The sequence below is a fragment of the Micromonospora pattaloongensis genome (assembly GCF_900107255.1).
GTDB lineage: Bacteria > Actinomycetota > Actinomycetes > Mycobacteriales > Micromonosporaceae > Micromonospora_I > Micromonospora_I pattaloongensis.
The window spans coordinates 1-115,343 of the sequence record NZ_FNPH01000012.1 but is presented as its reverse complement, the minus strand read 5'-3'; the positions used below and the strand labels follow the sequence as shown (position 1 = coordinate 115,343).

Sequence of the window (115,343 nt, the reverse complement as noted above, 5' to 3'; positions counted from 1 at the left end):
GACACAAGTCCTACGGCGACGGCACGTGTGCCCTGTGCGATCTTCACGCATGTCCTTTGTCGACGGTGAGTGACAGAGTGACGTTAGACGGTCTCTTGAGCCGTGTCACCACCGCTGGGGGGGCGTACGGGCGTGCACGGGGCCAGACCGGCCGACGTGAGACGGGTCGGGCGAGCAGCACGCGGCAGCGCCGCGTGCTGCGCGACTCGGTCCTCCGCATTGGCGGGACGGCGGGGGATCGATGTTGCCCCTAAAGTGGCCGCATCCATTTCGGTCTAGGAGGATGCGGTGTCGGAGCTGCCACCAACCGCAGGCTCCCCGGTTCCCGGGGAGAACGGCGATCGGGTCGCGGCCCCGGAACCGCCCCAGCTGCTGGTCATGCCGCCCACCGACGGGCTTCCTTCGATCGTGTGGCCCGGCCCGGCGGACGGGCCCGCCTGGGCCATTCCGGTGACCGTGCCGACCGGCACCCGGGGTTACGCGATCTTCCTGCCGATGGTGCCGGCGCAACCGGGGGCCGACTCCCCGCCCGCGCCCACCGCACCAACCGGCACGACGGCCGGGCCGCAGGCGGCGCCCACCGAATCCGCCGGCACGACCGACGCGCCAGCCCCGGCCACCCCCGGCCCGGTGGCGGCAGCGACCGCGTCGAGCCCGTCCACGGTCACGGTGCCCATCCCGCCCACGTCCTCGGCGGGCGAGCCCGCACCGACCACCGAACTGGCAGCGGCCGCGGAGGCCGCGCCGCCCGCCCAGTCCGCAGCGGCCGCCGAGCCGGGCACGACGCCGAAGGCGCCGGCGGTGGCGAAGGCGACGCCGGAGCGGGAAACCGCTCCGTCCGCACCGGTGCCACCGGCGGCGGGACAGACGGTGCCCGGCCCGGGATGGGGCCCGCAGCAGGCCGGGGTGCCGGGCTTTCCGTCGCCGTACCACTTCCGGCCGGTACCGGCGCAGCCGTCCTTCTTCGACCGGGCCTGGCCGGGCCCGAAGGCCGCGCAGAACCGGACCGCTCCGCTGGCCGTGCTGGCCGGTGCGCTGGCGCTGGCGGTCTTCGTACCGCTGAACCGGACCGGGATCGGGTGGTTCCTCGGCTGGCTGGTGCTGACCGCCGGCGTCATCGTCGCGGTACGACGTGCCGCGGCGGAGCTTCCCCGCACCGAGCGCTGGGTGCGGGCCGGCTGGGCGGTGGCGGCGCTGGCGCTGCTCGCGGTGCTGACGTTCCGCAACGCCTGGTGGCTGGTGACGTTCTGCGTCCTGGGGGCGCTGTGCTGTGCGGCGTTGGCGATCGTGGGCGGCCGACTCGTACGGTCGATCCTGTTCAGCCTGGTGGCCGCGCCGATCGCGGCGTTCCGCGGGCTGCCGTGGGTGCGGAAGCACACCGGGACCGCGGTGAACCCGGGACTGGCCGTCCGCGTCGTGGGTTCGGTGGCCGCCACCGCGGTCGTGCTGGTCGTCTTCGGGGCGCTGCTCTCCTCGGCCGACGCCGCCTTCTCGCAGGTGCTCGGCGCCCTCGTGCCGGAGATCGGCGTCGGCGCCACGTTCCAGTGGCTCTTCCTGCTCGTCGTGGGCGGTCTGGTCGCCGTCGCGGCGATCTACACGATCACCGCGCCGCCCGACCTGTCCGCGGTGGACAAGCCCGCCGCCCGCAGCTTCGGTCTCGTCGAGTGGGCTCTGCCGATCACCGCGCTGACGCTGCTGTTCGCCGGCTTCGTCGCCGTGCAGTTCACCGTGCTCTTCGGCGGGCAGCGGCACGTGCTGCGGACCACCGGCCTGAGCTACGCCGAGTACGCCCGCAGCGGCTTCTGGCAACTGGTCATCGTCACCATGCTGACGTTGGCGGTGCTGGCCGGGGTGACCCGCTGGGCCCGTCGCGACCGTCCGGCCGAACGGCTGCTGTTGCGGATCCTGCTGGGTTTGCTCAGCGCGCTCGGCGTCGTCATCGTGGTGTCGGCGCTGTCCCGGATGTACACGTACCAGAAGGTCTACAGCTTCACCGGGGAGCGGATCTTCGTGATGGCGTTCGAGCTGCTGCTCGGCACCGTCTTCTTGATGATCATCGGGGCCGGCGTGCGCTGGCGGGGCGGCTGGATCCCCCGCGTGACCGTGGGGCTCGCGGTGGCGATGCTGCTGAGTCTGGCGACGCTCAACCCCGAGGACTACGCGGCGCGGCGCAACATCGCCCGCTACGAGCAGACCGGCAAGATCGACGCCTGGTACCTGAGGGCGCTGTCGGCCGACGCCACCCCGGCGCTCGGGGAGCTGCCGGACCCGGTGCGCCGGTGCACGCTGAGCTGGATCGCCGACGACCTGGCCGAGTCGGATCCCTGGTACGCCTGGAACCTCGGGCGTACCAGGGCCCGACAGGTGCTCGACCGGCTCGGGCCCGGCGCGATCGGCAGCCAGCGCGACTGCCGCGCCGCCGACCAGTTCGATCTGCCGAAGAGCCGGCGGTCACCGGGCTGATTCGCGCCGTCGGGACGGTCCGTGCGGCTACGGTGAGTGACAGATCGTGCGCGGGTCGCAGGGGCGGTGAACCAGATGGCGAAGTTCCTCATCAGGGCGAGCTACACGCAGGACGGGGCCAAGGGGCTGATCAAGGTTGGCGGCACCGCCCGGCGGGACACGGCGGCGAAGGCGATCGGAAGCCTCGGTGGCACGTTGGAGGCGTTCTACTTCAGCCCCGGTGAGGAGCACGTCTACATCTTCTGCGACCTGCCCGACACGAAGGCCGTGATGGCGTTGGTGACCACCGTCGAGGCGGCCGGTGGCAGCACCGCCAGCGCCGTGGAGTTGCTGACCGCCGAGGACGTCGACGCGGCGGTCAAGCAGAAGGTGGACTTCGCGCCTTAGCCACTGACGTGTCCCAGTTGGACGGGCCGGGTTTTGTCGCCCGTTCGCCGGGGTAGTCATCGGGCGTCACGGGAGAAAAGGGGCCCAGACAGGGGGCGGCTCATGACGACCAGAGTCGTCGTGGTCACCGGTGCCAGCGGCGGAATCGGTCGGGCGACGGCCCGCCGATTCGCCGCTGGCGGTAACAAGATCGCATTGTTGGCGCGCGGCGAGGCCGGACTGGACGGTGCCGCGCGGGACGTGGAGCGCGCCGGCGGGACGCCGCTGCCGATCGTGGTCGACACGGCCGACTTCGCCGCCGTGGACGCCGCGGCGACGCGCGTCGAGCGCGAGCTCGGGCCGATCGACGTGTGGGTGAACAACGCCTTCACCTCGGTGTTCGCGCCGTTCACGGAGATCGGGATCGACGACTTCGCGCGGGTCACGCGGGTGTCGTACCTGGGGTACGTGCACGGCACGAAGGCCGCGCTGACGCGGATGCTGCCGCGCGACCGGGGCGCGATCGTGCAGGTCGGCTCGGCGCTGGCGTACCGCGGTATTCCGCTGCAGACCGCGTACTGCGGCGCCAAGCACGCCATCCAGGGCTTCACCGAGGCGTTGCGCTGCGAACTGCTGCACGACGGCAGCCGGGTACGCGTGACGATGGTGCAGTTGCCCGCCGTGAACACGCCGCAGTTCGGCTGGGTGCTGTCCCGGCTGCCGCGCCGCGCGCAGCCCGTACCCCCGATCTATCAGCCGGAGGTGGCCGCCGACGCGATCGTCCACGCGGCCGACCATCCGCGGCGCCGCGAGTACTGGGTCGGCGGGTCGACGGTCGCCACGCTGCTGGCGAACGCCGTGGCGCCCGGTGTGTTGGACCGGTATCTGGCGCGGACCGGCTACCGGTCGCAGCAGACCCCGCAGCCGCGCGACCCGCGGCAGCCGGCGAACCTGTGGGACCCGGCCGACGGCCCGGGGGAGCCGGACCACGGCGCGCACGGCGACTTCGACGACCGCTCACACCGCCGGAGCGTGCAGCTGTGGGCGTCGCAGCACCACGGCCTGGTCGCCGCGGCCGGCGCCGCGCTCGCCGGTACGGCCGCGCTCGCCCTGCGCGCCGGCCGCACCCCACGCACGCGGCGCTGACGCATAGCTGCGGGCGGAAGGTTTGCCGCGAACCCGCCCGGGTAGCCGTCGGCGACGGCGCGGGACGGTGACGGGGGTGCCGATGAGTGATCCGCAACAGCGGTCGCCGATGGATCGCGCAGGGATGGTGCTCGGCAACCTGCAGCGGCTGGGCTCCCAGCTCGGGCGCCTGGTCGGGCGGCGGGGCGGTCCGCCGGATCTCGAGATGCACCCGACCGATGGCGGCTGGCAGGTGACCGCGCGGCTGCCGGGGGTGGCGCCGGAGGAGGTCGCCGTCGAGGTGGACGCCGGGCAGCTTCGGATCCGGGCCCGGTCGGAGGCGGAGGTGAACGCCGATCACGGGATGCCGGGCATGGGAGCGGCGCACCGCACCTTCGAATATCAGCTGCGGCTGCCGTCGGAGGTCGACGCGGACCGGATGGACGCGGTGATGGACCACGGGCTGCTCACCGTCACGATGCCCCGCGGGCCGGCGAGCCGCCGCTCGATCACGGTGGGACGGCCGGCGTACGAGACCCCGAGGAGCGTGGCGAACCGCCGCCGCACCACGGTCGATGACCATGAGCCGCCGCGCGCGCGGATGAACCCGGGCCGGATCGATCCGGCCGCCGACCGCGAGATGCACCACCCCAACGTGGGCGAGGCGGAGATCAGTCGACAGCAGGACGGCTGAGGGGTGACGTGACCGCGCCGGTGCCCGACGTCAGCCGGATCGCGGTGCTGCGCGCCAACGCGCTCGGGGACTTCCTCTTCGTGCTGCCCGCGCTGGAGGCGCTGCGCGCCGCGTACCCGGCAGCCGAGCTGGTGCTCCTCGGTGCTCCCTGGCACGCCCGGTGGCTGACCGGTCGGCCGTCCCCGGTGGACCGGGTGCTGGTCGTGCCGCCCGCGGAGGGCATCCACGACGCGCCGGCGCCGACCACGATGCCGGACTTTCTCGCCGCCGCGGGCCGGGAGGGCTTCGACCTGGCGCTGCAGCTGCACGGTGGGGGTCGGCACAGCAATCCGCTGGTGTCGGCGCTCGGCGCGCGGCTGACCGCCGGGCTGCGCGCCACCGACGCGCCGCCGCTGGACCGGTGGCTCCGGTACGTCTTCTACCAGCCCGAGATCATCCGTTACCTGGAGGCGGTCGCGTTGGTCGGCGCGGCGCCGGTGACGCTGACGCCGACGCTCGCGCTCACCGCCGGCGACCTGGTGGAGGCGCGGGCGGTGGCCGGCGCGCCGGAGCGACCGCGTGCCGCGCTGCATCCCGGCGTCTCCGACCCCCGCCGCCGGTGGCCGCCGCACCGCTTCGTGGCGGTGGCGGACGCGCTGGTCGCGATGGGGTTCGAGGTGGTGCTGACCGGCACGGAGTCCGAGCGGCCGCTCGTCGAGCAGGTGCGCGCGGCGGCGCGGGCGCCGGTGCGGCCGCTGGTCGGGGCGCTCACGCTGGGCGGGCTCGCCGGCCTGTACGCGGAGTGCGCGGTCGTGGTCGCCAACGACACCGGTCCGCTGCACCTGGCGGCGGCGGTCGGCACCCCGACGGTGGGGATCTTCTGGGTCGGCAACATGATCACGGTGGCGACGCCGCTCCGGGGGCGCCACCGCGCCCTGACCTCCTGGATCATCCACTGCCCGGTCTGCGGCGCGGACTGCACCCGCGACCTGTACCCCTGCCGCCCCGGCGAGGGCTGCGGCCACCGCGAGTCGTTCGTCGCGGACGTGCCGGTCGCGGAGGTGCTGGAGGCGGTGGCGGACCTAACGTGCTCCGGCGGCGCGCAGCCGCACCGCCTCGGGAAAGAGGCCGCGGATGTCGTCCGGTAGCGGCTGCTGCACCCTGTGGAGCACCGCGCTCGGGCAGAGCAGCAGGACCTGGTCCAGGGCGAACATGGCGTCGTCGCGCACCTCGTCGTCGGCGGCGCCGCGCAGCCCGGCACGGGTGCGGACCCGCTTCAGGAACTCCACCGAGTCGAAGCGCTGCGCCGTCGGGTTGTCGACCTCGGCCGCCCGCGCCCACGCCGGGGGCAGGGCGGTCGCGAGCAGCGCGGCCTCCCCGGCGGGCAGGCGCTCGGCGAGGGTACGCAGCACCGCCTGCTCCAGCTGCCATACGGTCGTACGCGGAGCGTGGGTGGTGGTCGTCGTCATGGTGTCGCTCCCTCCGCTGCCGGTTCTGTCCCGAGTAGCACCTGCCAGCACTCGACGCCCCGGTCGGTGACCGTGGTCGGCGCCTCCAGGTGGTACGCGCCGCTGGGCACGACGCCGGCCCCGCCGTACCGGCGCATGACCGCGAGCTGCGCGGCGGCGTCCTCGCCCTGATGGTTGGCGGGCACCCGCCGCCAGAAGTCGAAGCCGCCCGCCGCGACCAGCTTCGCCCGGTCGAAGAGCACGCAGCCGCCGATCCAGGAGACCTTGTACGCCCGCCACTCGCCCGGCGCCAGCCCCAGCTTCCGGGTCACGTGCAGCAGGTTGGCGGCCGGGTGGATGCGCGCCCGCTGCCACTGCGGGGTGCCCGGCCGCACGTCCTCCGGCACCGGCCGGCCGGCCCACTCCTCGTAGCCGTCGTGCTGCTCCGGCCGCTCGTCGTCGGCGTACGACAGTCCGTGCACGGCGTTGCCGACGAAGCCGCAACGCAGCTCGCGCAGCGCCGTGAGCAGCCGCGCGACGGCGTAGGGCTCCAGCCACACGTCGTCGTCGAGCAGCAGCACGTGCCGGGCGGTGGAGTTCGCCAGCAGCGCGGCGCGGTGTTCGGCCAGGCCGCGACGCGGCAGGTGCCGGGTGAGCAGCACCGGATGTCCGCGGTGGCGCAGCACCCGCACCATCGCCGCGGGCGCCGGCGCGGCCCAGCCGGGCTCGTCGTCGGACTGGTCGCTGACCACCACTGCGAAGCCGGCGGGGCCGGACTGCGCGGCCAGCCCGGCGAGGGTGGTGGCCAGTTCGGCGGGCCGGTTCCGGGTCGGGATCAGCACGTCGAGCAGCCGCGGGCTCCGGAAGGCGTCCGCGTCGCCGGGCTCCAGCGGCCGGGTCACCGCAAGGGCCCCTGGCTGTCGGATTCGGTTCCGGAAGGGGCCCTTTCCGAGGCGTCGGCGCGGATGCGGTCGATGATCGCCGAGGTGGAGCGGTCCGGGACGTACCCGACGCAGTGCACCTGTCCGCCGAGCCGCCGCACCAGCGGCGCCTCCGGCACCAGCTCCGGCGGGTAGTCGCCGCCCTTGACGTACACCTCGGGGCGGACGGTGGCGATCAGGTCGGCGGGGGAGTCCTCCTCGAAGACGACCACGTGGTCGACGCAGGAGAGCGCGGCCAGCACGGCGACCCGGTCCTCCACCGGGTTGACCGGGCGGTCCGGGCCCTTCAGCCGGCGCACGCTCTCGTCGGAGTTGACCGCGACCACCAGCACGTCGCCGAGTGCGGCGGCCTGCTCCAGGTAGCGGACGTGGCCGCGGTGCAGCACGTCGAAGCAACCGTTGGTGAAGACGACGCGGTCGCCCTGCGCGCGCCGCCGGCGTACCCGGGCGGCGAGCCCGACCGCGTCGGTCACCGCCGGGTCCGCGGCGGCGAACAGCGCGTCCCGGTCGCAGACGCAGGTGCCGGGGCCGCCGAGCGTGACGGCGGCGGCGAGCTGTGCGGTCTCGGCGCCGAGCGGCGTCGGCGCGGCCGCGGCGAGCGCCAGCGTCAACGCCGCGAGGTAGGCGTCGCCGGCGCCGACGGCGTGGCTCGCGGCCGCGGGGTCCGCGTGCGTGCGGTGCGGTTGCCCGTCGCCGTCGCCGACGATCGCGCCGTCGGAGTCGAGGGTGACCGCGACGACCGCCGCGCCGGTGCGCTCGCGCAGCGCGGGCAGCCACGCCGCGGCGGTGGCCGCCCGGTCGCCGGGCCGGGACGGCCGTCGCAGCAGGTGCGCGGCCTCGGCGAGGCTCGGCGTGACGGCGCTCGGGGCGAGTCCCCGCCAGGGCCGCAGGTCGTGCGCGTCCAGCGTCACCGTGCCGAACAGCTCGCGGTTGGCCACCAGCCAGGCGCGCGCCGGCTCGGGCAGGGCGCCCAGCCCGTAGTCGCAGATCACCAGCGCCGGGCGAGGGCCGAACTCCTCGACCGCGCCCCGCAGCGCGCGGAGCAGCCGGCGTACCCCGTCGTCCGGCAGCGGCCCGGCGGCATCGCCCTCGTCCTCGCGGAGCACGATCTGGTCGTCGGCGAGCAGCCGCCGTTTCACCGGGGTCGGCCGACCGGGCTGCGTCACCGTCCGGTCCGTCACGCCGGCGCGCTCCAGGCAGTCGCGCAACCGGTCGCCGCCGGCGTCGGCCCCGACCGGCGCGACCAGTAGGGAGCGGCCGCCCAGGGCGGCGAGGTTGACGGCGGTGTTCGCCGCGCCGCCGGCGGCCAGCTGCCGGTCGCGCAGCCGGAGCACCGGGGCCGGCGCCTCCCGGCAGAGCCGCTCCGAGGTGGTGAAGTGCCAGTCGTCGAGCATCGGGTCCCCCACGACGAGCACCGGCCGACCGGACCAGTCGTCGACCATCGTGGCCAGTTGTCGCGACCCGATAGTGCACTGCGCCATGCCAGGCCGGGTGCCCGCGCCCGGTGGGCTCAAACACGCCGGGGTTTGCCGCGCGAGCGGGTCGGGGAAGCAGTTTCACAGCCGTTACGACAGCACTGAGGTTTTTGTCGCGTGCGGCGTCACTGAGGAGGTGTGTCCCGATGGCAGCGCTTGATGGCAAGCGGATCGCGTTCCTCGCCACCGACGGCGTGGAAGAGGTGGAGTACACGAAGCCGCGGGAGGCGGTGGAGCAGGCCGGCGCGCGGGTCGAGTTGATCTCGCTCGAGTCCGGTTCGATCCAGGCGATGCAGCACATGGACAAGTCCAGCACGTACCCGGTGGACAAGGCGGTCGCGGACGCCGATCCCGGCGACTACGACGCGCTCGTGCTGCCCGGCGGGGTCGCGAACCCCGACTTCCTGCGGGCGGACCCGGACGCGGTCCGCTTCGTGCGGGCGTTCTTCGACGCCGGCAAGCCGGTCGGCGCGATCTGCCACGGCCCGTGGACGCTGGTCGAGGCGGACGTGGTCAAGGGGCGGACGCTGACGTCCTGGCCGAGCCTGCGTACGGATCTGACGAACGCGGGGGCGACCTGGGTGGACGAGACGTGCCACGTCGACAACGGGCTGGTGACCAGCCGGAACCCGGACGACCTGCCGGCGTTCTGCTCGAAGATCGTCGAGGAGTTCGCCGAGGGCCGGCACTGACGCGCCGGCGATCGGGGACTTGTTCGGCGCGATCAGTCCGTGTGAACAAGTCCCCGATCGGCCGGACCGGAAGCCCGGGCGGCCCAGGCGGCGTCCTCGGCCTGTTTGCGGGCCAGGCCGTCGCGGCCGTCGTAGCGGAGGAACTTCGGCAGCGCGGCGGCGAGCGCGAGGGTGCCGAGCACGCAGAGCACGCCCCCGGAGATGACCGAACCTTCGATGCCGACCACGCGGGCGCCGAGCCCGGCGCGCATGTTGCCCAGGAGCGGACCCGTCGAGTACGAGATCATCTCAATCCCGGCGAGCCGCCCGCGCAGGTGATCGGGGATGGTCTGGTTCCAGATCGTCATCCGGAACAGCCCGGAGATCATGTCGGCCGCGCCCGCCAGCACCAGGCAGAGCAGCGCCAGCCAGAGCGTGTTGGCGAGTCCGACGCCGATGATCGCGAGCCCCCAGGCGCCGGCCGCGAAGACCACCATCAGGCCGTGCCGGTGCACCCGGCCGGTCCAGCCGGAGGTGAGCGTGGCGAGCAGTGAGCCGACCGCGGGGGCCGCGTAGAGCAGGCCGAGCACGGCCGGCCCGCCGAGCTTGTTCGCCATGAACGGGTAGAGCGCCTGCGGCATGCCGAAGAACATCGCGTTGATGTCCACCAGATAGGTGCCGAGCAGTTCGGGGCGGCTGCGGGCGTACCGCAGGCCGGTCGCCACCGAGCGCAGCGACGGGCGGTCGGCGGCCGGTGGTGGCGGCACCGCCCGGACCGCCGCCAGGCAGACCAGCGAGAACGCGAAGGTGGCCAGGTCGATGGCGTACACCCAGGCCAGGTCGACCGAGGCGATCAGGATGCCGGCCAGTGCCGGCCCGGCGAGCTGCGCGACGTCGTGCCGCATCGAGTTGAGCGCGCTGGCCGCCGGGATCTGGGCGGGGGTCACGATGCGGGGCAGCAGCCCCTCCATCGCCGGTCGTTGCACGCCGTCCACCGCGGAGGTGAGCGCGGACACCAGGTAGAGCAGCCACAGATGCGGCTCGTCGCTGAGCGAGTTGAGCAGCAGCACGCCGCAGAGCAGCGTGAACGCGATCTCGCCGCCGAGCACCAGCAGCCGACGGTCGAGGTAATCGGCCAGCGCCCCGCCGACGAACGCCATGACGAGCAGCGGTACGAGCTGGAAGACTCCGAGCAGGCCGACCAGCAGCGGGTCGTCCGTGATCTTGTAGACCTGGTACGGGACGGTGACGTAGGTGATGAAGGAGCCGACCGACGAGACCGCGGCGCCGGAGTAGACCAGCCGGAAGTCCCGCGACTGCCGCAGCGGGGTGATGTCCAGCGCCAGGTGCCGCAGCAGCTTCTTCACGGCTCGTCATCGTGCCGGGAGACGACCGAGGGTGTCCACGCGCTTTCGCATGCTCTGGATCACATCGTATTTCGGGTGCGTCCGGGTGACGATGACTGACAAAATGCTTGCCTGAGGCAAGTTTTTCCGATGGGGTGGGTTGTGGATCGGCGGACCGGACCGGACGACGAGTACGTCGTCCTCGGGCAGCTGATCGGCCAGTTCCACCGGCGCACCCAGCGGATGTACCAGCGGATGTCGTTCGACCCACCGCTGGAACGCGCGGCGTACACCCTGCTGGCCCGGCTGGTCGGCGCCGGACCGGCCCGGCTCACCGCGCTCGCCGAGGACCTCGCGCTCGACCTGTCGACCGTGAGCCGCCAGGCCGGCGCGTTGCAGACGGCCGGCCTCGCGTCCCGCAGCCCCGATCCCGCCGATCGGCGGGCATGGGTCATCGCGGCGACCGAAACTGGACGTGAGGCATTCGCGCGTCACCGCCGGAGCTGGGTCGGCGCCCTGCGGGAGTTGCTGGCCGACTGGACACCGGAGGAGCGCCGGGAGTTCGTCCGGCTCTTCACCCGGCTCAACGATTCGATCGCTGTTCCTTACGGGGGATCGGATCCCGCGGGCGTCCGCCCACGGGCACGAGAGGAAGAGACGCAATGACCACATCCGCCGAGGTGCGACCCACGCTGACGCATCGGCAGATCCTGACCCTGATGGTCGGGCTGATGACCGGCATGCTGCTGGCCGCGCTCGACCAGACGATCGTGGGAACGGCGCTGCCGACGATCGTCGGCGAGCTGGGCGGGATCAACCACTACTCGTGGGTGGTGACGTCGTACCTGCTCGCGTCGACCGCCTCGACCCCCCTCTACGGGAAGATGGCCGACCTGTACGGGCGCCGGCCCGTGTTCCTCTTCTCGATCGGCACGTTCCTGGTCGGTTCGCTGCTCGCCGGCCTGTCACAGGACATGCTCCAGCTGATCGTCACGCGGGGCATCCAGGGGATCGGCGCGGGCGGTCTGATGACGCTCGCGTTCACGATCATCTCCGACGTGGTGTCGCCCCGCGAGCGCGGGCGCTACCAGGGACTGTTCGGCGCGGTCTTCGGGCTGTCGTCGGTGGCCGGGCCGCTGGTCGGCGGCTACTTCGCCGAGCACAACTGGCGCTGGATCTTCTACATCAACATTCCGCTCGGCATCCTCGCGATCGTGGTCTGCTACCGCGTCATGCGGCTGATCCCGTTCCAGCGCCGCAACCACGCGATCGACTGGCTCGGCGCCGGCCTGCTGGTGGCCGGGGTCAGCTGCGTGCTGCTCGCGCTGAGCTGGGGCGGCAACCAGTACGCCTGGAGCTCGGCGACGATCATCGGGCTCTTCGTCGCCGGCGCGGTGCTCAGCGTGCTCTTCGTGTTCCAGGAGACCCGGGTGCCGGAGCCGATCCTGCCGCTCGGGCTCTTCCGGCGGCCGACCTTCGCGCTGGCCAACATCGCGGGCTTCGTGCTCGGTCTGGTCATGTTCGGGTCGATCATCTTCATCCCGCTCTACCTGCAGATCGTCAAGGGCGCGTCGCCGACCCGCAGCGGCCTGCTGATGCTGCCGATGATGGCCGGCATCATCGCGACCTCGATCCTGTCCGGGCGCGCGATGAGCCGGACCGGGCGCTACAAGTGGTTCCCGGTCGCCGGCTCGGCCGTGCTCGTCGTCGGCATGCTGCTCTTCACCCGCCTGCAGGTCGAGACCTCACTCTGGGTCGCGTTCATCTACATGGTGGTGATCGGCGTCGGCATGGGCCTGGGCATGCAGTCGCTGATCCTCGCCGTGCAGAACGCCGTCGACCTCAAGGACCTCGGCGCCGGCACGTCGGCGGCGACGTTCTTCCGGTCGCTGGGCGGCTCGTTCGGCGTGGCGATCCTCGGCGCGGTGCTCACCGCCCGGCTCGCCGACGCGCTCGCCGCACGGATGCCGGCGGCGATCGCGCAGCTGCCGCCCGCGCAGGCCGCTCAGTTCGCCGCCAGCGGCGCGAAGAACATCTCGATCAACGAACCGTCCCGCATCCTGGCCCTGCCGGAGCCGATCCGGGCCGCCATCCAGTCGGCCTTCGTCGACTCGCTGCACACGGTCTTCCTGGTCACCGGGCTGGTCGCGATCCTCGCGGTGCTGGTCACCCTGGCGCTGCCGGACCGCGAGTTGCGCGGCGGTCCGGGCTCCCGGTCCGGGAAGTCGCTGGACTCCGAGACCGGCGACGAGGCCGCCGCCGACATGGAGGCCAAGGCGCAGAGCATGATCTGAGGCCGCCCACGAACGGCCCCGCCACGTCACGTGGCGGGGCCGTCGGCTATTTCAGGATGAGCCGGCCGGTGCGTTCGAAGGCGTCGAGGTCGGCCAGGGTCTCCGCGACCGTCGGCGAGAGCGGCGACGGCAGCGCGTCCGGCGGGAAGAACCGCGCGTCGGTGGTCTCGGTGGTCTGCCGGGCCAGCTCGCCGTCCCAGGCGTCGATCCGGAACGCCGTCACGAAGAGCTGATAGGTGTCGCCGTACATGTTGGTGAAGGTGTAGTCGCCGCCGGTGTAGAGGGCGAACGGGGTGACGGTGCGGACCCGCAGGCCCGTCTCCTCCCACACCTCGCGGGTCACGCATTCGGTGATCGACTCGCCGAGCTCCATCGCCCCCGCCGGCATCGCCCAGTAGCCGTTGTCGGAGCGCTCGATCAGCAGCACGCGCCCGTCGCCGTCGCGGAGCACGCCGCGCGAACCCGTGAACATCAGGATGCGGTCGCCCGCCAGCGCCCGCAGCTGTCCGAGGTAGGACTCGGCCCATCCGATAGTCGCCACGCCGACCACCCTAGAGCGTCTCGCCGGTCACCTCTTCCGCTTCTGTGACCTGGCGCACTACCTTGCTACCCATGCGTAGCACGATGATGGACGCCCCGCTGCAGATCTCCCGGATCCTCGAGCACGGCAGCACGGTCCACGCCGCCGCGGAGGTGGTCACCTGGACCGGCGCGCAGCCGCGCCGGATGACGTACGCCGAGGTCGGTGCCGCGGCGGCGCGCCTCGCGCACGCGCTGCGCGACGATCTCGGAGTGGTCGGCGACCAACGGGTCGCGACGTTCATGTGGAACAACGCGGAGCACCTGATCGCGTACTTCGCGGTGCCCAGCATGGGTGCCGTGCTGCACACCCTCAACATCCGGCTCTTCCCGGAGCAGGTCGCGTACATCGCGAATCACGCCACCGACCGGGTCGTCCTGGTCGACTCGACGCTGATCCCGCTGCTCGTCAGGGTGCTGCCGCAGATGACCACCGTCGAGCACGTGGTCGTGGTCGGCGGCGGCGACTCCGCCCCGCTGGTGGAGGCCGGTGGTGGCCGGGTCGCCGTACACGACTGGGCGGAGCTGCTGGCCGACAAGCCGGACCGCTTCGACTGGCCCGAGGTCGACGAGCGGGACGCGGCCGCGCTCTGCTACACCTCCGGGACCACCGGCAACCCCAAGGGCGTCGCCTACTCGCACCGCTCGATCTGGCTGCACTCGATGCAGGTCTGCATGCCGGAGGGATTCGGGCTCGGCCCGGCCGACCGCGAGCTCGCCATCGTGCCGATGTTCCACGCGATGTCCTGGGGGCTGCCGTACGCGGCGTTCCTCTCCGGCGCGTCGCTGATCATGCCGGACCGCTTCCTGCAGGCCGCGCCGATCGCGCAGATGATGGCCACCGAGCGGCCCACGCTCGCCGCGGCGGTGCCGACGATCTGGAACGACCTGCTCGCCTACCTCGACGCCAACCCGACCGACACCTCGTCGGTCAAGGAGGCGATCGTCGGCGGCGCCGCCTGCCCGCCCGCGCTGATGCACGCGTTCGCGGAACGGCACGACATCTCCGTCATCCACGCGTGGGGCATGACGGAGATGTCCCCGCTCGGTTCGGTCTCCCGGCCGCCGGCCGGGGCGACCGGCGAGGCGGCGTGGCGCTACCGCTACACCCAGGGTCGGGTGCCGGCCGGGGTCGCCGCGCGGATCGTCGGGCCGGTGGGGGAGGAGATGCCCGCCGACGGCGAGGCCGTGGGCGAGCTGGAGGTCCGGGGGCCGTGGATCACGGCCCGGTACGTCGGCGAGGACGAGCCGGACCCGGAGAAGTTCCGGGACGGCTGGCTCCGCACCGGCGACGTCGGCACGCTCTCGCCGGACGGCTACCTGACGCTGACCGACCGCGCCAAGGACGTCATCAAGTCCGGCGGGGAGTGGATCTCGTCGGTGGAGCTGGAGAACGAGCTGATGGCGCACCCGGCGGTGCTGGAGGCGTGCGTGGTCGGCGTGCCGGACGAGCGTTGGGACGAGCGGCCGCTGGCGACCGTCGTGCTGCGGGAAGGGTCGACGGTCACCGTCGACGAGCTGCGGGACTTCCTCGCCCAGCGGGTGGCGAAGTGGCAGCTGCCGGAGCGGTGGGCGTTCATCGAGGCGGTGCCGAAGACCTCGGTGGGCAAGTTCGACAAGAAGCGGGTGCGCGCGACGTACGCCGAGGGCACCCTGAACGTCCACCAGTTCGGCGCGTAACCGCGCCGCAGCCGTCCCTGTCTGATCGGCGTCGCGCCTCTGCGTGCGATCGGCGGCCTTCCGCCGGCACAGCGCCGGTAAGTTCTGACCATGGGGATCCTCACCGAAGTGGACCTGGCCCTGCTCCAGGAAGCGCAGCTCGCGCACGTCGCGACGATCGAACCCGACGGCACCCCGCACGTCACGCCCGTGTGGGTCGACACCGACGGCGAGCACATCGTGTTCAACACGGTGCGCGGGCGGAAGAAGCACGCCAACATGCTCCGCAACCCCGTGGTGGCGGTCTCGATCGCCGACAAGGCCGACGACATGCGGACCCTGTGGGTGAAGGGAACGGTCGAGATGACCGAGGAGGGCGCGGACCAGCACATCAACAAGATGGCGAAGAAGTACCTGGGCCAGGAGAGCTACCCGTTCGGGCAGCCCGGCGACGTACGCGTGATCGTCAAGATCAAGCCAACCCAAAAACTCGGCCGCGGCTAACCCCACCCGCCCGCCCACCCCCCCCCGCCCCGCGATCTTGCAGTTATGGCCGTCACATAAGACTCCAAACGGGTCATAACTGCGGCCATAACTGCAAGATCGCGCGGGGGCTGGGGGGTCGCGGGGGGCTGGGGGCTAGGCGGTTTTGCGGGGGGTTTTTTTGGCGGGGGTCTTCTTTTCCGCGGTCTTTTTGGCTGCGGTCTTCTTGGCGGGGGTGGCCTTCTTTTCGGCGGTCTTCTTGGCGGTCTTCTTGGCGGGGGCCTTCTTGGCCGGTTCCGCGGCCTTCTTGGCCGACTTCGCCGCCGAGATCGGGGTCGGCTCCTTCGCCCCCTCCGCGGGCGCCTCGCCGCGCGCGGCCCGGGCCCGGTCGACCGAGGCGCGCAGCGCCGCCATCAGGTCCACCGCCGCGGCCGGCGCCTCCTCGACCTCCTCCGGCTGCACGATCTCGCGGCCCTCGACCTTGGCGTCGATCACCTCCTGCAGCGCCGCCCGGTAGTTGTCGCTGTACTCGTCCGGCCGGAAGTCCCCGGCCATCGAGTCGATCAGCGAGCTCGCCATCGCCAGCTCCGGCGGGCGGACCTGGATGTCGTCGTCGAGGAAGCCGAAGTCCGCGGTGCGCACCTCGTCCGGCCAGAGCATCGTGTTGAGCAGCAGCACCCCTTCGCGCACCCGCAGCGTGGCGAGCTGCTCGCGCTGCCGGAGCGCCACCTTGACGATCGCCACCCGGTCCGAGTCGGTGAGCGCGTCGCGCAGCAGCACGTACGGCTTGGTGGCGGCGCCCTCCGGCTCCAGGAAGTACGCCTTGTTGTAGAGGATCGGGTCGACCTGCTCGGCGGGGACGAACTCCAGCACGTCGATCGCGTGCGAGGTGGTCAGCGGCAGGTCGGCGAAGTCCTCGTCGCTGAGGATCACCATCTCGCCGCCGCCGATGTCGTACCCCTTGGCGATGTCGTCGTAGGTGACCTCCTCGCCGCAGATCGAGCAGGTGCGCTTGTAGCGGATCCGTCCGCCGTCCTCCCGGTGCACCTGGTGGAAGCGGATGTCCTTCTCCTCGGTCGCGGAGTACAGCCGTACCGCGATCGAGACCAGGCCGAACGAGACGGCGCCCTTCCAGATAGCGCGCATGCCACTCCTTACCCAACGGGTGGGTCGGCCCCACCGCGACCAGTCGTAACCCCCGCCAAACTTTCTGGTCAGCGCGGTATTGACAGGATGGCATCGGAACGAACCGGACGCGAGGACTTCACAGTCGATCTACAGTGAGGGCGTGTCCGGCCCGCCCCTCAAGCCGATGCTCGCCACCACCGGCGAGCTGCCCACCGGCGCGGGCTGGAGCTACGAGTTCAAGTGGGACGGCGTAAGGGCCGTCGCCGATCTGGCCGGCGGCGTCGGGCGTTTCTTCGCGCGCTCCGGTGTCGAGATCACCGCCGCGTACCCCGAGTTGGCGCCGCTGGCGACGGGGGTGGAGGACGCGCTGCTCGACGGCGAGATCGTGGCGCTGACCGACAAGGGGACCCCGTCGTTCACCGCGCTCGCCGAGCGGATGCACGTACGCGAGCCGGCCCGGGCGGCCCGGCTCGCCGCGACGGTGCCGGTGACGTACATGATCTTCGACGTGCTCCGGCTCCACGGCGTCGACCTGACCGCCCGGTCCTATCGGGACCGGCGGGCGGCGCTGGAGTCGCTCGGCCTCGCCGGCCCGCGGTGGGCGGTCCCGCCGACCTTCACCGACGGCGGGGCCACCTGGGCGACCGCGGAGGAGCACGGCCTGGAGGGCGTGGTCGCCAAGCGGCTGGACTCGGCCTACCGCGGCGGGGTGCGTTCACCGGACTGGGTGAAGGTCAAGCGGGAGCTGACCCGGGACTTCGTGGTCGGCGGCTGGCGCCCCGGCGCGCGCAGGATCGGCGGGCTGCTGGTCGGTGCGCCGACGCCGGACGGCCGGCTGGTCTTCCGGGGGCGCGTCGGCGGGGGGATCGGGGCGGTGACCGAGCGCGAGCTGCTCGCGGTGTTGGAGCCGTTGCGCGCGCCGGGGCCGCCGTTCGCGGCGCCGGTGCCCCGTGCGGATGCCCGCGGCGCGATCTGGGTAAGACCGGAGACCGTGATCGAGGTGAAGTACAGCCAGCGGACGCCGGACGGGCGGCTGCGCTTCCCGCGCTTCCTCCGGCTGCGCCCCGACCTCCGGCCCGAGGACGTCGACGATGGCGCGTGACCGGATCAAGGTGGAGGTCGAGGGGCGGGAGCTGGAGCTCTCCAACCTGGAGAAGGTGCTCTACCCGGCGGAGGGCTTCACCAAGGGCGAAGTGATCGACTACTACAGTCGGATCGCGCCGACCCTGCTGCCGCACATCCGTGACCGGGCGCTGACCCGGATCCGCTTCCCGAACGGCGTCGACGGGCAGTCGTTCTTCGAGAAGAACGCGCCGCAGAACACCCCGGACTGGGTGCGGCGGGAGCGGCTGCCGGCCCCCGGCTCCACGAAAGAGCGCGAGGCCGTCGACTACGTGGTCGCGGACGACCTGCCGACCCTGGTCTGGCTCGCCAACCTCGCCGCGCTCGAACTGCACACCCCGCAGTGGAGGATCGGCGCCGACCCGGACCTGCTCGTGGTCGACCTCGACCCGGGGGCGCCCGCCGGGCTGGCCGAGTGCTGCGCGGTGGCCGTGCTGATGCGGGACCGGCTCGCCGACGATGGCATCACGACCTACCCGAAGACGTCGGGCAAGAAGGGGCTGCAGCTCGCCGCGGCCGTCTCCGGGCGGCAGTCGTCGGAGGTCATCTCCGGGTACGTCCGGCGGGTCGCGGAGGAGTTGGAGCGCGGCGCGCCGAAGTCGATCACGTCGAAGATGGCGAAGAAGCTGCGCCCAGGAAAGATCTTCATCGACTGGAGCCAGAACAACGCGGCCAAGACGACGGTGGCCCCGTACTCGCTGCGCGCGCAGCCGGTGCCGTCGGCGTCGACGCCGCTCACCTGGGACGAGGTGGAGGCCGTGGTCGCGGGCCGGCGAAAGGCCCGGCAGTTCACCGCCGCCGAGGTCCTGGCCCGGATCGACGAGTACGGGGACCTGATGGCGCCGCTGCTGGACGGCGGCCCCGAGGTCCCGGCGTGACGTGACCTGGCGCTCGTCGCCGCAAGATTCGCACGATCTTGGACTTATGGCTCCGCAAATGCCGCAGATCCTCGCCATAAGTCCAAGATCGTCGCGATCTTCGCGGTGGTCTTACGCCAGCACGTCGTCGGCGTCGACGATCGTGTACGCGTAGCCCTGCTCGGCGAGGAAGCGCTGGCGGTGCGCGGCGTACTCGGTGTCGATGGTGTCCCGCGAGACGACCGTGTAGAAGTGCGCCTGCCGGCCGTCGGCCTTCGGCCGCAGCACCCGGCCCAGCCGCTGCGCCTCCTCCTGCCGCGATCCGAACGTGCCGGAGACCTGGATCGCCACCGCCGCCTCCGGCAGGTCGATCGAGAAGTTTCCGACCTTGGAGATCACCAGCGTGGAGATCTCGCCCGAGCGGAACGCGTCGAAGAGCCGCTCCCGCTCCTTGTTCGTCGTCGATCCCTGCACGATCGGCGCGTCCAGGTATTCGCCCAGCTCGTGCAGCTGATCGATGTACCCGCCGATCACCAGCACCTGATCGTCGCGGTGCTTGGCCACGATCGACTTGACCACCGGCAGCTTCGTCCGGGCCGTCGCCGCCACCCGGTAGCGCTCCTCCGGCTCCGCCGTCGCGTACGCCATCCGCTCGGCGTCGGTGAGCGTCACCCGGACCTCGGTGCAGTCCGCCGGGGCGATCCAGCCCTGCGCCTCGATGTCCTTCCACGGCGCGTCGTAGCGCTTCGGCCCGATCAGCGAGAAGACGTCGCCCTCGCGGCCGTCCTCCCGGACCAGCGTCGCGGTCAGCCCCAGCCGGCGGCGGGCCTGCAGGTCGGCGGTGAACCGGAAGATCGGCGCCGGGAGCAGGTGCACCTCGTCGTAGATGACCAGGCCCCAGTCGCGGGCGCCGAACAGGTCGAGGTGGGTGAAGGCGCCGCCGCGCCGCGAGGTCAGCACCTGGTACGTGGCGATGGTGACCGGGCGGATCTCCTTGCGCTCGCCCGAGTACTCGCCGACCTCCTCCTCGGTCAGCGACGTGCGCGCGATCAGCTCGCGTTTCCACTGCCGCCCGGCGACCGTGTTGGTCACCAGGATCAGCGTGGTCGCCTTCGCCTCGGCCATCGCCGCCGCCCCGACCATCGTCTTGCCGGCGCCGCACGGCAGCACCACCACGCCCGACCCGCCGGCCCAGAACTGCTCCACCGCCTCCCGCTGGTACGAGCGCAGCGTCCAGGCGGGCCGGCCGTCCTTGCCGGCCTCGGCCAGCTCGATCGGGTGCGCCTCACCGTCGACGTACCCGGCCAGGTCCTCGGCCGGCCAGCCGAGCTTGAGCAGGCCCTGCTTCAGCCGGCCGCGCTCGGAGGGGTGCACCACGATCGTGTCGTCGTCGACCCGCGCCCCGAACATCCCGGCCAGCTTCTTGCTCTTGGTGACCTCGACCAGCACGACGCGGTCGAAGGCGTGCAGCACCAGGCCGTGCGTCGGATGGTTGACCAGTTGCAGCCGGCCGTACCGGTCCATCGTCTCGGCGACGTCGACCAGCAGCGCGTGCGGGACCGGGTAGCGCGAGTACTTCAGCAGCGCGTCCACCACGCCCTCGGCGTCGTGCCCGGCCGCCCGGGCGTTCCACAGCCCCAACGGCGTCAGCCGGTACGTGTGCACGTGCTCCGGCGAGCGCTCCAGCTCGGCGAAGGGTGCGATCGCCATCCGGCAGGCCTGCGCGTCCGGATGGTCGATCTCCAGCAGCAGTGTCTTGTCGGATTGCACGATCAGCGGTCCACCGCTCACGTCGGTTCCCCTTCTGTGGAAGACCCTCCAGTCTTGCACGGCGAAAACCCGCGGCCGGGTGCTCAGGTGAGGCGGCGCACTGCCGACTAGTCGGTAACGAACCGGAGAAACTCTCCGGCTCCCGCAACCGTACGGGCAGTTACATGCGTCTAGGGGACGACAGCTGCCTTGGGGAGGGCCCGATGGTTCACATCCGTGTCATCATGCGGCTCGCCGCCATGACAGCGGTCACGCTGGTCGGCGCCGGTGCGTGCGCGTTCGATCCGCAACCCGGCGACAGTGGGGGCGACCGCCCGCAGCTGGCAGCCGGTGCGGGCGGCGAAACGGGGGCGAGCGCGACGCCCGGGCCGGACCAGCGGGAGAGCGCCCCGACGGTCGAGGCGAGCCCGACCCCGGCGAAGCCGAAGCCCACGGCGACGGCGTCGCCGAGCCGGTCGAGCGGCACGACGACCACCGCGAAGACGCGGGCCGGCTGTCCGGTGGGGGAGAAGCAGCGCGAGGTCGAGACCCATCTGGCCCGGTTGGAGACGTTCGGCCCGGTCACGGTCGACGGCAGGCAGTCGGCCGAGGACTGCGCGGCGATCAAGAAGTTCCAGCGGCGGTACGGCATCGTGCCCGCCGAGGGCCGCGCCGGACCCACGACCGCCGACGTGGCGCGCCGGCTGGCCGCCACCGACACCGACGCGTGCGACGCGGGCAAGGGCACGACGTTCTGCGTCGACCTGACCCTGCAGACGGTCTGGGCGATGCGCGACGGGAAGGTCGTGATGGCGCCGACCGTGACCCGCACCGGCATGGCCGGCGGGTTCCAGACCGACACCGGCAGGTTCACCGTCAACGGCCGCAACCTGAGCGAGTGGTCCCGCCCGTACAAGGTGTGGCTGCCGTACTGGCAGCACTTCACCCGCGGCATGGGCTTCCACGAGACCACCACGTACATCCACGACAAGTCGATCGGCTCGCACGGCTGCGTCAACGTGCTGCCGCGGGACGCGCGGCAGCTGTGGGAGCTCGGAAAGATCGGTACCGACGTGCACGTGTTCGGGCGGCGCCCCGGCACCTGATCGGGGCGGGTTCGCCGGACATCCCCCTGTCACCGGCGTCGATTCGATGCGAGTCTGGAACCGTCGGCAGCCATCTGACGGGGAGGGGCCCATGACGGTGGAGAGCGAGCCGGAGGAGGACACCACCGGCGCCCGGCCCGCCGCCGCGGTCTCCCGCACCACGGTGATCTGCTACGCGGCGGTGGCCGCGCTGCTGCTCGGCTGGTTCTTCTTCGGCTGGCTCGTGCTCCGGCAGGGCTTCGTGGACTCGGCCGGGGAGGCGCTCGGCACCGGCTTCGCGCTGCTGCTCATCGTCGCCATCGTCGGCACCGTACGGCGCAGCCGCCGCTGACGCCGTCGCGCCGGCCGCCGGGGGGACGACGCCTACTCGTCGAGCACCGCGGCGGTGACCCGGTGCAGCGCGAAGGTGTGCAGCATCTCGGTGCGTTCGTCCTCCGCCCGCAGATAACCGCCGCCGATCGAGACCGGCCGGACCAGCCGGGACGCGATCGCGCCGTGCGCGTCCACGTACCCCACCCAGACCAGGGCCCGGTCCCGGACCGCCTGCTGCAGCACCGCCAGCGCCTGCGTGTGCGCCTGCGCCGCGGTCAGCCCGGTCGCGGTGTGCCCGTTCGCGGCGCGCACCGTGACCGGGGCGCGTCGCGCCGCCCGCGCCGCGGCGTCGCCGCGGCGGATCTGCTCGACCACGCCGAGCAGGCGCGGCCCGGTCAGCCGCGGCGTGGTCAGGGTGGCGGCCATCCGCGCCGCCGCGGAGACGCGCGCGGGGGCCCGCCGCGTCCTGCCCCGGGTGAGCATGGCCGCGCCGGTGGCGTCCTCCGGCACCGGCGCGTAGCCGGCCTCGCGCAGCGCGTCCAACATGCGCCCCAGCTGGTACGGCGTGGCCAGCACGGTCGGCGCCAGCCGGCGCAGCGACAGCAGCCCCAGCCGTCGGTCGGCGAGCAGCTCGGCCAGCAGCGGCTCGTCGTCGCTGCGCAGGTACGCGCCGGCCGACCCGGCCCGCAGTCCGCCGTGCTTGCGCGCCACATCGTCGATCAGGTAGGTCAGCGCCTGCGGCACGTCGGTCCGGGACCGGCGCCGGAAGAGGGTGTGCAGGTCGTCGGCGGCGTACCCGGCGTCCAGCGCGCGGCGCACGCTCGTCGCGGTCACCCGGTAGACGCTGGCGCCGCCGGCCGACTCCGGCTCCGCCACCAGCTCCAGCTCGGCGCCGAGCTCCGGCTCCGGCGGGCCGGGGACCACCACGGTCAGGTCGGCCTGGACGAGCACGTGGTCGACCGGCGCGGGGAGCAACGCGTCGAGCGCCTGCACGGCGGCCGACGGCTCGTTCGGGGACTGCTCGCCGCCGGGACGCAGCCCGAGCGGATCGTCGTCGGCCAGCTCCCGCGCCGCGGTCGCTTCGGCGACCAGCAGCCTGCCGTACGCGGTGAGCGCCCCCAGCCCGATCAGCCCGAGCAGGGCCGCCTCGCTGAGCGCCTCGCGCTGCGCGGGCTCGCGTCCCTTGCCGCGCCGTGGTGCCCGCCACGCGAGCAGCCGGAGCGCGTCGTCGACGTCGGGGGCCGCGCCCGGCTCCTGCTCGGCGAGGACCCCGAGTGTCTCGCGCCGCGCCGACGGCGCCCCCGCGCGTTCGGCCTCGGCGGAGAGCACGCTGATCGGCCGGTCCCGCTCATCCCGCTGCCCGATCAGCCCCGGCTGGCGCGTCATCGCCAGCCAGGAGGCGGCCAGTTGCTCCCAGCGCTGGGCCAGCGGCAGCATCCGCCACAGGTCGTACCCGCCGGTCGGCATGACCTGCTGGTCGACGCCGGCCCGCGAGCCCGCCCCCGGCACCTCGGTCTCGCCCAGCAGCCCGGCGGCGTACGCCACCTCGACCAGCAGCGCGGCGGTGCGCTCGTCGAGCCCGGTGATCCGGGAGAGCCGACGCAGGTCGCGGACGCCGAGCCCGCCGGAGCGCAGCATCGGCACCGGCTCGGCGGCCACCGCCTCGACCAGCGCCTCCGTGTGCCGGATGGCCTCCATGGCCTGTCCCGCTCCGGCCGAGTCGACCGATTTCGGGTCCCGGCGCACCGCGGCCACCGCGGGTGCGGTCGGCTCCAGCCGGCCGAGCGGCCCGCAGTCGCGGCGCAGCAGCAGCCCCACCTCGCGCGGCAGCTCGACGGCGTCGGCCGGGCCGCCGAGCGCCGCCTCCCCGTCGCTGATCGGCACCAGCAGCCCGTTCTCCACGAGCCAGCGCACCGGGGACTCCCCGCCGTCGGTGCCGGTGCGGGCGGCCGCGCTGACGGTGCCCACCGGCGGGCCCTCGGCGAGCCGGTCGAGGACCGCCCGCGCGGCCGGCGGCGCGGAGAGCAGGGTGCGCCGTAACCGCGCCGGGTCCGCGCAGAGCGCCGCCGTCCGCGATTCCAGCTCCGCCGCCGGTCGCCCCAACCCCGCGGGGTACGGCGAGCAGACCTCGTCCACGCTCGCCACGACGTGTAGCGCCGAATCCGGCCCGTACACCAGGAACCGGGCCCGCAGCCGGTCCAGCGCCGCTCGGGTCGCGGTCGCGTCGACGCCCTGCGCGGCGGCCACCACGGCCTCGACCGACGTCGTGCCGTCCCCTGGGTCCCGGGTCAGCCGCACCCCGTCGAGGATCTGCAGCGTGAACTGGTCCAGAGCGTCGAGGGCGCGCGCCACCGACACCCGCGACTGGGCGCGCACGGCGAGCGCGGAGATGTCGGCGGGCACCGGCATGACCAGGTCCGGGCGGAGCTGCAACAGCGCGCCCAGGGCCTCGTCGGGCAGCGACCTCAGGTGGTCGGCGAGTGTGGTGGTCATCGTCGTTCAACGCTAGCCGCCCGGAGCGTGTCCGTGCGGCGGGGATGCGCGCGCGGTCGTGCGACGATGATCGAAACCACACCCGCGGGGAGGATGCGGATGCGAGCGGCGTTCACGGTCGGGTTCGACCTGGACATGACCCTCATCGACTCCCGCCCCGGCATCGCCGCGACGTACCGCGCGCTGACCGGGCAGACCGGCGTGTACGTCGACGCCGCCGCCGCGGTGGCCCGGCTCGGCCCGCCGCTCCGCCACGAGCTTCGCCGCTGGTTCCCGACCGACCAGGTCGAGGCGGCGGTCGACGCCTACCGGGCGCTCTACCCCCGTCACGCGATCGCGCCGTCGGTGCCGCTGCCGGGCGCGGTCGACGCGCTGCGCCGGATCCGGGAGCGCGGCGGCCGGATCGTGGTGGTGACCTCCAAGCTCGGCCGGCTGGCCCGACTGCACCTCGATCACCTGGGCCTGCCGGTCGACGAGGTGGCCGGCGACCTGTTCGCCGAGGAGAAAGCGACCGCGCTGGTGGAGCACGGCGTCGGTCTCTACGTGGGCGACCACGTCGCGGACATGGTCGCCGCCCGGACCGCGGGGATTCCCGGGGTCGGCGTTGTCACCGGTCCATGTTCGGCGGCGGAGCTGGTGTCGGCGGGCGCGGCGGCGCTGATCGACGATCTGACCGGATTCCCGGAAGCGCTTCCGCCGTCGCTCCAGTTAGCCTTGTCGGGTCATCCGGATTAGTGAAGTCGAGGTATGTGGTGCCGACGGGTCGAGTGAAGTGGTACGACGCGGGAAAGGGATACGGCTTCGTCACCAGTGACGAGGGTGGCGACGTATTCCTGCCCAAGGGAGCGCTGCCCGCCGGTGTTGCCGAGCTCAAGAGCGGACAGCGCATCGAGTTCGGCGTGGTGGACAGCCGCAAGGGCGCCCAGGCGCTCGGCGTCCAGCTGCTGGACAAGCCGCCGTCGCTGGCGGAGCTGCGCCGCCGCCCCGCCGAGGAGCTGCACGGCATGGTCGAAGACATGATCAAGGTGCTGGAGGCCAGGGTCCAGCCGGACCTGCGCCGGGGACGTTTCCCCGACAAGAAGACCGCGCAGACCGTGGCTCAGCTGGTCCACGCGGTCGCCCGCGAGCTGGAGATCTGAGGCGTCAGGCCGGCGTCCGCGGCGCGACGCAGCAGCGCGTCGACCGCGCCGTAGCCGTCCGGCCCCAGCTCGGCCGTGAACTCGTTCACGTAGAGCGCGATGTGCCGGTCAACCACGTCCGGCTCCATCTCCTGGGCGTGCGCCAGCACGTACTCCCGGGTCGCCTCCGGGTTCGCCCACGCCTGTCGCACGGAGGCCCGGATCCATTCCGCGGCCTCCGCGGGATCCACGGCGCCCCGGCGGGCGAGGATCGCGCCGAGCGGGATCGGCAGCCCGGTGTCGGATTCCCACCACTCGCCGAGGTCGACCAGCGCGGTCAGCCCGAACCGCGGATAGGTGAAGCGGGCCTCGTGGATCACGAGGCCCGCTTCGTACGTGCCGGCGGCGACGCCGGGCATGATCTCGTGGAACGGCACCACCTCGATACGCGCCGGCGGGCGCCGCGCCGACCAGAGGCGGAACAGCAGGTACGCGGTGGTGCGGTCGCCGGGTACGGCGACCGTGGCGCCGGTCAGGTCGGTGCGCCCGCCCGCGGTCAGCACCAGCGGGCCACAGCCCCGGCCGAGCGCGCCGCCGCAGGGCAGCAGGTGATAGTCGTCGAGCAGCCACGGCAGCGCCGCGTAGCTCACCTTCACCAGATCGAACGCTCCGCGCTCCGCCGCGGTGTTCGTGACGTCCACGTCCGCGTACGTCACCTCGACGGCCGGGGCGCCGGGCACCAGCCCGTGCACCAGGGCGTGGAACACGAACGTGTCGTTGGGGCAGGGCGAGATCGCCAATGAGAGCGCCACGCCGTCCACCGTAGTCACTGCCGCTCACCGCCCCCGCCGGCCGGGTCCCGTCGATGTCGCCGCCCTCACCCCGATGCCCCGCCGGCCCGGACGCTGAGCCGATCGACCCACGCGCCCCGGCGGCGGGTCGCGCTAGCCGAGGGCGGCCGCGGCGGCGGTCAGCGCGGTGAACGCGTCGCGGATCCGCCAGGCGCCGCGGTCGCGCGGCCCGATCGGGTTGGAGATGGTGCGCAGCTCCGCGAAGGGGAGACCGGCGCCGGCCGCGGCGCACGCGACGCCGTACCCCTCCATCGCCTCGGCCACCGCGTCGGGATGCCGTTCGGCCAGCGCCCGCTCCCGCTCCGCGGTACCGGTGACGGTGCTGACCGTGAGCACCGCGCCGACGACGGCGTGCGGCAGCGCGGCGCGCAACGTGTCGAGCAGCCCGGCATCGACCGGGACGGCGATCCGACCGAACCCCAGCTCGTCCAGGGAGAGGAAGCCTGCCGGGGAGTCGGCGCCCAGATCAGCGGCGATGCTGGAGGTGGCGAGCACGGTCGCCCCCACCGGGGCGCGCGGGGTGAATCCGCCGCCGATGCCGGCGCTGATCACCGCGTCGTACCGCCGGCCCTCGGCCTCGGCGAGCGCGAGCAGTCGCGCGGTGCCGGCCGCGACCGCCGCCGGACCGACCCCGACCGCCGCGACGGTGACCGCGTCGGTGGTCAGCCCCGCGCGCAGCGCGTCGGCCTCGGCCTCGACGGCCGTGACCAGGAGCAGCCCGCTCAACCCCGCGCCTCCGGCGACTCACGGCGCGATCCCTCGTCGCCGCCGACTCCTGGGCCCCGTACCGCGGACGACGGCCGGTAGATGTGGTAGCCCGGCGGCGCGAGCGGTACGTCCTCGAGCGTCGGCGTCGGATCGGCCGGCGGCGCATCCGGCCCGGACGCCGCGGCCGGCGGCCCGGCGGTCGGGGTGGGCGCGGCGGTCGTTGTCGACGCGGCGGTCGGCGTGACCGGGGCGGTCGGGGTGTGCGGCGCGGCGGTCGACGTCGGGTCGGCGTCGGAGGCGGCCCGGCCGTGGAGGCGTTCGCGGCGCAGCCGGGCGGCCGCCACCACGGCCCACAGCGCGGCGAGAACGACCCCGGCGGCGGCCGCGCCGACGCCGATCCGGCCGCCGACCGGGATCAGGCCCAGCGCGCCGCCGGCGACGAACGCCAGCATGAGCAGCGTTTCGGAGTGCGCGAACGCGCTCGCCCGCAGGCGCTCGTGCACGCGCTCCTGGATGACCGCGTCGACCGCGAGTTTCGCCATCCCGCTGACGATCGCGGTGACGAGGCAGAGCAGCGCGACGGTCGGCAGCGAGAACCGCAGCGTGGTGAAGGTGGCCGCCACGGCGACGGCGACCAGGCCGGTGGCCTGCAGCGCGACGGGCTGATGGATCCGCAGCCGGGTGCCGGCGGCGGTCGCCAGGAAGGTGCCGACGGCGAAGGCGGCGCCGATCAGGCCGAGCGCCCGTTCGTCGCCGAGGTCGCGGCCCAGCAGCTCGGTGGTGAGGTCGCGCGACTTCACCGCGAACGCGAGGAAGAGCAGCAGGAACCCGTAGAGGCCGCGCAGCGCGGCGCTGCCGAGCAGCGCCGCGGTGACGAGCCGTCCGGAGAGCACCCGCGGACGCTTTTCGCGGCGGATCGCGAGCAGCGCGAGCGCCCGCGGCATCGTCTCCGGGGGGTCCGAGTCGGCGCGGGGCGGCAGCCGCAGCGCGATCACCATGCCGACCAGGAAGATCAGCGACGCGATCCGGAGCGGCCACTGCGGGCCGAGCAGGAACGCCGCGAGTCCCAGCGGCACCACGAGCGCCCCGGCGATCGTGCCGTACACGCTGGCGCGGGCGCCGGCCTGGGAGAGGCCGAGCCCTTCGGGCAGCAGCCGCGGCACCGCGGCCGACCGGCCCACGCCGTACGCGCGGGAGAGCGCCAGCACCCCGAACGCGGCGGGGTAGAGCCCGAAGCCGTGGATGTGGTCGGAGAGCAGCCAGGCCAGGAACGCCCGGCCGAGCATGGTGGCGGCCAGCGCGTAGCGGCGGCCGTGCCGGAAGTGGTCGAGCAGCGGCCCGACCACGGGCGCCAACAGCGCGAACGGCACCATCGTGACCAGCAGGTACAGCCCGACCTTGCTGCGCGCCTCGCCGAGCGGAACATCGAAGAAGATGGTCCCGGCCAGCCCGATCGCGATCAGCGTGTCGCCGGCGCAGGACGCCGCGTGGAGATCGAAGAGGCGCAGCATCCCGCGCTCGCCGCCGGCGCCCCGCTCGCGGAGCCGGCCGACCCGGCGGGTCGTCCAGCGCCCGCTGCCCACCGCGCCCCTGCCGAGCAGCCGGAGGCCGCGCACGGCCGTCCCGACGACTCGCCCGAGGGAAGGAAGCAGGGGCATGTGGACCATCCTCGCCCATCCTGGCCGGGTCTGTCGCATCCGCCGGGGGATCGCTCGGGGAGTCATTGGCGGTTGCCTCCGCACGTAGGGAAGAATGTCGGCCGTGACCAGGACCGCCGCCCGTGCCCCCCGCCTCGACCAGGTCTGCGCGAACGCCGTCGATGTGGCGCGTGACGCGCTCATCGAGGTGGTGGAGCCGACCGAGGTCGGCGAGCACCTGAGCGCGACCGCCGAGGGCGACCGGGTGGTCACGCATCTCTTCGAATGCCACCTCGCCGGCTACCGCGGCTGGCGCTGGGCGGTCACCGTCACGCGGGTTCCGCGCAGCCGGCACGTCACCGTCTGCGAGACGGTTCTGCTGCCCGGCCCCGACGCGCTGCTCGCGCCCGGCTGGCTCCCGTGGCAGGAGCGGCTGCAGCCGGGCGACCTCGGGGTCGGCGACCTGCTGCCGACCGCCCCGGACGACGAGCGGCTCGCTCCCGGATACCTGCTCTCCGACGACCCGGCGGTCGAGGAGGTCTCCTGGGAGCTGGGTCTGGGCCGGTCCCGGGTGATGTCACGGGAGGGTCGGGCCGAGACCGCCCAGCGGTGGTACGACGGCGACCACGGTCCCGAGGCGCCGATCTCGGTCGGCGCGCCGCGCGCCGCCCGCTGCGGCAGTTGCGGCTTCTACCTGCCGCTCGCCGGTGCGCTCCGGCTCGCCTTCGGCGTGTGCGGCAACGTCTACGCCCCCGACGACGGCCGGGCGGTCAGCGCCGACCACGGCTGCGGCGCGCACTCCGAGGCGGTCGGCGGGACCGTCGACACGCCGGTGGACGAGCTGCCCACGGTCTACGACGACAGCGAGGTCGAGTCGGTCGCGGTCAGCCGTGCGGCCGGTTCGGTCGAGGAGGGCGAGTCGGCCGAGCCGTACGGGCACGGCTGACGGTCGGTCAGTGTCCGGCGCGCCGCCGACGGCGGTTCGCGTCGTGCCGGAGCATCACGGCGAGGCCGGGCAGGCCGAGGAGGAACCCGGCCAGGCAGATCCCCAGCCAGTTCGTGCGCCCGGTGGCGGCGAGCCAGTCGCGGAACGGCAGCAGCGCCAGACCGGCCACGGCCCACAGCGCCATGCCGCCGAGGGCGAACGGGACCATCGGTGGGTCGAGCGGCTCCGGTCGGGGCGGTTGCCCGACGGATCGCTGGGACGGTGGATGCTGCTGCGACACGTGGCAAGGGTACGACGAGGTCGATTGCTTGCGACGATGCTGGTCGGCACGCGAGTCTGTAACCAATACGAAACTTCGCGGTAACGCGTGATCTGCGACGATGCGCGAGTCAACCCATGATCGGCCTGCGAGGATCTGATGACTGCTGCCCCGGGCGACACCGGCGCGTCCACGCCCGAGACCCCGACCCCGCGCAACGCGTTCGACCGGTTCTTTGAAATCACCGCACGCGGCTCGACCCTCGGCCGCGAGGTCCGGGGCGGGCTCGCGACCTTCTTCACGATGGCCTACATCGTGGTGCTCAACCCGCTGATCATCGGAAACGCGGTCGACGCGGACGGCAAGCGCCTGGCGATCCCCGCGCTGGCCGCGGCCACCGCCCTGGTCGCCGGCGTGATGACGATCCTGATGGGCGTGGTGGGGCGGTTCCCGCTCGCGCTCGCCGCCGGGCTCGGTGTCAACGCGCTGGTCGCGTACGAGATCGCGCCGCAGATGACCTGGGCCGACGCCATGGGTCTGGTCGTGATCGAAGGTGTGATCATCGCCATCCTGGTGCTGACCGGGCTGCGAACCGCGGTCTTCCACGCCGTGCCGACCCAGCTCAAGACGGCGATCGGCGTCGGCATCGGCCTCTTCCTGGCGCTGATCGGCTTCGTGGACGCGGGCTTCGTCCGGGGCGGCACCGCCTCGCCGCCGCTCGGTCTCGGCATGAACGGCCGGCTGGTCACCTGGCCGTCGCTGGTCTTCGTGGTCGGCCTGCTCTTCACGCTGGTGCTGGTGGTGCGGCGGGTCAAGGGCGCGATCCTGATCGGCATCCTCGGCTCCACCGTGCTGGCGATCATCGTGGAGGCGATCGCCAAGGTGGGGCCGGCGGGCGGGCCGACCGGTAAGCCGAGCGGGTGGTCGCTGAACGTGCCCGCGCTGCCCGAGAAGGTCGTGGGCACCCCGGATCTGTCGCTGCTGGGCAACTTCAACGTGCTGGACTCGTGGGAGCGGGTGGGCTGGCTCGTTCCGCTGATGTTCGTCTTCACGCTGCTGATCACGGACTTCTTCGACACGATGGGCACGATGGTCGCGGTCGGCCAGGAGGGGGCCCTGCTGGACGAGTCCGGGACGCCGCCGCGCACCCGGGAGATCCTGCTGGTCGACTCGATCGCCGCGGCGGCGGGTGGCGCGGCGAGCACGTCGAGCAACACGTCGTACATCGAGAGCGCCGCCGGTGTCGCGGAGGGCGCCCGGACCGGTGCCGCCAACCTGGTGACCGGCGTGCTCTTCCTCCTGGCCATGTTCCTGGCGCCGCTGGTGGTGGTGGTCCCGTTCGAGGCGGCGTCCACCGCGCTGGTCGTGGTCGGCTTCCTGATGCTGACGGCGGTCCGCACGATCGACTGGTCCGACTACGAGATCGCCATCCCGGCGTTCCTCGCGATCGTGCTGATGCCGTTCACGTACTCGATCTCGAACGGCATCGGCGCGGGCGTGATCACGTACGTCGTGCTCAAGCTGGCCCGCGGCAAGGCCCGAGAGGTCCGGCCGCTGATGTACGCGGTGGCCCTGCTGTTCGTGCTCTACTTCGCGCGCGGACCGCTGGAGAGCGCGATTCTCTGACCCGGCGGCCCGGGTGCCCGAACCGGGCGCCCGGGCCGTTTCGTCGCCGCGGGTAGCGTGGCGGGCAGAACGGCAGGTCGGGTGACTGCGGTCATAAACCGTAGTCGTTAGCGTTGCTTATTAGTTAAGCTAACGATCGTGACGGAGCGGACGGTGATGTCGAACGTCTCGGCGGCGCAGTTGGCGACGCTGCTGCGCGACGCGATCACCCGGCTGAACCGACGGGTACGGCAGACCCGCCCGGTCGGCGACCTCACGGTGACCCAGCTCTCCGCCCTGACCAGCCTCGAGCTGGCGGGCGCGCTGACTCCCCGTGAGCTGGCCGACGTCGAGCGGGTGCAACCACCGACGATGACCAGGATCGTCGCGAAGCTGGAGGAGCGCGGCCTCGTGCAGCGCACCCCCCATCCGACCGACGGCCGGCAGGTCATTCTCGCGGCCACCGAGGCCGGGCGGGACACGCTCGCCCAGTTCGAGCGGGCGCGCGACGAATGGCTCGCCACCCGGCTCGCCGAGCTGTCCCCGGAGGAACGCGACACGCTGCGGCGGGCCGCGGAGATCCTGCAGAAGGTCGCGCGCGCCTGAGGCCGTGCCAGCCACCGGGTCCGCTTCGTCCGTGACGGATGACGCGTACGACCCGAGGAGGCGCAGATCGAGTGCGGGCGAGGCTGAGCACGACGTTCCAATCCCTGCAGGTCCGTAACTACCGGCTCTTCGCGACCGGTCAGCTCGTGAAGCTGATCGGCGTCTGGATGATGTTCATCGCGCAGGACTGGCTCGTGCTGGACCTCTCCGGCGACTCGGCCACCGCGCTGGGCGTGGTGACCGCCCTGCAGTTCACCCCCGTGCTCCTGCTCACCCTGCTCTCCGGCCGGCTGGCCGACCGCTACGACAAGCGGCTGCTGCTGTTCGTCGCCAACGCCGCGTGGAGCGTGCTCGCGCTGGCGATGAGCGTGCTGGTGCTGACCGGCGTCGCCGAGCTGTGGCACGTCTTCGTCTTCGCCGCCCTGCTCGGGGTCGCCAACGCCGTCGAGACCCCGGTGCGGCAGGCGTTCGTCTCCGAACTCGTCGGCACGACGCTGCTGCCCAACGCGCTCTCGCTCTCCGCGGCGACGTTCAACTCCGCGCGCATCCTCGGCCCCGCGCTCGCCGGCGTCGCGATCGCCGCCTTCGACGTCGGTCCGGTCTTCCTGATCAGCGCGGTCAGCTCGCTCGCCCCGCTGGTGGGCCTGGTCCGGATGCGCGCCGCGGAACTGCACCGGGAGGCGCTGCCGCCGCGCGCCGAGCGGGACTCGGCGCGGGTCATCGACGGGCTGCGCTACGTCTGGCGGCGCCCCGACCTGCTGCTGCCGATGGCGTTGATGTCGGTGCTCGGCATGGTGCTGTTCAACTTCCAGCTGACCCTCGCCGCGCTCGCCAAGACCGTCTTCAAGACCGACGCCGCGACGTTCGGGCTCTTCACCACCGCGCTCGCGGTCGGGGCGCTCGGCGGGGCGTTGGCCGGCAGCGGCCGGCGGGAGCGTCCCTCGGCCTACACCGTGCTCGGCGCCGCCACGGCGTTCGCCGCGCTCGGCACCCTGGTCGGCTTCGCGTCGACGTACTGGCTCGTCGTGGTCCTGCTCGTGCCGACCGGGTTCTTCATGGTCTACTTCGCGCAGGCCGCCAACCAGCGGGTCCAGCTCGGCACCGACGCCGCGTTCCGCGGCCGGGTGATGGCGCTCTGGGTGCTCGTCTTCCTCGGCACCAACCCGATCGGCGCGCCGCTGGTCGGCTGGGTCGCGGAGCGGTACGGCGCCGGCGCGAGCATCTGGCTCGGTGGGCTCATCTCGCTCGCCGCCGCCGGTCTGGCGCTGGCCTGGCAGCTGCGCCGCACCGGCGCCCGGCTGCGGGTGCGGCTGCGCCCGCTGCCCCGGTTCTACGTCGTGCCGACCACCACGGAGCTGTGACGTCGCCGAAGGCCGCCTTCTCCGCCGGGGGAGGGCGGCCTTCGCGACGGCGCGTCCGGCCGCGGCGTTCCGGTTGAGATCGGGGCAAAGCGGTGGCGACCCCCGCCGGCGCCGCTTAGCGTCGGTGGCGTGGCCGTCGTGCACACCCTGGTGCTGGCACTCGCGCTGCTCGCGGTGCTGTGCCTACCGGTCTTCCTCGCCCTGATCCTCGGCGCGGACGAGCTCCTCGACCGACTGGCCTGCGCCGTGAGCGAGTGGCGCGACGCGCGCCGGGAGCGACGGACGATCAAGCAGTTGGACCGGGCGGTGGACGCGGCGTCGTTGACCCGCGACATCGACCTGACCGCGTTCGACGCCGACGGCCGCCCCCCGATCGAGGAGATCGCCGCCGACCTGCGGCGGCTCGCGGGCCAGCGGCTCGGGATCGCCGGCCGGTCCCAGGTGTGGCAGTGCGCCGTGCTGCGGGCGTACGACGACCGGCTACGGTTGGCCAGCCAGCGGCTCGGTGTGGCCGAGCACCTGGCGGAGCTCGAGGGGATGGACCTGGAGATCGAGCGGGTACGCGTGGAGGGCGAGCTGACCGCGGCGGGCCTGTCGCTTCCCGCCGCGCCCTCAGGGCTCCGGCGGAAGCAGCGCGGCGGTTGAGGCTCTTCGTCGCCGCGTACCCCCCGCCGGAGGCGGTGACGGACGCCGTCGCGCGGGTCGAGGGCCTCCGGGTCGGGCGGGCGGCGGCGAGCGGGATCAATGTGCGGCTGACCCGCCCCGAGACGTACCACGTGACCCTCGCCTTCCTCGGCGAGGTGGACCCGCTCCGGCTGCCCGACGTGCAGGCCGCGATCACCCGTGCCACCGCGAACTGGCGTCCGGGGCACGACGGATCCGGACGACCCGCGCCGGTCGTCGACGCCGCGTCCGACCCGCCGCCGCCCGGACCGCCGCGGGTCAGCTTCGCCGGGGGCGGGCGCTTCGGGCGCGGCCGGTTCACCGTGCTCTGGCTCGGCCTCGACGGCGACGTCGACGCGCTGACCGACCTGAGCCGGGCGCTGCGCCGCGAGCTGGGGCAGGCGCGGTTGCCGTACGACCGCAAACCGTTCCGGCCGCATCTGACGATCGCCCGGCCAGGGGAGCGGGTGACGGACGAGGAGGTCGACGCCGACCGGGCGGCGCTCGCCGCCTACGCGGGACCGGAGTGGCCGGTGGCCGAGGTGGCGCTGATGCGCAGTCACCTCGGCCCGCGACCGACCTACGACCGGCTGGCGGCCTGGCGGCTGTAGCCGCTACCAGGCCGCGCCGGCTACCAGGCCCAGGCCTCCGGGCCGGGCCCGCCGTTGCCGACCGGCGGGAAGAGCGCGTCCAGCCGGGCCAACGTCTCCGCGCTGAGGGTCACGTCGAGCGCCCCGAGGTTGGCGTCGAGCTGCTCGACCGTGCGGGGGCCGACGATCGGGGCGGTCACGCCGGGCCGGGAGAGCAGCCAGGCGAGGCCGACGTCCGCCGGATCGTGGCCGAGATCGGCGCAGAGCTTCTCGTACGCCTCGATGGTCTGCCGGTGCGCGGCCAGCGACTCCGCCGCGCGGCCGGTCTTGGCCCGCGCCGCGCCGCCCTCGGCCAGCTTGCGGATCGCGCCGCCGAGCAGCCCGCCGTGCAGCGGCGACCACGGGATGATGCCGAGCCCGTGATGCTGGGCCGCCGGGATGACCTCCAGCTCGACGTGCCGGGTGAGCAGGTTGTAGATGCACTGCTCGGAGACGAGGCCGAGGAAGTTGCGCCTGCCGGCGGCGGCCTGTGCCGCGGCGATGTGCCAGCCGGCGAAGTTCGACGAGCCGACGTAGAGCACCTTGCCCTGCGCGACCAGCGTCTCCATCGCCTGCCAGATCTCCTCCCACGGCGTGGCCCGGGAGACGTGGTGCATCTGGTAAAGGTCGATCCAGTCGGTCCGGAGGCGGCGCAGCGAGTCGTCGCAGGCGCGGATGATGTGCCGCGCGGACAGGCCCTGCTCGTTGGGCCATTCGCCCATCTTGCCGTACACCTTGGTGGCCAGAACGACCTTGTCGCGGCGCCCGCCGCCCTGCGCGAACCAGCGCCCGATGATCTGCTCCGTGACGCCCTCGCCGAGCTGCCAGCCGTAGACGTTGGCGGTGTCGAAGAAGTTGATGCCGTGTTCCAGCGCGCGATCCATGATCGCGAAGCTGTCGGGCTCGCTGGTCTGCGGGCCGAAGTTCATGGTGCCGAGGCAGAGCCGGCTCACCGACAGCCCGGTGCGGCCCAGGTTCGTGTACTCCATCCCTTCACCCTGCCACGCTCGGACGGAGCGCGCCGATGAGGGACGTGTCAATGAATCAAGGGCCTGTCCGCGTCATCGGGGATCGATGAGCGCGGACAGGCCCCTGGTGGACGGGATCGCCGGTCAGGAGGTCTCGCGGGCGGCCGGGCCGGTGCCGAAGAGGACGTCGTCCCAGCTCGGCAGCCGCTTGCGGGGTTTGCTGGACGTCTCGCCCGACTCGCCGGCCGCCGGTGTCCCGGTCGTCCGACGCGGCCGGAGCACGGCCAGCGACGGCACGGCCGGCACCTCCTTGGGCAGGTCGGCGTCGTCGTCGAACGCGGACCCCTGGCCGCCGCCGATCAACGCCGCCGCCCCACCGGAGACCGGGCGTTGCCGGGTCGTCTCGGTCGGGCCGGCCGAGGCCGCCGGCTCGAGGCCGCGACCGGCGTTCGAGCCGAGCGGCCGCTCCAGCGAGGCGAGCAGCGCGTCGCGGCCGGCACGGATCGGGTCGCGGTTGGGTCGGGCGAGGTCGGCCGCCGCCGCGGGCAGCGCGTGGCCGCCGCGACCGGGGTCGGTGCGGGCCGGGCCGGGCAGCGCGTGGCCGCCGCGCTCCGGCGCCGGCTCCTGACCGAGGATCGGCGCCGGACGCTCGGTGCAGAGGTACTGCGCCATGTCGTCGTGCGGCGCCACGGCCTGCCGCGTCTTGTCGAGCTCCCAGACGGCCTGCGCGGTCGCCTTGCCCGACGGCCAGGTGGCGATGATCCGCCAGGTGCCGTCCTCGCGTCGGTACGCGTCCCAGGAGATCTTCTCGGTGTCGATGCCGTGCTGCCCGAGCCGGGCGTCCACGACCTCGGCCAGCGGCGAGCCCTTCTCCGACGTCTTCAGCGGGGTGCGCCGGGCGTGCTGCGCGAGCATCGCGCGCTCCTGGAGCACCGGCCCGGCGTAGCGCAGGACGCGGTCCACCGGAACGCCGGCGACCCGGGCGACCTCGTCGGCGGACTCGCCGGCCCGGATCCGGGCCTGGATGTCGCGCGGCGACAGCGAGGGCATCGGCTCGCCGGTCGGCACGGCCACGGTCAGCGTGGCGGTCCCGGAGCCCGGCTCGCTGTGCAGCGCCGTGGTCACGCGGTCGTCGATGGGCAGCGCGAGCAGGCGGCCCACCTCGTCGGCCAGGACCAGAGCCTGGCCGTCTTCGGAGAGGGCGACGAAGCGTACTGGTCGCATCGCGTTGCCTCCGTCCCGCTCAGCTCCCCCTCGCCGCAGGCGGGTACGCCCGGGCGTCCTCCCCGGACACGGTACGCCCATACCTCGATCGACGGGAGTAGGCCACGCCGGGGGAGTCGCGTGAGCTGCGACAATTACCGGCCGCTGGGCGGGAGGTCACACCGGTGGGGCGCGGGCGGCGGTGCGGGCCGGGCGCGGCGTGGTGGGGGCCGGCGCGCCGACCCCCACCACGGCTGGTCAGAGCCGGTCCACCACGTAGTCGATGCAGGCGGTCAGCGCCTCGACGTCGGCGGGCTCGACCGCCGGGAAGAGCGCGACCCGCAGCTGGTTACGGCCCAGCTTCCGGTACGGCTCGGTGTCGACGATGCCGTTGGCCCGCAGCGCCTTCGCGATCGCCGTCGCGTCCACGTTCTCGGCGAAGTCGATCGTGGCAACCACGTTGGAACGCAGCGCCGGGTCGGTCACGAACGGGGTGGCGACCGCCGAGCGCTCCGCCCAGCCGTAGACGATGCCGGCGCTCTCGGCGGTGCGCTTGCTCGCCCAGCTCAGGCCGCCCTGCGCGTTCATCCAGTCGGTCTGCTCCGCGGCGAGGAAGATCGTGGCCAGCGCCGGGGTGTTGTAGGTCTGCTCCAGGCGCGAGTTGTCGATCGCGGTGACCAGGTCCAGGAAGGCCGGGATGTAGCGCCCGGAGGACTTGATCTCGGTGGCCCGGGCCAGCGCGGCCGGCGACATCAGGGCGATCCAGAGCCCGCCGTCGGAGCCGAAGCACTTCTGCGGGGCGAAGTAGTAGACGTCCGTCTCGCGCACGTCCACGTCCAGGCCGCCCGCGCCGGAGGTGGCGTCCACGAGCAACAGTGCGTCGTCATCCGCGCCGGCCACCCGCCTGATCGGCACGGCGACGCCGGTCGAGGTCTCGTTCTGCGGGGTGCCGTAGACGTCGACGCCGGCCTCGGCGACCAGCGACGGGGCGGAGCCCGGCTCGGACTTGCGGACGGTGGGCTCGCCGAGGAACGGGGCGTCCTTCACGGCCTTGACGAACTTGGCGCCGAACTCGCCGAAGCTGGCGAACTGGGCCCGGTCCCGGACCAGCCCGAACGTGGCCACCTCCCAGAACGCGGTGGTGCCGCCGTTGCCCAGCACCACCTCGTACCCCTCGGGGAGGTTGAAGAACTCGGCGAGACCGCGGCGCAGCCGGGCGACCTGGTCCCGCACGGTCTTCTGCCGGTGGGAGGTGCCGAGGTAGCTCGTCGCCACGTCGGCGAGCGCGGACACGGCCGCCGGGCGGACCTTGGACGGTCCGCAGCCGAACCGGCCGTCCGCGGGCTTGATCTCGTCGGGAATCCGAATGCTCGAAACGTCAGCCACGGTTATCGAAGATCCTTCCGGGTGGGCGTGGTCCGCCCTTGAGGTGGCACTGGCTGCCCGGCGACGCTGCCGAGGGTCCATCCTCGCACTCGGCACGCGGCGCGCGTTCGGTAGTCCCATGCCCGCGGCTGAGGTATGCCCCACACCGGGCGGGAAGTCACCGAAGGGCCCCTTGCCATGCGGAAACCGATGACAGGGGCCCTTCACTCGCGGGTCAGACGCCGTGCGGGATGGCGTCCCAGCCCTCGACGTCGGCGGGCTTGCGCGGCGCCGGCCCGACGTACTGCGCCGACGGGCGGACCAGGCGGCCGAGCCGCTTCTGCTCCAGGATGTGCGCGCTCCACCCGCCCATCCGGGCGCAGGTGAACATCGAGGTGAACATGTGCGCGGGGACCTCGGCGAAGTCGAGCACCACGGCCGACCAGAACTCGACGTTGGTGGCGAGCACCCGGTCCGGCTTGCGGTTGTGCAGCTCCTCCAGGGCCGCCTTCTCCAGCGCCTCGGCGATCTCGAAGCGCGGGGCGCCGAGCTCCTTGGCGGTGCGGCGCAGCACGCGGGCGCGCGGGTCCTCGGCCCGGTAGACCCGGTGCCCGAAGCCCATGAGCCGCTCGCCGCGGTCGAGGACGCCCTTCACGTACCCCTCGGCGTCGCCGCTGCGCTCGACGGCCTCGATCATGTGCAGCACCCGGGACGGCGCGCCCCCGTGCAGCGGGCCGGAGAGCGCCCCGATGCCGGAGGAGATGCAGGCCGCGGCGTCGGCGCCGGTGGAGGCGACGACGCGGGCGGTGAAGGTGGAGGCGTTCATGCCGTGCTCGGCGGCGGAGATGAAGTACGCGTCGACGGCCTTGACGTGCCGCGGGTCCGGCTCGCCGCGCCAGCGCTTCATGAAGCGCTCGACGATCGTCTGCGCCTTGTCGATCTCCTTCTGCGGCACGGCCGGCAGGCCGAGGCCGCGGGCGGACTGGGCTACGAAGGAGAGCGCGGTGACCGACACCCGGGCGAGGTCCTCGCGGACCTGCTCGTCGCTGATGTCGAGCAGCTGGTTCAGGCCCCAGTACGGCGCCAGCATGGCCACCGCGGACTGCACGTCGACGCGGATGTCCCCGGAGTGCACCGGTACGGGGAACGGCTCGGCCGGGGGCAGGCCGGGGCCGAAGCGTCCGTCGACCAGCAGTGCCCACACGTTGCCGAACGACACCTGCCCGATCAGGTCCTCGATATCGACCCCTCGGTAGCGCAGCGAACCGCCTTCCCGGTCGGGCTCGGCGATCTCGGTCTCGAAGGCGATCACGCCCTCCAGCCCCGGCTTGAAGTCGGACATTTCGCTCTCCTGGATCTGGTTGGTCCCGCCTGGTCCGCGCGCGCACGGGGCAACGACGGCGATGTTCAGCGATGTGTTGCGTGTCATCTTGCCTGGTGGGGAAGGAAGTTACGACCCGGGTGACCTGTGCTCCGGGTGACACGATCACCGGGGCGGGCGCGGCGGGGGCCCGTTGGCGGTCCGGAGTCGCAGGCCAACGCGGGTTCGGGCCGGCCGACGTCGATGTACGAGAATGGCGACGTGACGGGTGACACACTGCAACCGGCGCAGATGCGGCGGGAATACGTCCAGGAGAAAGGCCTTTCCCGAGCGGACATGGCCGACGACTGGCCGACCCAGTTCGGGCGCTGGTTCGCCGACGCGCTCGCCGCCGGCCTGCCCGAGCCGAACGCGATGATCGTCGCGACCGCCGACGAACGGGGGCGGCCGAGCAGCCGGACCGTCCTGCTGAAGGGCTACGACGCCCGCGGGTTCGTCTTCTACACCAACTACGAGTCGCGCAAGGGTCGGGAGGCGCTCGCGAACCCGTACGCCAGCCTGCTCTTTCCCTGGTTCCCCCTGCACCGGCAGGTCTCGGTCTGCGGCGCGGTCGCCCCGGTGGACCGGGCCGAGACCGAGGCGTACTTCGCGACCCGCCCGCGCGGCTCCCAACTCGGCGCCTGGGCCAGCCCGCAGTCCACCGTGGTGCCCGACCGGGCGGCGCTGGACGCGGGTTTCGAGGCGGTCGCGGAACGCTTCGGCGCCGCGGACCCGGTGCCGCCACCGCCGCACTGGGGCGGACTGCGCGTGATCCCGGAGACCGTGGAGTTCTGGCAGGGGCGGCCGAGCCGGCTGCATGACCGGCTGCGCTACCGCCGCACCGACCAGGGAAGCTGGCTCATGGAGCGGCTCGCGCCGTGAGTGCGGAAGCGGTGACAAGGGAGCCTTCCCGTCGGGTTGGGCGTGTCCGCGCGCCAGCCGTTAGGGTCCGGGCATGAGCAAGCTCGCGGCGGGGGCGCGCCCGCCCTCCGGTGCACAGTGGAGCATTTCGGCCGAGGGGCACGAGGCCGTCGTGGTCGAGGTGGGCGGCGGGCTGCGGAGCTACCGGGCCGGCGGGGTCGACTACCTCGACGGGTACGCCGAGGACGAGCTCGCCGTGGGCGGGGCCGGTCAGGTGCTGGCGCCCTGGCCCAACCGGATCCGCGACGGGCGCTACACCTTCGACGGCGTCGAGCGGCAGCTGGCGCTGACCGAGCCCACCCGGCACAACGCCATCCACGGCCTGGTCAACTGGGCGCCGTGGCGCTGCGTGGCGCACGACACGGACCACGTCACGGTCGAGTACGTCCTGCCGGCCCAGCCGGGCTACCCGTGGACGCTGCAGCTGCGCACGCGGTGGCGGGTCGGCGGGGACGGCCTGGGGGTCACCCACGAGGTGGTGAACCTCGGCCCGGCCCCGGCGCCGTTCGGGCTCGCCGTCCACCCGTACCTGCGGCTGGCCGGCGCGCCCGTCGACGAGCTGTCGCTGCGGCTGCCGGCGCGGACCCGGCTCCAGGTCGACGACCGGATGCTCCCGATCGCCGCGACCCCGGTCACGGGCGGGGAGTACGACTTCACCGAGGCCCGCCGGATCGGGGCGCAGACCCTCGACACCGCCTTCGGCGACGTCGACCGGGGCGACGACGGCGGCTCCGCGGCGACGCTGACCGGCGCCGACGGCGCGGCGGTCACGGTCTGGGCGGACCGGGCGTTCGGCTGGTGGCAGGTCTTCACCGCGGACACCCTCCCCGGCGAACGCCGGCGGCGCGCCGTGGCGCTCGAACCCATGACGTGCCCACCGGACGCGTTCCGGTCCGGACGGGACCTGATCGTGCTCCGACCCGGCGAGCCGTGGCGGGCGAGCTGGGGCATCCGCCCCGGCGCGGCCTGACGCGTCGGTCGTCGGGGAGGCGCGCGTGGAGTTCTCCGAGGTCGTCCGCCGGCGGCGGATGGTGCGCAACTACGACCCGGACCGTCCGGTGCCGGCGGAGGTGGTCGACCGGCTGCTCGACCACGCGGTGCGCGCGCCGTCGGCGGGTTTCTCCCAGGGCTGGGGCTTCCTGGTGCTGGAGAGCGCCGCCGACCGGGAGCGGTTCTGGGCGGCGACCACCCCCGAGGGCGGGGGGCGGGGCCGCTGGCTGACCGGGATGCGGCGGGCGCCGCTGATCATCGTGCCGCACGCCAACCGCTCGGCGTATCTGGACCGGTACGCCGAGCCGGACAAGGGCTGGACCGACCGGGACGAGCGGCGCTGGCCGGTGCCGTACTGGCACGTCGACACGGGGTTCGCGGCGCTGCTGATGCTGCTGACGGTCGTGGACGAGGGGCTGGGGGCGTGCTTCTTCGGCATTCCACCCCAGCGGACCGGGGCGTTCCGGGAGGCGTTCGGGGTGCCCGCGGAGTTCACCCCGATCGGTGCGATCACCGTCGGCTACCGCGTGCCGGACCACCGGTCACCGTCGTTGCGGCGCGGGCGGCGCCCGGTCGGGGAGGTCGTGCACCGCGGTCGGTGGGCCGGGCGGGAAACTGACAACGACTAACAAACCGCAGTGTCGGCGGCGGTCGCTAGGCTGACACAGCGCCGGGCGTACGACGGGGGCCCGGCACGTCGGCGGCTCGGCCCGCCGACGGTGAACGGGTACGGCGACATGGGAGGGGAGCGTGCCGTCGTGATCTTCAAAGCGGTCCGGGACGGGCGTCCGTACCCGGACCACGGGCTCACCCTGAAGCAGTGGGCGGAGATTCCCCCACGGCCGCTCCGGCTCGACCAACTGATCACGACGAAGCGGGAGCTCGCCCTCGACAAGCTGCTCGCCGAGGACTCGACGTTCTACGGCGACCTCTTCCCGCACGTCGTGCAGTGGAGCGGCGGGCTCTACCTGGAGGACGGGCTGCACCGGGCGCTGCGGGCGGCGTTGCAGCAGCGCAACCAGATCCACGCCCGCGTGCTCGTGCTGTCCTGAACGCCTCGTTAAGGTGAGCGGCATGGTTGTCGCGCCGCTCGATCTCCTCGACCTGGACACCAGCCTCTCCGACGAGGAGCGGCAGATCCGCGGTGTGGTCCGCCAGCTGATCGATGAGCGGGTCCGCCCGCACGTCGCCGACTGGTACGAGCAGGGCCGCGTCCCCGCCCGGGAGCTCGCTCTGGAGTTCGGCAGGCTCGGCCTGCTCGGCATGCACCTGACCGGCTACGGCTGCGCGGGCGCGTCCGCGGTGGCGTACGGGCTGGCCTGCCTGGAGTTGGAGGCCGGCGACTCGGGACTGCGCTCGCTCGTCTCGGTGCAGGGCTCGCTGGCGATGTACGCGATCTGGCGGTACGGCAGCGAGGAGCAGAAGCAGCGCTGGCTGCCGCCGATGGCGGCCGGCGAGGCGATCGGCTGCTTCGGCCTGACCGAGCCCGACCACGGCTCGGACCCGGCCTCGATGACCACGCGGGCCCGGCGGGACGGGACGGACTGGGTGCTCACCGGCGGCAAGATGTGGATCACCAACGCACCGGTCGCCGACGTCGCGGTGATCTGGGCGCGGACCGACGACGGCGTCCGCGGCTTCGCGGTGCCGATGGACACCCCTGGCGTGACGGCCCGGGAGATCCGGCACAAGATGTCGCTGCGCGCCTCCTCGACCGGGGAGATCGTCCTCGACGACGTGCGGCTCCCCGCCGACGCCTGGCTGCCGGAGGCGATCGGGCTGCGGGCGCCGCTGTCGTGCCTGACCGAGGCGCGGCACGGCATCGTCTGGGGCGCGCTCGGCGCGGCGCGCGACTGTCTGGACGCCACGCTGGACTACGCGCGCGGCCGCGAGCAGTTCGGCCGCCCGATCGCGGGGTTCCAGCTGACCCAGGCGAAGCTCGCCGACATGGCGGTGGAGCTGCAGAAGGGCTTCCTCCTGGCGCTGCACCTGAGCCGGCTGGCGGATGCCGGGCGGCTGCGGCCGGAGCAGGTCAGCGTCGGGAAGCTGAACAACGTGCGGGAGGCGCTGGCGATCGCGCGTCAGTGCCGCACGATCCTCGGCGCGAACGGCATCAGCGGCGAGTACCCGATCATGCGGCACGCCAACAACCTGGAGAGCGTGCTGACGTACGAGGGCACGTCGGAGATCCACCAGTTGGTGATCGGGGAGAAGCTGACGGGGCTCGCCGCGTTCGCCTGAGTCGCCCCGCTCTCCCGGCTCGCGGGTGTCGTACGGTCGCCGTACCGTTGCCGGTAGGCATCTGATGAGGACGGTGAATCGACATGGCCGCCAGCGGTGATGTCAACCAGCCCACGAGCGAGTTCCCGGAGTACGTGAAGGGCCAGGCGAGCCCGCCCGACGCCGGCGGGCCGCGGCGGTCGGAGCCGGCCGAGGGAGATCATGAGCCGGGGCCGCCGCGGGGCGGGTCCGCCGGACTGCTCGACCGTTCCGCCCACCGCGGGCTGCTGCTGCTCGTCGGTGCGGTCGGATTGGTCATCGTGCTGGTCCTCGGGGCGCAGGCCGTCGGCGTGTGGCCGCAGTGGCGCAACCCGTTCGCCCAGCAGCAGACCGACCGCACCCAGCCGCCGCTGCTGCAGTCGATCCAGGACCTCAGCCGCTACGTCGCCGCCGAGGGCAACTTCCAGGTCGTCGTCGACCTGCAGCAGGACCGCAAGTACGTGCCGGACTTCCTGATCAACCAGCGCACGCTGTTCATCGGCGCGGGCAGCGTGGAGGCGTACGTCGACTTCGCGAAGATCTCCGAAGGGGCGATCGAGGACTCCGCGGACGGGAAGTCGGTCGAGATCGAGCTGCCCGGGCCGCAGCTCGGGCAGGCCAATCTCGACCTGGGAAAGAGCTACGTCTTCGCCGAGCAGCGCGGTCTGATCAACCGACTCGCCGAGGTGTTCGACGGCGACCCCAACCGGCAGCAGCAGGTCTACCAGCTCGCGCAGGAGCGGATCACGGCTGCCGCCCGGGACAGCGGCCTGGTCGCGCGTGCGGAGGAGAACACCCGCAAGATGCTGGTGGGGCTGCTCCGCTCGCTGGGGTACGAGAAGGTGACGGTGAGCTACACCGCCGCGTGACGTCGATCGCTCGCCGCCGATGGCGGGACGCCACCGGCGGCGAACGGTCGGTCAGTGATAGGCCGGGTGCCGGTCCTCGTTCGGCATGAGGATCCACAGCACCACGTAGATCACGGCCTGCGGGCCGGGCAGCAGCAACGAGAGCACGAACAGCAGCCGCACCATGTTGGCCGACATGCCGAAGCGTTGCGCCAGGCCGGCGCAGACGCCGGCGATCATGCGGTTGTGTCGGGGGCGGGTGAGCTTGCCTCGCATGTCTTCCACTCCTTCGGGCCGATCCGGGTACTCCGTGGGCCTTCCTCCACGGTAGGGGCGCCCGGCCACGCCGCCCTCGGCCTGCGGACGGAGTTCGGGCGCCCCGGCCCGTAGGTGGTTACCCCGTCGGCGCTCGGGTGAGCCCCCCGGGCCGCGGCGCCGGGTAGGCTCGCCGGTGACCCGCAACGTTGCCGGCCCACTTCCGCGCGCCCAATCCGGGCGGCGGCCGCGCGTGCGCGGCAGCAAAGGGGTGGACCGCGGTGATCAGTGTCTTCGACCTCTTCAGCGTGGGCATCGGCCCGTCCAGTTCGCACACGGTGGGACCGATGCGCGCGGCGCGCACCTTCGCCCTCGGCCTGAAGGCGGACGGGCTGCTGGCGCACACGACGCGGGTCCGCGCCGAGCTCTTCGGCTCGCTGGGCGCGACCGGTCACGGTCACGGCAGCGACCGCGCGGTGCTGCTCGGGCTCGCCGGCGAGCTGCCGGAGTCGGTCGACACCGACAGCATCGACGGGCGGATCGAGGCGGTCCGGCGCACGTCCCGGCTCGGGCTGCTCGACGCGCACGCGATCGCCTTCGACCCCGACCGCGACCTGCTGCTGCACCGCCGGCGCTCGCTGCCGTACCACCCGAACGGCATGATCTTCACGGCGTACGACGAGGCGGGCGAGGTCGTACGCGCCCGCACCTACTACTCCGTCGGCGGTGGCTTCGTGGTGGACGAACGGGCCGCCGGCGCGGACCGGATCACCCCGGACACCACGCCCGTACCGCATCCGTTCCGCACCGGCGGGGAGCTGCTGGCGCACGCCCGGCAGCGCGGATCCGTCAGCGCGGTCATGCTGGCCAACGAGCGGGCGTGGCGGACCGAGGCGGAGATCCGGGCCGGGCTGCTGGAGCTGTGGCGGGTGATGCAGGAGTGCGTCGAGCGGGGCTGCAGCCGCGACGGCGTGCTGCCGGGCGGCCTGCGGGTGCGCCGCCGCGCCGCCGAGCTACGCCGCAAGCTGGAGTCGGAGCACTTCGGCACGGACCCGCTCCGGGTGATGGACTGGGTGACGCTCTTCGCGCTGGCGGTGAACGAGGAGAACGCCGCCGGCGGCCGGGTCGTCACCGCGCCGACCAACGGCGCCGCCGGGATCATCCCCGCGGTGCTGCACTACTACACGCGCTTCGTCCCGACCGCCACCGAGGACGGAGTGCTGCGGTTCCTGCTCGCCGCGGGCGCGATCGGCGTGCTCTTCAAAGAGAACGCCTCGATCTCCGGCGCCGAAGTGGGGTGCCAGGGCGAGGTGGGGTCCGCCTGCTCGATGGCGGCGGCCGGGCTCGCCGAGGTGCTCGGCGGCACCCCGGAGCAGGTGGAGAACGCCGCCGAGATCGCCATGGAGCACAACCTGGGGCTGACCTGCGACCCCGTCGGCGGGCTGGTGCAGATCCCGTGCATCGAGCGGAACGCGGTCGCCAGCATCAAGGCGATCACGGCCGCGCGGATGGCGCTGCGTGGCGACGGCGTGCACACGGTGTCGCTGGACAAGGTCATCAAGACCATGCGGGAGACCGGCGCCGACATGAAGGTCAAATACAAGGAGACCGCGCGCGGCGGACTGGCCGTCAACGTAATCGAGTGCTGAGCCTCCCGTGCTCCGGCGCGCGGCAGAATGGACCCGTGCGGGGGCGGCGGTGACGTCCGGCGTCGCGGAGGTCTGGAACCACCGGGACGCCCTCCGGCTGCTCGTACGCCGCGATCTCGCCGTCAAGTACCAGCAGTCGCTGCTCGGCTACCTCTGGTCGCTGATCGAGCCGCTGGCGATGGGGGCGATCTACTGGTTCGTCTTCGGGGTGCTCTACGGCACCGGCCGGCATCTCGGCGCCGCCGACGACTCGTACCCGCTCTTCCTCGTCACCGGGATATTCGCCTGGTCGTGGGCGAACTCCGCGGTCAGCGAGGCGACCACCGCGCTGACCGGGCAGGCCCGGCTGATCACGACCATGAAGCTGCCGCGGCAGGTCTTCCCGCTCGGCCGGGTGATCGGCCGGTTCGCCGAGTACCTCGCGGGGCTGCCCGTGCTGGTCGCCCTGGCGATCTACTTCGACAAGCTGCACGTCGGGCTGTCGCTGCTGGCGCTGCCGCTGGCGGTGCTGCTGCAGTTCGCGCTGCTCGCCGGCGTCGCGTTGCTGCTCTCCTCGGTCACCGTGCTGGTCCGCGACGTCGACCGGATCACGCGACTGCTGACCCGGCTGCTCTTCTACGCCACACCGATCATCTACCCGCTCTCGCTGGTGCGGCACTCGCGGCTGCCGGAGTGGGTGAAGATCGGCTACGAGCTCAACCCGCTGGTCGGGATCTTCCAGCTGCACCGCGCCGTCTGGTACCCGGGCGAGTTCCCCTCCGCCGGGCTGCTCGCCGTCTCCGTCGTGGGCAGCGCCACGCTGCTGGTCGCGGGATGGTGGGTGTTCCGGCGCCTGGAGCGCGCGGTGCTCAAGGAGCTGTAGTGTGCGCACCGACCATCGAACGGCGTGCACATGTCACGATCGACCGGCTCCCCGTGCGGGGACGCACGCTCGTGCCCGACGCCCACACCACCGTCGTACGGACCTGACATGACCCTGGCGATCCTGCTCACCGCCCCCGCCGGGGCGGCACCCCTCCATACGGGCGACGGGAGTCCGCTGCCCACGCGCCTCGCCGACCAACTGCGCGCCGCCGGCGCCGACGACGTCGTCGTCACCGGCGACCTCGCCGAGGTGGCCCGGCTCGCGCGGCGCGGCGAACCGCTGCTGCTCTGCGGCGACGACCTGGTCGCGCACACCGCGGTGCTGCGGCACGTCGCGACCAGCCCCGTCGGGCCGACGGTCGCGCTGGTGCTGGCCGAGCCCGACCGGGGGGTGCCGGTCCGGGAGGACCGGGGCCGGATCACCGCCGTCGGCGCGGCCGCGGTCGACGAGCCGGCCGGCGCGTTCGGCGCGGTGCTGCGGGTGGGCCGCCCCGACCTTCCGGCGCTGGCCGCCGCCGCGGACGCGGCGGCGGCGGACGGCCACTCCGCCGCGGTCGCCCCGCTCGACGCGGTGCTGACCCGGCTCGGGCGCAGCGACACCACGGTCTTCGTGCACCGGGTCCGGCTGCTCGTGGCCCGCCGCGTCGGCAACGCCGCCGAGCTCGCCGCCGCCGAGCGGGAGGTCGTCGCGGTCGACTCCGACGCCGCGGAGCTGAAGCTGTCGGTGAAGGAGCGGGACGACTTCTTCACCACCTACTTCGTCAGCAACTGGTCGCCGCGGGTCACCCGGCTCGCCGCCCGGCTCGGCCTCGGTCCGTCCGCGGTGACCGCGATCTCGGTGCTCTTCGCCGTCGCCGCGGCGGCGCTCTTCGCGTTCGGCGGCCGGCCGGCGCTCGTCGTCGGCGCCGTCCTGCTCTACCTCGGCTTCGTGCTCGACTGCGTCGACGGGCAGCTCGCCCGCTACACCCGGAACTTCAGCGCGTTCGGCGGCTGGCTCGACACGATGGCCGACCGGGCCAAGGAATACGTCGTGTACGCGGGACTCGCCGTCGGGGTCGAGCGCAGCGGCCTCGGCAACGGGTGGGCACTGGCGATCGCGGCGATGGTGCTGCAGACCGTGCGGCACATGACCGACGCCTGGTACGGCGCGCTGCACGACGAGGCCGCCCGGCGGCCCCGGCCCGCGGCCCCGAGCGGTGGGCTCGGCGACCGGCTCAGCCGCGCGTCGACCCGCGTCCAGGCCGACACCGGGTCGGTGTCGTACTGGCTCAAGCGGACCGTGGTCTTCCCGATCGGCGAGCGGTGGGCGCTGATCGCGCTGACCGTCGCGCTGTTCAATCCGCTGGTCAGCCTCGTCGCCGTGCTCGTCTGGGGCGGGCTCGCCTTCGCGTACACCGGCGCGCTGCGTACCCTGCGGGCCCGGTCGATGCGGGTGGCCGTGCTGCCGACCGTCGACACCACCACGCACCGCGACGACGGCCCGCTGGCCCGGCTGATCGGCGCGGCCGGACGACGCGTGCCGGGCGTGGCCCGTCCGCTGCCGCTCGCCGTGCTGGCGGTGCTCGCCGCCGCCGGCCTGCTCGTCGACGCCGTCGTCGCCGGGCCGCAGTCGCGGCCGGCCGTGCTCGTCGTCACCGCGCTGGTGCTGGTGCTGGCGGGGCTGCCGTCGCGGACACCGCACGCCGGGCCGCTCGACTGGCTCGTCCCGGCCGCGCTGCGGGCCGCCGAGTACCTCGTCGTCGTGGCGATCGGGCTCGCCGCCGGCGTGCCGCCGCTGTTCACATTCGCGCTGCTGTTCGCGCTCGCGCTGCACCACTACGACCTGACCGCGCGGCTGGAGAAGCGCGCGGAGCGCCGCCCGATGCTGGCCTTCACGCTAGGCTGGGACGTGCGCCTGCTGGTTCTGGCGCTCGCCGTCTCGGCGGAGTTGGCCAGCATCGAGTTGGCCGGCATCGGGTTGGCCAGCATCGCGGTCGGCGCGCTCGCCGCGTACCTCTTCCTCGTCTCCACCGTGGGCTCCATCGCCGGTTGGGTGACGGCCGCGGCGGACGCACGGCGGCCGTCGACCGGCGCGCCGACCGGACCTGCCCTGGCCGGCTCGACGGAGGGGGCCGTCAAGGGATGAACTGATGCCGCTGATCAGCTTTGTCGTTCCCGTCTACGGGGTGCAGGGCTACCTGCGGGAGTGTCTCGACTCGATCCTCGGCCAGTCGTTCACCGACATCGAGGTCATCGCCGTCGACGACTGCTCCCCGGACAGCAGCGGTGAGATCCTCGCCGAGTACGCGGCGCGGGACGCGCGGCTGCGCGTGATCACGCTCGGCTGCAACGGGGGCCAGGGGCCGGCCCGCAACCGTGGCCTGGCCGAGGCGACCGGCCGGTACGTGTGGTTCGTCGACAGCGACGACTGGCTCGCCGAGGGCGCGCTGCGCGCGGTGGTCGAGCGGCTCCGCGCGACCGACCCGGACGTGCTGATCGTCGACCACGCCCGGGTGCACTGGCACGGCCGGGTGGACCCGAGCGGGCCGGGACGTCGCTTCCACCTGGCGCCGCCCGTCTTCACGCTGGCGCAGTGGCCGGACGCGATCGACATCCTGCACGTGTCGTGGAACAAGGTGGTCCGGCGCAGCCTGCTGGCCCGGCTCGGCTTCGCGTTCCGCGCCGGCTGGTACGAGGACGTGCCCTTCACGTACCAGGTGTTGCTGGCGGCCGACCGGATCGCCCTGCTCGACCGCATCTGCGTCAACTACCGGCAGCGCCGCCGCGGCGCCGCCACCCGGACGCCCGGCGACGGCCACTTCGCGATCTTTCCCAGCTGGGCCGAGGTCTTCGACCGCTTCGACGACTCCCGCCCGGGTGCGGAGCGGCTGCGGGCGCTGCTGTTCCGGCGGATGATCTGGCACTTCCTGAAGGTGCGCGGCAACGACAGCCGGCTCTCGCCGGCGCTGCGCGGTCGCTTCTTCGCCGAGATGACCACCCACTACCGGCGCTGCCTACCCGCCGGGGGTTACCCGTGCCCGACCGGGATCGAGGGGCTGAAGCACCGGCTGGTGGCCGGTGGCCGGCACCGCACCTTCGGGGCGTTGCGGCTCGGTTTCCGGGTGAACGCGCTGGTCACCAGGGCGCTCGCCGGCGCCGTCCGTCGGGTGTCGAAGCCGGGCCGCGGCGCGCTGCGCCGGCTCCGCGATGTGATCGTCGCTGTCTACTACCGTGCGTGCCGGTGGCTGCCGATCGACTCCCGGCTCGCCCTCTACGCCGCGTACTGGTACCGCGGGTACGCCTGCAACCCCGCCGCCATCTACGAGAAGGCGCGCGAGCTCGTGCCCGACGTCCGCGGGGTCTGGGTGGTCCGGCGGGACCGGGTCGACGCGCTGCCCGACGGCGTCGCGCACGTGGTGGCCGGCTCGCCGGCCTACTACCGCGCGCTGGCACGGGCGAAGTGGCTGATCAACAACGTGAACTGGCCGAACGGGGTGGTGAAGCGGCCCGGTTCGGTGCACGTGATGACGCACCACGGCACCCCGCTCAAGGTGATGGGGCTCGACCAGCAGGCGTACCCGGGTGGCGTGCGGGACCCGGACTTCGCCGGGCAGCTGCGCCGGGCCGGCCGGTGGGACTTCAGCGTCACGGCCAACAGCTTCACGACGCAGATGTGGGAGCGCGCCTACCCCTGCCGATACCGGACGCTGGAGACCGGCTACCCGCGCAACGACCGGCTCGCCCGGGCCACCGCCGCGGACGTGGCCGCCGCCCGTACGCGGCTGCGCGTCGCCCCGGACGAGCGGGTCGTGCTCTACGCGCCCACCCACCGCGAGCACCACCCCGGCTACCACCCGCCCTTCGATCCGGAAGAGTTCGTCGAGGCGCTCGGCCCGCGCGGACGGCTGCTGATGCGCAGCCACTACTTCCGGGACCGGGCCGGACCGGGCCCGGCGATCCGGCCGTCCGCGCGGGTCCGGGACGTCTCCGCCCATCCGTCGGTCGAGGAGATCTGCCTCGCCGCCGACGTGCTGGTGACGGACTACTCCTCGCTGATGTTCGACTACGCGATCCTGGACCGGCCGATCGTGATCTACGCGCCGGACTGGCAGGCGTACCGGCTGGTCCGCGGGGTGTACTTCGACATCACCGCGGAGCCGCCCGGCGCGGTCGCCCTGACCTTCCCGGACCTGCTGGACCTGTTCCGCACCGGCAGCGCCGACGACGACGCCGCCGCCAAGGCGCGCAGCCAGTTCCGACGCCGGTTCTGCGCGCTGGAGGACGGCCGGGCGGCCGAGCGGGTGGTGCGGCGGGTGCTGCTCGACGAGGCGGGTTGAGCCGGTGCCGTCGGTGCTCGCCGTCGTGCCGATCCACAACGTCCGGCGGTACCTGCCGGAGTGCCTCGACTCGCTCGCGCGGCAGAGCCACCACGCGCTCGACGTCGTGCTCGTCGACGACGGCTCGACCGACGACAGCGCCGAGATCGCGCAGCGGTGGGTCGAGCGCGACCGGCGGTTCCGGCTGATCCGGCAGCCGAACCGGGGGCTCGGGGCGGCCCGCAACGCGGGGCTGCGCGCCGGGCACGGCGATTACCTCACGTTCGTCGACAGCGACGACGTGCTGCCGCCGACCGCGCTCGAGGTCCTGGTCGGCGCGCTCGAACGCACCGGGTCGGACTTCGCGTCCGGCAACGTCGGCCTGCTGACCTCGCGCGGGGTGCGACAGTCGCCGCTGCATCGCGGTACCCACCGGACCACCCGGCTCGGCATCGCCCTGCGCGAGCAGCGGAACCTGGTCTACGACCGGTTGGCCTGCAACAAGGTCTTCCGGCGGTCGTTCTGGCAACGGCACGGGCTGCGGTTCCCGGAGGGGGTGCGCTACGAGGACATCCCGGTGACCGTCCCGGCGTACGCCCTGGCCCGTGCCGTTGACGTGATCGAGTTGCCGGTCTACTACTGGCGGCAGCGGGAGGCCGGCGCGGAACCGTCGATCAGCCAGCGGCAGAACGAGCTTCGCAACGTCGTCGACCGGTTCGCGGCGGTGGAGAGCGCGCGCCGGGCGCTGGCCGGGATCGGCGAGGGCGCGATGAAGGACTGGTACGACGAGACGGCGCTGCAGAGCGATCTGCGGATGTTCCTGCACCTGCTCCCGGACGTCGGCGACGTCTACCGGCAGATGTTCCTCGATCTGGCGGCCGACTACCTCGCCGGGGTCGACGCGCGGGTGCTCGACCGGCTCCCGCCGCCTCTGCGGGTGGCGTGGCGCCTCGTCCAGCGGCGCATGATCCCCGAACTGCTCACCGTGGTCTCCGCCAGCCGGGACAGCGCCGTGCTGCCGGTGGTACGCCGCGGGCGCCGGCACTACCAGGCGCTGCCGTACCTGGACGCCGGCCGGGCCGAGCTGCCACGCGAGCTGTACCGGGTGGCGGACCCGATGCGGACGCAGGTGCACGAACTGCGCTGGCACGCCGGCCGGCTGCGGGTGCGCGGCCACGCGTACGACCCGGCGACCGGCGCGGCGCGGCCGTGGAGTTCGCTGCGCGGACTGTGGTTGCGCGACGAGCCGCGCCGTCGCCGTCGCGTCGTGTCGCCGAGCCTGCCGCGCCGCTCCCCGGACGCGCCCACCCTGCCGCCCCGGTACGCGTGGTCCGGCTTCCAGGTCTCGATCGACCCGGCCGTGCTGCGGGTCCGCCGGCGGTGGGTGGAGCAGAGCTGGCGCGTCGTGGCCGCCGCGATCGGCCCGGCCGGCCTCCAGCGGCGGCCGATGGGGGTCGGCGAGATACCGCCGCCGCTGCCGGCCGCGTGGGTCGCCCCCGATGTGCGGGTCGTGCCGCTGGTCCGGGACCGCTCGTTGCGGCTCGTCGTCGAGCGGTGGCGCGTGCGGGCCACGTCCTGCCGGCGCGACGGCGACCATCTGGTGGTGGCGGGGGAGTCGGCCGCCCCGGCCGACCCGGACGCCGCGCTGTGGCTGTGCCGGGCCCCCGGCGTGCCCTGGCGCCGCTACCCGGTCACGCCCGACGGCCCTGGCACCCGGTTCACGGCCAGGATTCCCCTCGCCGACGTGACCGCGGGCGCGTCGGACGGCGGCGCGCCGGTGGGGGCCGTCGGCGACGAGTGGCTGGTGGAGTTCGCGGCGGGCGACGAGGCACGGGCGCTGCCGGTCTCGGCCGGTTACCTCTCGTACGCCGCCGTGGCCGCCGCGCGGACCGTGCTGGCCGAGCCGGGGGACGCCGGCGTGCTCTGGATCCGGTCGCTGCCGGCCGGACCGCTGCTCGCCCGGGTGCGGGGCGCGCCGGCGGCGCTGCTGCTCAGCGGGCCGCCCCCGCCGACACGCCCCGGGTTCGAGCTGGTGCTGCGGTTCCGCGACGAGACGCCCGCGCGGCCCGCCCCGCCCGACCGCGTGCTGCCGGTCCGGCTCGGCCCGGCGGGATGGCGGGCGACGCTGCGCTGCGAACCGGACGGCGGCCCGCTCGCGGCCGGGCACTGGTGGCTGCTGCAGCGGCCCGCGGGGCCGGACACCCGGGGCGGGGCGTGCGACCTGCCGGTCACGCTGCGGGCCCGCGAACGGCTGCCGGCGCGGTCGGCCGGTGCCCGGCTGTGGTTGGAGCCCGACCGTCACCGCCGCCTGGTGCTCCGGGTCGCCGGCTGAACAGCGCGGCCGGCTACCGCGGGCGCCAGCCGGCGCAGTGCCCGGGCGATCGCGGCCCGGCCGGTCCGGGCGGACGCCCGCGCCCGCCGACCGGCCGCGCGCGCGGCCCAGCGGGAGCGCTGCAGGGCCGCGTCGAGCCGGGTGCCCGCGATGACCAGCTCCGGCTCCGGCCCCGACGGCCGCAGCCACGCGCTGCGACCACCGCCGACCGGCACCGGCCGGGCTCCGCGGGTGCGCGCCGGGATCGCCTGTTCCCGCCCGTCGTCCCGGACCACCAGGCGCAGCCGGTGCCGCCCCTGCTCCACCGCCTCCAGCGGGATCTCGCAGCGCCACCGCAGCCGCCCGCCGTCGACGGCGCATACCAGCACGGGACGGCGGACCAGGCCGTCGCCGACCTCCAGCAGGATGTCGTGCCGCACCTCGCCGGGCGGCGCGACGACGCCGGGCAGCGCCACGTCGCCCTCGACGACCCCGTCGGCGCGGATCCGCGCGATCGTGGCCGCGAGATCGTGGACGCGGAGCAGCTCGCGGTAGCGGTCGAAGTGCGGATGGCCGGCGTAGACGTGTCCGGCACGCACCCGCAGCGGGCCGCTGAACCGGGGTCTGCGGAGGGCGCCGACGTCCTGCTCGTAGATCGCCGCCGCGCGTACCCCCGCCCCGGCGTTGGACACGAACTCGGCCACGATCTCCACGGGAATGTCCTTGAACAGCGCGGACATCCGCCCGGTGAACTCCGCGAGCTGCTCGTCGCCGAGCGCCGAGGCGGCGCGCCAGGCGTAGTGCAGTTGCATGTAGGCGATCCAACGGTGCACCGCGTAGCGGATCCCCGCGTCGGCGGCGGCCACATCGGCGGCCAGCCGCTCCAGGAGCGCGAGGTGCTGGAAGATCTGCACCGGCTGACTGCGGGCATCCATGATCGAGCTGCCGTCGCCGCGCGTCCGGTAGAGGTACGCCAGCCCCGGCGTGAGCACGGTCCGGGGCGAGCGCAGCAGCAGCGGCAACGTGAAGAGCACGTCCTCGAACGCGGTCCCCTCGGTGAACGCCGCGCCCGCGTCGACGACGAAGTCCCGGCGGAAGACCTTGTTGCAGGCCGACGGGTTGCCGACGAGGTCGGGCGCCTCGGCCACCGAGCCGATCACCCGCTGACCCGTGATCAGCTCGCGTCGCCACGGCGGGTCGGGGCGCGGCGGCAGCCCCCGCATGTCGCCGACCGCGATCGGCGCACCGTGCGCGGCCGCGAGACGGAGCAGGTCGTGCAGACCTTCGGGCGGGTAGACGTCGTCGGAGTCCAGGAACCCGAGGTAGCGGCCGCTCGCGAGCCGTACGCCGTGGTTGCGCGCCGCCCCGAGGCCCGCGTTCTCCTGGCGCACGTAGCGCACCCCCGGCGCGCGCTCGGCGTACTCCCGGGCGATCCGGCCGGAGTCGTCGGTCGAGCCGTCATCGATCACGACGACCTCCAGCCGGTCCCGACAGGACTGCCGGTCGACCGACGCGAGGGCCTCGGGCAGCCACCGCGCGGTGTTGTAGACGGGAACGACGATGCTCGCCCACGGGCCGGACACGCCTCACCTCGAATCCAGCGGAGATTTCAGCCGTGACCTGCGCAGACGGCCGGCGGCTATAGGGTTTCGGTGTGAGGGGTGGTGTCCTCCGTAGGCTACGTCGGGCGCTGCGGCCCGTGGGCCGCTCCGTGCGGCGCGCTCGGGCCGGGCGCGGGGGGCTCGCCCTCCTGCTGCGCGATCCCGCGGTCACGACCCCGGAGATCCGGTGGGTCGCGGGGCGGGCGCGGGAGCGGGGCGAGACGCCGCTGGCCGAAGCGGCCCTGCTGATGCTGATGCGGCGGGGCGCGGCGGGCGAGCAGGAGGAGCGGCTGGTCCGGCGTCTCGGCGGGCTCCGTCCCGCGCCCGCCGGCCGGCTGCCCGCGGCCCCGCGCGGGCCGGCGAGCGACGGGCGCGAGCTGGTGATCCGACGGGGGCCCGACGCCCCGGCGGTCCGCGCCGGGCTGGCCGGTGAGCCGGCCCGCGCGCTCGACGCCTGGCGACCGGAGTGGGAGAAGCTGCCGCCTTCGCTCGCCGATCAGCTCGCGGTCTGCGCGCTCACCCGCCTCGGGCACGAGCACCGGGTCACCTCGGTACGCGCGGGCGACGCGTCGGCCGCCCCGCTCGCGGTCGCGGTCGCCGCCGCGCTCGGCGCCCCGGCGACCGGGGCGGACCGGTGATCGTCCCCTGGCGGCGCGCGGTGCGCCCCGCCCACTTCCTCGACGACGCGCTGTCGGCGGTGACGGCCGCCGACTGGACGGCGGACGAGCCACCCGTCGCCTGGCTGTACTGGCCGGTCGACCTGGCGAACCCGTACCAGTCGCTCATCTACAGCCGTTTCGCGCGACGCAACCTCGTGCCGATCCGGGTGACGACGTTCGGGGCCGTCGACCGGCTGCTCGCCGCGTTGCCGCCGGGGATGCCGGCGGTGCTGCACGTCCACTGGCTCTACGAGGTGACGGCCGGCAGCCGGAGCGGGAGCGAGGCGGTCGCCAGGGTGGAGCGGTTCGAGGCGCGTCTGCGGGCGCTGTCCGAGCGGGGGGTGCGGCTGGTCTGGACGGTGCACAACGTGCTGCCGCACGAGACCGTCCATCGCGAGGTCGAACTGCGGCTGCGGCGCTTCATGCTGGGCGCGGCCGAGCTCGTGCACGTGATGCACGGCGGCCACCTCGACCTGCTGCGTACGGCGTTCGACGGGCAGCCGCGGGCGTCGCTGGTGATCCCGCATCCGACGTTCGCCGGGGCGTACCCCGACTGGGTGGACCGGGCGACCGCGCGGTCCGCGCTGGGCATCCCGCTCGGGGCGCGGGTCCTGGTCACCTTCGGGCAGATCCGCCCGTACAAGGGGCACGGCGCGTTCCTGGAGGCCTTCGACCTCGCCGCGCGCGCCGATCCGCGGCTGCGCTGGCTGGTCGCCGGCAAGGTACGGGACGAGACCGGGGGCGACGAGTTCGTGGCCCGGGCGGCGCGGCACCCCGCGGTGCTGCTGCACCCCGGCTTCGTGCCCGAGGCCGACGTGCAGCTCTACCTGCGCGCCGCGGATGCGGCCCTCTACCCGTACCGTTCGTCGCTCAACTCGGGCGCCGTGGCGTTGACCGCCGGTTTCGACCTGCCGGCCTACGCGTCCACCGGCACCAGCCTCGCCGACCTGATGCCGCCGGAGGCGGTCGTCCGCTTCGACCTGTCCGACCCGCGGCGGACCGCCGACACGCTCGCCGCGCCTCCTGTGATCGAGTCCGGGGCCGCCCGCGCCGTCGTCCGCGCGCACGCGCGGGCGTTCGCGCCGGCGGCGGTGAGCGAACGGATGGCGGCCGCCGTGCGCGAGCACCTGGCCGGGCGCATCTCGGTGACGGTGCCGGCGGTGACCGCGGCGCGGGTCATCCCCGGGCGATCCGGCGGCGGGCGGCCCGGGCGTACCGGCGGGTGACGAACACGGTGGCCTTCGCGAGTGATCGAGCGCCGCCGACCTGCACCGTCTCCCGGGAACGCCGCTGGACCGGCGCGGCCGCCGGCACGCGGGCGGGGGAACGCAGCTGGGGCGCGGGCACGGCGGTGAGATCGACGACGTCGTACTCGCTGCCGGTCTCCCACCGGTGTCCGTGACTGCGCGCCACCGCCGACGCCAGCTGCGGCCCTGGCCGCTCCGTCCGCAGCGCCCGGCTCAGCGCGTCGGTGCGCCACAACTCCACGCCGGGCACCGCCCCGGCCGCCCCGGCGGGGAGCACCCGGATCAGCCCGACCTGCCAGCGCTCCGCGGTCGTGACCAACGCGCGCACGGTGGTCGCGCCGACCCCGAGGTGGTGCGGCACCCGCAGCAGGTACGGCGAGGGGTAGCCGGTGCCGGGGTCGGCGTCGACGAGTCGCACCCGCGGCTCGGACCGGTATTCGGCGGCGATCAGGCGCAGCTCCCGGTCGCCTCCGCCCGCGGCGGACCCCCGGGCGCCTCCGCCCGCGGCGGACCACCGGTCGCCGACGAGCAGCACCCGCAGGTCCGTCTCGTCGTTGCCGAGCAGCCGGTCGACGCAGGTGCGCACCAGCTCGTACGGTCCGTCCGCGGCGACCACGGCGGTGACCAGCGGCACCGACCAGGCGCGCCCGGCCGCCGGCCGGTTGTCGCGCGGGTAGGCCATCAGGTCCGCCAGCTCCGCACGCCGGTGGCGGGTCGCGTCCCCGTCGGGGCCGCCGGCCACCATCCAGACCCGTGCCCGCGGCTCCGGTACGAAGACGCCGCCCGCCTGCGCCAGCCGGTACGCCACCTCGATGTCGACGCCCTGGTACGGGTCGGCGCCCGGGGTGTAGCGGTCGGTGTGGAACGCGTACGGGACGCCGTCGGCGGCGAGGAACCCGAGGTGATCCGCGGCGCGCAGCTGGTCCGACGCCTCGAGGCGGGCGACCAGGGGGGCGTGCGGCGTGCTGGCGCCGGCCGGGAAGAGCCCGTCCAGGGCGCCGTCGGCGCAGTGGGCGGCGACCTCGTCGGCGGTCGGCGCGGCGGCCACCAGCCGCGGCGACGCGATGCTGACGGCGTCGGGCGTGACGTGCTGCCACCGGGCCAGGGCGGCGACGAACTCCGGGTCGGGGACGGACCCGGCGTCCAACCGCACGATCACCTCGGCGCCGGCCGCGACGACCGCGGCGTCGAAGGCGTTACCCGCGGCGGCGGGGACGACGGCGCCGCGCTCCGGGTCCGCCGCGGCGGACCCGGCGACCGGCGGTCGGGTGGACCGGGCGACGACGACGTCGAGCAGGTCGGCCGGATAGCTCTGGTGGCGCAGGGCGGCGAGGGTCGGGTCCAGCCGCGCCCGATCGGCCGCGCCCGTGACGACGACGGCGACCCGCAGCGTGGGACGGAACTCCGGGGGCGGGGCCAGCGGACTCCAGTCGTTGCGCTTGATCGCGTGAACCGTCGTGGAGTCACGATTGGACACTCACTCAGCGTACCGGAGCGAACACGTTAGCCTCGTTCTGAACGCGACCACCCCCCGGGTTGCGGTGGTGGCGAGGGGGTGCGTGATCGACGCGACGGGCCGTACGCGATCGACGTGGCGGGTCCTGGCGGGCACGACGTCGATGCCCGGCCGCCGCGGCCGGGCCGGGTTCGCGCCGGTGACCCGGTGGGCGGCGGCGACGCCGCTGGTGCCGCCGACGGGCGCGGCCGGTCGGCTCGGGCACGTGCACCTGGGCTGCGGTTCGATCTCCTGGCTGCGGCGGCTCCTCGCCGAGCCCGCCGGGGCGGCCCGCGCCCGCCGGGTGACGCTGCGCGTCGGGGACTGGCGCCCGCCGCGGGCCGGCTGGTCCGGGCGACTCGGCCCGCTGCCCGGCCTGCGCCGGCACCGGGTGTCGCTGCCGAGGTCCGGCGGGACGGCCGTCATCGAGGTGCGACTGGCGGACGCGGTGCCGCTGCGCGAGGTGCTCTCCGCCGCGTTGGCGGTGCTCGCGCCGGTGCGCCCGCTACCGGCCGCGGCGAGGCCGGACGCGGTCGGGCTCCGGGTCGTCGATCGGACGCCGGCGGTGCGCTTCGACACCGCGGTGGCCAACCCGATCGGGCGGCCACGCCCGTACGGGCGGGCGCTCCGGCCCGGAAGGCTCCGGCCGGCCGCCGGCGCGGGGCCGGCGTGGCAGCTGACCGTCCCCGGCGCCGGTCCGGGCGGTGCCGAGCAGGTGTTGTCGGCCGGGGCGCTCGACGGTACCCCGCTGACCGTGGAGCAGCTCCTTCCGCTCCGCACGGTCGCCACCGTCCAGTGTCGCGGGCTGCCGGCGGCCGCCCCGGCGGCCGTGGCGACGCTGCTGACCCAGCTCGCGGCGACCGGAGCGGTGCTGGCGGTCCCCGAGCTGCCGCCGGCCGTCGGGGATCGGCTGGCGACGCCGCTACGCGCGCTGGTCGGCGCCCCGCTTCCGCGCCCCGGCGCGGACCCCCTGGAGCTGGAGCTGCGCAGCGTCCGGCAGCGGCGGGCCGCGCTGCGCGGGCACGGCGCCCCGTTCGCGCCGCCTCGGGCCACCGCGGGCGGCGTGCCCGGATCGGCCGCGCCGCCGCCGGTCAGCGCGATCCTGGTGACGCGCCGGCCGCAGCACATCGCCGAGGCGGTGCGTCGGATCGCCGCTCAGACCTATCCCGAGTTGGAGATCGTGCTCTGCCCGCACGGCATGGAGTTGGACGCGCGGCTGCGGGCGCGGCTGGCCGGCTGCGGGCGCCCGCTGACGATCGTCGAGGCTCCCGGCGCGTGCAGCTTCGGGGAGGCGATGGCGGCGGCGACCGCGCGGGCGCGGGGCAGCCTGATCACCAAGGTCGACGACGACGACGGGTACGGCCCCGAGCACGTCTGGGATCTGGTGCTCGCCCGCGAATACTCCGGTGCCACGCTGGTCGGCAAGGCCGCCGAGTTCGTCCACCTGCAGCCGCTCGGTGTGACCGTGCGACGGCTGGCGAGCGGGCCGGAGACGTACGGGCCGCCGGTCGCCGGCGGGACCATGCTGATCGGCCGGGGCGACCTTGAGGGGGTCGGCGGTTGGCGGCCGGTGCCGCGCTCGGTGGATCGCGGATTGATGGACCGGGTGTCGCGGTCCGGTGGGCTCGTCTACCGGACGCACCCGCTCGGTTACCTGTACGAGCGGCGCGCCGACGGGCACACCTGGGATGCCGGCCTGGACTACTTCCTGTGGCGCTCGGGGCAGCAGTGGGACGGGTACCCGCCGTACGCCGAATTCGGCGTCGGCTCGGCCTCCGGCTGACGACTACTCTCCGGTAGCCCCTCCACTCTGGACCGTAATTGCTTTGTCACGGGCTGAACATGGCACGTTTACCCGATAGGCGTATCGAATGATCCTCGTCACAGTCGAGCGGGGGTTGCGAATAACTGGGGAGGTACGGTGACCACCGTCGCGCTCAAGGACGTCACCAAGGTCTTCCCGGATGGCACGGTGGCGGTCGACAACGTCAGCCTGGACGTGAACGACGGCGAATTCATGGTGTTGCTGGGCCCGTCCGGCTGCGGGAAGTCGACCGTGCTGCGGATGGTCGCCGGGCTGGAGGACCCGAGCAGCGGGGCGATCATGCTCGACGGCGCCCTGGTCAACGACGTACCGCCACGTGACCGGCGGATCGCGATGGTCTTCCAGGACTTCGCCCTCTATCCACATATGACGGTCGGCGACAACATCGCGTTCCCGTTGCGTCTCTCCGGCGTCGAGCCCGGCCCCCGCGGCGCGCGGGTCGCCGACGTGGCGGGCGCGCTGGGCATCGGCGACGTGCTCGCGCGCAAGCCCAGCCAGCTCTCCGGCGGCCAGCGACAGCGGGTCGCGATGGGGCGGGCGATCGTACGCCGCCCCGGGCTCTTTCTGATGGACGAGCCGCTGTCGAATCTGGACAGCGGCCTGCGGGCGGAGCTGCGCGCGGAGATCTCCGGACTGGTGCGCGAGCTCGGGGTGAGCACGATCTACGTGACGCACGACCAGGCGGAGGCGCTGACCATGGCGGACCGCGTGGCGATCATGCGTAAGGGCGTCCTGCAGGACGTCGGCACCCCGACCCAGGTCTACGGGCGGCCCGCGACGCTCTACGTCGCCGCGTTCCTCGGCAGCCCCCGGATGAACCTGCTGGAGGCGTCGGTCTACGTCCACCTGGACCGCTACGTCGCGCTCAACCTCGGCGAGCAGTCGCTCTACCTGCCGTGGGACGACATCCGCACGCGCGCGGTCGCGCACTACCACGGTGAGCGGATCGTGGTCGGGATGCGGGCCGAGGCGCTCACGCCGGTCGCCCCGGACGCGCCCGGCGACGTGCTGCGGGGGCGGATCCGCTACCTCGAACACCACGGGCACGAGTCGCTGGCGTTCCTCGACATCGGCGCCACCGCGATCGTCGTGGACGAGCTCGGTGGGCCGGTCACCGAGCAGCCGGGCGGCCCGAGCCGACTGCGCCGGCTGGGCAACGTGATGCAGCGGCTGACCGGCCGGGCCGTCGAGGCGCCGCCGGACGCCGAGGTCGTACGCCCGAGCGCGTCGCGCACGAGCGTGCTGAACGACCCGGGTCGGCACCACCGCCGCCCGGCCGAACTGGCCGTCCGGCTCGCCCCCTATCCGGCGGTCGCCGCGGGGCACCCGCTCGCGATCTCGGTGCGGATGGACGCGCTGCACTTCTTCGACGGGCGCGGCGACCGAATCGACGTCGGCTGGCGCTGACCCGCCGCCCGTCCCGGCAAATTACTGCTCAGTAACGTGCCAACATGTCCATCGATCCGCGCCACGTCGCCGCCGGCCCGCTCCACGCGGTGCCGTTCGCCCGTACCCTCGGGATCGAGGTCGTCGAGGTCGTTGACGTCGTCGGGACGGAATGCCCTTTGGCGGGCGACCCCCCCCGCTAGATTGAGGGCGTGCTGGGTCTGCCCGCTCACGTGACGGCGTGTCTCTTCGACCTCGACGGCGTCCTGACACAGACCGCCCGCGTGCACAATGCGGCGTGGGAAGAGGTCTTCAACGCCTTTCTGGAGAAGCGCGCGGCGACCACCGCCGAGCCGTTCCGGCCGTTCGACCCCGGGCCCGATTACGCCCAGTACGTCGACGGCAAGGCGCGCGCCGATGGGGTGCGCGCCTTCCTCGCGTCACGCGGCGTGGTGCTGCCGGAAGGGTCTGCCGATGACCCGCCAGACGTTGACACCGTCGGCGGCATGGGCAACCGTAAAAACGACATCCTGCTGCGACGCATCCACGACGATGGCGTGCAGGTCTACGACGGGTCGGTCGCCTACCTGCACGCGGCGCGGTGGGTGGGGATGCGCCGGGCGGTCGTGTCGGCGAGCGCCAATTGCCGAGATGTGCTCGTAGCCGCGGGCATTGAGGAGTTGGTCGAGGTGCGAGTGGATGGGATCGTTGCGCGCGAGCACGGGCTCCGCGGGAAGCCGCATCCGGACACGTTCTTGGCGGCGGCGCACCTGCTCGGGGTGGCGCCACAGAACGCCGCCGTGTTCGAGGACGCGCTCGCCGGCGTGTCGGCGGGGCAGGCGGGTGGCTTCGGTTGCGTGGTCGGGGTGGACCGCAACGGCGGCGCCGACGAGTTGCGCGCCAACGGCGCCGACATCGTCGTGAGTGATCTGGGGGAGTTACTCGTCGGAGCGATCCGGTGATCCGCGAGCGGGCCTACCCCGTCGAGCCGTGGCATGTGCGCGAGACACGGTTGGACTTCGACGTCCTGGCCCAGTCGGAGTCGGTGTTCGCCCTGGCCAACGGCCACATCGGCCTGCGCGGAAACCTCGACGAGGGAGAGCCGCACGGCCTGCCGGGCACGTACCTGAACTCATTTTACGAGTTGCGCCCGTTGCCGTACGCGGAAGCGGGCTACGGCTTCCCCGAGTCCGGTCAGACGATCGTCAACGTGACCAACGGCAAGCACATCCGGCTGCTGGTCGACGACGAGCCGTTCGACGTGCGGTACGGGGACCTGATCTCCCACGAGCGGGTGCTCGACCTGCGCGGCGGCACGCTGGACCGGCAGCTGCGGTGGCGCTCGCCGGCCGGACGGCTGACCCGGGTGCGCACCACCCGGCTGGTCTCGTTCACCCAGCGCGCGGTCGCCGCGATCTGCTACGAGGTCTCCGTCGACGAGCCGTCCCGGATCATCGTGCAGTCCGAACTGGTCGCCAACGAGGAGCTGCCGGAGCAGAGCCGGGACCCGCGGGTCGCGGCGGTGCTGGAGTCGCCGCTGCAGGTCGAGGAGCGCCTCGTCCAGCGGGACGGGGGGCTGATGATCCACCGCACCAAGGCCAGCGGACTGCGGGTCGCGGCGGCGATGGGGCACGAGGTCGACGGCCCGGAGAACATCTCGGTCAGCTCCGAGGGGGTCGACGACTGGGTGCGCACGACGATCACCTGCGAGCTCAAGCCGGGGCAACGGCTGCGCGTGGTGAAGCTCCTCGCGTACGGCTGGTCCAGCCGACGCTCGCTGCCGGCCGTACGGGACCAGGTCGGCGCGGCGTTGGCCGGGGCGCGCTACTCGGGCTGGGAGGGGCTCTGCGCGGAGCAGCGCGAGTTCCTCGACACCTTCTGGGACACCTCCGACGTGCAGGTGGAGGGGGATCAGGAGGTCCAGCAGGCCGTCCGGTTCGGGCTGTTCCACGTGTTGCAGGCCGGCGCCCGGGCGGAGCTGCGCCCGATCGGGGCGAAGGGGCTGACCGGACCCGGCTACGACGGGCACGTCTTCTGGGACACCGAGATGTTCGTGCTGCCGGTGCTGACGTACACCCAGCCGTCGGCGGTGGCCCAGATGCTGCGCTGGCGGCACTCGACGCTCGATCTGGCGCGCGAGCGCGCGCGCACGCTCGGGTTGAGCGGGGCGGCGTTCCCGTGGCGGACCATCCGCGGCCAGGAGTGCTCGGCGTACTGGCCGGCCGGGACCGCGGGCTTCCACCTCGCCGCCGACATCGCCGACGCGGTCCTGCGCTACGTCGACGTGACGTGCGATGTGGAGTTCGAGCGCGAGGTGGGGCTGGAGCTGCTGGTGGAGACCGCGCGGCTGTGGCGCTCGCTCGGGCACCACGACCGCAACGGGCTGTTCCACATCGACGGGATCACCGGCCCCGACGAGTACACCGCGGTCGTCGACGACAACGTCTACACGAACCTGATGGCGCAGCGGAACCTGCTCGGCGCCGCGGACTCCGCCACCCGGCACCCCGACCGCGCGTTCGCGCTCGGGGTCGACCAGGAGGAGACGGCGGCCTGGCGGGACGCGGCCACCTCGATGCACATCCCGTACGACGAGGAGCTCGGGGTGCATCCGCAGTCCGAGGGCTTCACGCGCCATGACGAGTGGGACTTCGCGTCCACCCCGCAGGACCACTATCCGCTGCTGCTCCACTACCCGTACTTCGATCTGTACCGGAAGCAGGTGGTGAAGCAGGCGGACCTGGTGCTGGCGATGCACGTCCGCGGCGACGCGTTCACGCACGAACAGAAGGTCCGCAACTTCGCGTACTACGAGCGCCGCACGGTCCGCGACTCGTCGCTCTCCGCGTGCACCCAGTCCGTCCTGGCCGCGGAGGTCGGCGACCTGGAGCTCGCCCACGACTATCTGGGCGAGGCGGCGCTGATGGACCTGCACGACATCGCCCGCAACACCCGGGACGGGATCCACGTCGCGTCGCTGGCCGGGGCGTGGATCGCGCTGGTGGCCGGGCTCGGCGGGATGCGGGACCACGGGGGGCGGTTGTCGTTCGCGCCGCGGCTGCCCAGCCGGATCACCCGGCTGGGGTTCTCGCTGATCTGGCGGGGCATGCGGCTGCGGGTGGACGTGCAGCCGCACGAGGTCACCTACTCGCTGCGCGACGGTGACCCGCAGGCGGCGATCGACCTGACCCACCACGGCGAGGCGCTGCGGGTCGCCATCGGGGTGCCCGTCACTCGGCCGGTGCCGCCGGCGCAGCCGACCGGCCCGCCGCTGCAGCAGCCACCGGGCCGGGCGCCGGCCCGCCGGGCGGCGAAGGCGGACTGAACGCGAAAAGCCGTGCGGCCGGTCCCGTCACGGGACCGGCCGCACGGCCGCGTCTAGATCATCGATAGGTGTACGTGGTTCGTATGGTCGCTGGAGGGGTCGCCGCCGGCGAGCGTGTACACGCTCCACCCGGTGGCGGGGAACCACACCTGCCGGTACCAGATCACGTACAGCACGCCGAGTCGGTCCGCGTTGCGGACGAAGAACGCCGCGAGGTTGTTCCCGTACAGCTTGTCGTTGCCGGTCGCGGCGCCGCCGAAGCCCTGGTTCTGCATCGAGAAGTCGCAGGCGCGGCCCTTCGGATGCTCGTACATGTCACCGGTGCGGAAGCAGCCGACGAAGCGCTTGAAGCCGGCCCGCTGGGCCTCCTTCAACGCGTGCAGGGTGCGCGGCGTGACGCAGCCGGAGGTGGTCGGGTCGGCCTGGCTGCACGACTGGCCCGGCCACGAGCCGTCCGGGTTGCGGGGCGCCGCCTTGGCGACCGGTGAGGTGGCGCTGACGAAGCCGCCGGTCGCCTTGCCGCCGACGAGCTGAAGGGCGCGCTCGGCGTCCTTCTTCTGCTTCTCCATGACCTTGTACTGCTTCTTCTGCTCCGCGAGCTCCGCGTCGATGGCGGCCTTCGCACGCGTGGCCTGCTCGCGCAGCTCGTTGAGATCCCGCAGCTTCTGGTTGTCGCGCATGGCGATCATGTCGAGGCCCTCGGCGCGGTTGATGAAGTCGTCCGAGCCGCTGCTGTTGAGCAGCAGCATCATCGGACCGACCCGGCCGGTGCGGTAGGCGTTGGCGGCGACGTGGCCGACCTCGGGGAGCAGGCTGTTGATGCGCGACTGCACCCGCCGCAGCTCCACCGAGAGCTGGAGCTGCCGTTTGCGCGAGTTGTCCACCGCGTTTCTCGCCGCGACGAAGTTGCGGCCCGTCTTGTCGAGCACGTCGCGCAGCAGCGGGGTGCCGCCCTCGTTGCCGGGCGCGGCGGGGTTGCTCGGTGCGGCGGCGGCCGGCGAAGGTGCGACCGCCATCCCGGCCAGCAGGGTCAGCACCGCGACCAGCGTCGCGGCCAGCGATCCCCGCCGACGTACGGATCCCGTCATCTGTGTTCCTTCCATCGGCCGCCTGCCGAGTTAGCTGACGGGTTCGGGACGGAACGATCCCTACCGCGAGTAGCGGATTCACCCCAGGTGCGGTGGTTCCCCGGCTCGCCTGCGAGAGGCGATTAGGCGGCGGTCACCGCCGGCACCGAGGGGGCGCCGCCGGGCGGAGACCGCGGGTTAGCTTACCGGATCGAGATCGGCCAGCAACCATCCACGGGCTCGCGCGATCCGCCGGAATGTGTTATGTACCAACGACTTTGCGTTACGTTGCGTGATCCCGCGCTGGTCGTGACTGCTCCGTGCCCGCGGCGGTACGCCTCTCGGCGGTCACGGAAAATTTCGCGTTTCCCGGCGACACACCCGGCCCTCGTCATCCGCTCGGCTCGACATCTCGTCCCCGCCGTCATCGCGCGGTGCCGGAACGGGGGATGGTGGCCGTCATTCCGGTAGCCGTGGCACCTCGTGCGCGCCGAGATCGAGCCGGACGCGCAGATGGTGCACGCGGTGCCGCCAGCGGTGCTGCTCGAAGGCGGTGTCCACAGAGATCTCGGCGACGAGCGTCGGCGTCACCGGGTGGTAGGGGAGCGGCTCGGGGCGCGGCAGCTGCCCGGACCAGGCGGCGGGCAGCGGCTGCGGCCAGGGGTGGTCGGCGGGCGGCGGCCCCATGCGCTCCAGCAGCGGCGCCAGGTCACGCCGCTGCCCGGCGCCGAGCGGATGACTGCGTCCCGCGTACCGCAGCCGCCCGGCCGCGTCGTACCGCCCGAGCAGCAGCGTCTCCGGCTGGGCCAGCGGCCCGGTCACGCCGCCGATGATCGCCTCCGTCGTGCTGCGGTGCCGGAACTTCAGCCAGCCGCGCCGCCCGGGCAGGTACCGACTCGTCGCCCCCTTCGCCACCACCCCTTCCACGCCGGCCGCGTGCCATCCGCCGAGCCATTCGGTCGCCTCGTCCCGATCGGTGGTCTGCGGGCAGAGCACCAGCTCGGGCGGGGCGTCGGCGAGCAGCTCGGTGAGCGCCGCCCGCCGCTCGCGCAGCGGCCGGGCCAGCAGCGTCGTCCCGTCCGCCCGTTGCAGCAGGTCGAAGACGACCAGGTGCGCCGGCTGCTGGCGGGCGAGGCGCCCGACCGTCGCGCCCGCGCCGAGCCGGCGCTGCAGCTGCCCGAAGTCCGTGCGATCGCCGGCCCAGATGATCAGCTCGCCGTCGAGCACCACGCCGGCGGGGAGCGCGGCCCGCACGACGCTGACGATGTCGGGGAAGTAGCCGTGCAGCGGCCGGCCGGCCCGGGACTGGACGTAGACCTGCTCGGGCTCGCGGAAGACGACCGCCCGGAACCCGTCGAACTTCGGCTCGAGCACGCAGCCGCCGCTGCACGCGGCGGGCTGCGGCAGCGCGTTGACAGCTCTGGCGAGCATCGGCTCGATCGGTGGCCGCAACATGGGCGAACCGATCATGGGCCGCGCCGCGGGCGCGCCGCAGCCGTACCCGGAAATTGCGACCGGCGGGGCGGTCAGGAGGCGCCGACGGCGACGTGCCGCCGGCCGCGGTGATCGCGGCGGGCCGAGTAGCGGTCGTCGCCGCAGCGCAAGATCGAGTGGCTGGGGCTTACGTCTCATCTCGGCTGCCGCGATGCCGATGACGTCGTCGTGACGGATCTTCGAGTGGGGACCGGCGCCAGCGAGCACGCCGACGCCGCCCGGGCCGGCCGGGAAGCAGCCGAGCAGGCGGTACGCGGGCTCGCCGGCGAGCCGCCCGCGCTGGTGCTGATGTACGCGACCGCGTGCTACGACCTGCCCGCGCTGGTCGCCGCCGTCCGCGCGGTGACGGGCGGCGCGTCGCTGGCCGGGGCGAGCAGCTCGGGGCAGTTCTCCGCCGGACGCCTCATCGAGCCGGGCCGCGGCGTCTCCGTGCTCGCGCTCGGCGCCGGCCCGTACCGGTTCGGGGTCGCGTCCGTCACCGGCATGCGCGCCGACGCCTTCGCGGCCGGCCGCGACCTGAGCCGGGCGGCGATGGCCGCGGTCGGACCCGACCGCGGACCGCACAGCGCGCTGCTGGTCTTCTCCGACGGGCTCGCGGGCGACCCGCAGGGCCTGCTCAACGGGATCTACCAGGTCGCCGGCGCCGCGGTGCCGGTGGTCGGCGGCGCGGCGGCGGCCGATCGCGCACTGAGCGAGACCCTGGTCTTCCACGACGACCGGGTGCTCGGCGACGGCGCCGTCGCGGTCTGGATCGACTCGCCCCGCGCGCTCCGGGTGGTCTCCGGCCACGGCTGGCGGCCACACGGCCTGCCGCTGCTGGTCACCAAGGTGGACGGCCCGGTCGTGCACGAGATCGCCGGCCGTCCGGCGCGCGAGGTCTACGAGGAGAACTTCCGGTACGAGGACCCGATGCAGGAGCTGCCGACCCCGCGTTCGGCCGGTTACCACTCGGCGCACGCCTTCGGGCTGATCGAGCCCGACGGCAGCGAGCTCATCCGGGGCGCCTTCGTCGACGACGACGGGCTCATCCGCACGTTCACCCCGCTGCCGCCGTACGGCGCCGTCCAGATCATGTCCTGCGACCCGGACGACCTGCTCAACGTCTGCGAGCCCGTGGTCGCGGACGCGCTCGCGGTCGAATCGCCCCGGGTGATGCTCACGTTCAGCTGCGCCGCGCGGATGGACATCCTGCGCGAGCGGGCGGCGGAGGAGCCGACCCGGCTGCAGGAGGCGGCCGGCCCCGTGCCCACCTTCGGCTTCTACACCTACGGCGAGTTCGCGCGCAGTACCGGCGTGTCCGGCTACCACAACGCGACGCTCACCGCGCTCGCGCTGTGAGGTCCCGATGAGCAGCGGACACGACGACGAGCAGGTCGAACAGCTGAAGATGCAGCTGGCGGCCGCGATCGGGGCGGTCAGCGACGCCTACCGGCACAACGCCCGGATGGTGCGCGTGCTGACCGTGCTCGGCCAGCCCTCCACGCCGGAGCAGCTCGTCGAACAGACGTTGATCGTGCTCTCCCAGGTTTTCTCGGCGGACGTGGTCGGCATGGGGCGCGCGCTCGGCGACCGGCTGATGGTGACCAGCTGCTGCGGGGTGCCGGAGGGTGACCCGGTGTTCCAGACGGGTTGGCCGCTGACCGGCGGAGCGGCCGAGGCGCTGCGACGCGACGCCGCGGTGTCGCGGTCCGGAGCCGAGCTGACCGGTGCGGACATCCCGGAACGGCTCGCCGACCTGGATCTGTGCTCCGGGGTCTGGGTGCCGGTCTCCAGCGGACCGGACGCCGGTGAGGAGCAGCTGCTGTTCCTGTTCCGGCGAACCGGGGAGTCGTTCCCGGCGACCGAGATCCAGGTGCTCTCCTCGGTCGCCGCCCGGCTCCGACTGGCCGTCGCGGAGCGGGAGCGCAGCGTGGCGGTCGAGCGGCTGGCGCAGTCCGGCCACCGGCTCAGCCGCTACCTGGAACTGCCGGCGCTCATCGCCGAGGCCGCCCGGCTGCTGCCCCGGCTGATCAATGCGGACGCCGTGCAGATCGTGACCATTGACGACGACCGCGCCGAGCCGCGGGTCGCGGACGCGGTCGACGGGCTCGCGAGCTGGCCGGCGCGCCCCGCCGAGCTGCCCGGCTGGTTCGACGCGGTCCGCGGCGAGCCGTACCGGGGACGGGCGCCCTTCGATCCCGGCCGGGCCCTGCTCTGCGTGCCGGTGCTGCGCGACGGCGGTCCGGTCGCGCTGCTGTACGCGTTCCGCGAGGCGCGGCGCCCCTTTCTCAGCGACGCCGCGGAGACCGCGGCGATCTTCGCCAACTACTTCGGCGCGGCGATGAGCAACGCCCTGCTCTACCGGGCGCTGCGCAGCAGCGAGGAATCGCTCCGCCTGATCACCGACTCGATCAGTGATCTGATCGCCGTCGCCGACCCGACCGGACGGTTGGTCTACGCGTCGCCGTCGCACCACCGCGAGCTGGCCCACCGACCCGACGACCTGCTCGGCGGCGACATCGCCGAACTGGTCCACCCGGCCGACCGCGACCGGTTACGTCTCGCGCTGGCCGACGCCGCCCGATCGCCGAAGGTCGAGTACCGGATGCGCACCGGACACGGCAAGTGGGTGTGGGTGGAGAGCGCGCTGCGGCCCGCGCCGTCCGACGACAGCACGGTGGTGCTGTCGTCGCGGGTGATCGACGGTCGCAAGCAGCTGGAGGACGAGCTGCGGCGGCGGGCGACGCACGACCCCCTCACCGGGCTGGCCAACCGGGCGCTGGTCAGCCAGCGGCTCGACGAGGGCCTGGCGGAGCCGGACGGACATCCGGTGGGGCTGCTCTTCTGCGATCTCGACAAGTTCAAGGAGGTCAACGACCGGCTCGGGCACGACGCCGGCGACGACCTACTGCTGCAGGTCGCGGACCGGTTGCGGGGCTGCCTGCGTCCGGACGACCTGCTCGCGCGCTTCGGCGGCGACGAGTTCGTGGTGGTGCTGGAACGGGTGCGGGACCTGCGGGACGTGAAGGACGTGGGGCGCCGGATCGTGCGCGCCCTGGAGGAGCCCGTGCTGCTGGGCGGCGAACGGGTGGAGATCTCGGTCAGCGTCGGGGGCGTGCTCGGGGTGCCGGGCCGGGCGACGCCGAGTTCGATGCTGCGTGACGCCGACGCCGCGATGTACGCGGCCAAGAACGCCGGTCCGGGCCTGGTGGAGGTCTTCGACGAGGCGGCGTCGCACCGGTCGCTGGACCGGCTGGAGCTGCGGTCGGAGCTGGTACGGGCGCTCGACCGTGACCAGTTCGCGGTGCACTACCAGCCGATCTTCGACCTGGCCACCGGTCGGATCCTCGGCTTCGAGGCGTTGCTGCGCTGGCACCACCCCGTCCGCGGCATGGTCCCGCCGGACGCGTTCATCCCGCTCGCCGAGGAGACCGGGGCGATCGCGTCGATCGGCAGCTGGGTGCTCGCGCAGTCCTGCCGCCAGCTCGCGGCCTGGCACCGACTGCCGGGCTGGGATCGGCTGGGGATCAGCGTGAACCTCTCGGCCACCCAGCTGCGCCAGCCGGAGCTGGCGTCGCAGACGCTCGCGGTGATCAAGCACGCCGGCGTGCAGCCGACGGACGTGTGGCTGGAGATCACGGAGCACAGCTCGATCCGCACCGACGTCACGGAGTTCGCCACCACGCTGCGCGCGGCCGGCGTCCACTTCTCCCTGGACGACTTCGGGATCTCCTACTCGAACCTCAGCCACCTGAAGCGGCTTCCCGTGCAGGCGCTGAAGATCGATCGGTCGTTCGTGGCGGGCCTGACCGAGAAGGACGCCGACCGGGGGATCGTGCGGGCCATCCTGGCGATCGCGGACTCGCTCGGTCTGCAGGTGGTGGCCGAGGGGATCGAGACCCCGGAGCAACGGGAGTTGCTGCTCTCGCTCGGTTGCCAACAGGGGCAGGGCTACCTGTTGTCCCGCCCGGTGCCGCCCGAGGTCGCGACCGAGATGCTGCGCGAGGCGCGGCCGCTGCCCCGCCTGGTGCGCCAGGCCAGCTGATCGGCCGATGGCGCCGGCGCGAAGCGCCGACGCCATCGCGATCCCGACTACTACGGCCTGCGGCGTGGGCGTCGGGTCAGCCCGAAGCCGACGACCCCGGCGACCGCCGCGAGTACCCCGCCGGCCGTCGTCCAGATCCAGCGCGCGGAGAAGTCGGGGAGCCACGTCCCGTCGGTGTCCGCGGTCGCCGCCGCGTCCGCGCTCTGGGCCGTCAGCACCGCGCCGGCCCTGACCGGCGGCACGAGCGGCGTCTCCAGGGTGCCCGCCTCGGGACCCCCGTCGCCGTCCGACGTCGCCGAGATCAGCATGTCCACCTGGACGGGCAGACCGAGGTCCTGCTCCGGCAGGTCGACGACGGCCAGCCGCACGTAGTACGTCCCGGGCAGCGGATCGCCGGACCACGGTTCGGCCCAGGAACGGACCTGGCGCAGCGTGCAGCCGAGCGTGACCGTGGCGTCGCCGGTGCCGACGGCCGGGCTCTGCGCCCCCGCCGTGCAGGCCTGCCGGCGCCGCAGCCCGTCGAAGACGTCGACCGTCCAGGTCGCCGGCGCGTGCCGCTCGGGCAGCGTCACGGTGACGGCAACCTGGTTGGTCTCGCCGGCCGAGGCCACGAACGACCAGTAGAGGTATTCGCCGGTCGACGCCGCGACCCGCACCGGCTGACCGGCGGCGACGCCGGTGGCGGTCAGGAAGGACGTGCCGGCCTTGGTCACCGTGGCGGCGCCGGGCGACGGCGTGGCCGGGGCCGGATCGGCGGCGGCGGGCGTCGACGCCGCGAGCGCGACGGCGACACCGGCGAGCAGGAGCGGGGCCGCGCGGCGGGGTGTCAGCATCAGTTCGTCCTCCAGGTCGCGACCCACCACCGGGTCAGCCAGCCGGCGAGCACCCCGGTGATCAGGCCCGCGACGGTGAGTACGGTCAACAGCAGCCAGCCCCGGCCGAGCCCGGGACCGTCCGGGGCGGGCGAGGCGGCGACGACGTCGATCGTCAGCTCCACGGGCAGACCCGGGGACTGCGCCGCGCCGGCTCGCGCGGAGAACGAGTTGCTGACCACGAGGCAGACCGCGGTGTCCCCGACCGTCGCCGCGGTGTCGCTCGGCGACGGATCGGGTTCGGACGGCGGCGACCAGCGCAGCCCGGTGGAGAGGACGTCGGTACGGCCGCTGCCGGCGTCGGTGCCGCGGACGAGTTCCCGGCCGTCGGCGGCGGTGGCGCGGAGCAGGACCCCGTAGTCGCGGTTGACGGGACGGTCGAGCGCGATGCTGACCGACGCCCGCAGCTCCCGGCCGGCGCCGACCGGCACCCGGTACCACCGGTGCTCGGAGAAGCGCTCGCGGTCGGTGTACACCCCCGGCGAGAGCAGCGGCGCCTTCGCGCACTGGTCGCTGCCGGTGACCAGCGCGGGCGTCTGCGCGTACGTGTCCTTCGCCCGGTCGACCAGCTGTCGCAGCCGACCGCTGAGCTCGGCGGCGCTCTGCGCCGCCGTGTAGGTGCCGCCGGTGGCGGCGGAGATGCAGAGGAGCTGGCGGCGCACCTTCTCGTCCCGCGTCAGGCCGAGCGTGTCGACGACCAGGTGCGTCCCCTGGGCGGCCAGTTCGCGCGCGACCTCGCAGGGGTCGGGTGGCGCGCAGGTGTCCTCGCCGTCGGTGATCAGGACGATCCGCCGGGTGGTCCGGCCGGTGCCGAGGTCGGCCGCGGCGGCGCGCAGCGCGAGCCCGACCGGGGTGAAGCCGGTGGGTCGCAGCGTCGCGATGGCGCCCTTGGCCTGCTCCTTGTCGACCGGGCCGACCGGCACGATCTGCTGGGTGTCCTTGCAGCCCACCGCCTTGTCGTCGCCCGGGTAGGTTGCGCCGAGCACCCGGATGCCGAGCTGCGTTTCGGCCGGCAGCGCGTCCACGACGTCGTTGAACGCCTGCTGCGCGACGGAGATGCGCGTGCGTCCCTCGATGTCGGCGGCCCGCATCGAGCCGCTGACGTCGAGCACGAGCTCGACCTTGGGGGGTTCGGTCGGGGCGGTCTCGTCGGCGGCCACCGGGGCCACGCCGAGCGGGAAGAGGGCGACCGCCAGTCCTAATAGGACGGCGGACGGCCGTCGTATGATCATCACGGCCAGATCCTAGTGACGCGCCACGCTCCGGATCGCAGTGGTGGTAAGGAAAACCGCAACCGCCGCTCTATAGTGCACAGACGAGCCGGACCCGTTGTTAGCCCCGCTCTGCGAGAAGTTCGGACACCGTGACGAACTCGAATCCGCGGGCCCGCAGCCCTCGGATCATGGCCGCCAGCCCCCGGATCGCGACCAGCCGATCGGCCGGGCCGGTGTCGTGTGCGAGCAGGATCGTCCCCGGGGTGCAGGAGCCGACGACGTAGTCGACCAGGCCGGGCGGGTCCGACGTGTAACGCGACTCCAGCATCTGCCGGTTCCAGAGCACGACGCGGTAGCCGAATTCGTTCGCGGCCAGCAGGGCGCTGCCGGCGAGGTGCCCGTACGGCGGGCGCAGCAGCGTCGGCTCCCGCCCCGACAGCTTCGTCAGCTCGTCGTGGGCGCGCGCCAGCGCCTCGTACGCCTCCTCGTAGCTGGACCGGGCGAGGTCCCGGTGCCGCCACGTGTGGTTGCCGATCTCGTGCCGTGCCAGCCGCCCCGCGACGAGTCCACCGTGCTGCCGCGCGTGCGCGCCCACCATGAAAAAGGTCGCCGGGGTCCGGGTGTCGTCGAGGATCGACAGCACCTCGGGCGTCCAGTTCGGCTTCGGCCCGTCGTCGAAGGTCAGCGCGATCAGATTCCTGGTGGTCTGGACGCTCCACACCACGTCGACCTGCGCGGACCTCGGCGGGGTGCTGCGGTCGCGGTGGATGGGGGAGGCGTATCCGCCGTAGAAGGGGAGCGGGTCATCGCCGGTGAGGGCATCGTGCGCCATCTTCACGCCGCCGGCCGCGCCGGCGCCGAGCAGCGCCGAGCCGACACGCGTCAGCATCTGCCGTCGGGCAAACGCCACGGCTCCCCCCGCCCATCTCCGCTCCGTCACCGCCGGCCCGTCGCCGGGCGTCCGTGGTCAGATCGGCGACGGACGCACGATCGTGCGGAGAATCGGGGAGAAAGCCGTGCGACGCGGGTATGAGAACGGCGACCATTCAGCCGGAAGCGCACGGAGGACCGATGTTCGCCTTCTTCTCCAACCGTCTCGGATGCTTCGGCTCCCTCGTGGTGTCGCTGATCGGGACCGTCCTTCTGCTCCTGCTGCTGCGCGCGCTGTGAGGCGGTACGCACGCCGCCGGCGGGTGCGACGGCGACACCCCGCAGCAACGTTTGTGGATTTCAGCCCTCGGGTATCGCCTGGCCACGCCTACCGAGGGGGTAAACGGTGTCGACGGACGCGATTGTCCTGCTGAAGGAAGACCACAAGGAGATGCGTCGGCTGTTCCGGGAGTTCCAGAACGCCGACGATGACGCCACGGAGGTCAAGGCCCAGCTCGCGGAGCAGATCCTGGAGGCCCTGACCGTGCACACCTACATCGAGAACGAGGGGATGTACCCCGAGACCCGCAAGCTGCTGCCGGATCTCGAGGACGACGTCCTGGAGTCGTACGAGGAGCATCACGTCGCGGACGTGCTCTGCGCGGAGCTGGCCGCGATGAGCCCCGAGGACGAGCGCTTCGACGCGAAGATGATGGTGCTGATGGAGAACGTCACGCACCACATGGACGAGGAGGAACAGGACTGGTTCCCGAAGGTGCGCGACGGGCTCGGCCGCAAGCAGCTGCAGGAGATCGGCGCGCGCATGATCGAGCTGCGTGAGAATGCGCCCCGCAAGCCGAGCGACCCCAGGGCGCTCAAGAAGACCCTTGAGGCCATCGTCGCCTGACAGCTGCGCCGCGACGCACACTGTGACGGTGGGACCGGATACGTCCGGTCCCACCGTCACAGTTGTGCGAACGATCTTCCCCGCGGCCTTCCGCGGGGCGACGGCCTCCCAGTCGTCGGCGGCGACGCCGCGGTGGCGTTTGGCGCTGCTCGGCGGGGGTAGCTCGGGCGTCGGGACAGCCCGGTACTACCACCGGCTACGCACTCAGGAGGAGTCATGGACGCGACGGCGATGCGGGCCGCGGTGCTCGGTGGCGCGACCGGTGCCCGCAGCATGACGGGGCTGGCGGGGGTTGCGCTGACCACCCGGCCGGACAGGGCGCCAGGCTGGGTGGGCCGGTTGGGCAACCGGTGGGGGCGGGGAGTCACCGCGACCGCCGCGCTGGGGGAGATGCTCGCGGACAAGAGCCCGCGGATCCCGAGCCGGCTGTCGCCGCCGGTGCTCGCGGAGCGGATCACCGTCGGTGCGGTGTCCGCCGCGGCGCTCGCCCGCCGCGACGGTGGCCGGCCCGCCGTCGCCGTCCTGCTCGCGGTCGCCGGCGTGGTCGGGATGAGCGTCGTGGGCGCGCGCTGGCGGGCGTACGCGCAGCAGCGCGGGCGGACGACGGCGGCCGCTGCCGCGCTGGTCGAAGACCTGGCCGCCGTCGTCCTGGCCGCCGCGGCCTGCGCCCCCCGACGTCGCGGCCGCTGGCGGTAGCGCCCGCCGCTAACCGCGCGTCGTTCCCCGGCCGGCCTCGTTCGCCTTGTCCGGCATCTCCCCGGCCTTCTCGGGTTTGCTCGGCGGGCGCGTGTTCGCGCGGATCTCGGTTTCGGTGAGCGGGACGCCGCTCGCGTCCTCCTGCGCACCCCGCTCCGGAACCCGGCCCCTCGGCTCGTTCTCGCGTTCCACGATCGCCTCCGTCCTGGTGTCGGTTCCGATCAGACGTCGGGGGCTACCCGGCGCAGAGCGGATCAAACGCGGACGTCGTCGACGCGCGGCAGGGGGCCTTCAGCCGTTCGCGGGGCTCAGGCGCGGCTCGGCCGGGGCGGCCGAGCGCTGCTCCGGAGGCGCCTCGGTCTGCGGTCCCAGGAAGGCGCGGGCGGCGTCGAGGAAGCCGTCGGCGTACGACTCCGCGGGGAAGTCGCCGAGGTAGTGGCTGCGCAGCCGCCGCCGTACGTCCTCCAGGGGGTCCTCGTCGAGCAGCCGGTCCAGCGCCGAGTCGATGTTCGACATGTCCGGCCGCAGCACGTACCCGCCGCGGGCCAGCGGGAACCGCTCCGCGAAGCGGTCGCCGTCGTCGACCATGTCCGTGACGGCGTACGGCTTGCCGGAGTACAGGTAGTCGGAGATCACCCCGGACACGTCGGAGACCAGGGCGTCGGAGCGGTTGACGCACTCGACCAGCGTCATCTTGCCGGCGGTCTGCGCGCCCCACATGTGCTGCCGGCCGGTGCGGGCGCGGTCCGCGGCCAGCAGCTCCTCCAGTCGCGCCAGCTGTCGGGCGGACTGCGGGTTCTGTCCCGTGTAGGGGTGGGCGCGCAACAGCACCGTCACGCCCCGGGCCAGCAGGCGCTGGAGCAGGGTCTCGCCGACCGGCAGGGAGCAGTAGTTGGCGTCGGCGTAGTGCCCGGTCCAGGTCGGCGTGTAGAGCACCACCTTCGGCGCCGCGTCGCGCACGTGCCGCGTCGTCACCTCGATCGACTCGACCTGCGGACGCCCGACGATCACGAACTTCTCCGGCGGGATCCGCACCCCGGCCCGCGCGTACCGGTCGATCGCCGCCTGGCCGGCGACGAAGTTCTTGTCGAAGATCGCGGTGACCGGGTTGGCGCTCGGCGCCTTGTCGCTGTCGCCGTGGTGGATCTGGATGTGCGTCAGCTGCGGGAAGCGGATGCAGTGGCTGTTCTTGGCGCCGTGGTTGACGTAGAACGCGACCTTGAGGCTGGGCACCATGATCTCGTCGAGCGCCGGGAGCGTGGGGCAGAACACCACCGGCGCGCGGGTCGCCGCCGCGATCGGCGCCAGGAACTCCGGCTCCCGGAGCACGACGACGAACGGTCGGCCGATCCGCTCCAGGTAGGGCAGCCACATCGTGACCTGGTATTCGGAGCCGGGCGGCGCCGAGAAGTGGAGCAGGAACTCGGGGCGGTGCCGCCGCAGCGCCTGCCCGACCCGGCCGTGCGCGGCCGAGGGCTTGAGCCGGCGTCGCGCCATCGGGACGACGATGCCGGCGCCCCCCGCCCCGACCAGCAGCGTGGCGAGCATGGCCGACCAGGCGGGCAGCTCGACCGCGGCGCCCGCGGCGAGCGCGACGAGCAGGACGAGGATGACCGTGCCGAGGCCGTCGGGACCGGGCAGCCGCGGCCCGCGCACGTCGAGGTTGGCCGACCGGATCTCCAGCGCCCCGGCCTCGCGCAGCGGCCGTTCGAGCAGGATCAATCCGAGCAGCGCGGCCGCGGTGAGCGCCAGCGTCCAGTGGAAGCCGCCGGGGATCTGTCGCGCGTACGCGACCAGGATGCCGGCTGCGAGCAGGATCGATTCGGCGACGAGGTCGGTTTTCGGGCGGATCCGTCGCTCCACCCAGGCCGACGCCACCGCGCCGGTCGTCAGCGCGAGCCCCCACCAGGTGGCGGAGGTGAGGCCGAGCGCGAGGAAGGCGAGGACGGCCAGCCCGGCGGTGAGGCACCGGGCGGCCATCTTGCGGACGAGGTCACCACGCATCGGGCGCCCCGTTCCCGTTCGCCGCCAGCGGGGCCAGCGGCGGCTGGGCGCCGACCCGGGCCGGCGCCGCCTCGTCCGGCACCGCGACCGGCTCACCGGGCGACCGGCGTACGTCGATCACCTGGCCCGTCAGGCTGGAGAGCAGGACGTCCAGCGACGCCCGCGCCACGGTCGACGCGGCGAGCAGCGTGTGCTCGGGCTCCTCGCCGAACGCCCGGGTCCGCATCGGCGTCGCCGTCCGCTCGGGGTTGACGCAGTTCACCCGGACCCCGAATTCGGACCATTCGTCGGCCAGGGCCTGGGTCAGGTTCACCAGCGCCGCCTTCGTCGCGGAGTAGAGCGCGTAGCGGGCGCGGCCGCGGGTGTACGAGCTGGAGGTGTAGAGCAGTAGTTGGCCGCCGGTCTGTCGCAGGTAGGGCAGGGCCCGGCGGGCGATGGTGACCGGTGCCACGAAGTTGACCTGCAGCATCTGCTCGATGGTCGGGTCGTCCATGTCGGCGAGCGCGCCGATCCGCAGGACGCCCGCGGTCACCACGACGTGGTCGATCCGGCCGGTGGCCTCGAACGCCGTCTTCAGCGCGGTCTCGACGTCCTCGGCCCGCTCGACGTGCGTCCCGGTGCCCGAACGGCTGAACGCGAAGACCCGCGCCCCGAAGCCGCGGGCGAGCTCGGCGAGGTGGTGTCCGATGCCGTAGCTGCCGCCGAAGATCACGATCGTGCGGCCGCGGAGCTCCTCGGTGTAGGCGCGGTCGTCCAGCGGCCGTGGGTTCTGCGCGGCGAGCTGGAAGAGCTTGTCCGCGAGGTGGACGTCGACCGGATGCGTGACCTTGATGTTCTCGTCGGCGCCCGGGATGACCTTGATCGGCACGTGCGGGAGGTAGCGCAGCACGACGCCGCAGTCGTCGGTCGCGTTGAACTCGGGGTCGTCGGCGGCCAGCCGGTACGCCTCGCGGATGGTCCCGGAGCGGAACGCCTGCGGCGTCTGGCCGCGGCGCAGGTGGGCGCGGACCGGGATGTCGCTGATGCAGTCGTCGGCGTCGACCTGGATGATCGTGTCCGCGGAGGGGATCGCGACGTCCACCGCCTCGTACGTCCACAGCGCGTTGACGCACTCGCGGACGATGCGGGGGCTGAGCAGCGGCCGGACCGCGTCGTGGAAGAGGACGTTGCAGTCGTCCGGCCCGATCGCGTCGAGCGCGAGTCGGGTGGTGGCGTTGCGGGTGTCGCCGCCGGAGATGACGCGGGTCACCTTCCGGAAACCGGCCGCGTCGACGATCCGGCGCGCGTCGTCGACGTAGCCGGGCGCCATCAGCACGATGATCTCGTCGATCTCGGGGGCGGCCTCGAAGACCGCGATGGTGTGCTCGATGATCGGCTTACCGGCGATCTTCAACAGCTGCTTGGGGATGCCCAGCCCGACGCGGGATCCGGTGCCGCCAGCGAGCACGACCGCCACCGTCCGGTTGGGCCGCCACGGGGCGGCCCCGGCGGGCCGCGTCTCGGTATCCGTGGTCAGGTCCTGCGTCATTACCGATCCTCACTGGAACACGTCGCGGACGGTGAGCGCCATCTCTTCGGAACGAGCCTGCGTCGGTGAAGACGATAGCGCTGGCGGACGCGAGCCGCCCCCTGCCGGCGGGCAGGGGGCGGGTCACGCCGGTGGCGCTGCTACTTGCGCATGTATCCCTCGTACTCGGCGACGACGTCCCGGGTCGGGCCATCGGCGCGGATCACCCCGGACTCCAGCCAGATCGTCCGTTCGCAGGTGTCGCGGATCGAGCTGATCGAGTGGCTGACCAGGAAGACCGTGCCGGCCGAGGCGCGCAGCTCGCGGACCCGCTGCTCGCTGCGCCGGCGGAAGCGCGCGTCGCCGGTGGCGAGCGCCTCGTCGATCAGCAGCACGTCGTGCTTCTTGGCGGCGGCGATCGCGAAGCGCAGCCGGGCCGCCATGCCGGAGGAGTAGGTGCGCATCGGCAGCGAGCTGAAGTCGCCGCGCTCGTTGATGCCCGAGAATTCGATGATCTCGGGGGTCACCTTGCGCACGTCTTCGGGGGTCATCCCCATCGCGAGGCAGCCGAGCGCCACGTTCCGCTCGCCGGAGAGGTCGTTGAGCAGCGCGGCGTTCACGCCGAGCAGCGACGGCTGCCCCTGGGTGTAGATCGCGCCGCGGTTGACCGGCATCAGCCCGGCGATCGCCCGCAGCAGGGTCGACTTGCCCGAGCCGTTGCTGCCGATCAGGCCGATCGCCTCGCCGCGGTACGCGGTGAAGGTGACGCCCTTGACGGCGTGGACCTCGCGGATGTTCGGCGCCGGGGTGCGGCTCACCAGCCGCTTCAGCGCGGCGACCGGGGTGACCGCCCCCGTGCCGCCGCCGTGCACCCGGTAGATCAGGTGCACGTCGTCGGCGACGACCGTGGGGATCCGCTCGGCCGTGTCGACCGCCGTGCCGCCGTTCTGCAGTGCGTCCAACTCAGCCACGTCCGTACTCCCGTTCGCCGCGCCAGAAGTAGACAAATCCGCCGATCCCGACGAGCAGCGCCCAGGCGGTGCCCATCAGCCAGAGCTGCCACGCCGACGAGGTCAGGATTACTTCCTCCATCAGCGCGTGCCGGACCAGCTCGATGTAGATCAGCAGCGGGTTCGCGTGCACGATCACGACGGCCGCCTCCGGCAGGTGCTTGCTGAAGTTGTCGACGCTGTAGAGCACGCCCGAGCCGTACATCCAGGTCCGCATGACGAACGGGAGCACCTGCTTGAGGTCGGTCATCTTCGCCCCGAGCCGCGCCATCGCCAGCGCCAGCCCGGCGTTGAAGATCGACTGGAGCAGCAGCGCGGGCAGCACCAGCAGCCACTCGAAGGTGAGCGGCTCGCCGGAGACCAGCACGATCCCCACCAGGACGACCATCGCGGAGATGAGGTGCTGGAACTGGGTCAGCGTCACCGCGATCGGCAGGCAGCCGCGGGGGAAGTGCAGCGCCCGGATCAGACCCAGGTTGCCGGAGATCGACTGGACCCCGCCGAGCACCACCGTCTGGGTGAAGTTGAAGACGAACAGACCCACGCAGAGGTACGCGATGAAGTTCGGGATCGTGCCCTTGGTATTGAGGATGACCCCGAAGATCAGGTAGTAGACGGCCGCGTTGGTCAGCGGCGTCAGCACCTGCCAGAGTTGGCCGAGGCGCGCCGTGCTGAACGCGGCGACCAGCTTCGCGTTCGCGTAGGCGGCGATGAAGTGCCGGTAGGACCACAACTGCCGGGTGTACGCGGCCAGGGTGGGCCTCTCGCCGGCGACGCCGAGCCCGTGTCGGGCGGCCAGTTGCGCCGGGGAGAGCCCTGAGTCCGCGTCGGCCACCGCCGTGTGGGGCATGGGTAGACGCTCCGATCTTTCTGTCATCCAGAATGCTCGCGACATCGGGGAGCGTGGCCAGAGCGGTGAAACCAACGCTTCGTCGCTGCGAGCGACCGTAGCCCATCGAGCGTCGGGACGCAACCGTACCGTCGTTGCGCTATATTGTCCGGCGTGACGATCGAGAAAAGGCGAGTTCCGGCGGGTGCCGCGGTGCTCCGTGATGACATCACCACGGCCATCCGCGGTGCCGTCATGCACGAACTCGCGGCGGTCGGCTATGGCCGGCTGTCGATCGAGGCGGTCGCGCGGCGGGCCGGCGTCAGCAAGACGGCGATCTATCGGCGCTGGCGTTCCAAGCTGGAGCTCGTGCTGGCGGTCGTGTCCAAGGTGGCGGTGCAGCGGCTGCCGCTGCCGGACACCGGCACTCTCCGCGGCGACCTCGAGATGCTTTTCATGATCATGTCGCACGCCCTGCGGCACCCGCTGGCCTCGCAGATCATTCCGGACCTGCTCGCCGAGGCGGCGCGCAACCCGGAGATCGCGCAGACGCTTCAGTCGGCGCTGCAGGCCAACCAGCACACCATCGGGGTGCTGCTGATCGAGCGGGCGGTCGAGCGCGGCGAGCTGCCGGAGGGCGCCGACCCGGGCGCGCTGATGGACCTGATCGTCGGCCCGCTCTACTGGCGGATCGCCATCGCGCGTACCCCGCTCGATGCGGCCGACCTGCCCCGTATGGCGGCCGCGGTCGCGGCCGCGCTCGGAGTAGCATCCGAGCCTCATCGTCCGGTGGATTCCGGACCTGCACCTATCGACACGACCACGGGTTCCGGCTCGAATAGGTCGTGACCCAACCCGCACCGCGGTCCCGCCGTCATCGGGACCGGTTAGCATCGCGTGCCGAATGAGCGCCACGCCGACAGGAGGAATTTCCCATGTCTGGGCTCAATGCAGAGTTCATCCCGCCAGCACGGCCAGTGATCGGCGAAGCTGAGATCGAAGCGGCTGTCCGGGTGCTGCGCAGCGGTCGGGTGGTGCAGGGTCCGGAGGTCGCGGCCTTCGAGGCGGAGTTCGCGGAGCTGGTCTCCGGTCGGCACTGCGTGGCCGTCAACTCCGGCACCTCGGCTCTGCAGCTGACCCTGATGGCGTTGGGCTTCGGGCCGGGCGACGAGATCGTCGTGCCGTCGTTCTCCTTCGCCGCCAGCGCCAACGCCGTCCGGCTCGTCGGCGCCGAGCCGGTCTTCGTCGACATCGAGCCCGGCAGCTTCTGCATCGACCCGGCCGCGGTCGAGGCGGCGATCACCCCGCGCACCGTCGCGATCATGCCGGTGCACCTCTACGGACACCCCGCCGCGATGGACCGGCTGATGGCGATCGCCGAGCGGCACGGCCTGGCGGTCGTGGAGGACGCGGCCCAGGCGCACGGCGCGGCGCTCAACGGCCAGCCGGTGGGCTCCTTCGGCACGGCCGGCTGCTTCAGCTTCTACCCGACGAAGAACATGCACTCCCTCGAGGGCGGCATGATCACCACCGCCGACGCGGAGCTCGCCCGGACCCTGCGGCTGCTGCGCAACCAGGGCATGGAGCAGCGGTACGCCAACGAGATCGTCGGCGCGAACATGCGGATGACCGACGTCGCCGCCGCGATCGGCCGGGTTCAGCTCACCCAGCTCGCCGGCTGGACCGAGCAGCGCCGCGCGAACGCGAAGGTCCTGGACTCGCGGATCACCGGGATGGTGACGCCGCCGGTCGCCGACGGCGCGCTGCACGTCTACCACCAGTACACCGTGCGGGTGACCGGCGACCGCGACGCCGCCTCGCAGCGGCTGACCGAGCTGGGCATCGGCAACGCCGTCTACTACCCGACCCCGATCCACCGCCTCAAGCCGTACCTGACCGAGGACGGCAAGCCGGGGCCGTGGGAGCTGCCGGAGACCGAGCGGGCCGCCGCCGAGGTGCTGTCGCTGCCGGTCCACCCGTCGCTGAGCCCCGACGAGCTGGAGCGGATCGCCGACGGCGCGAACACCGCCGGGGGTGCCCGGTGAGCGCGGTGCAGGGGCGCAAGCTGCGCGCCGGCCTGATCGGGCTCGGCGCGATGGGGCGCAACCACGCCCGTGTCCTGTCCGGCCTGGACGGGGTCGAGCTGGTCGGCATCGTCGACCCCGCCGGTGACCCCACCGGCCAGCTGCGGGTGCCGGTGGTGCCGGAGCTGTCCGACCTGCTGGCGCTCGGCATCGACTACGCGGTCGTGGCCTGCCCCACCGCGCTGCACGAGCCGATCGGCATGGAGCTCGCCGCCAACGGCGTGTGCGCGCTGATCGAGAAGCCGCTCGCGCAGTCGGTGGACGCCGCCGTGCGGCTCGTCGAGGCGTTCGAGGCGCGCGGCCTGGTGGCCGGCGTCGGCCACATCGAGCGGTACAACCCGGCGCTGCAGAACCTGCGCACCCGGCTGGAGGCCGGCGAGCTCGGCGAGGTGTACCAGGTGGTCACCCGGCGGCAGGGCCCGTTCCCGCACCGGATCGCCGACGTGGGCGTGGTGATGGACCTCGCCACCCACGACATCGACCTCACCGCCTGGGTCACCGGCCAGGCGTACACCTCGGTGTCGGCCCGCACGGTGTCGCGCAGCGGCCGGCTGCACGAGGACATGGTCGCGGCGGTGGGCCAGCTCGCCGACGGCACGATGGTGAACCACCTGGTGAACTGGCTGAGCCCGCTCAAGGAGCGGTCCACCGTGATCACCGGTGACCGCGGCTGCTTCGTCGCGGACACCCTCACCGCCGACCTCACGTTCTACGCCAACGCCGCGATCGACACCGAGTGGGAGGCGCTGCGCGCGTTCCGCGGCGTCGCCGAGGGCGACATGGTCCGGTACGCCATTCCGAAGCGCGAGCCGCTGCTGGTCGAGCACGAGCGGTTCCGGGACGCGGTGGAGGGCAAGGAGAGCGACATCGTGACGCTGCGCCAGGGTCTGCGCACCGTCCAGGTCGCCGCGGCCCTGCTGGAGTCCGCCTCGGTGGGCGTCACCGTGCCGGTCCCGCGGTCCGGCAACGACACCGAGCCCGCGGTGCAATGAGTCCGGCGCCGGCTCGGCGACTGGTCACGGCGGTCGGGCGGCGGGTGCCCCTGCGGGTCCGCAGGGCGCTCCGCCGCACCGCCGCCCTGCCGCGGGCGCACTCCTCGGTCCGGGCGGCCTGCGGGCTGCCCGCCGGGGTGCCGCTGATGGTCTACACCGGGCGGATCGTCGACGACCGGGGCATCGCCGCCGTCGTCGACGCGCTGCCCCGGCTGCCCAAGTTCCATCTGGCCCTGGTCTGCCCCGGCGCGGACCGGGTGGTGGTACGGGCGTTGCTGCGCCAGGCCGAGTCGGTCGGCGTCGCCCACCGGGTGCACGCCGTCACCCGGCCCCGCCGGATGGCGCCGGACTTCCTCGCCAGCGCGGACCTGGCCGTCCTCGGGTTCGAACGGGGCGGCCCGGAGACGCCGCTGGTGCCGGCGGCTCTCGACGAGTACCGCGCGGCGGGGCTGACGATCGTGGCGGGCAACGCGCGGGCGGTGCGCGAGTACCTCACCCGGCACGACGCCGGCGAGGTCTTCGCGCCGGGTTCGCCGCGCAACTTCGTGAACGCCGTGCAGCGCGCCCAGAAGCGCACGTCCGCCGCGCCGGGGGCCGCCCCGGCCGCTCGCGTGGCGGCCGAGCCGGAGGCGCCGGCCGTCCCGTGGCCGCCGCTCGGCGCCGGGCCGGTCCGGCTCGGTCTCGGCACCGCGAACTTCGCCGGCGTGCTGACCGCGTTCACCCGCGCCATCAGCGCGGCGCGCCCCGACGTCTCGGCCGAGCTGGTGGTGGCGAAGCCGCCGGCCGCGTTCCCGCACCCGGCGGACGTCTACATCCACTTCCCGCACGAACACCGCCTCGACGTGCAGCTGGAACAGATCCGGCGGGTGTTGGGCGGCTACACGCACCTCATCGTCGACGCGTTCCGGCCGATCCTGGGCCGGCTCAACGGCGACGACATCTCGGCCGACCTGCCCGCGCTGCGGCGCGCCGGGATCAAGCTGGCGCTGCTCGCGCACGGCAGCGAGATCCGGCATCCGGGCCGGCACCTGGAGCGGCACGCCGAGTCGGGCTTCCGCGACGCGCCGGAGGAGCTGGTCGCGCGGCTCACCGAGGTGACCGAGAAGAACCGCCGCACCGCCGAGGAGAGCGGACTCCCGCTCTTCGTGACCACCCCGGACCTGCTGGACGACGTGCCGTGGGCGACGTGGGCGCCGCTGGTGCTCGACGTCGACGCCTGGGCCTGCGACCGTCCGATCCTGGAACGGACCCGGCCGCTGGTGCTGCACGCGCCGTCGACCCGGTGGACGAAGGGGACCGATCGCATCCTCTCCGACCTCCAGGACCTGCACGACCGCAAGATCATCGAGTTCCGCCTGATCGAGGGCCTGCCCTGGAGCGAGATGCAGGCGCTGGTCAAGGACGCCGACGTCGTCATCGACCAGCTGGTGATGGGCAGCTACTGCACCTTCGCCTGCGAGGGCATGGCGGCCGGTAAGGCGGTCATCAGCTACCTGGACGAGGACGTGCACCGCCGCGTCGACGTCCGACCGCCGATCGTCAGCGCCACCCCGTCGACCGTGGTGAAGGCGATCGAGACGCTGCTCGACGACCGCGCCGCGGGCGCGCGGCTCGGCGCCGAGGGCGTCGCGTACGTGCGGGAGCACCATGACGGGCGGCGGACCGCCGCCGTCTTCGACGAATTCCTCCGCTGAGCCGACGCCGGCGCGCCGGCCAGCTGTCGGCGCGCCGGTGACCGGCCGGCGCCACCCCCGGCACCAGCAAGGAAGAGGCATCCGATGGAACCTGTCCCGAGCAGCGTCCCGCCGACCCGCGGTCGCGTGGTGATGTTGGTCGACAACGGCGTCAACGGCGACTCCCGGGTCCAGAAGGCGGCCCGGTCCGCCGCCGATGCCGGGTGGGAGGTGATCCTGCTCGGCATCCGGGGCGCGTCGCCCGAGGAGACGTGGCGGATCGGCGACGCCGAGGTGCGGTTGATCAAGGTGGCGCGGCGGCTGAGCCACCCGGTGACGTACCGCCGGGCGCTGCTGCGCCGGCCGCTGGCGTACCGGCCGGGCCGGCAGGCCAACCGCCGGGTCCAGAAGATGAAGGTCTGGCGCGCGGACCTGCAGTTCCGGCTCGCGGAGGCGACCGCGGCGGCCCGCGAGGGCGGGTCGCGGTGGGCGTTCCTGGCCACCCGCGCGCGGCTGGCCGCGCCGCTGGTCACCGCGACTGTGCTGGCGCGATGGACGAAGTTCCGGGCCGGTGAGCTGACCCGGCTGCAGCAGCGTCAGCAGGACCCCACCTCGACGATCGACCGGCTGGCCATGCGGTTCTGGCAGTCCACCATGGGCGACCGGTCCTGGCGACGGCTCGACCCGGAGCTGTGGGACTACGAGATGGCCTTCGGCCCGGTGATCGACGAGCTGAAGCCGGATCTGATCCACGCGAACGACTTCCGGATGCTCGGGGTCGGCGCGCGGGCCGCGATGCGGGCCCGTGCCCGCGGTCGGCGGCTGAAGCTCGTCTGGGACGCCCACGAGTTCGTGCCCGGCATCATCGGCCGGCCCACCAACCCGCGCTGGCTGCCCGCTCAGATCGCGTACGTGCGCGAGCACGCCCCCTACGCCGACGCCGTGATGACGGTGTCACCCACCCTCGCCGACCTGCTGCGGGAGATGCACGACCTGCCCGAGCAGCCGGCCGTGGTACTGAACGCCCCGCCGCGGACGCTGACCGCGGACCAGCGGGCGCTGCCGGTGCCGGACCTGCGCGCGCTCTGCGGCGTCTCCGCGAGCACGCCGCTGCTGGTCTACTGCGGCGGAATCAACCCGTCCCGTGGCGTCGACATCATGATCAGGGGGCTGACGGAGTTGACCGACGCGCACGTCGCGCTGGTCTCCCTGCACCCCAACGGCAAGATCAAGGCGATGGAGGAGTTGGAGGAGCTCGCCGCCCAGCTCGGCGTCGCCGACCGGGTGCACCTGCTGCCGTACGTGCCGCACTGGCAGGTCTCCCGGTTCCTCGCCCCGGCCGACCTCGGGGTGATCCCGATCCACCACAAGCCCAACCACGAGCTGGCCCTGATCACCAAGTTCTTCGAGTACGCGCACGCCCGCCTCCCCATGGTCGTCAGCGACGTGAAGACCATGGCCGAGGCGACCCGCGCGACCGGACAGGGCGAGGTGTTCCGGGCCGAGGACCTGACCGACTACCTGCGGGCGGTCCGGGCCGTGCTGGCGGACCCGCAGCGCTACCGCGCCGCGTACGACCGGGCGGGCGTGCTGGACCAGTGGACCTGGGAGGCCCAGGCGCGGGTGATGGACGAGGTCTACAGCCGGCTGCTGCCGGACGCGCCGCCATCCCGGCTCGCGGAGCCGACCGGGGCGGTGGAGGCCGTGCCGGCGCGCTGACGCCGCCCCCACCACGACAACGGCGGCCCGACCACCTGGTCGGGCCGCCGTTTCGCATTCGGAGCGGCAGCGGGGGTCAGGCCGGCCCGTCCAGCAGCAGCCGGTCGAAGTCGTGCTGTGTGATCGACCAGTCCCACGTCTTCAGGGCGTGCTCGGACGCTGCCCGGCCGGTCTCGCGCCACGACTCCTCGGTCGCGGTCGCGGCGAGGATCCGCTCCGCGGCCTCGTCCGGATCGGCCACCACCCAGTCGGCGGGGAAGAGCGTGCGCGCCCCGTGCGGCTTGCCGGCGAAGAACGGCCAGTCCCGCACGATCGGCACCGCGCCGCTCGCCGCGCCCTCCACGAGCCCGCAGTGGAAGCTCTCCCGCACCGACGAGCTGAGGATCACGCCCACCTCGGTGAGCGCCCCCGGCACGTCGTCGGTCTGGCCGCGCCGCTGCACCGCACCGGACGGCTCCAGCTCGTCGAGGTCCCGCTGCAGCTGGTTGGCGTACTGCTTCGCGGCGGCGCTGGTCCGCGCGTTCAGGTCGCTGCCGATAAGCAGGAGCTGGTAGCGCTCGTCGTGCCGGCGCAGCCGGCGCAGCACCTCGATCGCCCACCGCGGGTCCTTCGCCACCGACCCGACGCCGACCAGCCCCAGGTTGAACCGCGCCTCGGCCGGCTTCGGCCGCGGGTAGCGCTGCAGGTCCATCGCGTTGTCGACGACCCACAGCCGGGGTGCGGCCTCGCCGGTCAGCTGCGGCAGCACCGCCGTGGAGAGATCCCGCAGATGGTCCGAGACGAAGACGACGTCGTCGACGCGGGAGAAGTCCACCAGGTGCGGCCAGAAGTTGAACGCCTCGAAGCTGTGCAGCCGAACGATGATCCGGGCGGTGCCCGGGTCGTGCAGCGTGAACAGCGCGGCGGTCGCCTGGCACCAGTCGATGAAGACGGTGTCGGCCCAGTCCAGGTGCGGGCGCAGCCACTGTTCGATCTTGTCGCCGTACGCCGACCGGCCGGACAGGATGTGCTCGAAGACGGAGCTGCCGCTGCGGGCCAGCACCCGGCCGGCGGGGTCGTCGTCGAGGTCCAGGAAGCGGACCTCCACGTTCGGCATCGCCTCGTACCGCTCCCGGATCTCACGCAGGAAGTTGTCGTTGATCAGCGTGGTCAGCAGCAGCCGCATCGGCCGGTCGGTGGGGATCGGCGCCGCCGGAGTCGCCCGCCCGCGCGGCTCGGCGAGCTTCTTCGCCGCGACGCTGTCCCGGAACGGCGCCAGGTAACCGGCCGGGTCGTCGGTGAGCGGGGACGACAGCCGGTCGAAGTGCAGGACGCGGTTGGAGGCGAGACTGAACGCGTTGGAGAGGGCGAACGCGGCCTTCTTCGGGTCGCGCTTGCGCAGCCGCAGGTCGGCGAGGTCCAGCTGGGCGGTGATCGCGTCGTGCAGGCCGGCCGGAACCCTGCCGAGGCCGAGCTCGGTCTGCGCCTGCTTGGTCAACAGGTCAGCCCGGGTCTGCGGATCCTTGATCCGGCCGATCGCCGCCGCCGAGGCCCGCGCCGCCGTCGCCGGCCGGCCCGCCCGCACCGCGCTGCCGTAGACCCGCAGGGTCAGCCGGCTGCGCAGCCCGTCCGGGATGCGCGGCGCGGAGACGGCCCGCGTCCAGAGCCACGCCCCCGCCGGGTTGGCGACCACCTTCTGCCCGGTGGCCTTCTTGAGGGTGGTCTTGGCCGCGCGCACGGCCAGGCGGCGTGCCCCCCGCGCCCCGATCGAGGCGGTCGCGGCGACCTGCCGCTCCAGCACGGTCCCCGGCGTCGGCGTCCGCCGCGCGTCGAACTCCTTCAGCGCCGGCACCAGGCCGTGGCACGCGCTCGCCCGCGTGTTGCGCTGCGCCAGCTCCCAGACCGTGTGCACGGCCCGGGCGTCCAGCGCGACGAGCACGTCGGCCTCGGCGGCGCGCCGCCGCAGCCAGCCGTCGCGGCGGGCGTGCAGCCACATCCGCCGGTTCTGCGGCGCGCGGCGCAGGGCGTCGCGGAGCCGGCCGGTGATGGCCTCGGGCGCGACGGCGAAGCCCCGCACCTCGGCGAGCGCCGGGTCGACCGACATGTCCTCGACGTTCGCGAAGCAGGCCACCGACACACTGGCGCCCTTGGCCTTGAAGCGTTCCAGCGCATCGGTCAGGATGGCCGGCTGCGGCGGCGGCACGCTGGCCACGATCAGCACGTTGGTCACGGTCGGGAGTCTCCAGTGGAAGCGGTCGCGGGCTGAACGGCGGCGCCGGGCGTGCCCGTTCCGGGCCGGACCAGCTCGGCGAGGTGGCGGACGGCGGGCGCGAGCACCGCGGGGCGGGCGAACCGGCGGGCGAGGGTGCGTGCCTCCGCCCGATCGGCCTCGGTGGCCTTCACCGCCATGCGTCCCGCCTCGATGAAGGAGAGCGCGAGGCGCTGCGGCTCCAGCCCGACGGCCCCGGTCCAGAGCGGGTGCCCGGCGAGCACGTTCGACGCGTCGTGGTCGACGTCGTGCGCGGAGACGATCGGAAGCCCGGTGGCCATGAACTCGTAGACCTTGCCGGAGGTGACGAACCGGCCGCCGACCAGCATCAGGACCAGCGCGTCCCAGGAGCCGTAGGTGGCCGCGAGCGACGACTTGGGCACCGGTCCGCCGAACGTGACGTTGTCCGGCGCGGCGGCCTTGAGCAGATCCATGTGCCGGTTCGCCTCGCGCATCGGCCCGGCCCCGATGTGACCGCGTACCTCGAAGCGGGAACGGGCCAGCAGCGGGTCCTCCGCGCGGGCGATCCGCCAGCCGGTGAGCACGGCGTCGAGGAAGTCCGGCGGGAAGTTCACGGAGCCGAGGTAGCCGAAGGTGAGCCCGGCGGCCGGGTCCGGGGCGCGGCCGCTGATCGCGGGCAGGCTGTCCTCGTCGTACCCGTTGCGCACCACGTGCACCCGGTCGGCGAGGTGCGGGTAGCGGTCGCGGTAGAAGCCGGCGATCGGGTCGTTGACGCACCAGACGGCGATCGCCTGCTCGAGCACGCGGGACTCCCAGCGCCCCGACACCGACTCCCGGGCGAACGCCTCCCCGCCGCCGATCACGTCCACCGACCAGCCGTCGCGGAAGTCGATCACGTACGGGACCTTGTGCTCCTCCCAGAGCTTCCAGGTCGCCGCCAGGTTGACGTACGGGGCGCAGGAGGTCACCAGCAGGTCGGCCGGGTGATCGCGGTGCACCTTCACGATCGCCTTCTCCAGCGCGAAGCGCCACCCGCCGAAGACCGGCTCCGGGAAGACCTTCTGCTCGCGCTTGCGCAGTTCGGAGATCCAGCCGCCCGGGTTGAGCGCGCGGCTCTCGGAGAACGCGCGGATGTCGGTCTCCAGGTCCTGCCGGATCAGCGGCAGCTTCACCACGTTCACCCGCGGGTCGACGCTCTCCGACAGGGTGTGGTCGAGCCCGTACTCGCGCTCCCACGCCTCGTCGCAGATGGTGATGACCGTGACGTCCCAACCCAGCGCGCAGAACTGGTTCGCCGTCTCGCGCATCCGGTAGGCGCAGCTCTTCGCGGCGGGCGGGAAACCGATCGCGAGGTAGATCACGTGCGGCCGCTCGCCGCCGCGCGGTCGCGTCCACGGGAGTGATGCGAATGCTTTCTTCATCAGAGGCTGCCGATCGTTCGCCGGGAGGGGGCCGCTCATGCCTGGTGCTGTCGCAGGGTCTCGATCACCCGGTGCGCCGCGCGCCCGTCGCCGTACGGGGTGCCGCGGGGGGTCTCGGGGGCGGGCCGGGTGGCCACGTCGACCCAGCCGGCGCCGAGCTCGTGCGGGTTCGGGATGAGCCGGTTCCAGTCGTCCGCGAGCGTCTCGACCCATTCCGTCTCGGTCCGCAGCGTCGTGCACGGGCGGCCCAGCAGGTACGCCTCCTTCTGCAGCCCGCCCGAGTCGGTGACCACACCGACCGAGCCGAGCACGGCGGCGACCATCGCGGCGTACGGCAGCGGACGTCCGACGTGCAGCGCGCCCCGGCCGAGCTTGATGCCGTGCGCGTCGGCGCGGGCCAGCAGCCGCGGGTGGGCCAGCAGCGCGACCGGGACGGGCAGTTCGACCAGCGCGTCCACCAGGGCGGCGAGTCGGGCCGGGTCGTCGGTGTTCTCGGCGCGGTGCAGGGTCGCCAGCAGGTAGGGCGCGTCGGGGTCGATGCCCTCGGGCAGCGTCGGGCGGACGGCCTCGCCGCGCAGCACCAGGTCCCGGATCCGCAGGCAGACGTCGACCATCACGTCGCCGACCAGCACGGAACGCGGCGCGAGTCCCTCGGCGGCGAGGTGCCGCATCGCCTCGTCGGTCGGGGCGAGCAGCAGGTCGGCGGCGTGGTCGGTGAGGACGCGGTTGTGCTCCTCCGGCATCCGGCGGTTGAACGAGCGCAGCCCCGCCTCCAGGTGCGCGACCGGGAGGTGCTGCTTCACCGCCGAGAGGGTGCCGGCGAGCGTAGAGTTGGTGTCGCCGTAGACGAGGACCCAGTCGGGCCGCTCCGCCGCGAGCACCGGGTCGAGGGCGGCGAGGGTGTTGCCGGTCTGCACGCCGTGCGAGCCCGAGCCGATGCCGAGGTGCACGTCGGGGTCGGGGATGCCGAGGCCGGAGAAGAAGACGTCGGAGAGGTCGGCGTCGTAGTGCTGGCCGGTGTGCACGATCACGTGCTGGCAGTCACTCTCCGCGAAGGCCGCGGCAATCGGGGCGAGTTTCACCAGTTGGGGGCGGGCCCCGACGATGCTGACGACCTTCACTACGGCTGCTCCCTCGGATCGGACCGAACGCGGTCCCGCTGCGGTATCGACGTGCTCAACCGAGCTCAATAATCCCGCATCGGACCGGACAGATCGAAGGAGGCCGCCCGGCGGCCCCCTCGACGACGACTTTTCAGATGGAATTCACGGTGACCTGTGCCAGACCAGCGTCAGGTACGCGCCGTACCAGCCGGACACCAGCGCGAGCAGGATCAGGACCACCACCTGCGTCCGGCGGCGGGCCCCGGCCAGTCCCACGGCAGCCGGCAGGAGCAGCGTGAACACGGGCATCAGGTAACGGCCCTTGCCATAATAGGAGCCCGCCGCGCCGAACACGAAGACGACCGACGCCAACGAGTACGCCACCAGCGGCAGCGGGTAGCGGTGCAGGACCAGCAGCAGCATCAGCGCGATCGCGACGACGATCACGAGCGTCACCATGTAGAAGCTGAGCGGTGAGTCGCCGGTCAGCACCTCGCCCATCACGCGCAGCGTGTCCGCGCCGCCGTCGAACGTGATGTGCCACGCCTCGCGCTGCAGGTGGAAGTAGGCGTCGGGCCGGCCGAGGTGCTGCGCCAGCCAGGCCAGGTAGCCCAGGTAGCCGAGCGGCGCGAGCGCCGCGGCGACCCACGGTCGCCAGCCGTCGCGCCGCCGGACGATCGCGACCAGCGCGGCCAGTCCGACCGCCGCGATCACCGCGTTCGCGGTGGGGCGGGCGAGCCCGGTCAGCAGGCACAGCGCGCCCGCGGGCAGCCACTGCCGGCGCAGCACCGCGTAGAGCGTCCAGGCGGCGAGCGCGGTGAACAACTGCTCGCTGTAGGCCATGCTCTGCACGACGGCGTGCGGCACGACGCCCCAGAGGGCGGCCAGCAGCACGCCGGTGGCCCGGGAGCGCAGGTGGGCGCCGATGGCGTACATCGCCGCGGCGGCGGCGAGCGCGGACAGCCAGGACACCAGCAGCCCGGCGACCGCCGACGACAGCGGGCTGATCGCGGTGAGCGCGGCGATCAGTGCCGGGTAGAGCGGAAAGAACGCCAGGTTGGTCGGCCGGAAGCCGCCGTCCGGCGCGGGCTGCAGCGCCGGGTCGTACCCGCGGTCGGCGATCTGTTGGTACCAGTTCGCGTCGAATCGCCCGGTCAGCAGCCAGGAGAGGTCCGTGCCGGTGCGGCGCGCGGAGATGAACAGGATGATCAACCCGACGGCGCGAACCGCGAGGTAGGCGAGGAGCGCGGGGGCGGCCGCGCGGCCGGCCGAGCGCAGTCGGGCCCGCCACCGGGTCCGGGCGGCGCCGTCCCGGTCGTCCGCCGACGCCGTCACGGGCTGGTCCGGCGCGGCCTCCGGGGGCGCGTCCGTGGACTTCTCCGGCAGGGTGTCCGCCGCGACGTCGGTCTTGTCCGGGGGCGCGTCTGCGGTCACGTCGGTCTTGTCCGGGGGCGCCTCTGCCGTGGCGTCCGAGGGGGCGTCTGTCGTGTCTTCCGGGGGCGCGGTAGCGGGAGCGGACACAGCGCACGACCATAGCCGAACATCGAATCGATCGCGTGCTCGGTATCGATGGGTGAGGCTGTGGCGGAAGGGCGCCGTGCACTAGAGTGGCGGAGCCCGGCGGGTGTCCGTCTGGCGCCGCAACGTGCCCCGACGGCCCTGACGGAGGTACCGCGTGCCCGATTCATCCTCGGACGCCGCCCGCGGGGCGCCGCACGGTCCGGTGTTGTCCGTCGTCGTGCCGATGTACAACGAGGAAGAGGCCCTTCCGATCATGGCGCACCGGCTCCGCGCCGTCCTCGACGGGATGGGGGAGCGGTACGAGGTCGTGGCCGTGGACGACGGCAGCGTCGACCGGACCGCGGAGCTGGTGCACGAGCTGCGCGCCGACTGGCCGGAGCTGCGGATGGTCCGGCTGCAGCGCAACAGCGGCCATCAGGCCGCGCTGCTCGCCGGCCTGATGCGGGCGGACGGGCAGTACGTGGTCAGCATCGACGCCGACCTGCAGGATCCCCCCGAGGTGATCCCGGAGATGCTCCGGCGCGCCCGGAACGAGGCGCTCGACGTGGTGTACGGCGTCCGGGCCGACCGCAGCACCGACACCGCCTTCAAGCGGGGCACCGCCGCCGCGTACTACCGGCTGATGCGCCGGCTCGCGGGCCGGCACGTGCCGGCGCAGGCGGGGGACTTCCGGCTGCTCAGCCGGGCGGCCGTGGAGACGCTGCGGGCGCTGCCGGAACGGACGCCGGTGCTGCGGATCGTCGTCCCGTGGCTCGGCTTCGCCAGCGGCGAGGTCAGCTACCTGCGGGGCGAGCGGGCCGCCGGCGAGACGAAGTATCCGCTGTCGCGGATGGTCCGGCTGGCCGCCGACAGCGTGACCAGCTTCTCCGCGGCGCCGCTGCGTCTGCCCACCTGGCTCGGGCTGGGCACCATGGCGCTCTCCACGGTCCTCGTCGGGTACGCCGTCGCCGGCTACCTGTCCGGCCGGACGGTGGCCGGCTGGGCGTCGCTGTTCGCGGCGGTGCTCTTCTTCGGGGCGGTGCAGCTGCTCTGCCTCGGGCTGCTCGGCGAGTACGTGGGCCGGATCTACACCGCGCTTCAGGGACGCCCGGCGTACCTGGTCGCCGAGGACAGCGCGGACCGGGATCCCGCGCCGCGCCGGGCCCCCCAGCGGCCGGCGCCGGCACAGCGTTCCGCCGTGTCGTCGTGACCGACGGGCCCGTCTGATCGGCTTCCGCCGGCGGTCCGCGACTCGGGGTTCCGCGCCGCGGTTGCCGTACACTCGCCGGGGTTCCGCGCGGGCGTGCCGGCGTGTCCGGCCGTCGCGGACGCGGGTCGGCCCCGGCCGGGGCGCACAGGGAGAGGCGGAGGATGGACCGCGACGGCGCAGTCGACGCACCGGGCGCCCGGGGACGGGTGGTGATGCTCGTCGACAACGGCGTGCACGGCGACTCGCGGGTGCAGAAGGCCGCGCGGTCGGCCGCCGAGGCGGGCTGGGAGGTCATCCTGCTCGGCCGTTCGCCGGTCGGGCAGCCGAGCAGCTGGCGGCTCGGGCCGGCGGAGGTGCGCCTGATCCCCATGCCGGACCCGCTGGCGCGCCGCCGTCACGAGTTCCGCCGGGCCTGGCTGCGCTGGCCTCTGGCGTACCCCCCGAGCGGTGTCGCCGCGCACCGCGCGCAGTGGGTGAAGGCGTGGCAGGCCGACCTCCGGGTCCGCGAGGCGGGGCTCACGATCGCCGCCCGGCAGGGGCGGGCCGGGCGCGGGCTGGCGACGCGGCGCGCGGCGCTGCGCGCCGAACGGGTCGCCGCGCAGCTGCTGCGGCGCTGGGTGTCGTTCCGCTACTGGCAACTGACCCGGGCCCGGAAGGGACGCAAGTTCCGCAGCCCGTGGGACCGGGCCTACACCCTCTTCTGGCAGGCCGTCCAGGGTGACGGCGCGTGGCGTCGACTCGAGCCGGGGCTGTGGGACTACGAGCTCGCCTTCGGGCCGGTGGTCGACGAGCTGAAGCCGGACCTGATCCACGCCAACGACTTCCGGATGCTCGGGGTGGGGGCGCGGGCGAAGATCCGGGCGGCGGCCGCCGGGCGTGAGGTGCGCCTCGTCTGGGACGCGCACGAGTTCCTTCCCGGCGTGCAGCCCTGGCAGGACAACGTGCGGTGGCTGCCGGCGCACCGCGCGCACGAGCGGGAGTTCGCCCCGTACGCCGATGCCGTGGTGACGGTCTCACCGGCGCTGGCCGAGCTGCTGCGCGACGAGCACGGTCTGGCCGAGCCGCCGGCGGTGGTGCTGAACGCGCCCGCGCTGGACCACGCGCCGGCCGACCACCCGGAGCCGCTGCCCGACCTGCGGGCCCGCTGCGGTGTCGGGCCGGACGTTCCGCTGCTGGTCTACAGCGGCATCGCGGCGCCGAAGCGCGGCATCGGCATCATGGTCGAGGCGCTGCCGCGGCTGCCGGGCACGCACGTCGCGCTGGTGGTGAACAAGCCGGACTCCCCGTACGTGGCGGGCCTGCGGGCCCGCGCGGCGGAGCTGGGCGTCGCCGACCGGGTGCACGTGCTGCCGTTCGTGGCGCACTGGCAGGTGGTGCCGTTCCTGTCCGGCGCGTCCGCCGGGGTGATCCCGATTCAGCACTGGCCGAACCACGAGATCGCCCTGATCACGAAGTTCTTCGAGTACTCGCACGCCCGGCTGCCGTTGATCGTCAGCGACGTGCGGACCATGGCGGAGACCGTCCGCGAGACCGGCCAGGGCGAGGTGTTCCGGGCCGAGGACGTGGCGGACTACGTCCGGGCCGTCGAGGTGGTGCTCGCCGACCCGGCGCGCTACCGCGCCGCGTACGACCGGCCGGGGCTGCTGGAGAACTGGACCTGGGCGGCGCAGGCGGAGGTGTTGGACGGCGTCTACCGCCGCCTGCTTCCCGGCCGCGCGCCGTCCGCCCCGGCCCCGAGCGGTGACGTCCAGTCCTCCGTGGGGGCGTCCGCGTGAACGTGCCGGACGTGACGGTGGTGACCGCGGTCTACAACACCATGCCGTACCTGACCGCCTGCCTGACCTCGCTGGTCGAGCAGAGCATCGGCCGGGGCCGAATGGAGATCATCGCGGTGGACGACGGGTCCACCGACGGCAGCGGGGGGGAACTGGACCGGCTCGCCCGGCTCTACCCGGACACGATCCGGGTGATCCACCAGGCGAACTCCGGCGGCCCGGCCGCCCCCAGCAACCGGGCGCTGGACGTGGCCACCGGCCGGTACGTCTTCTTCATCGGCTCCGACGACTACCTCGGGCCGGAGGCGCTGGAGCGGCTGGTCGAGGCGGCCGACCGGTACGACTCGGACGTCGTGCTGGGCAGGATGGTGGGCGTCAACAGCCGCAACATCCACCAGGCGGTCTTCACCGGGAACGAGCCGCAGATCGGTCTCTTCGACTCCGCGCTGCCCTGGTCGCTGTCGAACACCAAGCTGTTCCGGCGCGAGCTGATCGAGAAGTACGGGCTGCGCTACCCCGAGGACATGCCGATGGGCAGCGACCAGCCGTTCACCCTGGAGGCGTGCTTCCGGGCGCGGCGGATTTCGGTGCTCTCCGACTACGACTACTACTTCGCGGTGCGCCGGCTCAACGCCCGCAACATCACGTACTTCAGCCGGCACCTGGAGCGGCTGGAGTGCGCCGAGAAGTTGATCGAGTTCGTCGCCGGGCTGATCGAGCCGGGGGAGCGCCGCGACGCCGTGCTGGTGCGGCACTTCAGCTGGGAGGTCGCCCGGCTGCTGGAGAACGACTTCCTGCGGCTCGATCGTGCGGCGCAGGAGCGGGTGACCGCGGGCGTGCGGCGGCTGACCCGGGAGTACCTGAGCGACGCGCTGCGTGACCGGCTCCCGGCGGAGCTGCGGGTGCGGCTCGGTGCGGCGCGGTACGGCGGGGTGGACGACCTGCTCGCGGTGCTGCGGCAGGACGCCGAGGGCGACGTGCCACCGGCCGTCGCGGAGGGGGAGCGCTGGTTCGCCGGCTACCCCGGCTTCCGGGACCCGCGGCTCGGCGCGCCGGACGACTGGTTCGACATCACCGACGGGGTGGCGGACTGGTTCGCCCGGCTCGACACCGTCTCGGTGGCCTGGGACCACCGGCGCGGCGACCGCGGGATCGTGGTCACCGCGCGGAGCCCCCGCACCGACCTCGCGGAGCGCGTCACCGGGACGGTGGAGCTGTGGGCCGGCTCGGCCCGGGCGACTAACCTGGACACGGTCCCGGACGCCACCGGCACCACCGTCCGGGTCCGCTTCGCGCTGCGTGACCTGCTCGCCGACGTCCGGCCGGGCGGAGAATTCAAGATCGTTCGAACCGAGTTGGCGGCGTTCGGCCAGGTCGGCTCCGCGCCGCTGCGCGGCCCCCGGCGGGCCACGGTGCAGCGGACGCTGTGCCGCCAGGGCTCCGGGCTGTACGTCGTCACCACCACCACGAGTCACAAAGGCCAGCTCGTCATCGCCGTCGCACCCGTCACGCCGCGCCGGGTGCTGGCCCGCCTGCGGCGCAGGCTGCCACTAGGAGGAAGCTAGTAACCATGAACATCTGCGTCGTTGCACTCGGCAAGATCGGTCTGCCGCTCGCCGTGCAGTTCGCGTCGAAGGGGCACCGCGTGATCGGTGCCGACGTCTCGGAGCGGGTCGTCCAGCTGGTCAACGACGGGGCCGTGCCGTTCCCGGGCGAGGCCGACCTGGACGTCAAGCTCAAGGAGGCGGTCGCGGCCGGGCTGCTCTCGGCGACCACCGACACCGCTTCCGCGGTGGCCGAGTCCGAGGCCGTCGTCGTGGTCGTGCCGCTCTTCGTCGACGCCGAGGGCGTGCCGGACTTCGGCTGGATGGACGATGCCACCCGCGCCATCGCCCGCGGCCTCAAGCCGGGCACCCTGGTCAGCTACGAGACCACGCTGCCGGTGGGCACCACCCGCAACCGGTGGGCCCCGATGCTGGAGGAGGGTTCGGGCCTCACCGCCGGCAAGGACTTCCACCTGGTCTTCAGCCCGGAGCGGGTGCTCACCGGCCGGGTCTTCGCCGACCTGCGCCGTTACCCGAAGCTGGTGGGCGGGATCGACGAGGCGTCCGCGGAGCACGGCGTGCGCTTCTACGAGGCGGTGCTCGACTTCGACGAGCGGGCCGACCTCAACCGCCCGAACGGTGTCTGGGACCTGGGGTCGGCCGAGGCGTCCGAGCTGGCCAAGCTCGCCGAGACGACGTACCGGGACGTCAACATCGGCCTGGCGAACCAGTTCGCCCGGTTCGCCGACACCGCCGGGGTCGACGTCACGAAGGTGATCGAGGCCTGCAACACCCAGCCGTACAGCCACATCCACCAGCCGGGCATCGCGGTCGGCGGCCACTGCATCCCGATCTACCCGCGGATGTACCTGTGGAACGACCCGGCCGCCACGGTGGTCCGCTCGGCCCGCGAGGCCAACGCCGCCATGCCGGAGTACGCCGTCGATCTGCTCGCCGCCGCGTACGGCGACCTGACCGACGTGGGTGTGCTGGTGCTGGGCGCGGCCTACCGGGGCGGCGTCAAGGAGACGGCCTTCTCCGGCGTCTTCCCGACGGTCGAGGCGCTGCGCAAGCGGGGCGCGAAGCCGTACGTCTCCGACCCGATGTACACCAACGAGGAGCTGGCCGCGCACGGCCTGCCCGGCTACGACGGCGAGCCGGTGACCGCCGCCGTCATCCAGGCCGACCACGCCGAGTACCGCACCCTCGCCCCGGCCGACCTGCCGGGCGTGACCGTGCTGGTCGACGGCCGCCGGGTGACCGACCCGGCGCGCTGGACCGGGGTGCGCCGGATCGTCATCGGCGGCTGACCCGCCGCACACCAATCGGGCCCTGGCCGGACGATTCCGGCCAGGGCCCGACGTGTTCGTCGGGCAAGTTCAGCCGAGCTGATCCGGCGACGGCGGGGTGGACGGGTCGCGGGAGACGACCTCGCCGCGGGCGTTGACCCAGCCGCGCGGCCGCGCGGGGTTGCCGACGACGAGCTGGTACGGGGCGACGTCACGGGTGACGACGGAGCCGGCGGCGATCATCGCGTACGACCCGATCTCCACGCCGCACACGATCGTCGCGTTCGCGCCGATCGAGGCGCCCTTGCGCACCACGGTCGGGGTGATCTGCCAGTCGGGGTTCTGGGCGCGCGGCCGGAAATCGTTCGTGAAGACCGCCGAGGGACCCACGAATACCTCGTCCTCCAGCGTCACACCCTGGTAGACCGAGACGTTGTTCTGCACCTTGGTGCGGTCACCGATCTCCACCTCGGCGTCGACGTAGACGTTCCGGCCGATGACGCAGCCGGCCCCGATCCGCGCGGTCGACCGGACGTGCGCGAGGTGCCAGATCTTCGTGTCCGCTCCGATGCGCGCGCCCTCGTCCACCTCGGCGGTCGGGTGGACGAAGACCGAGTCGGGTACGGCGGTGGGGTCAGTCATCGCTCAACTTCCAGGGTCGGGGCGGTCAGCGCCGCGCTCGTCGGTGGATGGGGCCGCTCGGAGCGAAACCGAAGCCGGTTCCCGGGTGCGGCAGTGCAGTGCAGTGCACGCTATCGGGCTCCCGGGTTGGCGATGCTGCTGGGTGGTCCCGTGCACGGGGCCCGGGTGGTCGTGTGAGGCGACATCCGGCGGCCGGGCGGGCATCGGCCGCCGGGCCGCCGGATGTCGTTTCGGGTCTGACCGCCCGCGCTCCGCGCCCGGACGGGGGCTGCACCGGAACCTCAGCCGTCGGTGCGCACCGCCGACGCGGCGATCCAGTAGCCGGCGAACGCGCCGGTGGTGACGCGCAAGTGCGTCCGGCCGCGGATCACCGCGCGCCGGTCGAACTGGACGGCGGAGTCGCGGGTGAGGGACACCGTCTTCGAGCCGAGCACGTTGCCGTCGGCGTCGTACCGGTATCCGGGGTAGCGGCGGGCGCCGGGGAGCACCGCCGTGCGGTGCGGCCGGAACTCGGCGGCGACGTGCTGGCCCTTCAGGTACACCCGGTCGTACGACTCGGGCACGTACCAGCCGGCGGCGGCGCCGTTGCTGATCCTGATGTGGATGCCGCGACCCTTGATCCGGATCCGGCTGTCGGCGCTGGCGGACGACGCCCGGGCGAAGGTCATCTTCTTCGTCGCGGTGATCGCGCCGGTCGAGCTGAACTTGTAGGCGGTGTGGGTCCCGGCGCCGAGCATGACCGTCGCCTTGAACGCGTGCGGCGGGTAGTCCTCGGTGAAGATGTCCGCGACCTTGGCGGGCTCGGGGCGACCGCTGAGCCAGTGCAGCTGCAGGTTCAGGCTGATGTGGATGAGGTGGTACTTGGGGTGCGGCGGCCGGTGCGGGGCGCAGTAGCCGGAGTACCAGCCGGGGTGACGGACCACGGAGGCGTACCGGACGGCGGTGGTGACCGCGCCGTCGAACAGGTCCGCGGCCAGCTCGCTGCCGGTCATCCGCGCGTAGTCCCACAGCCCGAGCGTCGCGAACAGGTGTCCGTTGTAGGTGTAGTCGGAGTTGGCCTCGGGCTCGACCGGGTACTCCTGCAGCCACAGGTAGCGGTCGCGGTCGCGGTGGACCACCCACGGCCGGCCCTCGGGGCCCAGCAGCAGGCCGGCGAACGCGCCGTCCGCGGCGGTCCGGTACCTGGCGCGATCCTCGTCGGGCAGCTGCTCCATCTGGGCGAGCTGGCTGAACAGGCTGACGATCTCGCCCTGCGCCATGCCGCTGTACCACGGCGCCGGCAGGATCACCTTCTCGTGCAACGCGAAGTTGAACCGGTACGGGAAATACCAGGCGTTGCGGAGCAGCACGTGCGTGTCGATCAGCCGGTCGGCCTGCTTGCACGCGCGCTCGAGAAAGAATTGGTCGTCGTCGGTGACCCGGTACTGGCTGAGATTCTGCAGGCCCCACTGTGCCTGGGCGACCGGGTGGTTCCAGATCTTGCCGTCCCACTCGAACATCCGCACGCCGGTCTCGTCGTGCAGGTTCTTGTCCACCCGCGACACCCGGTACGAGCGCCACGGCCGGTACTGCTCGGGCACGTCCACGGGCCGGTAACCGAACATCTTGAAGCTGAACGGCAGGGCGTTGGGGGTCAGGGCGGCGCGCGTCCGGGACGGGCCGGGGGTCTCGACCGTCCCGGTCGGACGGCGCGGGGTGCCGTCTTCGAGCGGGTCGAACGCGTCGGCCGGCGCGCCGGCCGGGGACGGGTCGGACCAGCCGCCGACGACATCGGCGGGTCCGGCCGCTGCGGGCGCCGGGGCGGCGCTGGCGGGCAGGCTCCGGGCCGCAGCGGCGGTCGCCGCGGCGACGACCGCGAACTTGGCGGCGGATCTCCTCTTCACGACCGAACCTTTCGATCTTCCGGGGGCTGTCGGGTCGGTGCCGTCCTCGCTGAACGTGGAAGCCCGGTCGCGGTGAACGCCAGGGATGGGCCCCTTCGAGCTGTCGCGGCGGCGAAAGGTACAACAGGTAAGGAACGGCGCCGGTCGCGTGACGCTAACAACATTCGCATCACGGTTCGGGTCCCGGGCGGGCCGAACGGGTGAACGTGAGCCTGATCTGGACGTGCGGCCGATAACCGAATGGGCCTGACGGTCATCTCAGGCTGCCGGTCCGGGTGATCTTCCTGCGTGTTCGACGACCGCGCGGCGGCGCCCAGGACCGGCGAACACTCAGCGCCTTCCGGGCCGCGCCGTGGTGGCGTCACGGACGTTTCCAGCGCCCCGTTACGGAATGTTTCGGTCGTTCCTCGTCCGACGTCGCGGCGTCGGAGGGAGCGCTCGGCGTGCCCTTCCGGTCAGTGTTGAGCTGCGGCGCTGGGGACAGCGTCCGCGCGATCGCCGCACACGTAGCCGGCTGGATTGCCGACGGGAAAACATTGAAGACCTGGAATGTTACCGGTAACGTTTCGGAACGAGTCGACCGGTCTCGATCGATCGCGAGGTTCGCCGCCGACGCGGTGTGACCGACGGGTGGTCGCGCATTCCGGGCAGCGCGACCCACCCGGCGCCGCGGTGGTGGCGGGTCGACGCCAGGCACGATCCGCATCACCCCCGAGAGGTGACAGGTTATGAGCAACGATTCCGTCCGGGACGCCGGACGCCGGAGACCGGCCGTCCCGCGCCTCGCGCTGGCCTCGGCCGCGGTGGGCGTCCTGACCGCCGCCGCCGCGGCCTTCACGTTCACCGGCAGCGCCAGCGCCGGCACGACGCTGGGCGCGTCCGCCGCGGAGAAGGGCCGGTACTTCGGCACCGCGGTGGCGGCGAACAAGCTGAGCGACAACACGTACGTGACGATCTTGAATCGCGAGTTCAACTCGGTGACCGCCGAGAACGAGATGAAGTGGGACGCGACCGAGCCCACGCAGGGACAGTTCAACTTCAGCAACGCCGATCGGATCGTCAGCCACGCCCAGGCGCGGGGGATGAAGATCCGCGGGCACGCGCTCGCGTGGCACTCCCAGCAGCCGGGGTGGGCGCAGAACATGAGCGGCAGCGCGCTGCGCCAGGCGATGGTGAACCACGTCCGGCAGGTGGCCACGTACTACCGGGGCAAGATCGACTCGTGGGACGTGGTGAACGAGGCGTTCGCCGACGGCAGCGGCGGTGGGCGACGGGATTCGAACCTGCAGCGCACCGGTAACGACTGGATCGAGGTGGCGTTCCAGACCGCGCGGGCGGCGGATCCCGGCGCGAAGCTCTGCTACAACGACTACAACACCGACAACTGGACGCACGCCAAGACCCAGGCCGTGTACAACATGGTCCGCGACTTCAAGTCGCGCGGCATTCCGATCGACTGCGTCGGCCTGCAGTCGCACTTCAACAGCGGCTCGCCGTACCCGAGCAACTACCGCACCACGCTGCAGAACTTCGCGGCGCTCGGGGTCGACGTGCAGATCACCGAGCTGGACATCGAGGGCTCGGGCACGACGCAGGCCAACACCTACCGCAGCGTCGTCAACGACTGCCTGGCGGTCGCCCGCTGCAACGGCATCACGGTGTGGGGCATCCGCGACAGCGACTCGTGGCGGGCCAGCGGAACACCGCTGCTCTTCGACGGCAGCGGCAACAAGAAGCCGGCGTACGACGCGACGCTGTCCGCGTTGAACAGCGGCACAACACCGACCAACCCGCCGACGAACCCGCCGACGAACCCGCCGACCAACCCGCCCACCAACCCGCCGACGAACCCGCCCGGCGGCTGTTCGGCCACGGTCTCGGTGAACTCCTGGAACACCGGCTTCACCGCGTCCGTCCGGGTGACCGCGGGCGGCTCGGGAACCAACGGCTGGACAGTCAGCCTCACGCTGCCCGGCGGCACGTCCGTGGTGAACACCTGGAACGCCCAGGCGAGCGGCAGCGGCGGCACGGTCCGCTTCTCGAACGTCAACTACAACGGCCGGCTCTCCGCCGGACAGTCGACCGAGTTCGGCTTCCAGGGCAGCGGCAGCGGATCCGGCCTGTCGCCGACCTGCAGCGCGAGCTGACGGGCGTATCACCCCGGGTCGTTTCCTGACGGTGCGGAGGGCCTCACGGTCCTCCGCACCGTTCCATGTGACCCAGGTCGCAGAACCTGCGGGGTCGTGGTGTCGAATCGGTGGCACCTCACCCGCCGCCGCGCCGCTCTGCGCCACGCGCGCTGATGCCCGCCGGCGGATGGACCGTGGAGAAAGCGCGGAGGCCGGGATCGGGCTGGAGCGCGATCCCGGCCTCCGCAGGAGAGGAGAGTCAGGTCAAGGGGTCAGAGCAGGCCGCCCAGGAGACCGCTGTCGGCGCCGGCGTGCGCGTCGCCGCGCACCCCGAGCTCGCCGGTGATGCCGCCGACGCCGGCCACGCCACCGGTCACGCCGTCGAGGACGCCGGTGACACCGCTGACGGTGCCGGTCACGCCGTCGAGGCCGAGCCCGTCGACGGTGTGGTCGACGGTGCCGCCGAGGTTGCCGGTCACGCCGCCGACGACGCCGCCGACGGTCCCGGTGACGCCGTGCAGCGTGGCGTCGACGGTGCCGGTGACGCCGCCGAGGCCGAGCCCGTCGACGGTGCCGTCCAGGTCGCCGGTCACGCCGCTGACGGTGCCGGTCACACCGCTCACCGTGTCGGTGACGCCGCCGAGGCCCAGCCCGGCGACGGTGTGGTCGACGGTGCCGGTGACGCCGCCGAGGCCGAGCCCGTTCACGGTGCCGTCCAGGTCGCCGGTGAGGCTGCCGGCCAGCTTGGTGACGCCGGTGAGCGAGACGCCGTCGAGCGTGGTGCCCGGGTCGTTGATCACCCCGCCGGTCAGGCCGGTGACGCCGTGCAGCGCGCCCTCGACGGTGCCGGTCACGCCGCCCAGGCTGACGCTGTCCAGCGTGCCGTTGACGGTGCCGGTGACGCCGCTCAGGCCGAGCCCGTCCAGCGTGTCCGCGAGCGTGCCGCTCACCGTACGCAGCCCGAGCTCGTCGATCGTGCCGCTCACGCCGGCGGCGAGGCTGTCGCCGGCGAGCAGGGAGGTGACGCCCTGCAGGGGGAGGACGTCCGCGACCAGCGGGACGATGTCCTGCACGTCGGTCGGGGTCACGTCGTGCAGACCCACGCTGTTCAGCACGCCCTGCGGGTCCGCGTCGTACGCCGCGCGGGCGTCCACGTTCGTCAGCAGGCCGAGCACGAAGTCCTGCAGGCTCTGCGGGGCGGCCGTTACGCCCAGGTCGGCGGTGGACCCCGCGCTGACGCTGGAATCCACGCTCGTCGTCGAGTTCACCTCGGCGCCGGAATTCGTGCTAGCGCTCAAGCTCATGTTGCCGGTCTCCTCGAGGGGTGTGGTTGGGGACCCGTCCGGAGAACGTCGTCGTCCGGACGCCCGATCGACCGTAGGCCAAAACGGCGGTATCGGACATGGGGGCTGTACCCCAGTCTTATCCCTCCGGGTTAGGGCATGAGCGGCGTTTGGTGTTAGGGGGTTAGGGGACCGGCGTCGAAACCACCCATGGCGTGCCGGCCATCGTCGCGGGACAGTCGCCGGCCGTGCGCGCTGCGTCACGGGACAGTGTCCGGGGGCGGCGTCGGAACGCCGCCCCCGGAGTACGTCAGATCCGGAACCCGGCAACCAGCTGCTGCAGCTCGCTGGACATCTGCGCCAACTGCTCCGCGGCCTTGCGGGACTCGCCCACACCGAGACTGGTCGCCCCGGCGGCCGTCGCGACGTTCGTGACGTTCTGGGCGATCTCGGTGGTGCCGCTCGCCGCCTCCGCGACGTTACGGCTGATCTCGCTGGTCGTCGCGGTCTGCTCCTCGACCGCCGAGGCGATGGTGGACGAGTAACCGTCGATCTTGTCAATCACCTGGGCGATGCGCCGGATCGCCTCCACCGCCGCCTGCGCGTCGCCCTGGATCGCCCCGATCTTCCCGGAGATGTCCTCGGTCGCCCGCGAGGTCGCCTGCGCCAGGTCCTTGACCTCGCTGGCGACAACGGCGAAGCCCTTGCCGAGCTCGCCGGCGCGGGCCGCCTCGATCGTGGCGTTGAGCGCCAGCAGGTTGGTCTGCTCGGCGATCGAGGTGATCAGCTTGACCACGTTCCCGATCTCGCCGCTGGACTCGCCGAGCTTGGTCACGGTCGCGTTCGCGGACTCCGCCACCTCGACCGCGGTCTGGGCCACCTTGGCGGCGTCGGTCGCGTTGTTGGCGATCTCCCGGATCGACGCGCCCATCTCCTCGGCGCCGGCCGACACCGTCTCCACATTGCGCGAGACCTGCTCCGCGGCGGCCGCCACCGCGCCGGCCCGCCCGCTGACCTCGTCGGCGCTGCCGGCGATCTGCGTACTCACAGTGGACAGCTCCTGGGCGGCGCCCGCGAGCGTCTCGCTGTTGCCGCCGATGCGGCCGATCGCCTCCCGCAGCCGGTGCGTGGCCGTGTCGAGCTGGCCGGCCATCCGGCCGACCTCGTCACGCTGCCGTACCCCGGCGCTGCGCGTGAGGTCCCCCTCGGCGAGGCCCTCCGCCACGTGCCCCACCTTGCGGACCGCCTCAACGATCGTCCGGGCGATGTAGAGGCCGAACACCAGCGCGATCAACACGCCGGCGACCAGGACCACGATCGTCGTGGTGCGGGCCGACGAGTACGCCGCGCGCGCGTTGTCCAGGCGCCGCTTCGCGCCGGCGCTCTCCGCATCGGCGATCTGCTGCGCGACCTCCGCCGCCTTCCGGGCATGCGGCGCGGCGACCTCGTCGCGGAGCTTCGAGAACCCGGCCATGTCGTCCCGCCGGCTCGCCGGCAACATCTGCTCGTCGCGGACCTTCGCGTAGCTCGCCCACGCCTCCCGCACCTGCGGAACCAGCTCGGGCACCACGCTGTTCGCCGCGTACGCGTCGAGGTCGGCGGTGAGCTGGTCGTCCAGCTTCCGGATCGTCTCGTCGTACGTGTCTTTGTCCTCGTCGGACATCGCCAGGGCGTGGTTGACCACGGTGCGGCGTGCCTCGGCGATGGTCAGCAGCACCTTGTCGATGCGCTGGACGGGCAGCAGCCCGCTCTCGTAAACCTGCGTGATCTCGTCGTTCAGCTGGCTCATCCGGTTGATTGACAACACGCCGACGGTTCCAGCGACCGCCGTCATCACGCTAATGATCAGCAAAATCTTTGTGTTGAGCGAACGATCGCCGATCAGTCGTGCCAGCAGCCCGCGTGTATGGCGGTCGGGCGGTGCGGAGAAATGAGCGGACATGACATCACCCTTGATGGAGGTACGGGGTCGGGGCGACCCGGGGGAATCGATTCACCCGTACCGTCGGAAACGTACGCCGTACGTTTAGGAATTTCGTTTGTACAGAAAGGGTCGGATATGCCCGTACGGCGACTGACCGAACGTTCCATCGCGTCCGCCGCGCTCACCGTCATCGACGCCGAGGGCATCGACGGCCTGACCATGCGCCGCCTGGCCACCGAACTCGGCACCGGACCGATGGCGGTCTACCACCACTTCCGCGACAAGGACGCCGTGCTGGAGGCGGTCACCCAACTGTTGTTCGGCGAGGTCGAGCCGCCCGCCGCCACGCTCGACTGGCAGGCGGTGATCCGACACATGCTGTGCGGCCTGCGGCGCAGCGCGCTGCGGCACCCGAACGCCGCCCCGCTGATCGGACGCTTCCCGCCGCGTACCCCGGATGCGCTCGCCTTCGTCGAGGCCGGCTTCCGCGCCCTGCGCACCGCCGGATTCGACGCCGCCGGGACGGCCAGGGCGTACCGGATCGTCACGGCGTACGTCGTGGGCAGCCTGCAGTTCGAGCTTCGCGACTACTTCGGGACCCACCCCGCGGCCCGGCCGCCGGAGGGCTCGCTGAGCGAGGTCTCCGTGGGCCGACTCCTGCCCACCGTCCGCGAGGTCGGCGCGGAACTCGCCACGCAGGACCACGACCAGCAATTCGAGTACGGGCTGCGCGTGCTGCTCGCCGGCCTCGCCCGCACCTGCGACGGTTAGTACGGCAGCCGCAGCTGCTGCAATGCTCAGTCCTTGACCGTCCTGGGCGGCTACCGGCCGGCGGCCGCGATCGCCGATCCCGGCACCTGGTGAAAGACGGCCCGAAGACAACGTGGCCGGCCGATGTGAGAGCGGGGCCCGTGCGGACGTCTCACCGCGGTCGGTGTGACGATGTCCAGCCTTGCTGTCGCAGCCGTTCGATGCCGTCCAGCAGCAGGTCCAGCGCGAACTCGAACTCGAACTGGTCGTCGCAGCCCTGCCCGACGACCGATGCGTCGTCGTGGGACGCCGCCATTGCGATCTCCGCGAGGTGCGGGAACCTGGCCGCGATCTCCGGTGGTAGGGGCGCGGGCGGCTCTGGGTCGGTGGCGCCGGACCGGCCGGCGCGCCGGGAGGCGTCGAACAGCTCCTGGCTGAAGCCCAGGATGCGGCTGCCCATCGCGTGCATCACGTGGTGCGCGAGGTCCGCGGAGAATCCGCCGGCCCGGAACGTTCCGACCATCGAGTTGAGGTAGGCGAGGATGGCCGGCGTCGCCATGTTCCGGGACTCGATCGCGAGCGGCGCCCAGGGGTGACGCCGCAGGACCTGCCGTGCCGAGAGGATGCGGCGGCGGACGGCGTTCTTCCAGTCGACGTCGGGCTCGGGCGGGTCGATCTCGCCGACGACGACGTCGATCATGCCGTCGAGTAGTTCGTCCTTGTTGGCCACGTGCTTGTAGAGGGCCATCGGCACGACGCCCAGCTCCTGGGCGAGGTTGCGCATGCTGAGGGACTCGATCCCGGCCCCGTCGGCGAGCGCGACGGCGGCGCGCAGGATCCGGTCCCTGCTCAGCGGCGTCCGGCGCAGCGTCTCAGCCTGCTCGGGCATCTCGGTCCTTGTCTTCTTCTGGCGGGGGTTGAACCATAACCCTCTTGACAGGTGTACGGCGTACACCTACGTTGACTTCACGGGAAGTGTACGCCGTACACCTGGAGGAGGGGACGATGAAAGCGATTGTCCAAGATCGATACGGCCCGCCGGGAACGCTCATGCTCGCGGACGTCGACGCGCCGGTGCCTGCCGCGGACGAGGTGCTCGTGCGGGTGGAGGCCGCCGCGCTCAACGCCTACGACTGGCATGTCATGCGCGGCGATCCACTGATGGCGCGGTTGGCCCTGGGCCGGTCACGGCCTCGGGCGCGCATCCGTGGCCGGGACTTCGCCGGCCGCGTTGCGGCCGTTGGCGCCCACGTTCGACAGCTGCGCCCCGGCGACGCCGTCTTCGGTGATCTCGGCGACGCCAACGGCGCGTTCGCCGAGTACGTATGCGTGCGCGAGACGTTGGTCGCGGCCAAGCCGGCGAACCTGACGCCGCAGCAGGCGGCCGCCCTGCCGCTGGCCGGTATCACCGCACTCATGGGACTGCGCGACGTCGGGCAGGTCGAGCCCGGCCACCGCGTTCTCATCAACGGCGCCTCCGGCGGCGTCGGCACCCTGGCCGTCCAACTGGCCAAGGCGCTCGGCGCGACCGTGACCGGGGTGTGTAGCAGCCGCAATGTCGACCTGGTCTGCTCACTCGGTGCCGACCACGTCGTCGATTACACCCGCGACGACTTCACCCGCGACACCCGCCGCCACGACGTCGTCCTCGACCTGGTCGGCAACCGTTCACTCACCGCGCTCCGGCGGCCGTTGACCCCGACCGGGACGCTGGTGCTCTCCGGCGGCGGCGTGTACCGCGGCGGCAGCCTCATCGGACCGGTCTGGCTCATCGCGCGCGGGCGGCTGGTGGCGCCCTTCGTTCGACATCGCATCGTCACACTCACGGCGGCACCCAGCCGGCAGCACCTCGACACGCTCCGCGCCCACGCCGAGGCCGGCCGCCTGACCCCGGTCATCGACCGGACCTATCCGCTGCACGAGGTGCCCCAAGCCATCGCGTACCTCGAAGGTGAGCACGCGCGAGCGAAAGTCGTCATCACCGTCTGACCTGCCCGAGTACGCGCCGCCACGCAAGGGCGATGATGTTGGGGCGCAGCGGTACGGGTGGCTCGGCGCCACGCAGTGGGCGGTGCAGCGACCCGCGTTCCGGTGCACGGGTCAAGGTGGCGCCCACCGCAAGACTCCACGGAAGGTGCGAAGCATCAAGACCGGAAAGGCAAACATTTGTCCTTGAGTGGGGATTACATCCGCTCCACATCGCGATGGCGGCCAAAGCGCGCGGCGGCCACGATCGGTCCCTGGAGGTGGCGAACCACTGGCCTTCCCAATAGTTCTGAGGGCTGGCCGATGGTACGTTGATCTTGCCGCGCTACGTCAGTTTGGGCGGTTGGAGGTGGGGGTGGTGTCCTGGTGGCTTGGATTGTTGGGCCTATTGGGAGTTCTGTTGTTGGGTTATTGGCCCTTCATCTTTCGGGACCCGAGGGGCCCTGAAGCCCAAGTCGAGCGGGAGCACGTCCGCCGCCACCACAGGTTCGTCGATACTGCGGGCCTCCTGATCCTTTCAGTGGTTCTCCTGGTGCTCGCTGTCGTCTCCTACCTCGAGGAGCCCTCGAACCAAATGCAGGCGGTGGTCGTGTTGTTAATTGGCCTGTCTCTTGGGGGACTTTTCGTTTGGCGAATAGTCGGACGGCGCTGAGCTGGTTGTACCGAAGCGGGCTGGCGTCGAAGGCGACCGGTCTGAACCGCCCCGGGGTTGGTAGCGGCTAGATGGGTTGGGATTCCGAGGAGTCGGATGCGCGTGGGCGCGGTTGGGAGAGATGGCGGTGACCCCGGTGACGGTCAGCACGAACACCGCGAGCGTGGTGAACTTCGACCGCGGCACCACGCCGTCCGGCGTCCGCAACGCGATCGCCGAACAGCATGCTATAACAGCGGTAAAACCGTTGATGGCCGCGACTGGGAAGGTGGCGGAATAAGCTTCGGCGGCAAGCTCGGGGTCATGGGTGGCCCCAGGAGGGCCTGGGTCGTCTGGGAACGGGCTATCGGGCGAGGGAGAGAGGATGCCACATTGCCTGTTCTGACGGCACAAGTCAGCCTGGCGGCGCAATACAGGGAGCCAATTCCCACGATTTATGGACTTGCATTCGGTGCCGTATGGATTGTCGCTGGAATTCTTATGATACGACACGCCAGGTTCACCGGTTCGATTCCACCAGAAGAGCTCGGGTTGCAGCCTGGTCGGCTTTCGACCAACTTTTGGATGCTCAAGCCAAAACTGCTCGGTGTGGCCGGATATTTGGTGGCGATGATCGGGGCGGGTCTTGTCGTGTCGGTGCTTGTGCGTTTGGTTGCGCGTCAGATGTAGCTAGACGTCGGGTGGCGCCTTAACGACGCGTGAACTTCTTCTTCCCTGATTCTTCGCTGGTCTGATGTCGCTCTATAGCCGATGTGCTGGTAACAGTTCAGCACCTTGGGTGACCGCTTGTTCTCCGGCCGCAGGGTCCTCCTCGGAGAAGTGTTGCCAGAACCCCAGTTCCCGTAGCGTCTTCGCCAGTTGCGCCCTGCGTTGATCCACCGCAGCATCGTGCCGTACACCGGCCTGCGTTTCCTGGGCGGCTTGAACAGAATCTCGACGCACTTCGCCGAAATCTACTGCGCCTCGGTGTCGAAGAGACGATCTCCCGGAACACCAAAGGTGATCGTGGAGATGACCGACTGGTCGCATCGCCGCTTGGACAAGATACCCGGACACCGCCGCCACGCTGGCTGACATGCGCGCGCATCACGGCCGAGCATGGCGCCGACCCTGCCCAGGCCGGGCCAGAAGTTACTCCGAGGTGCCTGAGGCTCGAGAAAGTGCCTTCTTCCGCGCCCCGCACTGGTCTCCTACGGTTTCTGGGTCACCAGAAGAGAGTAAGGAGCACGTTATGACCGTCACCCTGGTCAACCCCGCCGGGCTGCCCGAGATCCCGATCTACCACCAGGTGTCGGTGGCGACCGGGACACGGCTGGTCAACATCGCGGGCCAGGTCGCCTGGGACGCCGAGGGCACGCTGGTCGGCGCCGGTGATCTGGCTGCCCAGGTGGAGCAGTGCTATCTCAACGTGGCGACGGCGCTGGCCGGCGTCGGCGGCTCGTTCGCCGACGTGGTGAAGTTGACCGTCCACGTCGTCGACTGGACGCCCGACAAGATGCCGCTGCTGCTGGATGGCATCGCCCGCGCGGCAGCGCAGTTGGGCGTCACCCCGGCCGCCCCGGCGTCGCTGTTCGGCATCGTTGCCCTGGACGTGCCCGAGCACCTGGTCGAGGTGGAGGCGACCGCGATGTTGGATTAACCGGGAAACTGCCGGCGGGAGGCTTCGATGTGTCCCAGATACCGCTGGGTCCAGCCGCACATCCCGTCGACCACCGCGCGCAGCGCCTGGCCCGCCTCGGTGAGGGTGTACTCGACCCGGGGCGGGACCGTGGCGTGTACGGTCCGCTCGACCAGGCCGTTGCGCTCGAGCATGCGCAGGTTCTGGGTCAGCATCTTGTGGCTGATGCCGCCGACCTCGTCGCGCAGTTCGCTGAAGCGCATCGTGCGCTGCCCGAGGAACTCGATGAGCAGCAACGCCCACTTGTTGGCGACGTCGGAAAAAATCTCCCGGGCGAGCGAGTCCGCCCGGGCCAGATCGGCCTCCGGGGGCAGTGCGACGATCTCCTGACGGGTTCCCATCGGCAAACTCTCCATCGGGTCCTCAGTAACCGCAAGTGACCGACTCCGCTTACGGCGCAGAGAAATGCCCCTGCCGCCGAGTAACCGCCGCAGCAACCCGCCACCCCCGCACAACCGACGGTGCCGTCGCATTATCTGATCGGGAGAGGCGGTACGCCCGGGTCGGGTCCGCGTCAGATGAGCCGGGCGGGGTCGCTGAACGCGGAAGCGATTCGGAGCTTGGGCTGACTGTCGACCCCGCGTTCTTAGCAGCCGCGGCGGAGGTTCTGGATGAAGGCGTGTGCGCCAGCAGCGGCGCGAACCGTTGCAGCCGTCGGAACACGGTGACGTGGTCGACCTCGACACCGCGCTCAGCCAGGAGTTCCTTCACGTCGCGGTAGGAGAGGTTGTAGCGCAGGTACCAGTCGACCGGGGCGACGATCACTTTCGGGGGGAACCGGAACCCGGTGAACGCCGGCTTCGGCGGCGATCAGGGACGATGAGGACTCGACCGCTTGACCCGTCAAGCTGCCTCGGTCCCTGGACATGGACACGGGCAACGCAACAGACCCCCTGGCGCTAAGGAGCCCGAATGAAGAAGGTAGGTAGTTCCCTGCTCGTTGCTGGTCTGGCAGTCGGGGCCATCGGCTTGATACTCATTCCACTTCCTGGTCCCGGCGTCCCAGTTCTTTATGCAGGGGCAACGGTTGCAGTCATCGGATTGGTTGTCAGGTTGGGCGGGGTAGGGCGGCGAAGTCGCTAGCGCCCAGCACGAAAGATTAGACCGCGTTGTTACGCCATGAGCGACCCGTTTAGCGAATCTGGGCGGGACGCCCCTGCGACTACGACCCGGGCATCGGTGAAGCAGTTCCTTTGTGGCGGTCGGTCGGCTGCAGGATTCGCGGGCTACGCTGTCGCAAATGCCGGCACGAGGAGCTGGAGCTGCGCTGGCGAGGTGCCGCATGGGCGACGGCGGGAGGGGCACTCACGGGCGGATATGGTGCTCGTTTTGCGGGCGGCACCGTGCATACATGGGTTGGCTTGCCAGGAACGCTAGAACCGTTGGTGTCGGCCAACCCACAAAGTGGCAGCATGTAAAGGGCGCCCACCGACACACGCGCACGGGAAGTGGTCATGGTGGAGGGATCGGGGGTGATAAAGTGGGCAGATTGAGATTGCTGGTAACAACGAAGCTGGGATGGGCTCTACTTGCCGGAGTAATTGTGCCTTACGTCCTTGCTCAGCGCTACCTTCCAGTTCCTTGGTCCACCTGGATCTCGCTCGCGATCTTCTTCATCGGGATCGTAATTGCGCCATTCATGATCAACGTCAAGTTCGAGAGTGAACGATATCGGACTGACAAGGATTCCAGGGGCGATGGCGACCAGCGACTCTGACTCCGGCGACCGAGCCGCAGAGCATAGCGGCAATTGCCGCTCTCCATGCCGGCGGAAGGTGTCGGCCAAGGCGGGCGTGTTTCGCCCACGGGCTAGGTGTACTGCCCAGGGAGGTTGGTTGAGGTTGTGTGACGACACGACGTAGATAGACGTGATGACGAAGGCCTCCGGTTGTGGAGTGGAGCTG

At 72.7% G+C, this 115,343-nt stretch carries 98 protein-coding genes, 2 pseudogenes and 1 riboswitch (1 of these 101 running past the window's edge); of the genes and pseudogenes, 59 read left to right on the top strand and 41 right to left on the bottom strand.

Annotated features, from left to right (window positions below; all coding sequences use genetic code 11):
* Positions 1-47: the start of an FG-GAP and VCBS repeat-containing protein gene (locus tag BLW47_RS22330; RefSeq protein ID WP_091561696.1), read on the bottom strand. It extends 1,654 nt beyond the left edge of the window; 47 of the gene's 1,701 nt are visible here — the first part of the coding sequence; it begins with the start codon at positions 45-47; its stop codon lies off the left edge, out of view.
* Positions 48-288: 241 nt separating this feature from the next.
* Here BLW47_RS22330 and BLW47_RS25850 point away from each other — a divergent pair, with 241 nt between their 5' ends.
* From BLW47_RS25850 to BLW47_RS22305, 5 genes are all read left to right on the top strand, one after another.
* The gene (locus BLW47_RS25850) at positions 289-2,463 is read left to right on the top strand and encodes a DUF4153 domain-containing protein (RefSeq protein WP_281247298.1); all 2,175 of its coding nucleotides are present in this window, start codon (positions 289-291) and stop codon (positions 2,461-2,463) included.
* A 75-nt stretch (positions 2,464-2,538) separates the two neighbouring features.
* Positions 2,539-2,850: a GYD domain-containing protein gene (locus BLW47_RS22320; RefSeq protein WP_139307409.1), complete on the top strand. Its 312-nt coding sequence runs from the start codon at positions 2,539-2,541 to the stop codon at positions 2,848-2,850.
* A gap of 102 nt (positions 2,851-2,952) precedes the next feature.
* The gene (locus tag BLW47_RS22315) at positions 2,953-3,975 is read left to right on the top strand and encodes an SDR family oxidoreductase (RefSeq protein WP_091561690.1); all 1,023 of its coding nucleotides are present in this window, start codon (positions 2,953-2,955) and stop codon (positions 3,973-3,975) included.
* A gap of 82 nt (positions 3,976-4,057) precedes the next feature.
* The gene (locus BLW47_RS22310) at positions 4,058-4,648 is read left to right on the top strand and encodes an Hsp20/alpha crystallin family protein (RefSeq protein WP_245736927.1); all 591 of its coding nucleotides are present in this window, start codon (positions 4,058-4,060) and stop codon (positions 4,646-4,648) included.
* Positions 4,649-4,656: 8 nt separating this feature from the next.
* Positions 4,657-5,775, top strand: a complete 1,119-nt coding sequence (locus BLW47_RS22305; RefSeq protein WP_245736926.1) for a glycosyltransferase family 9 protein — start codon at positions 4,657-4,659, stop codon at positions 5,773-5,775.
* On the opposite strand, the gene BLW47_RS22300 is transcribed toward BLW47_RS22305, so the two are convergent.
* From BLW47_RS22300 to rfaE2, 3 genes are read right to left on the bottom strand one after another with little or no spacing between them, the layout of a single operon-like run.
* Positions 5,710-6,096, bottom strand: coding sequence for a DUF2267 domain-containing protein (locus BLW47_RS22300; RefSeq protein ID WP_091561684.1), 387 nt, complete (start codon positions 6,094-6,096; stop codon positions 5,710-5,712). The two genes, BLW47_RS22305 and BLW47_RS22300, sit on opposite strands and share 66 nt — an antisense overlap.
* Entirely contained in the window at positions 6,093-6,977 is an 885-nt protein-coding gene (locus BLW47_RS22295) for a glycosyltransferase family 2 protein (protein ID WP_091561681.1), read from the bottom strand. Before BLW47_RS22295 ends, BLW47_RS22300 begins: the two co-directional genes overlap by 4 nt.
* Positions 6,974-8,497, bottom strand: coding sequence for a D-glycero-beta-D-manno-heptose 1-phosphate adenylyltransferase (gene rfaE2, locus BLW47_RS22290; protein ID WP_245736924.1), 1,524 nt, complete (start codon positions 8,495-8,497; stop codon positions 6,974-6,976). The genes BLW47_RS22295 and rfaE2 overlap by 4 nt, the downstream gene beginning before the upstream one ends.
* 140 nt (positions 8,498-8,637) lie before the next feature.
* Here rfaE2 and BLW47_RS22285 point away from each other — a divergent pair, with 140 nt between their 5' ends.
* Complete coding sequence (locus tag BLW47_RS22285; RefSeq protein ID WP_091561675.1) at positions 8,638-9,183, top strand: type 1 glutamine amidotransferase domain-containing protein; 546 nt, start codon at positions 8,638-8,640, stop codon at positions 9,181-9,183.
* Positions 9,184-9,215: 32 nt separating this feature from the next.
* Here BLW47_RS22285 and BLW47_RS22280 read toward each other — a convergent pair whose 3' ends face one another.
* A complete protein-coding gene (locus BLW47_RS22280; RefSeq protein WP_342709754.1) occupies positions 9,216-10,529 on the bottom strand; it encodes an MFS transporter in 1,314 nt (437 codons plus the stop codon).
* A gap of 129 nt (positions 10,530-10,658) precedes the next feature.
* On the opposite strand from BLW47_RS22280, the gene BLW47_RS22275 reads away from it, so the two are divergent.
* Together BLW47_RS22275 and BLW47_RS22270 are read left to right on the top strand one after the other, a co-directional pair.
* On the top strand, positions 10,659-11,174 hold the full coding sequence (locus BLW47_RS22275; RefSeq protein ID WP_091561671.1) for a MarR family winged helix-turn-helix transcriptional regulator: 516 nt from the start codon (positions 10,659-10,661) through the stop codon (positions 11,172-11,174).
* Positions 11,171-12,802 carry an MDR family MFS transporter gene (locus tag BLW47_RS22270; protein WP_091561667.1) on the top strand — a complete coding sequence of 544 codons (1,632 nt, stop codon included), beginning with the start codon at positions 11,171-11,173 and terminating at the stop codon, positions 12,800-12,802. The genes BLW47_RS22275 and BLW47_RS22270 overlap by 4 nt, the downstream gene beginning before the upstream one ends.
* A gap of 46 nt (positions 12,803-12,848) precedes the next feature.
* On the opposite strand, the gene BLW47_RS22265 is transcribed toward BLW47_RS22270, so the two are convergent.
* Complete coding sequence (locus BLW47_RS22265; RefSeq protein ID WP_091561735.1) at positions 12,849-13,274, bottom strand: NUDIX domain-containing protein; 426 nt, start codon at positions 13,272-13,274, stop codon at positions 12,849-12,851.
* 140 nt (positions 13,275-13,414) lie between these two features.
* On the opposite strand from BLW47_RS22265, the gene BLW47_RS22260 reads away from it, so the two are divergent.
* Both BLW47_RS22260 and BLW47_RS22255 read left to right on the top strand, forming a co-directional pair.
* Positions 13,415-15,061: a fatty acid--CoA ligase gene (locus BLW47_RS22260; RefSeq protein ID WP_091561663.1), complete on the top strand. Its 1,647-nt coding sequence runs from the start codon at positions 13,415-13,417 to the stop codon at positions 15,059-15,061.
* 90 nt (positions 15,062-15,151) lie between these two features.
* Entirely contained in the window at positions 15,152-15,544 is a 393-nt protein-coding gene (locus BLW47_RS22255; RefSeq protein ID WP_091561659.1) for a PPOX class F420-dependent oxidoreductase, read from the top strand.
* 135 nt (positions 15,545-15,679) lie between these two features.
* On the opposite strand, the gene ku is transcribed toward BLW47_RS22255, so the two are convergent.
* Entirely contained in the window at positions 15,680-16,669 is a 990-nt protein-coding gene (gene ku, locus BLW47_RS22250; protein ID WP_091561656.1) for a non-homologous end joining protein Ku, read from the bottom strand.
* A gap of 142 nt (positions 16,670-16,811) precedes the next feature.
* On the opposite strand from ku, the gene ligD (BLW47_RS22245) reads away from it, so the two are divergent.
* Both ligD (BLW47_RS22245) and ligD (BLW47_RS22240) read left to right on the top strand, forming a co-directional pair.
* A complete protein-coding gene (gene ligD, locus BLW47_RS22245; protein WP_091561651.1) occupies positions 16,812-17,753 on the top strand; it encodes a non-homologous end-joining DNA ligase in 942 nt (313 codons plus the stop codon).
* Positions 17,743-18,651, top strand: coding sequence for a non-homologous end-joining DNA ligase (gene ligD / locus BLW47_RS22240; RefSeq protein ID WP_091561647.1), 909 nt, complete (start codon positions 17,743-17,745; stop codon positions 18,649-18,651). The genes ligD (BLW47_RS22245) and ligD (BLW47_RS22240) overlap by 11 nt, the downstream gene beginning before the upstream one ends.
* 111 nt (positions 18,652-18,762) lie before the next feature.
* Here the strand turns inward: ligD (BLW47_RS22240) and BLW47_RS22235 are convergent, their stop codons facing one another.
* The gene (locus BLW47_RS22235) at positions 18,763-20,421 is read right to left on the bottom strand and encodes a DNA repair helicase XPB (RefSeq protein WP_091561644.1); all 1,659 of its coding nucleotides are present in this window, start codon (positions 20,419-20,421) and stop codon (positions 18,763-18,765) included.
* A 182-nt stretch (positions 20,422-20,603) separates the two neighbouring features.
* On the opposite strand from BLW47_RS22235, the gene BLW47_RS22230 reads away from it, so the two are divergent.
* A complete protein-coding gene (locus tag BLW47_RS22230) occupies positions 20,604-21,485 on the top strand; it encodes a L,D-transpeptidase family protein (RefSeq protein WP_091561640.1) in 882 nt (293 codons plus the stop codon).
* A gap of 91 nt (positions 21,486-21,576) precedes the next feature.
* Positions 21,577-21,816, top strand: coding sequence for a hypothetical protein (locus BLW47_RS22225; RefSeq protein ID WP_091561636.1), 240 nt, complete (start codon positions 21,577-21,579; stop codon positions 21,814-21,816).
* Positions 21,817-21,848: 32 nt separating this feature from the next.
* On the opposite strand, the gene BLW47_RS22220 is transcribed toward BLW47_RS22225, so the two are convergent.
* The gene (locus tag BLW47_RS22220) at positions 21,849-24,290 is read right to left on the bottom strand and encodes a helicase-associated domain-containing protein (RefSeq protein WP_091561634.1); all 2,442 of its coding nucleotides are present in this window, start codon (positions 24,288-24,290) and stop codon (positions 21,849-21,851) included.
* Between the two features lie 99 nt (positions 24,291-24,389).
* Between BLW47_RS22220 and BLW47_RS22215 the strand changes: the two genes are divergently transcribed.
* Together BLW47_RS22215 and BLW47_RS22210 are read left to right on the top strand one after the other, a co-directional pair.
* Positions 24,390-25,025 carry an HAD family hydrolase gene (locus tag BLW47_RS22215; protein ID WP_091561726.1) on the top strand — a complete coding sequence of 212 codons (636 nt, stop codon included), beginning with the start codon at positions 24,390-24,392 and terminating at the stop codon, positions 25,023-25,025.
* A 17-nt stretch (positions 25,026-25,042) separates the two neighbouring features.
* Entirely contained in the window at positions 25,043-25,429 is a 387-nt protein-coding gene (locus BLW47_RS22210) for a cold-shock protein (protein ID WP_091561729.1), read from the top strand.
* On the opposite strand, the gene BLW47_RS22205 is transcribed toward BLW47_RS22210, so the two are convergent.
* The 3 genes from BLW47_RS22205 to BLW47_RS22195 form a co-directional block, all read right to left on the bottom strand.
* Positions 25,390-26,220 carry a 1,4-dihydroxy-6-naphtoate synthase gene (locus tag BLW47_RS22205; RefSeq protein WP_091561732.1) on the bottom strand — a complete coding sequence of 277 codons (831 nt, stop codon included), beginning with the start codon at positions 26,218-26,220 and terminating at the stop codon, positions 25,390-25,392. The two genes, BLW47_RS22210 and BLW47_RS22205, sit on opposite strands and share 40 nt — an antisense overlap.
* A 132-nt stretch (positions 26,221-26,352) precedes the next feature.
* The gene (locus BLW47_RS22200; protein ID WP_091561631.1) at positions 26,353-26,985 is read right to left on the bottom strand and encodes a futalosine hydrolase; all 633 of its coding nucleotides are present in this window, start codon (positions 26,983-26,985) and stop codon (positions 26,353-26,355) included.
* Positions 26,982-28,634 carry an MFS transporter gene (locus BLW47_RS22195; RefSeq protein WP_245736922.1) on the bottom strand — a complete coding sequence of 551 codons (1,653 nt, stop codon included), beginning with the start codon at positions 28,632-28,634 and terminating at the stop codon, positions 26,982-26,984. Before BLW47_RS22195 ends, BLW47_RS22200 begins: the two co-directional genes overlap by 4 nt.
* A gap of 85 nt (positions 28,635-28,719) precedes the next feature.
* Here BLW47_RS22195 and BLW47_RS22190 point away from each other — a divergent pair, with 85 nt between their 5' ends.
* Entirely contained in the window at positions 28,720-29,550 is an 831-nt protein-coding gene (locus BLW47_RS22190; RefSeq protein WP_091561626.1) for a DUF3027 domain-containing protein, read from the top strand.
* A 7-nt stretch (positions 29,551-29,557) separates the two neighbouring features.
* Here BLW47_RS22190 and BLW47_RS22185 read toward each other — a convergent pair whose 3' ends face one another.
* Positions 29,558-29,758: a DUF2530 domain-containing protein gene (locus BLW47_RS22185; RefSeq protein ID WP_091561622.1), complete on the bottom strand. Its 201-nt coding sequence runs from the start codon at positions 29,756-29,758 to the stop codon at positions 29,558-29,560.
* A gap of 210 nt (positions 29,759-29,968) precedes the next feature.
* Here BLW47_RS22185 and BLW47_RS22180 point away from each other — a divergent pair, with 210 nt between their 5' ends.
* The 5 genes from BLW47_RS22180 (at position 29,969) to BLW47_RS22160 (ending at position 34,655) form a co-directional block, all read left to right on the top strand.
* A complete protein-coding gene (locus tag BLW47_RS22180; RefSeq protein WP_091561619.1) occupies positions 29,969-31,435 on the top strand; it encodes an NCS2 family permease in 1,467 nt (488 codons plus the stop codon).
* Positions 31,436-31,573: 138 nt separating this feature from the next.
* Positions 31,574-32,020: a MarR family winged helix-turn-helix transcriptional regulator gene (locus BLW47_RS22175; RefSeq protein ID WP_175543757.1), complete on the top strand. Its 447-nt coding sequence runs from the start codon at positions 31,574-31,576 to the stop codon at positions 32,018-32,020.
* Between the two features lie 71 nt (positions 32,021-32,091).
* On the top strand, positions 32,092-33,381 hold the full coding sequence (locus BLW47_RS22170) for an MFS transporter (protein ID WP_091561615.1): 1,290 nt from the start codon (positions 32,092-32,094) through the stop codon (positions 33,379-33,381).
* Between the two features lie 129 nt (positions 33,382-33,510).
* Positions 33,511-34,026, top strand: a complete 516-nt coding sequence (locus BLW47_RS22165) for a hypothetical protein (protein ID WP_091561612.1) — start codon at positions 33,511-33,513, stop codon at positions 34,024-34,026.
* Positions 34,023-34,655 carry a 2'-5' RNA ligase family protein gene (locus BLW47_RS22160; protein WP_091561609.1) on the top strand — a complete coding sequence of 211 codons (633 nt, stop codon included), beginning with the start codon at positions 34,023-34,025 and terminating at the stop codon, positions 34,653-34,655. The genes BLW47_RS22165 and BLW47_RS22160 overlap by 4 nt, the downstream gene beginning before the upstream one ends.
* A gap of 20 nt (positions 34,656-34,675) precedes the next feature.
* Here BLW47_RS22160 and BLW47_RS22155 read toward each other — a convergent pair whose 3' ends face one another.
* The 4 genes from BLW47_RS22155 to BLW47_RS22140 form a co-directional block, all read right to left on the bottom strand.
* Positions 34,676-35,662, bottom strand: coding sequence for an aldo/keto reductase (locus tag BLW47_RS22155; RefSeq protein ID WP_091561606.1), 987 nt, complete (start codon positions 35,660-35,662; stop codon positions 34,676-34,678).
* 123 nt (positions 35,663-35,785) lie between these two features.
* The gene (gene sepH, locus BLW47_RS22150) at positions 35,786-36,865 is read right to left on the bottom strand and encodes a septation protein SepH (protein WP_091561603.1); all 1,080 of its coding nucleotides are present in this window, start codon (positions 36,863-36,865) and stop codon (positions 35,786-35,788) included.
* Positions 36,866-37,102: 237 nt separating this feature from the next.
* Complete coding sequence (serC, locus tag BLW47_RS22145) at positions 37,103-38,230, bottom strand: phosphoserine transaminase (RefSeq protein WP_091561599.1); 1,128 nt, start codon at positions 38,228-38,230, stop codon at positions 37,103-37,105.
* Between the two features lie 214 nt (positions 38,231-38,444).
* On the bottom strand, positions 38,445-39,551 hold the full coding sequence (locus tag BLW47_RS22140) for a citrate synthase 2 (protein ID WP_091561595.1): 1,107 nt from the start codon (positions 39,549-39,551) through the stop codon (positions 38,445-38,447).
* Positions 39,552-39,773: 222 nt separating this feature from the next.
* Between BLW47_RS22140 and pdxH the strand changes: the two genes are divergently transcribed.
* From pdxH to BLW47_RS22110, 6 genes are all read left to right on the top strand, one after another.
* A complete protein-coding gene (gene pdxH, locus BLW47_RS22135; RefSeq protein ID WP_091561591.1) occupies positions 39,774-40,451 on the top strand; it encodes a pyridoxamine 5'-phosphate oxidase in 678 nt (225 codons plus the stop codon).
* A 73-nt stretch (positions 40,452-40,524) separates the two neighbouring features.
* Entirely contained in the window at positions 40,525-41,460 is a 936-nt protein-coding gene (locus BLW47_RS22130; protein WP_091561587.1) for an aldose 1-epimerase family protein, read from the top strand.
* Between the two features lie 25 nt (positions 41,461-41,485).
* Positions 41,486-42,109: a nitroreductase family protein gene (locus BLW47_RS22125; protein ID WP_091561584.1), complete on the top strand. Its 624-nt coding sequence runs from the start codon at positions 41,486-41,488 to the stop codon at positions 42,107-42,109.
* A gap of 129 nt (positions 42,110-42,238) precedes the next feature.
* A complete protein-coding gene (locus tag BLW47_RS22120) occupies positions 42,239-42,532 on the top strand; it encodes a type II toxin-antitoxin system VapB family antitoxin (protein WP_091561721.1) in 294 nt (97 codons plus the stop codon).
* A gap of 22 nt (positions 42,533-42,554) precedes the next feature.
* Positions 42,555-43,721: an acyl-CoA dehydrogenase family protein gene (locus BLW47_RS22115; RefSeq protein ID WP_091561580.1), complete on the top strand. Its 1,167-nt coding sequence runs from the start codon at positions 42,555-42,557 to the stop codon at positions 43,719-43,721.
* A gap of 83 nt (positions 43,722-43,804) precedes the next feature.
* Positions 43,805-44,608, top strand: a complete 804-nt coding sequence (locus BLW47_RS22110; RefSeq protein WP_091561576.1) for a DUF4230 domain-containing protein — start codon at positions 43,805-43,807, stop codon at positions 44,606-44,608.
* 51 nt (positions 44,609-44,659) lie between these two features.
* Here the strand turns inward: BLW47_RS22110 and BLW47_RS22105 are convergent, their stop codons facing one another.
* Positions 44,660-44,863 (bottom strand): PspC domain-containing protein, encoded by a 204-nt coding sequence (locus BLW47_RS22105; RefSeq protein WP_091561572.1) that lies wholly within the window; start codon positions 44,861-44,863, stop codon positions 44,660-44,662.
* A gap of 260 nt (positions 44,864-45,123) precedes the next feature.
* On the opposite strand from BLW47_RS22105, the gene BLW47_RS22100 reads away from it, so the two are divergent.
* The 5 genes from BLW47_RS22100 (at position 45,124) to BLW47_RS22080 (ending at position 53,982) form a co-directional block, all read left to right on the top strand.
* Positions 45,124-46,491, top strand: coding sequence for an L-serine ammonia-lyase (locus BLW47_RS22100; protein WP_091561567.1), 1,368 nt, complete (start codon positions 45,124-45,126; stop codon positions 46,489-46,491).
* 49 nt (positions 46,492-46,540) lie between these two features.
* The gene (locus BLW47_RS22095; protein WP_091561561.1) at positions 46,541-47,353 is read left to right on the top strand and encodes an ABC transporter permease; all 813 of its coding nucleotides are present in this window, start codon (positions 46,541-46,543) and stop codon (positions 47,351-47,353) included.
* A 108-nt stretch (positions 47,354-47,461) separates the two neighbouring features.
* A complete protein-coding gene (locus BLW47_RS22090; protein ID WP_091561557.1) occupies positions 47,462-49,480 on the top strand; it encodes a DUF5941 domain-containing protein in 2,019 nt (672 codons plus the stop codon).
* A gap of 4 nt (positions 49,481-49,484) precedes the next feature.
* Complete coding sequence (locus BLW47_RS22085) at positions 49,485-51,671, top strand: bifunctional glycosyltransferase/CDP-glycerol:glycerophosphate glycerophosphotransferase (RefSeq protein WP_091561554.1); 2,187 nt, start codon at positions 49,485-49,487, stop codon at positions 51,669-51,671.
* 4 nt (positions 51,672-51,675) lie between these two features.
* Positions 51,676-53,982: a glycosyltransferase family 2 protein gene (locus BLW47_RS22080; RefSeq protein ID WP_091561551.1), complete on the top strand. Its 2,307-nt coding sequence runs from the start codon at positions 51,676-51,678 to the stop codon at positions 53,980-53,982.
* Here the strand turns inward: BLW47_RS22080 and BLW47_RS22075 are convergent.
* Positions 53,949-55,544: a glycosyltransferase family 2 protein gene (locus BLW47_RS22075; RefSeq protein ID WP_091561548.1), complete on the bottom strand. Its 1,596-nt coding sequence runs from the start codon at positions 55,542-55,544 to the stop codon at positions 53,949-53,951. The two genes, BLW47_RS22080 and BLW47_RS22075, sit on opposite strands and share 34 nt — an antisense overlap.
* Before the next feature lie 128 nt (positions 55,545-55,672).
* Here BLW47_RS22075 and BLW47_RS22070 point away from each other — a divergent pair, with 128 nt between their 5' ends.
* Both BLW47_RS22070 and BLW47_RS22065 read left to right on the top strand, forming a co-directional pair.
* Positions 55,673-56,200, top strand: a complete 528-nt coding sequence (locus BLW47_RS22070; RefSeq protein WP_139307408.1) for a hypothetical protein — start codon at positions 55,673-55,675, stop codon at positions 56,198-56,200.
* On the top strand, positions 56,197-57,447 hold the full coding sequence (locus BLW47_RS22065; protein WP_091561541.1) for a glycosyltransferase: 1,251 nt from the start codon (positions 56,197-56,199) through the stop codon (positions 57,445-57,447). The genes BLW47_RS22070 and BLW47_RS22065 overlap by 4 nt, the downstream gene beginning before the upstream one ends.
* On the opposite strand, the gene BLW47_RS22060 is transcribed toward BLW47_RS22065, so the two are convergent.
* Complete coding sequence (locus tag BLW47_RS22060; RefSeq protein ID WP_091561537.1) at positions 57,398-58,945, bottom strand: hypothetical protein; 1,548 nt, start codon at positions 58,943-58,945, stop codon at positions 57,398-57,400. The genes BLW47_RS22065 and BLW47_RS22060 overlap by 50 nt on opposite strands.
* 82 nt (positions 58,946-59,027) lie before the next feature.
* On the opposite strand from BLW47_RS22060, the gene BLW47_RS22055 reads away from it, so the two are divergent.
* The 5 genes and pseudogenes from BLW47_RS22055 (at position 59,028) to BLW47_RS22040 (ending at position 65,499) form a co-directional block, all read left to right on the top strand.
* Positions 59,028-60,746, top strand: a complete 1,719-nt coding sequence (locus tag BLW47_RS22055) for a glycosyltransferase (protein WP_091561532.1) — start codon at positions 59,028-59,030, stop codon at positions 60,744-60,746.
* 138 nt (positions 60,747-60,884) lie between these two features.
* Positions 60,885-62,195, top strand: a complete 1,311-nt coding sequence (locus BLW47_RS22050) for an ABC transporter ATP-binding protein (protein ID WP_091561529.1) — start codon at positions 60,885-60,887, stop codon at positions 62,193-62,195.
* 44 nt (positions 62,196-62,239) lie between these two features.
* A pseudogene (locus BLW47_RS24905) lies at positions 62,240-62,329 on the top strand (DUF4442 domain-containing protein); the annotation flags it as partial.
* Between the two features lie 57 nt (positions 62,330-62,386).
* Positions 62,387-63,136 (top strand): HAD family hydrolase, encoded by a 750-nt coding sequence (locus tag BLW47_RS22045; protein WP_091561525.1) that lies wholly within the window; start codon positions 62,387-62,389, stop codon positions 63,134-63,136.
* The gene (locus tag BLW47_RS22040) at positions 63,133-65,499 is read left to right on the top strand and encodes a glycoside hydrolase family 65 protein (RefSeq protein ID WP_091561522.1); all 2,367 of its coding nucleotides are present in this window, start codon (positions 63,133-63,135) and stop codon (positions 65,497-65,499) included. Before BLW47_RS22045 ends, BLW47_RS22040 begins: the two co-directional genes overlap by 4 nt.
* A 53-nt stretch (positions 65,500-65,552) precedes the next feature.
* Here BLW47_RS22040 and BLW47_RS22035 read toward each other — a convergent pair whose 3' ends face one another.
* Both BLW47_RS22035 and BLW47_RS22030 read right to left on the bottom strand, forming a co-directional pair.
* Entirely contained in the window at positions 65,553-66,587 is a 1,035-nt protein-coding gene (locus tag BLW47_RS22035; protein ID WP_091561519.1) for a coiled-coil domain-containing protein, read from the bottom strand.
* 3 nt (positions 66,588-66,590) lie between these two features.
* A riboswitch (cyclic di-AMP (ydaO/yuaA leader) is annotated at positions 66,591-66,726 on the bottom strand.
* 299 nt (positions 66,727-67,025) lie between these two features.
* The gene (locus BLW47_RS22030) at positions 67,026-67,997 is read right to left on the bottom strand and encodes an ATP-dependent DNA ligase (protein ID WP_091561718.1); all 972 of its coding nucleotides are present in this window, start codon (positions 67,995-67,997) and stop codon (positions 67,026-67,028) included.
* 231 nt (positions 67,998-68,228) lie between these two features.
* On the opposite strand from BLW47_RS22030, the gene BLW47_RS22025 reads away from it, so the two are divergent.
* Both BLW47_RS22025 and BLW47_RS22020 read left to right on the top strand, forming a co-directional pair.
* On the top strand, positions 68,229-69,398 hold the full coding sequence (locus tag BLW47_RS22025; protein WP_139307407.1) for an FIST signal transduction protein: 1,170 nt from the start codon (positions 68,229-68,231) through the stop codon (positions 69,396-69,398).
* 7 nt (positions 69,399-69,405) lie between these two features.
* A complete protein-coding gene (locus tag BLW47_RS22020) occupies positions 69,406-72,084 on the top strand; it encodes a putative bifunctional diguanylate cyclase/phosphodiesterase (RefSeq protein WP_091561512.1) in 2,679 nt (892 codons plus the stop codon).
* 50 nt (positions 72,085-72,134) lie between these two features.
* Here the strand turns inward: BLW47_RS22020 and BLW47_RS22015 are convergent, their stop codons facing one another.
* From BLW47_RS22015 to BLW47_RS22005, 3 genes are all read right to left on the bottom strand, one after another.
* A complete protein-coding gene (locus BLW47_RS22015) occupies positions 72,135-72,917 on the bottom strand; it encodes a peptidase (RefSeq protein ID WP_091561716.1) in 783 nt (260 codons plus the stop codon).
* Positions 72,917-74,188, bottom strand: coding sequence for a VWA domain-containing protein (locus BLW47_RS22010; RefSeq protein ID WP_091561508.1), 1,272 nt, complete (start codon positions 74,186-74,188; stop codon positions 72,917-72,919). Before BLW47_RS22010 ends, BLW47_RS22015 begins: the two co-directional genes overlap by 1 nt.
* A 100-nt stretch (positions 74,189-74,288) precedes the next feature.
* On the bottom strand, positions 74,289-75,059 hold the full coding sequence (locus BLW47_RS22005) for a polysaccharide deacetylase family protein (protein ID WP_091561505.1): 771 nt from the start codon (positions 75,057-75,059) through the stop codon (positions 74,289-74,291).
* 387 nt (positions 75,060-75,446) lie between these two features.
* On the opposite strand from BLW47_RS22005, the gene BLW47_RS22000 reads away from it, so the two are divergent.
* On the top strand, positions 75,447-75,947 hold the full coding sequence (locus tag BLW47_RS22000) for a hemerythrin domain-containing protein (protein WP_091561502.1): 501 nt from the start codon (positions 75,447-75,449) through the stop codon (positions 75,945-75,947).
* Between the two features lie 216 nt (positions 75,948-76,163).
* Positions 76,164-76,643: a hypothetical protein gene (locus tag BLW47_RS21995; RefSeq protein ID WP_091561498.1), complete on the top strand. Its 480-nt coding sequence runs from the start codon at positions 76,164-76,166 to the stop codon at positions 76,641-76,643.
* 9 nt (positions 76,644-76,652) lie between these two features.
* Here BLW47_RS21995 and BLW47_RS21990 read toward each other — a convergent pair whose 3' ends face one another.
* The 5 genes from BLW47_RS21990 to BLW47_RS21970 all read right to left on the bottom strand — a co-directional run bounded on the left by BLW47_RS21990 (position 76,653) and on the right by BLW47_RS21970 (position 82,014).
* Positions 76,653-76,835, bottom strand: a complete 183-nt coding sequence (locus BLW47_RS21990) for a hypothetical protein (protein ID WP_091561495.1) — start codon at positions 76,833-76,835, stop codon at positions 76,653-76,655.
* Positions 76,836-76,934: 99 nt separating this feature from the next.
* Positions 76,935-78,647, bottom strand: a complete 1,713-nt coding sequence (locus BLW47_RS21985) for a CDP-glycerol glycerophosphotransferase family protein (protein ID WP_139307406.1) — start codon at positions 78,645-78,647, stop codon at positions 76,935-76,937.
* Positions 78,637-80,175, bottom strand: a complete 1,539-nt coding sequence (locus BLW47_RS21980) for a bifunctional cytidylyltransferase/SDR family oxidoreductase (protein WP_091561492.1) — start codon at positions 80,173-80,175, stop codon at positions 78,637-78,639. Before BLW47_RS21980 ends, BLW47_RS21985 begins: the two co-directional genes overlap by 11 nt.
* A gap of 140 nt (positions 80,176-80,315) precedes the next feature.
* Positions 80,316-81,125 (bottom strand): ABC transporter ATP-binding protein, encoded by an 810-nt coding sequence (locus BLW47_RS21975; RefSeq protein WP_091561488.1) that lies wholly within the window; start codon positions 81,123-81,125, stop codon positions 80,316-80,318.
* Positions 81,118-82,014, bottom strand: coding sequence for an ABC transporter permease (locus BLW47_RS21970; RefSeq protein ID WP_091561484.1), 897 nt, complete (start codon positions 82,012-82,014; stop codon positions 81,118-81,120). Before BLW47_RS21970 ends, BLW47_RS21975 begins: the two co-directional genes overlap by 8 nt.
* A 153-nt stretch (positions 82,015-82,167) precedes the next feature.
* Here BLW47_RS21970 and BLW47_RS21965 point away from each other — a divergent pair, with 153 nt between their 5' ends.
* The 5 genes from BLW47_RS21965 (at position 82,168) to BLW47_RS21945 (ending at position 88,461) form a co-directional block, all read left to right on the top strand.
* Complete coding sequence (locus BLW47_RS21965; protein ID WP_091561481.1) at positions 82,168-82,842, top strand: TetR/AcrR family transcriptional regulator; 675 nt, start codon at positions 82,168-82,170, stop codon at positions 82,840-82,842.
* A gap of 86 nt (positions 82,843-82,928) precedes the next feature.
* Complete coding sequence (locus BLW47_RS21960) at positions 82,929-84,038, top strand: DegT/DnrJ/EryC1/StrS family aminotransferase (RefSeq protein ID WP_091561477.1); 1,110 nt, start codon at positions 82,929-82,931, stop codon at positions 84,036-84,038.
* Positions 84,039-84,043: 5 nt separating this feature from the next.
* Positions 84,044-85,069, top strand: a complete 1,026-nt coding sequence (locus BLW47_RS21955; protein ID WP_091561712.1) for a Gfo/Idh/MocA family protein — start codon at positions 84,044-84,046, stop codon at positions 85,067-85,069.
* Positions 85,066-86,763: a glycosyltransferase gene (locus BLW47_RS21950; RefSeq protein WP_091561471.1), complete on the top strand. Its 1,698-nt coding sequence runs from the start codon at positions 85,066-85,068 to the stop codon at positions 86,761-86,763. The genes BLW47_RS21955 and BLW47_RS21950 overlap by 4 nt, the downstream gene beginning before the upstream one ends.
* Before the next feature lie 84 nt (positions 86,764-86,847).
* The gene (locus BLW47_RS21945; RefSeq protein ID WP_245736912.1) at positions 86,848-88,461 is read left to right on the top strand and encodes a glycosyltransferase family 4 protein; all 1,614 of its coding nucleotides are present in this window, start codon (positions 86,848-86,850) and stop codon (positions 88,459-88,461) included.
* 76 nt (positions 88,462-88,537) lie between these two features.
* On the opposite strand, the gene BLW47_RS21940 is transcribed toward BLW47_RS21945, so the two are convergent.
* The 4 genes from BLW47_RS21940 to BLW47_RS21925 all read right to left on the bottom strand — a co-directional run bounded on the left by BLW47_RS21940 (position 88,538) and on the right by BLW47_RS21925 (position 94,715).
* Positions 88,538-90,670 carry a glycosyltransferase family protein gene (locus tag BLW47_RS21940; RefSeq protein ID WP_091561465.1) on the bottom strand — a complete coding sequence of 711 codons (2,133 nt, stop codon included), beginning with the start codon at positions 90,668-90,670 and terminating at the stop codon, positions 88,538-88,540.
* Positions 90,667-92,091: a glycosyltransferase gene (locus BLW47_RS21935; RefSeq protein WP_091561463.1), complete on the bottom strand. Its 1,425-nt coding sequence runs from the start codon at positions 92,089-92,091 to the stop codon at positions 90,667-90,669. Before BLW47_RS21935 ends, BLW47_RS21940 begins: the two co-directional genes overlap by 4 nt.
* A gap of 35 nt (positions 92,092-92,126) precedes the next feature.
* The gene (wecB, locus tag BLW47_RS21930; RefSeq protein ID WP_091561462.1) at positions 92,127-93,212 is read right to left on the bottom strand and encodes a non-hydrolyzing UDP-N-acetylglucosamine 2-epimerase; all 1,086 of its coding nucleotides are present in this window, start codon (positions 93,210-93,212) and stop codon (positions 92,127-92,129) included.
* 144 nt (positions 93,213-93,356) lie between these two features.
* Entirely contained in the window at positions 93,357-94,715 is a 1,359-nt protein-coding gene (locus tag BLW47_RS21925; RefSeq protein ID WP_139307405.1) for a hypothetical protein, read from the bottom strand.
* A gap of 154 nt (positions 94,716-94,869) precedes the next feature.
* On the opposite strand from BLW47_RS21925, the gene BLW47_RS21920 reads away from it, so the two are divergent.
* From BLW47_RS21920 to BLW47_RS21905, 4 genes are all read left to right on the top strand, one after another.
* Positions 94,870-95,904 carry a glycosyltransferase family 2 protein gene (locus BLW47_RS21920; RefSeq protein WP_091561458.1) on the top strand — a complete coding sequence of 345 codons (1,035 nt, stop codon included), beginning with the start codon at positions 94,870-94,872 and terminating at the stop codon, positions 95,902-95,904.
* A gap of 212 nt (positions 95,905-96,116) precedes the next feature.
* Positions 96,117-97,679: a glycosyltransferase family 4 protein gene (locus BLW47_RS21915; RefSeq protein WP_091561708.1), complete on the top strand. Its 1,563-nt coding sequence runs from the start codon at positions 96,117-96,119 to the stop codon at positions 97,677-97,679.
* Positions 97,676-99,244: a glycosyltransferase family 2 protein gene (locus BLW47_RS21910; RefSeq protein ID WP_091561455.1), complete on the top strand. Its 1,569-nt coding sequence runs from the start codon at positions 97,676-97,678 to the stop codon at positions 99,242-99,244. The genes BLW47_RS21915 and BLW47_RS21910 overlap by 4 nt, the downstream gene beginning before the upstream one ends.
* A gap of 5 nt (positions 99,245-99,249) precedes the next feature.
* Positions 99,250-100,533 carry a nucleotide sugar dehydrogenase gene (locus BLW47_RS21905; protein ID WP_091561451.1) on the top strand — a complete coding sequence of 428 codons (1,284 nt, stop codon included), beginning with the start codon at positions 99,250-99,252 and terminating at the stop codon, positions 100,531-100,533.
* 69 nt (positions 100,534-100,602) lie between these two features.
* Here BLW47_RS21905 and BLW47_RS21900 read toward each other — a convergent pair whose 3' ends face one another.
* Both BLW47_RS21900 and BLW47_RS21895 read right to left on the bottom strand, forming a co-directional pair.
* The gene (locus BLW47_RS21900) at positions 100,603-101,154 is read right to left on the bottom strand and encodes an acyltransferase (protein ID WP_091561449.1); all 552 of its coding nucleotides are present in this window, start codon (positions 101,152-101,154) and stop codon (positions 100,603-100,605) included.
* Positions 101,155-101,435: 281 nt separating this feature from the next.
* Positions 101,436-103,037: a D-glucuronyl C5-epimerase family protein gene (locus BLW47_RS21895; protein WP_091561445.1), complete on the bottom strand. Its 1,602-nt coding sequence runs from the start codon at positions 103,035-103,037 to the stop codon at positions 101,436-101,438.
* 728 nt (positions 103,038-103,765) lie between these two features.
* Here BLW47_RS21895 and BLW47_RS21890 point away from each other — a divergent pair.
* The gene (locus tag BLW47_RS21890; protein ID WP_091561442.1) at positions 103,766-105,184 is read left to right on the top strand and encodes a glycoside hydrolase family 10 protein; all 1,419 of its coding nucleotides are present in this window, start codon (positions 103,766-103,768) and stop codon (positions 105,182-105,184) included.
* A gap of 254 nt (positions 105,185-105,438) precedes the next feature.
* Here the strand turns inward: BLW47_RS21890 and BLW47_RS21885 are convergent, their stop codons facing one another.
* Positions 105,439-106,470, bottom strand: coding sequence for an IniB N-terminal domain-containing protein (locus tag BLW47_RS21885; protein ID WP_139307404.1), 1,032 nt, complete (start codon positions 106,468-106,470; stop codon positions 105,439-105,441).
* A 289-nt stretch (positions 106,471-106,759) separates the two neighbouring features.
* Positions 106,760-108,391, bottom strand: coding sequence for a methyl-accepting chemotaxis protein (locus BLW47_RS21880; RefSeq protein WP_091561434.1), 1,632 nt, complete (start codon positions 108,389-108,391; stop codon positions 106,760-106,762).
* Between the two features lie 117 nt (positions 108,392-108,508).
* On the opposite strand from BLW47_RS21880, the gene BLW47_RS24900 reads away from it, so the two are divergent.
* Positions 108,509-109,144, top strand: coding sequence for a TetR/AcrR family transcriptional regulator (locus BLW47_RS24900; RefSeq protein ID WP_175543754.1), 636 nt, complete (start codon positions 108,509-108,511; stop codon positions 109,142-109,144).
* Positions 109,145-109,295: 151 nt separating this feature from the next.
* Here BLW47_RS24900 and BLW47_RS21865 read toward each other — a convergent pair whose 3' ends face one another.
* A complete protein-coding gene (locus BLW47_RS21865) occupies positions 109,296-110,012 on the bottom strand; it encodes a TetR/AcrR family transcriptional regulator (RefSeq protein WP_091561428.1) in 717 nt (238 codons plus the stop codon).
* A gap of 116 nt (positions 110,013-110,128) precedes the next feature.
* On the opposite strand from BLW47_RS21865, the gene BLW47_RS21860 reads away from it, so the two are divergent.
* From BLW47_RS21860 to BLW47_RS21845, 4 genes are all read left to right on the top strand, one after another.
* Entirely contained in the window at positions 110,129-111,112 is a 984-nt protein-coding gene (locus tag BLW47_RS21860) for an NAD(P)-dependent alcohol dehydrogenase (protein ID WP_091561706.1), read from the top strand.
* Between the two features lie 785 nt (positions 111,113-111,897).
* Positions 111,898-112,041 carry a hypothetical protein gene (locus BLW47_RS25260; RefSeq protein WP_175543753.1) on the top strand — a complete coding sequence of 48 codons (144 nt, stop codon included), beginning with the start codon at positions 111,898-111,900 and terminating at the stop codon, positions 112,039-112,041.
* 92 nt (positions 112,042-112,133) lie between these two features.
* Complete coding sequence (locus BLW47_RS24895; RefSeq protein WP_139307402.1) at positions 112,134-112,430, top strand: hypothetical protein; 297 nt, start codon at positions 112,134-112,136, stop codon at positions 112,428-112,430.
* Positions 112,431-112,992: 562 nt separating this feature from the next.
* Positions 112,993-113,400 (top strand): RidA family protein, encoded by a 408-nt coding sequence (locus BLW47_RS21845; RefSeq protein WP_091561419.1) that lies wholly within the window; start codon positions 112,993-112,995, stop codon positions 113,398-113,400.
* Here the strand turns inward: BLW47_RS21845 and BLW47_RS21840 are convergent.
* Positions 113,397-113,780, bottom strand: coding sequence for a winged helix-turn-helix transcriptional regulator (locus BLW47_RS21840; protein WP_091561415.1), 384 nt, complete (start codon positions 113,778-113,780; stop codon positions 113,397-113,399). The two genes, BLW47_RS21845 and BLW47_RS21840, sit on opposite strands and share 4 nt — an antisense overlap.
* Before the next feature lie 265 nt (positions 113,781-114,045).
* Positions 114,046-114,204, bottom strand: a pseudogene (locus BLW47_RS21835) (IS6 family transposase); the annotation flags it as partial.
* Positions 114,205-115,343: the final 1,139 nt, after the last annotated feature.

Coding starts and splice junctions, on each gene's coding strand:
- BLW47_RS22085 (WP_091561554.1), top strand. CDS start 49,485: ATGCCGCTGATCAGCTTTGTCGTTCCCGTCTACGGGGTGCAGGGCTAC.
- BLW47_RS21995 (WP_091561498.1), top strand. CDS start 76,164: ATGGACGCGACGGCGATGCGGGCCGCGGTGCTCGGTGGCGCGACCGGT.
- BLW47_RS22285 (WP_091561675.1), top strand. CDS start 8,638: ATGGCAGCGCTTGATGGCAAGCGGATCGCGTTCCTCGCCACCGACGGC.
- BLW47_RS22220 (WP_091561634.1), bottom strand. CDS start 24,290: ATGACCACCACACTCGCCGACCACCTGAGGTCGCTGCCCGACGAGGCC.
- BLW47_RS21935 (WP_091561463.1), bottom strand. CDS start 92,091: ATGAAGAAAGCATTCGCATCACTCCCGTGGACGCGACCGCGCGGCGGC.
- BLW47_RS22255 (WP_091561659.1), top strand. CDS start 15,152: ATGGGGATCCTCACCGAAGTGGACCTGGCCCTGCTCCAGGAAGCGCAG.
- BLW47_RS22005 (WP_091561505.1), bottom strand. CDS start 75,059: ATGCTGACGCGTGTCGGCTCGGCGCTGCTCGGCGCCGGCGCGGCCGGC.
- BLW47_RS22030 (WP_091561718.1), bottom strand. CDS start 67,997: ATGCTCGCCAGAGCTGTCAACGCGCTGCCGCAGCCCGCCGCGTGCAGC.
- BLW47_RS22195 (WP_245736922.1), bottom strand. CDS start 28,634: ATGGTCCACATGCCCCTGCTTCCTTCCCTCGGGCGAGTCGTCGGGACG.
- ligD (WP_091561647.1), top strand. CDS start 17,743: ATGGCGCGTGACCGGATCAAGGTGGAGGTCGAGGGGCGGGAGCTGGAG.
- BLW47_RS22090 (WP_091561557.1), top strand. CDS start 47,462: ATGACCCTGGCGATCCTGCTCACCGCCCCCGCCGGGGCGGCACCCCTC.
- BLW47_RS21980 (WP_091561492.1), bottom strand. CDS start 80,175: ATGACGCAGGACCTGACCACGGATACCGAGACGCGGCCCGCCGGGGCC.
- BLW47_RS22270 (WP_091561667.1), top strand. CDS start 11,171: ATGACCACATCCGCCGAGGTGCGACCCACGCTGACGCATCGGCAGATC.
- BLW47_RS21860 (WP_091561706.1), top strand. CDS start 110,129: ATGAAAGCGATTGTCCAAGATCGATACGGCCCGCCGGGAACGCTCATG.
- sepH (WP_091561603.1), bottom strand. CDS start 36,865: ATGCGACCAGTACGCTTCGTCGCCCTCTCCGAAGACGGCCAGGCTCTG.
- BLW47_RS22225 (WP_091561636.1), top strand. CDS start 21,577: ATGACGGTGGAGAGCGAGCCGGAGGAGGACACCACCGGCGCCCGGCCC.
- BLW47_RS21845 (WP_091561419.1), top strand. CDS start 112,993: ATGACCGTCACCCTGGTCAACCCCGCCGGGCTGCCCGAGATCCCGATC.
- BLW47_RS22035 (WP_091561519.1), bottom strand. CDS start 66,587: ATGACGGGATCCGTACGTCGGCGGGGATCGCTGGCCGCGACGCTGGTC.
- BLW47_RS21890 (WP_091561442.1), top strand. CDS start 103,766: ATGAGCAACGATTCCGTCCGGGACGCCGGACGCCGGAGACCGGCCGTC.
- BLW47_RS22015 (WP_091561716.1), bottom strand. CDS start 72,917: ATGCTGACACCCCGCCGCGCGGCCCCGCTCCTGCTCGCCGGTGTCGCC.
- BLW47_RS21985 (WP_139307406.1), bottom strand. CDS start 78,647: ATGCGTGGTGACCTCGTCCGCAAGATGGCCGCCCGGTGCCTCACCGCC.
- BLW47_RS22180 (WP_091561619.1), top strand. CDS start 29,969: ATGACTGCTGCCCCGGGCGACACCGGCGCGTCCACGCCCGAGACCCCG.
- BLW47_RS24900 (WP_175543754.1), top strand. CDS start 108,509: ATGCCCGTACGGCGACTGACCGAACGTTCCATCGCGTCCGCCGCGCTC.
- BLW47_RS22020 (WP_091561512.1), top strand. CDS start 69,406: ATGAGCAGCGGACACGACGACGAGCAGGTCGAACAGCTGAAGATGCAG.
- BLW47_RS22190 (WP_091561626.1), top strand. CDS start 28,720: ATGTCGGCCGTGACCAGGACCGCCGCCCGTGCCCCCCGCCTCGACCAG.
- BLW47_RS22315 (WP_091561690.1), top strand. CDS start 2,953: ATGACGACCAGAGTCGTCGTGGTCACCGGTGCCAGCGGCGGAATCGGT.
- BLW47_RS21840 (WP_091561415.1), bottom strand. CDS start 113,780: ATGGGAACCCGTCAGGAGATCGTCGCACTGCCCCCGGAGGCCGATCTG.
- BLW47_RS22310 (WP_245736927.1), top strand. CDS start 4,058: ATGAGTGATCCGCAACAGCGGTCGCCGATGGATCGCGCAGGGATGGTG.
- BLW47_RS21880 (WP_091561434.1), bottom strand. CDS start 108,391: ATGTCCGCTCATTTCTCCGCACCGCCCGACCGCCATACACGCGGGCTG.
- BLW47_RS21960 (WP_091561477.1), top strand. CDS start 82,929: ATGTCTGGGCTCAATGCAGAGTTCATCCCGCCAGCACGGCCAGTGATC.
- BLW47_RS22300 (WP_091561684.1), bottom strand. CDS start 6,096: ATGACGACGACCACCACCCACGCTCCGCGTACGACCGTATGGCAGCTG.
- BLW47_RS22265 (WP_091561735.1), bottom strand. CDS start 13,274: ATGTTCACGGGTTCGCGCGGCGTGCTCCGCGACGGCGACGGGCGCGTG.
- BLW47_RS21945 (WP_245736912.1), top strand. CDS start 86,848: ATGGAACCTGTCCCGAGCAGCGTCCCGCCGACCCGCGGTCGCGTGGTG.
- BLW47_RS22215 (WP_091561726.1), top strand. CDS start 24,390: ATGCGAGCGGCGTTCACGGTCGGGTTCGACCTGGACATGACCCTCATC.
- BLW47_RS22130 (WP_091561587.1), top strand. CDS start 40,525: ATGAGCAAGCTCGCGGCGGGGGCGCGCCCGCCCTCCGGTGCACAGTGG.
- BLW47_RS22155 (WP_091561606.1), bottom strand. CDS start 35,662: ATGGAGTACACGAACCTGGGCCGCACCGGGCTGTCGGTGAGCCGGCTC.
- BLW47_RS21970 (WP_091561484.1), bottom strand. CDS start 82,014: ATGCCCCACACGGCGGTGGCCGACGCGGACTCAGGGCTCTCCCCGGCG.
- BLW47_RS21885 (WP_139307404.1), bottom strand. CDS start 106,470: ATGAGCTTGAGCGCTAGCACGAATTCCGGCGCCGAGGTGAACTCGACG.
- BLW47_RS22110 (WP_091561576.1), top strand. CDS start 43,805: ATGGCCGCCAGCGGTGATGTCAACCAGCCCACGAGCGAGTTCCCGGAG.
- BLW47_RS21950 (WP_091561471.1), top strand. CDS start 85,066: ATGAGTCCGGCGCCGGCTCGGCGACTGGTCACGGCGGTCGGGCGGCGG.
- BLW47_RS22010 (WP_091561508.1), bottom strand. CDS start 74,188: ATGATCATACGACGGCCGTCCGCCGTCCTATTAGGACTGGCGGTCGCC.
- rfaE2 (WP_245736924.1), bottom strand. CDS start 8,497: ATGGCGCAGTGCACTATCGGGTCGCGACAACTGGCCACGATGGTCGAC.
- ku (WP_091561656.1), bottom strand. CDS start 16,669: ATGCGCGCTATCTGGAAGGGCGCCGTCTCGTTCGGCCTGGTCTCGATC.
- BLW47_RS22185 (WP_091561622.1), bottom strand. CDS start 29,758: ATGGTCCCGTTCGCCCTCGGCGGCATGGCGCTGTGGGCCGTGGCCGGT.
- BLW47_RS22115 (WP_091561580.1), top strand. CDS start 42,555: ATGGTTGTCGCGCCGCTCGATCTCCTCGACCTGGACACCAGCCTCTCC.
- BLW47_RS22140 (WP_091561595.1), bottom strand. CDS start 39,551: ATGTCCGACTTCAAGCCGGGGCTGGAGGGCGTGATCGCCTTCGAGACC.
- BLW47_RS22260 (WP_091561663.1), top strand. CDS start 13,415: ATGCGTAGCACGATGATGGACGCCCCGCTGCAGATCTCCCGGATCCTC.
- BLW47_RS22320 (WP_139307409.1), top strand. CDS start 2,539: ATGGCGAAGTTCCTCATCAGGGCGAGCTACACGCAGGACGGGGCCAAG.
- BLW47_RS22275 (WP_091561671.1), top strand. CDS start 10,659: ATGGGGTGGGTTGTGGATCGGCGGACCGGACCGGACGACGAGTACGTC.
- pdxH (WP_091561591.1), top strand. CDS start 39,774: ATGTACGAGAATGGCGACGTGACGGGTGACACACTGCAACCGGCGCAG.
- BLW47_RS21865 (WP_091561428.1), bottom strand. CDS start 110,012: ATGCCCGAGCAGGCTGAGACGCTGCGCCGGACGCCGCTGAGCAGGGAC.
- BLW47_RS21900 (WP_091561449.1), bottom strand. CDS start 101,154: ATGACTGACCCCACCGCCGTACCCGACTCGGTCTTCGTCCACCCGACC.
- BLW47_RS22230 (WP_091561640.1), top strand. CDS start 20,604: ATGGTTCACATCCGTGTCATCATGCGGCTCGCCGCCATGACAGCGGTC.
- BLW47_RS21905 (WP_091561451.1), top strand. CDS start 99,250: ATGAACATCTGCGTCGTTGCACTCGGCAAGATCGGTCTGCCGCTCGCC.
- BLW47_RS22105 (WP_091561572.1), bottom strand. CDS start 44,863: ATGCGAGGCAAGCTCACCCGCCCCCGACACAACCGCATGATCGCCGGC.
- BLW47_RS21915 (WP_091561708.1), top strand. CDS start 96,117: ATGCTCGTCGACAACGGCGTGCACGGCGACTCGCGGGTGCAGAAGGCC.